Origin of the sequence: Cohnella faecalis (assembly GCF_003570905.1) — a bacterium.
In the GTDB taxonomy this organism is placed as follows: Bacteria; Bacillota; Bacilli; order Paenibacillales; family Paenibacillaceae; genus Cohnella; species Cohnella faecalis.
On the sequence record NZ_QXJM01000040.1, the window covers coordinates 288,140 to 403,482 of the forward strand.

113 protein-coding genes, 1 tRNA gene, 6 pseudogenes and 2 riboswitches (1 of these 122 cut by a window edge) are annotated in these 115,343 nt (G+C 50.2%); of the genes and pseudogenes, 31 read left to right on the top strand and 89 right to left on the bottom strand.

Annotated elements, in window-relative coordinates:
• From D3H35_RS22735 to D3H35_RS22745, 3 genes are all read right to left on the bottom strand, one after another.
• Positions 1–1,077 carry the 5' portion of a M56 family metallopeptidase gene (locus tag D3H35_RS22735; protein ID WP_158594230.1) on the bottom strand. 876 nt of this gene lie to the left of the window's left edge, so only the first 1,077 of its 1,953 coding nucleotides appear in the window; it begins with the start codon at positions 1,075–1,077; its stop codon lies off the left edge, out of view.
• Between the two features lie 2 nt (positions 1,078–1,079).
• Positions 1,080–1,442: a BlaI/MecI/CopY family transcriptional regulator gene (locus D3H35_RS22740; protein WP_119151474.1), complete on the bottom strand. Its 363-nt coding sequence runs from the start codon at positions 1,440–1,442 to the stop codon at positions 1,080–1,082.
• A gap of 112 nt (positions 1,443–1,554) precedes the next feature.
• A complete protein-coding gene (locus D3H35_RS22745) occupies positions 1,555–2,406 on the bottom strand; it encodes a P-loop NTPase family protein (RefSeq protein WP_119151475.1) in 852 nt (283 codons plus the stop codon).
• A 101-nt stretch (positions 2,407–2,507) separates the two neighbouring features.
• On the opposite strand from D3H35_RS22745, the gene D3H35_RS22750 reads away from it, so the two are divergent.
• Entirely contained in the window at positions 2,508–3,188 is a 681-nt protein-coding gene (locus D3H35_RS22750; RefSeq protein WP_119151476.1) for an HAD family hydrolase, read from the top strand.
• Between the two features lie 28 nt (positions 3,189–3,216).
• Here D3H35_RS22750 and D3H35_RS22755 read toward each other — a convergent pair whose 3' ends face one another.
• The 11 genes from D3H35_RS22755 to D3H35_RS22800 all read right to left on the bottom strand — a co-directional run bounded on the left by D3H35_RS22755 (position 3,217) and on the right by D3H35_RS22800 (position 16,517).
• The gene (locus tag D3H35_RS22755; RefSeq protein ID WP_233568100.1) at positions 3,217–4,059 is read right to left on the bottom strand and encodes a phosphoribosylaminoimidazolecarboxamide formyltransferase; all 843 of its coding nucleotides are present in this window, start codon (positions 4,057–4,059) and stop codon (positions 3,217–3,219) included.
• The gene (locus tag D3H35_RS35390; RefSeq protein ID WP_233568101.1) at positions 3,993–4,382 is read right to left on the bottom strand and encodes a hypothetical protein; all 390 of its coding nucleotides are present in this window, start codon (positions 4,380–4,382) and stop codon (positions 3,993–3,995) included. Before D3H35_RS35390 ends, D3H35_RS22755 begins: the two co-directional genes overlap by 67 nt.
• 55 nt (positions 4,383–4,437) lie before the next feature.
• Positions 4,438–4,517, bottom strand: a riboswitch (ZMP/ZTP riboswitch).
• Positions 4,518–4,632: 115 nt separating this feature from the next.
• Positions 4,633–5,424, bottom strand: a complete 792-nt coding sequence (locus tag D3H35_RS22760; RefSeq protein ID WP_119151477.1) for a DUF817 domain-containing protein — start codon at positions 5,422–5,424, stop codon at positions 4,633–4,635.
• Complete coding sequence (locus D3H35_RS22765; RefSeq protein ID WP_119151921.1) at positions 5,421–5,645, bottom strand: helix-turn-helix domain-containing protein; 225 nt, start codon at positions 5,643–5,645, stop codon at positions 5,421–5,423. Before D3H35_RS22765 ends, D3H35_RS22760 begins: the two co-directional genes overlap by 4 nt.
• Positions 5,646–5,655: 10 nt before the next feature.
• A complete protein-coding gene (locus D3H35_RS22770) occupies positions 5,656–6,138 on the bottom strand; it encodes a DUF2975 domain-containing protein (protein WP_119151478.1) in 483 nt (160 codons plus the stop codon).
• 238 nt (positions 6,139–6,376) lie between these two features.
• Positions 6,377–7,762, bottom strand: coding sequence for an LLM class flavin-dependent oxidoreductase (locus tag D3H35_RS22775; protein WP_233568102.1), 1,386 nt, complete (start codon positions 7,760–7,762; stop codon positions 6,377–6,379).
• Positions 7,763–7,971: 209 nt separating this feature from the next.
• A complete protein-coding gene (locus D3H35_RS22780; RefSeq protein WP_119151479.1) occupies positions 7,972–8,853 on the bottom strand; it encodes an AraC family transcriptional regulator in 882 nt (293 codons plus the stop codon).
• A 146-nt stretch (positions 8,854–8,999) separates the two neighbouring features.
• A complete protein-coding gene (locus tag D3H35_RS22785; RefSeq protein ID WP_119151480.1) occupies positions 9,000–10,631 on the bottom strand; it encodes a catalase in 1,632 nt (543 codons plus the stop codon).
• A 151-nt stretch (positions 10,632–10,782) separates the two neighbouring features.
• Positions 10,783–11,427 (bottom strand): response regulator, encoded by a 645-nt coding sequence (locus D3H35_RS22790; protein WP_119151481.1) that lies wholly within the window; start codon positions 11,425–11,427, stop codon positions 10,783–10,785.
• A gap of 24 nt (positions 11,428–11,451) precedes the next feature.
• Positions 11,452–13,872: a histidine kinase gene (locus D3H35_RS22795; protein WP_158594231.1), complete on the bottom strand. Its 2,421-nt coding sequence runs from the start codon at positions 13,870–13,872 to the stop codon at positions 11,452–11,454.
• Entirely contained in the window at positions 13,869–16,517 is a 2,649-nt protein-coding gene (locus D3H35_RS22800; protein WP_158594232.1) for an ATP-binding protein, read from the bottom strand. The genes D3H35_RS22795 and D3H35_RS22800 overlap by 4 nt, the downstream gene beginning before the upstream one ends.
• A 944-nt stretch (positions 16,518–17,461) precedes the next feature.
• On the opposite strand from D3H35_RS22800, the pseudogene D3H35_RS32800 reads away from it, so the two are divergent.
• Positions 17,462–18,183, top strand: a pseudogene (locus D3H35_RS32800) (GGDEF domain-containing protein).
• Positions 18,184–18,249: 66 nt separating this feature from the next.
• Here the strand turns inward: D3H35_RS32800 and D3H35_RS22815 are convergent.
• The 5 genes and pseudogenes from D3H35_RS22815 to D3H35_RS22835 form a co-directional block, all read right to left on the bottom strand.
• A complete protein-coding gene (locus D3H35_RS22815; RefSeq protein WP_233568103.1) occupies positions 18,250–19,140 on the bottom strand; it encodes an AraC family transcriptional regulator in 891 nt (296 codons plus the stop codon).
• 124 nt (positions 19,141–19,264) lie between these two features.
• Positions 19,265–19,441: pseudogene (locus D3H35_RS22820) on the bottom strand (VOC family protein); the annotation flags it as partial.
• Positions 19,435–20,238 carry a phosphotransferase gene (locus tag D3H35_RS22825; RefSeq protein WP_119151486.1) on the bottom strand — a complete coding sequence of 268 codons (804 nt, stop codon included), beginning with the start codon at positions 20,236–20,238 and terminating at the stop codon, positions 19,435–19,437. The gene D3H35_RS22825 and the pseudogene D3H35_RS22820, both read right to left, overlap by 7 nt.
• Before the next feature lie 102 nt (positions 20,239–20,340).
• The gene (locus D3H35_RS22830; RefSeq protein WP_233568104.1) at positions 20,341–20,814 is read right to left on the bottom strand and encodes an aminoacyl-tRNA deacylase; all 474 of its coding nucleotides are present in this window, start codon (positions 20,812–20,814) and stop codon (positions 20,341–20,343) included.
• A 520-nt stretch (positions 20,815–21,334) separates the two neighbouring features.
• Positions 21,335–22,135, bottom strand: a complete 801-nt coding sequence (locus D3H35_RS22835; protein WP_119151923.1) for an NAD(P)H-dependent oxidoreductase — start codon at positions 22,133–22,135, stop codon at positions 21,335–21,337.
• 145 nt (positions 22,136–22,280) lie between these two features.
• Here D3H35_RS22835 and D3H35_RS22840 point away from each other — a divergent pair.
• Positions 22,281–22,666 (top strand): annotated as a pseudogene (locus tag D3H35_RS22840) (winged helix-turn-helix transcriptional regulator).
• Positions 22,667–22,868: 202 nt separating this feature from the next.
• Here D3H35_RS22840 and D3H35_RS22845 read toward each other — a convergent pair.
• Both D3H35_RS22845 and D3H35_RS22850 read right to left on the bottom strand, forming a co-directional pair.
• Positions 22,869–24,446: a stalk domain-containing protein gene (locus tag D3H35_RS22845; RefSeq protein WP_158594234.1), complete on the bottom strand. Its 1,578-nt coding sequence runs from the start codon at positions 24,444–24,446 to the stop codon at positions 22,869–22,871.
• Positions 24,447–24,756: 310 nt separating this feature from the next.
• Positions 24,757–25,389, bottom strand: a complete 633-nt coding sequence (locus D3H35_RS22850) for a hypothetical protein (RefSeq protein WP_119151490.1) — start codon at positions 25,387–25,389, stop codon at positions 24,757–24,759.
• A gap of 200 nt (positions 25,390–25,589) precedes the next feature.
• Between D3H35_RS22850 and D3H35_RS22855 the strand changes: the two genes are divergently transcribed.
• From D3H35_RS22855 to D3H35_RS22865, 3 genes and pseudogenes are all read left to right on the top strand, one after another.
• Positions 25,590–25,919, top strand: a complete 330-nt coding sequence (locus D3H35_RS22855) for a PadR family transcriptional regulator (protein WP_119151491.1) — start codon at positions 25,590–25,592, stop codon at positions 25,917–25,919.
• 14 nt (positions 25,920–25,933) lie between these two features.
• Positions 25,934–26,803, top strand: a complete 870-nt coding sequence (locus D3H35_RS22860; RefSeq protein WP_119151492.1) for a pentapeptide repeat-containing protein — start codon at positions 25,934–25,936, stop codon at positions 26,801–26,803.
• 12 nt (positions 26,804–26,815) lie between these two features.
• Positions 26,816–27,007 (top strand): annotated as a pseudogene (locus D3H35_RS22865) (ATP-binding cassette domain-containing protein); the annotation flags it as partial.
• 67 nt (positions 27,008–27,074) lie between these two features.
• Here D3H35_RS22865 and D3H35_RS22870 read toward each other — a convergent pair.
• From D3H35_RS22870 to D3H35_RS22890, 4 genes are all read right to left on the bottom strand, one after another.
• Positions 27,075–28,004: a sensor histidine kinase gene (locus D3H35_RS22870; protein ID WP_119151493.1), complete on the bottom strand. Its 930-nt coding sequence runs from the start codon at positions 28,002–28,004 to the stop codon at positions 27,075–27,077.
• 364 nt (positions 28,005–28,368) lie between these two features.
• Complete coding sequence (locus D3H35_RS22880; RefSeq protein ID WP_233568105.1) at positions 28,369–28,917, bottom strand: DUF885 family protein; 549 nt, start codon at positions 28,915–28,917, stop codon at positions 28,369–28,371.
• Complete coding sequence (locus tag D3H35_RS22885; RefSeq protein WP_158594235.1) at positions 28,884–30,107, bottom strand: DUF885 family protein; 1,224 nt, start codon at positions 30,105–30,107, stop codon at positions 28,884–28,886. The genes D3H35_RS22880 and D3H35_RS22885 overlap by 34 nt, the downstream gene beginning before the upstream one ends.
• Before the next feature lie 69 nt (positions 30,108–30,176).
• A complete protein-coding gene (locus D3H35_RS22890) occupies positions 30,177–30,854 on the bottom strand; it encodes a response regulator transcription factor (protein ID WP_119151497.1) in 678 nt (225 codons plus the stop codon).
• A 211-nt stretch (positions 30,855–31,065) separates the two neighbouring features.
• Between D3H35_RS22890 and D3H35_RS22895 the strand changes: the two genes are divergently transcribed.
• Positions 31,066–33,360 carry a preprotein translocase subunit SecA gene (locus D3H35_RS22895; protein ID WP_119151498.1) on the top strand — a complete coding sequence of 765 codons (2,295 nt, stop codon included), beginning with the start codon at positions 31,066–31,068 and terminating at the stop codon, positions 33,358–33,360.
• 30 nt (positions 33,361–33,390) lie between these two features.
• Here D3H35_RS22895 and D3H35_RS22900 read toward each other — a convergent pair whose 3' ends face one another.
• The 6 genes from D3H35_RS22900 to D3H35_RS22925 form a co-directional block, all read right to left on the bottom strand.
• The gene (locus D3H35_RS22900; protein WP_119151499.1) at positions 33,391–33,834 is read right to left on the bottom strand and encodes a cell wall hydrolase; all 444 of its coding nucleotides are present in this window, start codon (positions 33,832–33,834) and stop codon (positions 33,391–33,393) included.
• 161 nt (positions 33,835–33,995) lie between these two features.
• A complete protein-coding gene (locus tag D3H35_RS22905; RefSeq protein ID WP_119151500.1) occupies positions 33,996–35,513 on the bottom strand; it encodes a MerR family transcriptional regulator in 1,518 nt (505 codons plus the stop codon).
• A gap of 462 nt (positions 35,514–35,975) precedes the next feature.
• A complete protein-coding gene (locus tag D3H35_RS22910; RefSeq protein ID WP_119151501.1) occupies positions 35,976–37,355 on the bottom strand; it encodes an ABC transporter substrate-binding protein in 1,380 nt (459 codons plus the stop codon).
• Between the two features lie 44 nt (positions 37,356–37,399).
• Positions 37,400–38,155: a type 2 periplasmic-binding domain-containing protein gene (locus D3H35_RS22915; RefSeq protein WP_119151502.1), complete on the bottom strand. Its 756-nt coding sequence runs from the start codon at positions 38,153–38,155 to the stop codon at positions 37,400–37,402.
• A complete protein-coding gene (locus D3H35_RS22920) occupies positions 38,152–38,847 on the bottom strand; it encodes an ABC transporter substrate-binding protein (RefSeq protein WP_411675168.1) in 696 nt (231 codons plus the stop codon). The genes D3H35_RS22915 and D3H35_RS22920 overlap by 4 nt, the downstream gene beginning before the upstream one ends.
• A 50-nt stretch (positions 38,848–38,897) precedes the next feature.
• Complete coding sequence (locus D3H35_RS22925; RefSeq protein ID WP_233568106.1) at positions 38,898–39,455, bottom strand: RNA polymerase sigma factor; 558 nt, start codon at positions 39,453–39,455, stop codon at positions 38,898–38,900.
• A 1,337-nt stretch (positions 39,456–40,792) separates the two neighbouring features.
• Between D3H35_RS22925 and D3H35_RS22930 the strand changes: the two genes are divergently transcribed.
• On the top strand, positions 40,793–41,689 hold the full coding sequence (locus tag D3H35_RS22930) for an AraC family transcriptional regulator (protein WP_119151504.1): 897 nt from the start codon (positions 40,793–40,795) through the stop codon (positions 41,687–41,689).
• Between the two features lie 208 nt (positions 41,690–41,897).
• Here D3H35_RS22930 and D3H35_RS22935 read toward each other — a convergent pair whose 3' ends face one another.
• The 12 genes from D3H35_RS22935 to D3H35_RS22995 form a co-directional block, all read right to left on the bottom strand.
• Positions 41,898–42,647: a class I SAM-dependent methyltransferase gene (locus D3H35_RS22935; RefSeq protein ID WP_119148112.1), complete on the bottom strand. Its 750-nt coding sequence runs from the start codon at positions 42,645–42,647 to the stop codon at positions 41,898–41,900.
• Positions 42,648–43,469: 822 nt separating this feature from the next.
• A complete protein-coding gene (locus tag D3H35_RS22940) occupies positions 43,470–43,985 on the bottom strand; it encodes a GNAT family N-acetyltransferase (protein ID WP_119148110.1) in 516 nt (171 codons plus the stop codon).
• A 325-nt stretch (positions 43,986–44,310) separates the two neighbouring features.
• The gene (locus D3H35_RS22945) at positions 44,311–44,697 is read right to left on the bottom strand and encodes a hypothetical protein (protein WP_147355749.1); all 387 of its coding nucleotides are present in this window, start codon (positions 44,695–44,697) and stop codon (positions 44,311–44,313) included.
• 96 nt (positions 44,698–44,793) lie between these two features.
• Positions 44,794–45,552 carry an SDR family NAD(P)-dependent oxidoreductase gene (locus D3H35_RS22950; RefSeq protein WP_158593960.1) on the bottom strand — a complete coding sequence of 253 codons (759 nt, stop codon included), beginning with the start codon at positions 45,550–45,552 and terminating at the stop codon, positions 44,794–44,796.
• Positions 45,553–45,690: 138 nt separating this feature from the next.
• Positions 45,691–46,116, bottom strand: coding sequence for a MarR family winged helix-turn-helix transcriptional regulator (locus D3H35_RS22955; RefSeq protein WP_158594236.1), 426 nt, complete (start codon positions 46,114–46,116; stop codon positions 45,691–45,693).
• A gap of 844 nt (positions 46,117–46,960) precedes the next feature.
• Entirely contained in the window at positions 46,961–47,503 is a 543-nt protein-coding gene (locus D3H35_RS22965; protein WP_119151506.1) for an AAA family ATPase, read from the bottom strand.
• Entirely contained in the window at positions 47,503–47,949 is a 447-nt protein-coding gene (locus D3H35_RS22970; RefSeq protein ID WP_119151507.1) for a ParB N-terminal domain-containing protein, read from the bottom strand. Before D3H35_RS22970 ends, D3H35_RS22965 begins: the two co-directional genes overlap by 1 nt.
• Complete coding sequence (locus D3H35_RS34975; protein WP_119151508.1) at positions 47,946–48,443, bottom strand: TRM11 family SAM-dependent methyltransferase; 498 nt, start codon at positions 48,441–48,443, stop codon at positions 47,946–47,948. Before D3H35_RS34975 ends, D3H35_RS22970 begins: the two co-directional genes overlap by 4 nt.
• Positions 48,444–48,451: 8 nt before the next feature.
• The gene (locus D3H35_RS22980; protein ID WP_411675166.1) at positions 48,452–48,967 is read right to left on the bottom strand and encodes a THUMP domain-containing protein; all 516 of its coding nucleotides are present in this window, start codon (positions 48,965–48,967) and stop codon (positions 48,452–48,454) included.
• A gap of 43 nt (positions 48,968–49,010) precedes the next feature.
• Positions 49,011–49,748, bottom strand: a complete 738-nt coding sequence (locus D3H35_RS32805) for a CD3324 family protein (protein ID WP_233568107.1) — start codon at positions 49,746–49,748, stop codon at positions 49,011–49,013.
• Between the two features lie 359 nt (positions 49,749–50,107).
• The gene (locus tag D3H35_RS22990) at positions 50,108–50,944 is read right to left on the bottom strand and encodes a sulfurtransferase (RefSeq protein ID WP_119151510.1); all 837 of its coding nucleotides are present in this window, start codon (positions 50,942–50,944) and stop codon (positions 50,108–50,110) included.
• A gap of 20 nt (positions 50,945–50,964) precedes the next feature.
• Positions 50,965–52,188, bottom strand: a complete 1,224-nt coding sequence (locus tag D3H35_RS22995) for an MFS transporter (protein ID WP_119151511.1) — start codon at positions 52,186–52,188, stop codon at positions 50,965–50,967.
• A gap of 96 nt (positions 52,189–52,284) precedes the next feature.
• On the opposite strand from D3H35_RS22995, the gene D3H35_RS23000 reads away from it, so the two are divergent.
• Positions 52,285–52,806: a GNAT family N-acetyltransferase gene (locus D3H35_RS23000; RefSeq protein ID WP_233568108.1), complete on the top strand. Its 522-nt coding sequence runs from the start codon at positions 52,285–52,287 to the stop codon at positions 52,804–52,806.
• A 73-nt stretch (positions 52,807–52,879) separates the two neighbouring features.
• A complete protein-coding gene (locus tag D3H35_RS23005) occupies positions 52,880–53,083 on the top strand; it encodes a DUF378 domain-containing protein (RefSeq protein WP_119151512.1) in 204 nt (67 codons plus the stop codon).
• 467 nt (positions 53,084–53,550) lie between these two features.
• Here the strand turns inward: D3H35_RS23005 and D3H35_RS23010 are convergent, their stop codons facing one another.
• Genes D3H35_RS23010 through D3H35_RS23040 form a run of 7 tightly spaced genes read right to left on the bottom strand, consistent with a single transcriptional unit; the run spans position 53,551 to position 62,425 of the window.
• Positions 53,551–55,284, bottom strand: coding sequence for an ABC transporter ATP-binding protein (locus D3H35_RS23010; RefSeq protein WP_119151926.1), 1,734 nt, complete (start codon positions 55,282–55,284; stop codon positions 53,551–53,553).
• A 13-nt stretch (positions 55,285–55,297) separates the two neighbouring features.
• On the bottom strand, positions 55,298–55,609 hold the full coding sequence (locus D3H35_RS23015; RefSeq protein WP_119151513.1) for a 4a-hydroxytetrahydrobiopterin dehydratase: 312 nt from the start codon (positions 55,607–55,609) through the stop codon (positions 55,298–55,300).
• Positions 55,578–56,330, bottom strand: a complete 753-nt coding sequence (locus tag D3H35_RS23020; protein ID WP_119151514.1) for an ECF transporter S component — start codon at positions 56,328–56,330, stop codon at positions 55,578–55,580. Before D3H35_RS23020 ends, D3H35_RS23015 begins: the two co-directional genes overlap by 32 nt.
• Entirely contained in the window at positions 56,327–58,009 is a 1,683-nt protein-coding gene (locus D3H35_RS23025) for an ABC transporter ATP-binding protein (protein WP_158594237.1), read from the bottom strand. Before D3H35_RS23025 ends, D3H35_RS23020 begins: the two co-directional genes overlap by 4 nt.
• The gene (locus D3H35_RS23030) at positions 57,982–58,875 is read right to left on the bottom strand and encodes an energy-coupling factor transporter transmembrane component T (protein WP_119151516.1); all 894 of its coding nucleotides are present in this window, start codon (positions 58,873–58,875) and stop codon (positions 57,982–57,984) included. Before D3H35_RS23030 ends, D3H35_RS23025 begins: the two co-directional genes overlap by 28 nt.
• Entirely contained in the window at positions 58,872–59,627 is a 756-nt protein-coding gene (locus D3H35_RS23035) for a DUF4430 domain-containing protein (protein ID WP_119151517.1), read from the bottom strand. Before D3H35_RS23035 ends, D3H35_RS23030 begins: the two co-directional genes overlap by 4 nt.
• A 44-nt stretch (positions 59,628–59,671) precedes the next feature.
• The gene (locus D3H35_RS23040) at positions 59,672–62,425 is read right to left on the bottom strand and encodes an S-layer homology domain-containing protein (RefSeq protein WP_158594238.1); all 2,754 of its coding nucleotides are present in this window, start codon (positions 62,423–62,425) and stop codon (positions 59,672–59,674) included.
• 193 nt (positions 62,426–62,618) lie between these two features.
• A riboswitch (cobalamin riboswitch) is annotated at positions 62,619–62,809 on the bottom strand.
• A gap of 214 nt (positions 62,810–63,023) precedes the next feature.
• Between D3H35_RS23040 and motA the strand changes: the two genes are divergently transcribed.
• The 6 genes and pseudogenes from motA (at position 63,024) to D3H35_RS23075 (ending at position 66,452) form a co-directional block, all read left to right on the top strand.
• Complete coding sequence (gene motA / locus D3H35_RS23045) at positions 63,024–63,833, top strand: flagellar motor stator protein MotA (RefSeq protein WP_119151519.1); 810 nt, start codon at positions 63,024–63,026, stop codon at positions 63,831–63,833.
• Positions 63,811–64,644 (top strand): flagellar motor protein MotB, encoded by an 834-nt coding sequence (locus D3H35_RS23050; RefSeq protein WP_119151520.1) that lies wholly within the window; start codon positions 63,811–63,813, stop codon positions 64,642–64,644. The genes motA and D3H35_RS23050 overlap by 23 nt, the downstream gene beginning before the upstream one ends.
• Positions 64,645–64,792: 148 nt before the next feature.
• The gene (locus D3H35_RS23055; RefSeq protein ID WP_119151521.1) at positions 64,793–65,422 is read left to right on the top strand and encodes a hypothetical protein; all 630 of its coding nucleotides are present in this window, start codon (positions 64,793–64,795) and stop codon (positions 65,420–65,422) included.
• Positions 65,409–65,938: pseudogene (locus D3H35_RS34980) on the top strand (accessory gene regulator B family protein). The gene D3H35_RS23055 and the pseudogene D3H35_RS34980 overlap by 14 nt, the downstream one beginning before the upstream one ends.
• Entirely contained in the window at positions 65,935–66,069 is a 135-nt protein-coding gene (locus tag D3H35_RS34985; protein WP_119151524.1) for a cyclic lactone autoinducer peptide, read from the top strand. The pseudogene D3H35_RS34980 and the gene D3H35_RS34985 overlap by 4 nt, the downstream one beginning before the upstream one ends.
• 2 nt (positions 66,070–66,071) lie before the next feature.
• The gene (locus tag D3H35_RS23075; protein WP_119151525.1) at positions 66,072–66,452 is read left to right on the top strand and encodes a LytTR family DNA-binding domain-containing protein; all 381 of its coding nucleotides are present in this window, start codon (positions 66,072–66,074) and stop codon (positions 66,450–66,452) included.
• Between the two features lie 132 nt (positions 66,453–66,584).
• On the opposite strand, the gene D3H35_RS23080 is transcribed toward D3H35_RS23075, so the two are convergent.
• Complete coding sequence (locus D3H35_RS23080) at positions 66,585–67,238, bottom strand: hypothetical protein (RefSeq protein ID WP_119151526.1); 654 nt, start codon at positions 67,236–67,238, stop codon at positions 66,585–66,587.
• A 234-nt stretch (positions 67,239–67,472) separates the two neighbouring features.
• Between D3H35_RS23080 and tadA the strand changes: the two genes are divergently transcribed.
• Positions 67,473–67,928 carry a tRNA adenosine(34) deaminase TadA gene (tadA, locus tag D3H35_RS23085; RefSeq protein WP_378125392.1) on the top strand — a complete coding sequence of 152 codons (456 nt, stop codon included), beginning with the start codon at positions 67,473–67,475 and terminating at the stop codon, positions 67,926–67,928.
• On the opposite strand, the gene D3H35_RS23090 is transcribed toward tadA, so the two are convergent.
• Positions 67,860–68,141, bottom strand: a complete 282-nt coding sequence (locus D3H35_RS23090) for an aspartyl-phosphate phosphatase Spo0E family protein (protein ID WP_119151528.1) — start codon at positions 68,139–68,141, stop codon at positions 67,860–67,862. The two genes, tadA and D3H35_RS23090, sit on opposite strands and share 69 nt — an antisense overlap.
• A 229-nt stretch (positions 68,142–68,370) precedes the next feature.
• Between D3H35_RS23090 and D3H35_RS23095 the strand changes: the two genes are divergently transcribed.
• The 4 genes from D3H35_RS23095 to D3H35_RS23110 all read left to right on the top strand — a co-directional run bounded on the left by D3H35_RS23095 (position 68,371) and on the right by D3H35_RS23110 (position 73,739).
• Positions 68,371–69,066 carry a response regulator transcription factor gene (locus D3H35_RS23095; RefSeq protein WP_119151529.1) on the top strand — a complete coding sequence of 232 codons (696 nt, stop codon included), beginning with the start codon at positions 68,371–68,373 and terminating at the stop codon, positions 69,064–69,066.
• Positions 69,054–70,364 (top strand): sensor histidine kinase, encoded by a 1,311-nt coding sequence (locus D3H35_RS23100; RefSeq protein ID WP_119151530.1) that lies wholly within the window; start codon positions 69,054–69,056, stop codon positions 70,362–70,364. The genes D3H35_RS23095 and D3H35_RS23100 overlap by 13 nt, the downstream gene beginning before the upstream one ends.
• A 118-nt stretch (positions 70,365–70,482) precedes the next feature.
• On the top strand, positions 70,483–71,172 hold the full coding sequence (locus D3H35_RS23105; RefSeq protein ID WP_119151531.1) for an ABC transporter ATP-binding protein: 690 nt from the start codon (positions 70,483–70,485) through the stop codon (positions 71,170–71,172).
• Positions 71,169–73,739 carry an ABC transporter permease gene (locus D3H35_RS23110; protein WP_119151532.1) on the top strand — a complete coding sequence of 857 codons (2,571 nt, stop codon included), beginning with the start codon at positions 71,169–71,171 and terminating at the stop codon, positions 73,737–73,739. Before D3H35_RS23105 ends, D3H35_RS23110 begins: the two co-directional genes overlap by 4 nt.
• A gap of 191 nt (positions 73,740–73,930) precedes the next feature.
• On the opposite strand, the gene D3H35_RS23115 is transcribed toward D3H35_RS23110, so the two are convergent.
• Positions 73,931–74,947 (bottom strand): LacI family DNA-binding transcriptional regulator, encoded by a 1,017-nt coding sequence (locus D3H35_RS23115; RefSeq protein WP_119151533.1) that lies wholly within the window; start codon positions 74,945–74,947, stop codon positions 73,931–73,933.
• 143 nt (positions 74,948–75,090) lie between these two features.
• Between D3H35_RS23115 and D3H35_RS23120 the strand changes: the two genes are divergently transcribed.
• The 4 genes from D3H35_RS23120 to D3H35_RS23130 all read left to right on the top strand — a co-directional run bounded on the left by D3H35_RS23120 (position 75,091) and on the right by D3H35_RS23130 (position 77,789).
• A tRNA-Arg gene (locus D3H35_RS23120) sits at positions 75,091–75,167 on the top strand.
• A gap of 452 nt (positions 75,168–75,619) precedes the next feature.
• Positions 75,620–75,946 (top strand): DUF5677 domain-containing protein, encoded by a 327-nt coding sequence (locus D3H35_RS34990; RefSeq protein WP_378125366.1) that lies wholly within the window; start codon positions 75,620–75,622, stop codon positions 75,944–75,946.
• A gap of 249 nt (positions 75,947–76,195) precedes the next feature.
• A complete protein-coding gene (locus D3H35_RS23125) occupies positions 76,196–76,840 on the top strand; it encodes a hypothetical protein (protein ID WP_147355924.1) in 645 nt (214 codons plus the stop codon).
• Between the two features lie 673 nt (positions 76,841–77,513).
• The gene (locus D3H35_RS23130; RefSeq protein ID WP_119151535.1) at positions 77,514–77,789 is read left to right on the top strand and encodes a hypothetical protein; all 276 of its coding nucleotides are present in this window, start codon (positions 77,514–77,516) and stop codon (positions 77,787–77,789) included.
• A gap of 155 nt (positions 77,790–77,944) precedes the next feature.
• Here D3H35_RS23130 and D3H35_RS23135 read toward each other — a convergent pair whose 3' ends face one another.
• Positions 77,945–78,730, bottom strand: a complete 786-nt coding sequence (locus D3H35_RS23135; RefSeq protein ID WP_119151536.1) for a hypothetical protein — start codon at positions 78,728–78,730, stop codon at positions 77,945–77,947.
• 233 nt (positions 78,731–78,963) lie between these two features.
• On the opposite strand from D3H35_RS23135, the pseudogene D3H35_RS34275 reads away from it, so the two are divergent.
• Positions 78,964–79,185, top strand: a pseudogene (locus D3H35_RS34275) (helix-turn-helix domain-containing protein); the annotation flags it as partial.
• A gap of 72 nt (positions 79,186–79,257) precedes the next feature.
• On the opposite strand, the gene D3H35_RS23145 reads toward D3H35_RS34275, so the two are convergent.
• The 35 genes from D3H35_RS23145 to D3H35_RS23305 form a co-directional block, all read right to left on the bottom strand.
• On the bottom strand, positions 79,258–80,106 hold the full coding sequence (locus D3H35_RS23145; RefSeq protein ID WP_119151537.1) for a MurR/RpiR family transcriptional regulator: 849 nt from the start codon (positions 80,104–80,106) through the stop codon (positions 79,258–79,260).
• 65 nt (positions 80,107–80,171) lie between these two features.
• Positions 80,172–80,660: a GNAT family N-acetyltransferase gene (locus D3H35_RS34280; protein WP_325050136.1), complete on the bottom strand. Its 489-nt coding sequence runs from the start codon at positions 80,658–80,660 to the stop codon at positions 80,172–80,174.
• Entirely contained in the window at positions 80,609–81,130 is a 522-nt protein-coding gene (locus D3H35_RS34285) for a GNAT family N-acetyltransferase (RefSeq protein ID WP_325050137.1), read from the bottom strand. Before D3H35_RS34285 ends, D3H35_RS34280 begins: the two co-directional genes overlap by 52 nt.
• A 15-nt stretch (positions 81,131–81,145) precedes the next feature.
• Positions 81,146–82,153, bottom strand: coding sequence for a BadF/BadG/BcrA/BcrD ATPase family protein (locus D3H35_RS23155; RefSeq protein WP_119151538.1), 1,008 nt, complete (start codon positions 82,151–82,153; stop codon positions 81,146–81,148).
• The gene (locus tag D3H35_RS23160) at positions 82,140–82,964 is read right to left on the bottom strand and encodes a carbohydrate ABC transporter permease (RefSeq protein ID WP_119151539.1); all 825 of its coding nucleotides are present in this window, start codon (positions 82,962–82,964) and stop codon (positions 82,140–82,142) included. The genes D3H35_RS23155 and D3H35_RS23160 overlap by 14 nt, the downstream gene beginning before the upstream one ends.
• 3 nt (positions 82,965–82,967) lie before the next feature.
• Positions 82,968–83,894, bottom strand: a complete 927-nt coding sequence (locus D3H35_RS23165) for a carbohydrate ABC transporter permease (RefSeq protein WP_119151540.1) — start codon at positions 83,892–83,894, stop codon at positions 82,968–82,970.
• 49 nt (positions 83,895–83,943) lie between these two features.
• Complete coding sequence (locus tag D3H35_RS23170; RefSeq protein WP_119151541.1) at positions 83,944–85,245, bottom strand: ABC transporter substrate-binding protein; 1,302 nt, start codon at positions 85,243–85,245, stop codon at positions 83,944–83,946.
• A 93-nt stretch (positions 85,246–85,338) separates the two neighbouring features.
• On the bottom strand, positions 85,339–86,253 hold the full coding sequence (gene murQ, locus D3H35_RS23175) for an N-acetylmuramic acid 6-phosphate etherase (RefSeq protein WP_119151542.1): 915 nt from the start codon (positions 86,251–86,253) through the stop codon (positions 85,339–85,341).
• A gap of 219 nt (positions 86,254–86,472) precedes the next feature.
• The gene (locus D3H35_RS23180) at positions 86,473–86,883 is read right to left on the bottom strand and encodes a hypothetical protein (RefSeq protein WP_119151543.1); all 411 of its coding nucleotides are present in this window, start codon (positions 86,881–86,883) and stop codon (positions 86,473–86,475) included.
• Entirely contained in the window at positions 86,844–87,518 is a 675-nt protein-coding gene (locus D3H35_RS23185; RefSeq protein ID WP_119151544.1) for an alpha/beta hydrolase, read from the bottom strand. Before D3H35_RS23185 ends, D3H35_RS23180 begins: the two co-directional genes overlap by 40 nt.
• Entirely contained in the window at positions 87,515–88,849 is a 1,335-nt protein-coding gene (locus tag D3H35_RS23190) for an alpha/beta hydrolase-fold protein (protein WP_119151545.1), read from the bottom strand. Before D3H35_RS23190 ends, D3H35_RS23185 begins: the two co-directional genes overlap by 4 nt.
• Positions 88,850–88,873: 24 nt before the next feature.
• Complete coding sequence (locus tag D3H35_RS34290) at positions 88,874–89,794, bottom strand: LacI family DNA-binding transcriptional regulator (RefSeq protein ID WP_119151546.1); 921 nt, start codon at positions 89,792–89,794, stop codon at positions 88,874–88,876.
• Between the two features lie 11 nt (positions 89,795–89,805).
• Entirely contained in the window at positions 89,806–90,639 is an 834-nt protein-coding gene (locus D3H35_RS23200; protein ID WP_119151547.1) for a sugar ABC transporter permease, read from the bottom strand.
• Positions 90,640–90,645: 6 nt separating this feature from the next.
• Positions 90,646–91,938 (bottom strand): carbohydrate ABC transporter permease, encoded by a 1,293-nt coding sequence (locus D3H35_RS23205; protein ID WP_119151548.1) that lies wholly within the window; start codon positions 91,936–91,938, stop codon positions 90,646–90,648.
• A gap of 18 nt (positions 91,939–91,956) precedes the next feature.
• The gene (locus D3H35_RS32815; protein ID WP_233568151.1) at positions 91,957–92,391 is read right to left on the bottom strand and encodes a sugar ABC transporter substrate-binding protein; all 435 of its coding nucleotides are present in this window, start codon (positions 92,389–92,391) and stop codon (positions 91,957–91,959) included.
• A gap of 109 nt (positions 92,392–92,500) precedes the next feature.
• On the bottom strand, positions 92,501–93,097 hold the full coding sequence (locus tag D3H35_RS32825) for an extracellular solute-binding protein (RefSeq protein WP_325050152.1): 597 nt from the start codon (positions 93,095–93,097) through the stop codon (positions 92,501–92,503).
• A 462-nt stretch (positions 93,098–93,559) separates the two neighbouring features.
• On the bottom strand, positions 93,560–94,258 hold the full coding sequence (locus tag D3H35_RS23215; protein ID WP_119151549.1) for a glucosaminidase domain-containing protein: 699 nt from the start codon (positions 94,256–94,258) through the stop codon (positions 93,560–93,562).
• Positions 94,242–94,718: a phage holin family protein gene (locus tag D3H35_RS23220; protein ID WP_119151550.1), complete on the bottom strand. Its 477-nt coding sequence runs from the start codon at positions 94,716–94,718 to the stop codon at positions 94,242–94,244. The genes D3H35_RS23215 and D3H35_RS23220 overlap by 17 nt, the downstream gene beginning before the upstream one ends.
• A gap of 10 nt (positions 94,719–94,728) precedes the next feature.
• A complete protein-coding gene (locus tag D3H35_RS32830) occupies positions 94,729–99,723 on the bottom strand; it encodes a peptidase G2 autoproteolytic cleavage domain-containing protein (RefSeq protein ID WP_233568109.1) in 4,995 nt (1,664 codons plus the stop codon).
• Positions 99,723–100,007: a ketopantoate hydroxymethyltransferase gene (locus D3H35_RS23230; RefSeq protein ID WP_119151551.1), complete on the bottom strand. Its 285-nt coding sequence runs from the start codon at positions 100,005–100,007 to the stop codon at positions 99,723–99,725. The genes D3H35_RS32830 and D3H35_RS23230 overlap by 1 nt, the downstream gene beginning before the upstream one ends.
• Positions 100,004–100,588: a putative phage tail protein gene (locus D3H35_RS23235; RefSeq protein ID WP_119151552.1), complete on the bottom strand. Its 585-nt coding sequence runs from the start codon at positions 100,586–100,588 to the stop codon at positions 100,004–100,006. The genes D3H35_RS23230 and D3H35_RS23235 overlap by 4 nt, the downstream gene beginning before the upstream one ends.
• Entirely contained in the window at positions 100,581–101,660 is a 1,080-nt protein-coding gene (locus tag D3H35_RS23240; protein ID WP_119151553.1) for a baseplate J/gp47 family protein, read from the bottom strand. Before D3H35_RS23240 ends, D3H35_RS23235 begins: the two co-directional genes overlap by 8 nt.
• A complete protein-coding gene (locus D3H35_RS23245) occupies positions 101,653–102,054 on the bottom strand; it encodes a DUF2634 domain-containing protein (RefSeq protein WP_119151554.1) in 402 nt (133 codons plus the stop codon). The genes D3H35_RS23240 and D3H35_RS23245 overlap by 8 nt, the downstream gene beginning before the upstream one ends.
• Positions 102,051–102,392, bottom strand: coding sequence for a DUF2577 domain-containing protein (locus tag D3H35_RS23250; protein WP_119151555.1), 342 nt, complete (start codon positions 102,390–102,392; stop codon positions 102,051–102,053). The genes D3H35_RS23245 and D3H35_RS23250 overlap by 4 nt, the downstream gene beginning before the upstream one ends.
• Positions 102,392–103,357: an XkdQ/YqbQ family protein gene (locus D3H35_RS23255; RefSeq protein ID WP_119151556.1), complete on the bottom strand. Its 966-nt coding sequence runs from the start codon at positions 103,355–103,357 to the stop codon at positions 102,392–102,394. Before D3H35_RS23255 ends, D3H35_RS23250 begins: the two co-directional genes overlap by 1 nt.
• A gap of 13 nt (positions 103,358–103,370) precedes the next feature.
• Positions 103,371–104,027 (bottom strand): LysM peptidoglycan-binding domain-containing protein, encoded by a 657-nt coding sequence (locus D3H35_RS23260; protein WP_199728587.1) that lies wholly within the window; start codon positions 104,025–104,027, stop codon positions 103,371–103,373.
• A complete protein-coding gene (locus D3H35_RS23265; protein WP_147355925.1) occupies positions 104,027–106,930 on the bottom strand; it encodes a phage tail tape measure protein in 2,904 nt (967 codons plus the stop codon). The genes D3H35_RS23260 and D3H35_RS23265 overlap by 1 nt, the downstream gene beginning before the upstream one ends.
• Positions 106,931–107,220: 290 nt before the next feature.
• Complete coding sequence (locus D3H35_RS23270) at positions 107,221–107,643, bottom strand: phage tail assembly chaperone (RefSeq protein WP_119151558.1); 423 nt, start codon at positions 107,641–107,643, stop codon at positions 107,221–107,223.
• Positions 107,644–107,667: 24 nt separating this feature from the next.
• Positions 107,668–108,132, bottom strand: coding sequence for a phage tail tube protein (locus tag D3H35_RS23275; protein ID WP_119151559.1), 465 nt, complete (start codon positions 108,130–108,132; stop codon positions 107,668–107,670).
• A gap of 1 nt (position 108,133) precedes the next feature.
• The gene (locus D3H35_RS23280) at positions 108,134–109,450 is read right to left on the bottom strand and encodes a phage tail sheath family protein (protein WP_119151560.1); all 1,317 of its coding nucleotides are present in this window, start codon (positions 109,448–109,450) and stop codon (positions 108,134–108,136) included.
• A 1-nt stretch (position 109,451) separates the two neighbouring features.
• The gene (locus D3H35_RS23285; protein ID WP_119151561.1) at positions 109,452–109,655 is read right to left on the bottom strand and encodes a hypothetical protein; all 204 of its coding nucleotides are present in this window, start codon (positions 109,653–109,655) and stop codon (positions 109,452–109,454) included.
• The gene (locus tag D3H35_RS23290; RefSeq protein ID WP_119151562.1) at positions 109,652–110,101 is read right to left on the bottom strand and encodes a phage tail terminator family protein; all 450 of its coding nucleotides are present in this window, start codon (positions 110,099–110,101) and stop codon (positions 109,652–109,654) included. The genes D3H35_RS23285 and D3H35_RS23290 overlap by 4 nt, the downstream gene beginning before the upstream one ends.
• A 9-nt stretch (positions 110,102–110,110) precedes the next feature.
• The gene (locus D3H35_RS23295) at positions 110,111–110,659 is read right to left on the bottom strand and encodes a phage scaffolding protein (RefSeq protein ID WP_158594241.1); all 549 of its coding nucleotides are present in this window, start codon (positions 110,657–110,659) and stop codon (positions 110,111–110,113) included.
• A 140-nt stretch (positions 110,660–110,799) separates the two neighbouring features.
• On the bottom strand, positions 110,800–111,261 hold the full coding sequence (locus D3H35_RS23300; RefSeq protein ID WP_119151564.1) for a sigma-70 family RNA polymerase sigma factor: 462 nt from the start codon (positions 111,259–111,261) through the stop codon (positions 110,800–110,802).
• Positions 111,262–111,267: 6 nt separating this feature from the next.
• Complete coding sequence (locus tag D3H35_RS23305; RefSeq protein WP_119151565.1) at positions 111,268–111,657, bottom strand: hypothetical protein; 390 nt, start codon at positions 111,655–111,657, stop codon at positions 111,268–111,270.
• Between the two features lie 301 nt (positions 111,658–111,958).
• On the opposite strand from D3H35_RS23305, the gene D3H35_RS23310 reads away from it, so the two are divergent.
• The 5 genes from D3H35_RS23310 (at position 111,959) to D3H35_RS23330 (ending at position 115,285) form a co-directional block, all read left to right on the top strand.
• Positions 111,959–112,300 (top strand): helix-turn-helix domain-containing protein, encoded by a 342-nt coding sequence (locus D3H35_RS23310; protein WP_158594242.1) that lies wholly within the window; start codon positions 111,959–111,961, stop codon positions 112,298–112,300.
• A 13-nt stretch (positions 112,301–112,313) separates the two neighbouring features.
• On the top strand, positions 112,314–112,787 hold the full coding sequence (locus D3H35_RS23315) for an ImmA/IrrE family metallo-endopeptidase (RefSeq protein WP_119151567.1): 474 nt from the start codon (positions 112,314–112,316) through the stop codon (positions 112,785–112,787).
• Entirely contained in the window at positions 112,784–113,869 is a 1,086-nt protein-coding gene (locus D3H35_RS32835; RefSeq protein WP_233568110.1) for an HAD-IA family hydrolase, read from the top strand. Before D3H35_RS23315 ends, D3H35_RS32835 begins: the two co-directional genes overlap by 4 nt.
• A gap of 173 nt (positions 113,870–114,042) precedes the next feature.
• Positions 114,043–114,405 carry a coiled-coil domain-containing protein gene (locus D3H35_RS23325; protein WP_119151568.1) on the top strand — a complete coding sequence of 121 codons (363 nt, stop codon included), beginning with the start codon at positions 114,043–114,045 and terminating at the stop codon, positions 114,403–114,405.
• Between the two features lie 76 nt (positions 114,406–114,481).
• The gene (locus tag D3H35_RS23330; protein WP_119151569.1) at positions 114,482–115,285 is read left to right on the top strand and encodes an inositol monophosphatase family protein; all 804 of its coding nucleotides are present in this window, start codon (positions 114,482–114,484) and stop codon (positions 115,283–115,285) included.
• Positions 115,286–115,343: the final 58 nt, after the last annotated feature.

Genomic DNA, 115,343 nt, shown 5'->3' on the forward strand with positions numbered 1-115,343 from the left:
CTTATGCCCCTCTAAGGCGATAAAGGAGCTAAGTGGATTCATGTAAACCTGCTTTTCAAAGCTGTAACTGCCATACAGTTTCTCTGTGTCCTTCGGCATCTCATTGACAGTTGGGTTCGCGGCACAGGCGGCGACAACTATCATACAAGCAACGGCCGAGAAGGCGACAACCCCTTTTTTCGGCGCCTTAAAGCGTAAAGCATTCTTCACGCGCTCACGGACGCTCGTCTCTCCAAAAGCAAGAGGGCCCGCTGACGGAAAGCGGTAATTCGCCGCAAAGGAGAGCAGCGACGTGCAGTATTCTTTCGTTTTGCCCGCACCGATCTCCGATAGCACTTTTTCATCGCAGCTCATCTCCATGTCTTTCGCCATCGACGCAAAGGCAAGCCAAACAAGCGGATTAAACCAATGAAAAGCGAGAACCAGAAACGCGATCGGCTTTATCAAGTGGTCCTTCCTTTTCAAATGATACGCCTCATGCCGCAGGATGTGCATGCGCTCCCGCTCGCCGAGGCCAAAGGGAATGTAAATTCGGGGTTTGATGAAGCCAAGAACGAAGGGTGACCGAATGTTTTCCGACTCAAAAATATGGTTGTCCAGCCGGACTGCTGTGGCTAAGCGGCGTCTCAGGCGGATGAAGGTGACAATGCTGTAAATAAGCAGGGCGGCGACGCCGAGACACCACAGGATTGTGCCCAGCAGTATCCATATTTGCAGAGGATTGACGCTGGCGGCCGGAACAGCTGCGGGCAGTCTGTCGCTGAGAATGGCGTTCACGGTCGGAATTCCCACCGTTACCCTCGGGGATTCCATATACCCGACATCGGCAGGGACATAGCTCAGCGCCACTTCGCCGTCTTTTTGCGCTGTCGTCATATCAAAGGGGTTTGCGTTAAAAATGCTAAGCTCCGAGGAGAAGGATGTCGGGCAGACAAGACGGAACAGAACGACAACCCACAACAAATACGAATATTTCTTCGGCGCTCTTTTCAGCAGCAAGCGGATGAGAAGCACTGCAAGGATCACATAAGCCGCCGTGATGCTCATGTTGAGTACCTTCAAAAACAGCGTTTCCATTCTCATCGCTCCTTGTGTTCGTCAATCAAGCGCTTTAGCTCGTCAGCTTCCTTCTTGGAAAGGGGCTTATTTCCGAAAAACGAAACGAGAAACTGCGGCAACGAGCCCTCGAAGGTCCGCTCAATAAAATACTCGCTCTCATAAGCTTGTACCTGCTCCTTGGGTATAATGGAGCTCACAATCGTATCCTCGTTTTTAAGAAGGCCTTTTTCACACATTTTTCGAAGCACCGTATAGGTGGTGGGCTTCTTCCAACCGAGTTTTTCTGAACATAACGTTACCAACTGCCCCGACGCTAACGGCTCGTTCTCCCACACTACCAGCATAAAGCGATAATCGCTTTCACAAAGCTTCAAGTTTTTCATATCTTCCTCCATAGATGGTTTATAATCATAAACCCACAGGCACAGTCTTAGTTTATAACTATAAACCGGAGGTGTCAACTTGTCGGACAGACACAAACGAAACGCCAACTCTTTAGTTTGTGGAGATAAAATATTCCGATAAAATCCCCAATAAAACTTGCTTATAATCATTTATGTCATACGAAGAGTTGTCCACTTTTTTCTTGGCTATTTTCATTCCTACAAATATTTCCTCTTCCAACTTTTTTCTTGCCTTAAGAACTTGAAGAGTTCCTTCCAGCCCGCTGTAGCCCCGCTCTTTTCCATACCCTTGGTTTGTATAATAGTTAATAAAGCTTTCTGACCATTCTTTAGGTCTATCCTTAACCGCCTTTCTGAAAGAACCGTCAAGATCGCTCTGCTCTACGTAAATCAACAACGGATTCAGTCGCTCTACAATCGTTGCGAGTTCCATAACGTAGCTTAATACGATCTCCTCTGCCCCGCATTTAATCATCGCCATAGTTACAGGGTTCTGTATAAAACAGCATTCAAATACAAAGGTATCTGGCCCATTCAGAGCATTCGCCGTAAACCTTTTCCATCTGTCTGCGATCAGTCTCCTGTGTTGATTTAGAGGCAATTCATAAACATCATTTTTGACAACTGCACGAAGCAAATCGTCTGGAAAACCTGACCCATATTCGCTTTTTATTTTTTGATACTCCAAAAGGAAATCGTTTCCTTGTTTAATCGCATGATTACTAAGCAAATCTCTAGACACTTCATGGGTGCGTAACAGCTCATCGAATTCATTTTGCTTAAAGTATGCGACTCCTTCATAATCAGCAGGATGGTCGAGATTTCCTTCTAAAAACAGCTGAGATTTAATGTTAATTTCCGCAAGGATTTCTTGAACCAGTTGAGCAGTTGTTGTTTTCCCGAACCCCGGTAATCCCTCAATCAAGATTAGCTTCGGTCTCATAACGATCGACCCCTTATCTTATGTAAAATATTAGACTTTCGATGAAAATTATACAAATGATAGTATACTATGAGAAACACTGATGCAAAGCGAGTGATTTTATGCCTACTAATATGACTACTAAAACAGTACTATTTGACTTTGATGGCACGCTGGCAGATACATTACCCCTATCGTTTAAAGCGTTTAAAGCAGTGTTTGAAAAGTATGACAACCGAATTGTTACTGAGGAACAACTTGTCGGAATGTTCGGACCGACTGAAGATGAAATAATCGCAACGAATTTGGAAAATATCTCAGAAATAAAACAAGCTATTCAAGATTATTACGACATCTATAAGCAGGGACATTTTGACGAGTTACAACAAAATTACGAAATAATTGATATGCTCCGTCTTCTTAAGCAACATGAGATAAAGATCGGTGTCATTACTGGAAAAAGCAAGAAGGCCTTTATCATCTCGTCAGAAGCGTTACAGCTTTCGGGATTTTTTGATTTGGCTATCACCGGGGATGATGTAGAGTGTCCTAAGCCTCATCCGGAGGGGATCTTCAAAGCACTGGACTTCTTTGAAACGGACAAGAACGAAGCTGTTTTTCTCGGCGACAGCAACGCTGATATTAAAGCTGGAAAAGCAGCTGGAATTCGTACTTTCGGTGTTCAATGGCTCTCGACATATCAAAGCTCCCATTTTGAAGTTCCGCCGGATTTAATCTTTACAAACATTCAGCAGTTTATTAGACAGATACTAGAGGACAAATCTAGCTGTACGGATATTTAGTCCCCCTCGTTTCTTTAACTCTGTCTGCTTAATGATGGAACAGTCTAACCCCTGAATACGCCATTACCATACCGTATTCATTTGCACCTTTTACAATTTCCACATCATTTGATGAACTTCCCGTCTGAACCACATATTTGACTCCACTCTGGCTAGCGCGGTCAAGATTATCCCTAAAGGGTAACAGGGCATCCGATGCGTAGGAAACCTGTTTTAGACCTTGTAACCATGCCTTTTTTTCGTCGGGAGTAAGCCGAACAGGCGTTTCGTCAAAATAGGTTGCCCAATGTGCTTCTTCATAAGGGGAGGGGTTGTTATATAACCATAAGTCAATGGCATTATTTTTTTCCGTTCGACTTACCCCTTCTTTAAATTTCATCGAAAGCGCTAATGGGTGTTGTCGTAAAAACCAATTATCCGCCTTATCTCCAGCAATCCTTGTGCAATGAATACGTGATTGCTGTCCTGCTCCGATCCCTATTGCTTGTCCCTCTAAAGCAAAACATACTGAATTGGATTGGGTGTATTTAAGTGTAATCATCGCAAGCAGGAGATCCCTTTTAGCCAAATCTGGAATGGCCTTTTTATCGGTGACGATGTTCGTCAACATTTCTTCGGTAACTACAATTTCATTTCGCTCTTGCTGCAAATCAAGCCCATACAACATTTTCCGTTCAATAACTGGAGGATTATAATCAGGGTCAATTTCAATGATTAAATATTTACCGTGCTTTTTTTTCTGGAGTATTTCTAATGCCGCAGCATCATAACCAGGTGCGACAATCATGTCTGAAACTTCCCTTTTCAACATATTGGCAACGCTAATATCGACAGTATCGCTAAAAGCGGCACAATCGCCGAACGAGGACATGCGATCGGCTCCTCTAGCGCGTGCGTATGCAACTGCAAGGGGGATAACTCCAAATCTTCAACGAAATATGACCTTGCCAATTCAGGACTTAATGGATTATAAACAGCCGCACCAGCAGGGCTGACATGTTTAAATGAGGCAGCGGAAGGCAACCCGAGACTCTTTTTTAATTCCATTACTAACTGAAAGGAATTTAGTGCATCTAAAATATTAGTGTAACTTGGTTCCCCGTTAAGGATCTTTACAGGTAGTTTTTTTTCCGAATATAGTTTTGCAGTTCCCTGATGAGGGTTAATTCCATAACGCAACATAATTTCCGCCATATAGGCAACATCCTCTCTAAGGAAAATAAAAAAAGTATTTGATTAAACTCATCAAATACTTTGCCCAGGCGTACGGCGTTATGAATATGTGCTCCCTCGTGGTTATCCACGCTTACGCCAGTTGCACATACCAAATATTTACTATATTGTATTCCGAAAATTCATATAAATCAAGCACAAGTAGGCCCACAACTTGTACTAAATCCTTTTCACTCAACTTTTGCAGCCGCTCTTATCTTTTTAGGTATTGTTACCCCATTATCCCCAATTGGACTGGGGCTTGCCGATCCTTCACCAGCTTTAAGGTCGCTACAATCAAAAAGCTAACAATCACAAGCAGCAGCCATGAGCTCACCTTGCCAAAATGGACGATCCTCCACGATACGGACTGATCCGGATATTCCCAGGCTCCGAAGAAAGTGGCGACATTTTCCGCTATCCAGATAAAAAGTCCGATCAGAACGAAAGAAAGCGCCAGCGGCATCCGATACCGTGTTCCACCGACCTCATACGTAACCCATGTCCGCCAAAATACGAGAAGCACAAGCGCCGACAGCCACCAACGAGCATCGATCCAATAATGGTGGGAGAAAAAGTTTAAATAAATCATAGCAGCAAGCGGTACCACCACCGAGAACGGCGGCCATTTAATAAGCTCGACCTTCAACCGCCGCCACGCTTGGCAAAGATAACTCGCAACGCTCGCATACATGAATCCGCTGTATAACGGAACGCCGAACACCTTCGAGTACCCCTCCTCGGGGTACGACCATGACCCCATATGCACCTTGAACAGCTCAAGTGCCAGGCCTATCAAGTGAAACATCGTAATAACCTTAACTTCATCGCGAGTTTCAAGACCGGAATGAACCATCCACCCTTGCATGGCGAGGCAAATGAGCAACAGCAAGTCATACCTCGGAAGCCAAGGAATCTGGATAAGCTGCGTTACGGCCAACGAAGCGAAAATAACAACGGGAAACAGACAAGACAAGGCTTGCTCCCAACCAAAGCGGATGAACTGCCTCAATGCCGCCTTCATGATTTCTTCTCACCATCTAAATTTACGTATTCTAAAATATCCCCAGGCTGGCATTCTAATGCTTTGCAAATTGCCTCTAAAGTCGAAAGCCTAATTGCTTTTGCCTTTCCATTTTTCAATATAGAAAGGTTAGCCATCGTTATTCCAACCCTCTCCGAAAGCTCCGTGACGCTCATTTTCCTTTTAGCCAGCATCACATCGATATGGATTATCATGGCCATAATGATCACCTCAGACCGTTAAGTCGTTTTCTGATTTTATATCTATGGCATTTTTTAATAGCTTTTGAAGAACGGCAGCAAAAACTGCAATTACTATGGAAGTAAAAATGATGACCAGTCCGATCACTATGATACCTGGAGCATCCTCTGCCTCGGCTATGAGATAAAAGAGCGGCAGGCCTAATGCATAAAAGGTACTGACTGTGATTGCACAGTATTTTATATCCTTTAATGCTCTTACAGACAACTCCGAGAAAGCTTTGTTCTTGTCAATATAGCTTAAAAGCTTAAAGGCTTGATACAGAGCAAAGTAAAAAGGTATCGCCGCTGCATAGAAATCAATGAAGACGAGATATTTCAAATAAGCAGCATCCGGATACAATTCCACTGCATAATTCCCTATCTCAGGCACCAGAAATAGGCACAAAGCAAAAATCGGAATTCCAATAAGAAAAATAGATACCTTCAGAAAAAGTGTTGTTCCCCGTTCCATAAAATGCACCCCGCTTCGTTTTGATCAATTTGATATTATTACAAAATTTATCGTTTTACAATATATTTTAATTGTTACACAATTCATAAAGATTGTTTTGCATAAAAAAAACGATCTCCCCCAGTGGAATGCCGGGGAAAGATCGTTGCATAAAAAGTCTTTTTGCTTGTGAAGGGCGCGGTCACCGCCGGAGTCGCGCTCCTCTCTTCATCTACATGCTGTACCGCAGCCGCATCGCTTAAGGCCGCGCCGTTGGCGCGACTTCCGCCATCTGCCGGCCGGTCGGCAACGGCAAGCCAAGATGCTCCCGCAACGTTCGGCCGGTGTACTCCGTACGATAGATGCCGCGGCTCTGCAATTCGGGCACAACCTTGTCCACGAAGTCGTCCAGACCGCCCGGCAGCAGAGGAGGCATTAAGTTGAAGCCGTCCGCCGCACCCTCTCGCAGCCACCGTTGCAACTCGTCCGCAATCTGCGAAGGCGTGCCCGCGAAGGTGTAGTGGCCTCGGCCGCCGGCGGTGCGGATAATCAATTCGCGGATCGTCAGACTCTCCCGGCGCGCCAGATCGGTCAACAGCTGGAAGCGCGACTTCAATCCCCGGATTTCGCTAATGTCCGGCAAATCCTTCAAGGGCACGAGGCCGTCGATCGGATAGAGGGACAAGTCGATCTGCAGCAGGTCGGACATCGTACGCAAGCCGTACGCAGAGACCGACAATTCGTTCAGCTCCCGCTCCTTGCGCTTCGCGTCCTGCTCCGTGTCGCCGATGATCGGCACAAAGCCCGGCAACAGCTTCAAGCTTTCGGATGGACGACCGAACGCCTTCAAGCGCCTTCTCATGTCCTCGCAGAAAGCCAGCGAATTTGCCATCGTAGACTGCGCCGTGAAGATGACCTCGGCCAGCTCCGCGGCGAATTGTCGGCCTTCCTCGGACGAGCCCGCTTGCACAAGCACCGGGTACGTCTGGGGAGAGCGGGGGAGATTAAGCGGTCCTTTGACGGAGAAATATCGGCCCTCATAATCCGCCGGCAGAATTCGCGAGCGGTTCGCGTAGACGCCGGATGCCTTGTCGATGACGAGCGCGTCTTCGGCCCAGCCGTCCCATAGCCGCTTTGCGATCTCCACGAACTCCCGGCCTTGGTCGTAGCGTTCCTGATGCTCGGGATGGCGATCCCGGCTAAAATTGTGCGCGGTAGCGTCGCCCGTCGACGTGACGATATTCCATCCCGCGCGGCCTCCGCTGATGTGATCGAGCGATGCGAACTGGCGCGCCAACGTATAAGGCTCGTTGTACGTCGTCGAAGCCGTCCCCGTCAATCCGATTCGTTCCGTCGCAGCCGCCAGCGCGGACAGCAGCGTTATCGCTTCCAACTGAGGAATGACGCGATTCTCGATCGTATTAGCCAGGCGATACTTCGCGGCGATGAAGACCGAGTCCATCTTGCCCCTCTCGGCGGTCCGGGCCAGATCGCGGTAATATTGAAAATCGGTCGCTGCTTCCGGCCGAGCGTCCGGGTGTCTCCACGACGCCTCGTGGTGACCGGTGCTCATGATAAATAAGTTCAGGTGAAGCTGTCGTTCGGTGTTGCTCGTCATCTCGATTCCCCTTCCATTGATAGTCATTCTTCCTCCATTTACCATTATATTAATAATGATAATCAATATCAATAACGAGGTGAATTAATGTCGAGAAAAGGGCCGCAACAGTTCGCCTCCCGGCAACCTGTCACAGCCCTCCAACCCGCTTCCGATGCGGCCTTACGCCTTTCCCTCTTCCCCCATCGCGATCGGATTCTCGCTATACGAAATCCAATCGCTCCAATAGATCGTAATTAATCAGCTGAATTTATCTCAATCTTTTTTCTTACTGGCATCCAAATTTCACTATATACATTTTCCGAAGTACCATTGTGCTTTGTAAAAGAAATCCCAGGTATATCTGCTGCTTCATAACCTGAAGAAGGCAACCACTCCGAATAAATTTTGGCGGTAGTTTCTTGAAGCGTAACAGGAAATGGTCCTTGATTAGGGAAAATGGCCCATAAGCTTTCTTCAATAGAAAGTTGTTCTAAATCATCGAATGTATTTTCTTTTGTAGTTGCAAATCCAATCATATGAGTCAAGTTTCCTTTTTCTTCTAAGAAACCTTCATCAAATTCATAAGATACATTCAAGACTTGATGAGGATATAAATCAGCTAATTGATGCATTTCATTTCTTTGCTGTTCGGTAATGGACTGGGCTAGTTCCAAGATAGCATGATTTACACCTTCGAATTGAATGGGCACTCTTTTCGATACACCTACGATATTAAACTTCTCTTTCTTCTCGATTTTGAATTCCATTGATATTCCTCCTCTTATATCTATGAAAAATAAAAATTTGGGAAATGATTTTTGAATTTTGTTTTTAGTTACTTCCGAAGGTAAAAAACCACTCCATTCACGAAAGGCTCTTGAAAATCCTTCTATCGATTGAAAACCATATTTATAGGCAATATCCGTCACTCTTGCTCCGTTAATTAATTCAACATTTGCAACGGATAGTCTCCTATTCTTGATATACTCGCTCAATGACATTCCAGCCATATACGAAAACATTCTTTTAAAATGATAATCAGATAGTCCTACAATTCTAGATATATCCTTTCCAGAGATTTCTTCCGTCAAATGTGTTTCAATGTAGTCCATTAAATGATTGAGTTGTTGTAACATTCATTTCCCTCCTTTATAAATACATTTTATTGGCAAAATTTATTATTCGCTCGATATTTTATATACGGAATTTATCAAAAAGGTCACCCTGTTGATGCTCCTTACTCATCAATAGGGTAACCTTCTATCGTGAACATAGACTGATATTAATAACCATCCGTTGCGCGGCTTTTTTTCACCGAGTCTTTTACGGCTTGATTCGCATCTAACGAGCCTTGGCCATATTTCGAGATACCCGCATCACGGCCTGGAGCTGTGTACTCCGTTTTCATTTGTTCGATTTCTTTGGTTTTCTTCTCGATGCCTTCCTTCACACGGCGACCATATTCTTCATCGGCTTGCGTGAAGTGTCCGATCATGGCCTCTTGAATGCGTTTATCACATACCGCAAGCGCTTCGGACAGATTTTTGATCAACTCCTCGCGCTCCCAGTCATCTAATTTACGGTACGTCTCACCCGCTTGGCCATAATTGTTCGGGCGATCGATAGGCGCGCTCATCACCGCCGCGTTATAAGAAGGTTGGTGCGGGGGACGATTTTCTTTACTTGCTTCCTCAAAGCCGCCGATCAGGGACGGTTCATAATTAATATGCGGACTTTCTCCAGACTCCTTCGGGTCGCGGATATCCATTTGGCCCCGATCCTGGTTCGAACGAACTGGCGCTTTCGGCGCATTCACAGGCAATTTAAGATAGTTGGCACCAACACGATAGCGCTGCGTGTCGGAGTAAGAGAAGGTGCGGCCCTGTAGCATTTTATCGTCGGAGAAGTCCATTCCATCGACAAGAACTCCTGTACCGAAAGCGGCCTGCTCAATCTCCGCATGGAAATCCACCGGATTGCGATCAAGAACCATTCGACCGACCGGCCGCCAAGGAAACTTATCTTCCGGCCAAAGCTTCGTATCATCAAGCGGATCAAAATCGAGTTCCGGATGGTAATCGTCCTCCATGATTTGTACAAAAAGCTCCCACTCCGGAAAATCCCCTCGCCCAATGGCCTCATATAAATCTTGTGTCGCATGCCCAACGTTTTTCGCTTGTATCATGTCAGCATCTTCTTGGAGCAAATTGCGGATCCCTTGCTTCGGTTCCCAGTGATACTTTACCAACACCGCATCACCTTTGTCATTTACCCACTTATAGGTGTTTACGCCGGACCCCTGCATATAGCGGTATGTTGCAGGAATCCCCCAGGGGGAGAACAAGAATGTAATCATATGGGTTGCCTCAGGCGTACGGGAAACAAAGTCAAACATCCGCTGTGGATTAGGTACATTCGAAACCGGATCCGCCTTAAAGGCATGGATCATATCGGGAAATTTCATCGCATCGCGGATAAAGAAAATTTTCAGGTTGTTCCCTACCAGATCCCAGTTACCGTCCTCCGTATACATTTTTACAGCAAAGCCGCGTGGATCTCTTGCAGTCTCCGGTGAATCCTTCGCCCCTGCTACGGTAGAGAACCTGACCATTAACGGCGTCCGCTTTCCGGCCCCGGAAAATACTTTCGCCCGTGTATATTTCTCTACAGGCTCGTTCCCAACCTTCCCATAGGCTTCAAAATACCCGAACGCCCCCGCCCCACGAGCATGGACCACTCGCTCCGGAACTTCTTCCCGGTCGAAATGAGAAATTTTTTCGATAAAATGATAATTCTCAAGTGTAGCCGGTCCCCGATTACCGACGGTTCTGATGTTCTGATTATCGGTTACAGGGTGGCCCTGACGCGTCGTCAATGTTTCACGATGTACGTCATTTGGGTTTTTCTCAGTCATAAATTTGCCACCTCCAAATTTTTCATATTTAGACTACCCAGGTTTGGGAATCTAATGCAGTCGCGGGGTTGAAAAATTCCTCGTGGGAAGTGCAAAAGGCACCCGGACGGGTGCCTTCTTTGCCTATGAACAGCCGTATGTCTTTTTCCATTCACATGAAGGTCTGCAAACGCACGATCGCCTGCACGCGATCCATAACTTCCAGTTTGCCATAGAGATTGCTGATATAATTGCGGACGGTACCCTCGGAAATGTACATCGCGGCTGCAATTTCCCTATTGCTGTACCCTTTCATAACGAGCTCGGCCAATTCCTTTTCCCGATCGGTCAATTGGACGCTTTGATGATTGGCTGCTGCCGAAGGACGGTCCAACGCCATCTGCGTCATGCGAGTCGCGAGCTTGGCAGCTACAGCCGAAGGCAGGATAAACTGGCCGGACACGGTATCGCGGATCGCCGCGATCATTTTATCCACGTCCATATCCTTCAGCAAATAGCCGCTCGCTCCGTTCGCCATGCCGTCCACGATATAGTTGTCATCAAGAAACGTAGACAGAATGAGGACGAATGTTTCCGGAATGGTTTGCTTGATCTGCTTCAATGCGGTAAGGCCGTCCATCTCCGGCATCTGAACGTCCATGATCACGAGAGTCGGATGAAGCCTCGCAGCAAGCTCGCATGCTTCCGCGCCGTTGCGGGCGATGCCGACGACTTCGATATCGTCCTCCAAATCCAGAATGGTCTTTAAACCTTCTCTCGTCAGCATCTGATCGTCCGCTATAACAATGGTGATCATATATGGAACCCTGCCTCTCATTTCTTAGGTGTAATGGGGTAATTGGATGCGAAGCAAGCTTCCTTTGTTCGGCTCGGAATCTATCTGAAGCGTACCTCTCAATTGTTGCACGCGATCTCTCATCATGTTAAGCCCAAATCCCATGGCAATGCGGCTCGCGCCTCTTCCGTTGTCGGCGAGGCTAAATTGCACCTGCGATCCATCATCCTCCAAGCGAAAATAAAATTCGTTGCTGTTGCCATGCCGGATGCCATTCGTTAATCCTTCCTGCAAGGCGTGATAGATGACCTTCTTGTGCATGAAAGACATGAGCGGAACAGGTTCGATCGACGCGTGTACGACAACTCCCGCGTTTCGCTCCGTGTCTTGAATAAGCTGCCGCAGAGACGCTTCGATATCGTAATACTTGTCCTCCTTCAGCATATGAACGGAATTGCGGATCTCGCTCAAGCTGTGCCGGACAAGATCTTGAGCTTCCTTCAGCCGCACGACCGCACTGTCCATGTCTTTATGCAAAAGCCGTCTTCCCGCTTCGATCTGAAGAATGGTAGAGGTGAGGGTGTGTCCGACAATATCGTGAATCTCCTGCGCGATCCGGGTGCGTTCCGCATAGACCGTCGTTTCCGCCAACGCTTCCGAGGTAGCTTGCATAGATTTTTCCAGCGCGCTCGTTCGTTCCGCTACTTGATCCTCCAAGCTGCTCTTCAGAAATTGGATACCCGAATACAGCTTGGCATTGGCTATGGAAATCGCGCATTGGGAGCTAAGCAGCTTCAGTACGTCCAGCCGCTTCTCCGTAAATACCCCCGACGACAAATTGTTTTCCAAATATAGAAGGCAAATCAACTTGTTCTGATTCATAATCGGCAGGCAAAGCACAGATTTGAGTTCCTTGTGCTTGATGTAATCATTCCGTTCAAACAAGCCGCTGGCAGCAGCATCGTGCAGCACCACTTCTTCATTCGTTCTTGCCGTATAACTGATAATAGCTGCGGGAACCAGATGTTGGGCCTGTTCCAGCGGAATCGATTGGATGCTAAGCTCCTCCGACGTTCCGTAAGCCTCGACCTTCCATCCATCATCATCCTCGAAAATCAGCGCGCCGTACTCCGCCCCTGCATTCTGCAACATGATCCGCATAAGCATCCGCAGCAGCTTGTCCATTTCCATTTCACCGGATAACGCTTGCGCGGACATGACGACGGAGAGATAATCGATTCGCTCCATATCGGTTTCCGTTTCCCGCTTAAGATTCAGCAAATGGCCGTACTTCGTCTCCATATCCGCTGTTTTGGCAAGCGCTCCCCACTTCCGGTACGACTCATAAGCTTCATTCATATAGAGCTTTGCAAGCCGAGTCTTTCCCCTGGCGATTCCATGCTTGGCATAGCACTCCGCGGCCGCTCCTGCGTCATGAAAATATCCATTGGCGCGAGCCGTATCCCATGCTTGCTCGTACAAAGTCTCCGCCTGACGATCTTGATGTCTCAGCGACGCCGCTTCCGCCTTGGCCAGCAAGTACTTGTGCAAGCAGTGTTCAGGAGAGCGGCGCGCCATGGTCTTCAGTCTTTTCAAGCACCGACGAATATGAAGCCAATCCTCTGCTTGCTCCCGCTTAGTCCTTGCAGCGTATCTTTCCTTCAGAACCAACACCCGATAGTAGTCATGGCTGGATGAATCCAGCAACGGCTCCGAGCGCGATTCGGCGAGCCGCATGCATCCTTCAAGCGCAAAATAGGCTTTCTCATATTGACCGAAGAAATAACCGGTTACATATTGATAAATATAGACGGACTCCTGGAGAAAATGGTCGTCGTCGCCGGGCACCTCCTCGACGAACGACTTCGATTGAATGTCGATTTCGGCATAAGGATCATCCGCCTCTTGATAGCCCGTCAGATCCAGAATCATACGGGCTAGAACAGCCGCCTGCTTCCCATGCAGGATATTGTTGTTGCGTTGCAAATGAGGAAAATAATCCAGGAGCCTGCGATAAATGTCTTTGAGCGGATGGCTGAATTGAAAAAGCAGCGCGCAATTGACCAGCATGCTTTGGTTGGCGCTCCACAGATCGCCGGATTGCAAAGCCGACTTGCTTACATAATCTGCGGATATCGGCAAAAAGTCCGGCTCATACCGTCTCCAGCTGTCATAGCACACCGAGAAGGATGTCACAGCCAATGCGTGCAGCCTCGAATTCGGCTTGGACACCTTGCAAGCGAGTTTCCCCCACCGATATGCTGCTTCCTGCCGATGAAGCTTAAAGTTCAACACCATGGCATAGCCGACGAAACCGACAGAGGCTTCCGGCGTCATGCCATATGTTATCGTCAGCTCCAGCATCATTAGAATGGAGGAGAACCATCCGTTCTTATCCAGCACGAAACTGGCATGGCTCGCATAATCCAGAACAGACATCGCCGCTCGAAGCCGTTCGTCCGTCATTGGGGATATTCTTCGAAGGATTCCACGGCAATCTTGCGGAGCTTCCATCGTACCCGTAACCATTGCCGCAGCAAATCGGACGAACGGGTATTTAAGCGGTAAGATATTCCAAGGTAACCCAAAGCCTTCACGCATAACGCGATCACTTCACGGAACCGGTCGCGATTCGTTTCCATCCGGATCAACATGAGACAAGCCTGAGCTTTTGCAATATCCGTCGCGGCTTTCTCCAGAATAAGATGAAATAAATCATGGGCTCCGGCAAAGTTAGCGCACAGAAACTCCGCTTCCGCCCGTTCCTGATAGGCTTGGAAGGTTAACGAATAGCAGCTGTCCCAGCCTTCTTCTTCCAATAGCTGCGTTGCCAGACGCAAATAAACAAGCGATGCTTCCCTATCCGCAGATCGCTTCGCCTCGAGACCCGCTTGCAGATTCATCTCCGCCAGCTCCCGCCTTTTCCCTTGAAGAACGAGCGCTTGCGCCGCTGGATTCAAATGGCTTAAAACTTCGAATACGGATATACCTTCGCCCGCATTCATGCGCTGTGCCAGAAGCAGCCCGATCTCCATATGCAGTCGAGTCCTCTCCTGCTCGGAAACTGTCTCATAAGCGGATTGCCGTATCCGATCATGCTGGAAAGCATAGTTCATTCGCATGCCGTGAATCGGCTGCAGCAGCCGCTGGACCACAGCACTTTGCATGAACTCCATTAATTGATCTTTGGTGTGGCCTGTAATGGCAGAAAGCGTGTATAGATCGAATTGCTTGCCTAGCAATGCCGCAGCGCTGAGTACATGAACCGCTTGATCGGACAATTGCTTGAGCGAGTCCGCCATCGATTCCGCCACATAATCGGGTACATTCCGTTCCGTAATCCGCTGAACGTCCCATTCCCATATTCTGCTTCGTTCATCGAAGGTCACAAGCCTGTGACTCCATAAATCTTGCAGGAATTGCTGCAGGATTAAAGGATTTCCCTCTGTTTTTTGAAGCAAAACGCTAATCAACTCGTCGATTCTGTCAGCCGCACCTTGCATAACGGGCCCTAACATCATCCTCAAAGCCGCGTGATCATAGGCGGTAAGATGAATCTGCTTTATCGGCGTACCCTGTTCCTCAAGCTGTTTCATCAACCCGTTAAGCGGATGAAGCGGAAGAAGCTCTTGCTCCCGGTAAGCGCCAACGATGAGCAGATGCTTCGTTGCCTCATCCATTAACAAATGACGCAGATAATGGATAGACGCTTCATCCGCCCCTTGCAGATCGTCCATGAACAATACGAATGGCTGCCCCTGACCGAGAAATAGCTGAAAAAATCGATTCATCACCGAATAGAACCGGGTTTGGGCTTCCGCCGGCGGAAGATTCTCCACAACCGGCTGCTCTCCGATCAACAGTGACATACGAGGAGCTAGATCGATAAGCAGCTGTCCGCAGCCCTGTGCCGCGTCCAATATTCTTAATTTCCACAGCTCCGCCTGCAAAGGATTCACCATCAGAAGATGGGCAACCATCTGCTCTATCGCTTGCGCCCAAATCTCATAAGGACGCGTGTAAGAAGTCGATTCGAATTTGCCGGCAATGAAAAAACCTTCCGCAGGCACAGCTCCGCGAAGCGTTTCCCGCACCAGGGCTGTTTTCCCGATACCGGCCTCTCCGCTAATCCAAATAACCTCATGCGCTCCTTCGGAAACCCGCTGCAGCGCTTGCAGCAAAGCTTGCTGTTCGGCGTGTCGACCTATGAGCCCTTCCGATACGATCCATCTTTCCGAAATATCGTGATTGGCAAGAGAAAAAGCCTGGACTTTCCCGAATATCCGCAGTTGAACCAGACACTCTTCCAAGTCCGACTTAATGCCGTACGCGCTTGCATACCTCGCTTCGGGCATCTTCTCCAAACATTTTAAGACAATATCCGAAACCATCCTGGGAATCGATTTGTTTCTGGTCGATACAGGCTCCGGAGTAGCCGCCAAATGGTGATACACCAGATTCATGGCATTCTGCGAAAGAAAAGGCACGCTTCCGGCAAACCATTCGTAGAGGATCGCGCCTAGAGCATAAAAGTCCGTACGGTAGTCCGGCATCATTCCTGTTCTTCTCGTCTGCTCCGGGGACAAGTAGGGAAGGAAGGAATCCGACCTACCTTGGGATCTGGAAACCGGATGTTGTTCTCCTTCCACCCTGGATGAACGGACATCGATCACCTTGACCTCTGTAAGATTATCATTCACCATCAAATAGAAAGGCGTCATTTCGTGCAGCGTCACATATTGATGATGGATTTGGCAAAGACAATCCGCTGCGGCGATCGCCGTTTCCAGAAGCTCCTGCAGCTTGAAAGAAACCCTTCGCGTGCGCATGACTTGGTCCAGCGTCGTTCCGCCTGGATCCCGCAGGAACAGCACGGGGCGATCTCCGGAAACTTCCAGCCGATAGGGGAGAAGAGCTCCCCTGCCGTTTAATTCCTGAAGCCGTTCATACTCGTATTCGAAGGCGGCTGTCGTGTCGGAGCCGGCATAGGAATCGCTGGTCGTCTTCACGATGAAGCTCTGTCCGTCTTCTATGCGCGTTACGCGATACAGACTGACTTCCTCGTTGCTTCCGAGCGTCTCGACGACCCGAAACCCCGATAATTCCAGCATAATTCCCGCCACCCCCTCGCCTAGTACGGACAATTTACTGATCATCATATCAAAGTTTCATATTTCTAAAAACATATGATCTCCATATTAGGTTAAAATATAAGGGATTCCCCTGCAGCTAAGTTCCGACAGAAAGCTATGGTGATTACGTGAGCCTTAACAATGCGCTTCTGCTCTTATTTACGCATGGAGTACCAATTCTATTTTTCGCTTATATGACAACGAACGTCTTGCTGAGGAACTTCAAGAAAGTCGAGCATATCCTGCTCGGCCTGATCTCCGTCTGTTATCTTCTTTTATTCGCTGAGGAATATGTCAGAAATCAGGTGTCCATCGAATATAGCACCTTGCTCTCCTCCTTATGGCTTAGCAGCGTTGGAATTATCATCCCCGGATTATGTTTTCATTTCCTGATTAAATTCACTCGTCTAGATGCCAGACTTCCCCGATGGATCTACCCCTGGATCTTTTATTTGCCGCTGATTTTCGTTGCCGTCAATTTGGCTACCGGAGCGCAGCTAATCTCGGCGCAACAATTCACTGAATCCGGCATGTGGAAGCTTCCCGTCTATAACGAGGGGTACTACATCGCCATGGCGTCTAGCGTGTTCATGGATCTCCTGTTTCTGATTCCGCTGCTGAAGGGGAGCTCGATAGCCGAGACGCAGGAGCAGAGATCCATCTACAAGCAACTGATCTGGGGAATCGCGGTGTCCGTCCTCTGGCACGGCGTCTTCGGATTTATTAATTTCGGGGACCACTTGCCGCCTTATCCTTATTTATATAGCGGCATCTTATGGTGCTATTTCCTGCGGCGAACGATGCACAAACACGATTTCCTGAATTTGTACGACAAACGTTTCGAGAAGCTGTTCAACCTTAATCCGGACGCCATCCTGCTGGTGAACCTTAAAGGAAATGTCAAAAACGCCAACCCGGGCGCGATGCGTTTCTTCGACTCGATTAGGTTGGAGCCTGCGCGCTGCTTCGAGCTTCTTGGTCTGGAGATTAAAACCCAAATCCAGGCCCAAGTTGGAATAAAACAGGTGGAGACGGAGGTTGTAACGGATTCCGGGCGGTTGGTTCTGCTCGTGAACGCCGACTATGTGTGGGTCGACAACGAGCCGCACATCCTTCTGATTCTACGGGATATTACCCTGCAGAATCAGCATCAGGAAGACATCCGATTTCTTGCCTATCACGATCCGCTTACGAGACTGCCGAATCGAAGATATTTCTACGAGAAGCTGGAGGAAGCTCTGCAGGAAGCCCGCAATCGCCAGGAGACGCTGGCATTGCTGCTGATCGACCTTGATAAGCTCAAATGGCTGAACGATAACGGGGGCATCTCGCCGGAGATGACGCCTTGCGGCAAGCGGCGCGAATCATGCAAGAATCGGTCGGCGAGCGAGGGGTAGCTGCGAGGATGGGAGGGGACGAATTCATTCTGATCATCCGCCGCTCCCCTTCGGCGCAGGATATCCAAGAGCTGATTCGGTACATTCAGGACGAATTCGCCCGGTATACCGCACGTTGCGGAACGCTTCACGTCGGCATCAGCATCGGCGCAAGCTATTACCCTGCGGACGGAACCGACGGGCAGGCGCTCATTAACGTCGCCGACAACGCGATGTTCGAGATGAAGCGCAGCCAGGCTCATACTTAACAAGAGGCTGTCGAGAAAGTCTCGACAGCCTGATGCAAGCCCCTTTGGATTTCTCCTACGAGCCCGTTACATTTTGCGAACCGCAAACCAGAGTTCGATATAGTTGAGGCCGTTTTTTGTCCCGTTCATTTCGAACTCTACCCCATCCACCTGCTCGTAGCCAGCCGTAGGGAGCCACTCGGTGTAAAAGCGACGATAAAGCGTTTCGATCGTATCTCCGAACTGCTCCCATTGATGCGGCTCTGACGGAAAGATCGCCCACGTATACGCGGGAATCGTTACCGTGGTATATCCGTCCGTATTGCTGGTTTCTTCCTTGAATGCGCACAGCATGTAAGGAAACGTATCCGGTCCGGTCTTCCTGTAGCTGCAGACCGCATTCACAGGGTATAGATCCTGGCTCACGAATGATGGCAAAACGCCCGCACGCGCTTCAAGTTGCTTCACGTCGCCGTTCGCATGGCTCTGCTCCCAAAGCTTGGCCGGCGTTTGCGGCGCCTCTCCGCCAGCGTCGGTGCGAAATATACCTTCAATGCCGAACACTTCAAAACTTTCCTTCGTCTCAATCCGATAATTCATCGCATCTGCCCCTTTGATCGTAATAAGGAAGGACAGGCGGGGGTAGGCTTTGAGCGCAATCCCGTCTTGACGAGCCATGGCCGGGGTAATCCCGTGCAGTGCATGGAACGCCCGCGCGAACGAAACCGGAGATTCGTATCCGTACTTAAGCGCGACATCGATCACCTTAGAAGTTCCGCCGTTATGCAGCTCCAGCGCAGCAAGCGTCAGCCGTCTGCGTCGAATATACTCCGCCAGCGTCACGTCCGTAATGAACGAGAACATTCGCTGGAACTGATACGACGAGCAACAGGCCATGCGGGCCGCCTCGCTAAACTCGACCTCCCGGTCAGGTTCTCTTCGATGTAGTCTATCGCTCTGTTCATCCGCTCCAGCCACTCCATCTCATCCCTCCTCTCGAATTCAAGTATAGTCGGGGCAGAAAGTCGCTTCGCAACGATTTGTGCCCAAAAAAGTTGCTTCGCCTCGATTGTGCTGAGCCGCCGTGGAATCCTGCCTGTGCAAGAGGTACACCAATATGCTCAAGATGCTTAATAGTCTCGTTTAGATTATGTACTTGAAAGTTTAACATCACTTGTTGTTCTGTTGGAAAATAACTGTAATTCTCGGCAAAGAAAGAAAAGATAGTCTCATTTCCTAACTGCGGTTTTATCACAGTCCCATTCCAATTTTCTATTTCATCCAATCCTCGAAATGATCTGTTACAAATCGAATCTCGCTCTCATAGTGTGCCAAATGTCCCTCATCAACCATTTTTTGAAAGGCAGGATTTCCGTCGGCAGCACCATTTCTCAACGTATTGCACAGTGTAGTCAATCGCTGAATAATCCACTGACGCAATTCATTAGGGATGGGAGTTCCATACGATTCAAAATACAAATGAATTCGCCGACAGCGCTCTGCGGCGTGTAAATCCGATTGGTACTCTACTATAGTTCCCGAAGAATACTCAGGTGCAAAACTCGTAAGCGGAACCGATGTGTAAAGGGCGTACGCAATATCCCACATACGCGGACCAGGGCCTGCCATGTCAAAATCAATAAGCGCCACAGGAGCCCCCTTTTGAAAGACCACGTTGTACAATGCAGCGTCATTATGACAGATCACTTCGTGCTCACCATCGTCGGCATAGCTAAGCTGCCATCTGCCCTCCGTCATGAGAGTGAATCCTTCAGTCGCATCATGGAAACGACGCAAAAGACGTGCTAAACCCACAAGTGTTTCGTCCGACCACATGTAAGGTTCAAGTTCAGGGTAATCGTTTCCTGGGACTTCCCCAGAAATGAATGTTAATATTTCACGATCAGAATCGTCGATTCCGAGAAATCTTGGCGCTCCCTCAAAGCCTTGTTGCTCCAAATGTTTGAGCAGTTCATGAACACACGGACTCCAATAACCTGTGGGGCGGAGAACGGTGTTTGCCCTGCGGACAATGTGATTAACATTACCGCCTTCTAACACTTCTTCCTGAGTCACTAAGTCTCATCCCCCTCTTTTTAGTGTGTATAATATTGTAGATTACTGGCAAGTTACCAAACACCTATTTCCTCGACTTCTTGTCGCAAGCGGGTTCCAACTCTAATCAATAAACTTAATCACATTATTTAGCCGAGTCACATCTGACGGAGCAATTTTCAATGTATGAAGTTCATCGCCCGAACCACCGTAAATATAGTCCAAGACAAGCAGTCGATTGTCAAAAATGCAAGGCAAACCGTGACCAATGAAGGGTACTGCCCCTGGATGATAGCCTATAACCTCCAGAACTTTCGATTTGTCTGCCATTTTCACTTTTGAATAACCTAATTCTTCTCCCAAAGCTTTAAAATCAATGCGCCCCCGCTGCGAACTAACAATAAAAGCTATTAAACCTTGTTCTGTTTGCAAAATGAGGGTAGGTGCTGCTTTTTCAATATCAAAGTATTTTGCTGCATCCTGTGTTGATATTATGGGGGTTTCATGAGCAATAATTTCAAAATCGCTATTGCTGTCTTTCAAATACGTTTGCAACTCGTCTAAAGTAAACATTTTGGCGCACCAGCTTTCTGTCAAAATAGTTGAAGCTCATCGATTCTCTTATCTCACGCATGGTTTCTTAGTCTGTTCATTGTAAAACATCCTCCATGGTCGTCACCCCTTAATAAACAAAAAAACTCCATCCAATAAGGACGAAGTTGTCGTGGTACCACCTTAAATGACCGCTCCGATTGCATGATTGCAACCGTTCCGATCTTCTCCTGACGGTGCGGAGATCGTAAAAGAAAGATCTCGATACCGTTCCCTTGATAACGGCGGGATGCCCGGCATTTCCCTACTGCACCTTGTCGATGGTTCGGAAAAGCAACTCCAAAGGCCATTCGGTTACACGTTGGACACCGGTTCACAGCAACCACCGGCTCTCTGCAAGTCCATTCTCGTATACCTACTTACCCTTCTTCCATGTTGTTCGTAATATATAGATTATGGATCATCTTACTACATAAGGATAATTCAAGCAATCGTTCGCTTGGAATAAACTTGAACATGAGGCACTACTAGGCCAAGTGAAGCAAGGCAGCTCTCTTTCTCCACATCAGGTTCCAGTCACGGGGTCGTCGTGCCTTTCCGCAATATGAGCCATCAATCCGGTCTGTCCAACAGCGATATCGCTTGCAAGCACGTGTCGATCCGGATAGTCCCCGCCGTTTTGGCGCCGGAAGGGGATGGGCGCCTCCTCGAAGAGATGCTCAAGACGTAAGAGCCAAACACTCTTCGCCGCGTCTATGTCGGCTGCTGTCATGCGACCGGTTCCGTAGACCGCATGGATAGGCAGCACATCCATGCCGGGGTAGAAGAGCATGCCGTGAGTGACGGGGAACAGCAGCTGCTCTAGCGGTCCGTTGATGCCTCGCGGAGAATAGTCTTTCTCCGGCCCCCCGACGGTCACTGACAGCATTGCCCGTTTGCCCTTCAAGCCGCCATCGCCGTAACGATAGCGATTACCTTCGCCCTTGTAGCCATAAGCGAAACCATAAGCGTATACACGTTCCACCCAGCCCTTGATAATAGCTGGCATGCTAAACCACCAAAGCGGAAACTGCAATATTACCGCGTCGGCGGCAAGCAGCTTCTGTTGCTCAGATACAACGTCCGCGGTTTGTTGGCCGGTCGAGTAAGCGTGTCCCGACTCTGTTATGAACGACAGTCGGTCGGGATTATCTCGGGCCGGAAAGTCGCGTTCATCGAACACAGCCTTCCAGTTCATGCCGTATAGATCAGACAACATAACTCCGTGTCCTTGCTCCTGAAGGGTATGCACAGCAACATCAACAAGCTGGCGGGTTAACGACGCGGGTTCGGGATGTGCGAAAACAATCAGCACGTTCTTCTTCATGATTACACTCTCCATCTGGTTTTTGCTTGCTTCACTTAAATGGTTGTCTCGTAAGTTTGATATTATAATGTATATTGAAATCAGAAAAGTACGCATAATTTTAGTATATAGTATTAAAAATCAAACTAATGGAGGAATACGGACTATGGCCGATCGAAGGAACAAGACAGACGTGAATCCGAGCATGGAAGAGTGTCCTGTCGAAACAACTTTGAATGTTATCGGGGAAAATGGAAAGGGATTATTCTATATCATCTGATAGATGGCCCGAAGAGATTCAATCAATTCCGGCGTCTCTATCCAGGAATGACGCAATTCATGCTTACCTTGCAGCTTCGCGAGCTTGAGCGGAACGGCATTATTCACCGCGAAGTTTATAAACAGGTTCCCCCTAAAGTGGAATATTCGCTGACTGAATTCGGAACAACGTTGAAGCCTATAATCCTGGCTATGAAAAATTGGGGGAGGGCTCACAAAGTCAGGCTTGATGATATAAGGTTACAAGCGGCGAATCAGGAGAAGGATGACTAAAGCATACATTTGCAAGTGCTTCTTCCTTGGTCTTCTTATACCTAAAATAGTCCATTCTCCTGAAACTAAACGCCCCGGTTTTGACCATCAACAACCACCTGACCCGACACGTTGCTAGGGGTGGCTCCGGGGTTCTCCGCGCCGACTGTTATCGCCCCCGGAAGTAAAAAACGGTCAGCCCCGAGGACTAACCGCATTCGTGCTACAGTATTTCACCAATCTGAACGATCAACTCCTGCACGCCATCTTTATTCTCTATGGTGATCGCTTTGTTCAAGGGATATACTGTGCCGTTGCTGCTCGTGTATCTCGCCAGCTTATACTGTCCTGGCGGAATGCTAAGCTTGAAATGATCTCCATCCACTTCGATAATGCTATAAAAAGAAGCCTGTTCGTTCGTCAGCTCCAGATGACCCCCGATCGCCTGCTTGGATGGGTCGCCTACGATTTTACCGGCTACATTCGGTGTCGGAAGCCGTTGAACGGAGGGACTGATTACTCCGTCCTTGACCGTAAACGACATCGAGCTTGGAAAAAGCGTCGTCTGTCCATACATACGATGCTCGGTTACTTGATAGCTTCCGTCTGGTACATCCGCGTAAATCGTGTCTAACGACCAGTTCGTATAATAACTCCCGGACGACGGCGCGCTCAGGGATCGGAAAGCAACGGCTCCGGTATGGATTCGAACGCCTTGATCGTCCTCCATAACGAAAGTCGGGATCTTCGGCTGATCGTTCTGAATGCTCATCCAGCGCTGTATGTTATAGCTCGCGGCCATATTATACGGAAGTTGTCCAAACCGGTCCGGCTTATCCGTCTTCGCTCCGGCACGAAGCAATAGCTGTATAATTGAATAGTTTTGTGAACCAATCGCGCGGGCCAAAGAATCGTCAAGTCCCGGATCGGCTCCATGCTTCAGCAATGTCTCTACGACGGCGGGGGAGGGCCCTTGGGTCACTTCCGATAGTTCCAATACGGTACTGGAAATCGTGGACGCCGTCTCCAACAACGTGTTGCCGTATTCCCGATAGTTCGGATCAAGTCCAGCGTCGAGCAGAAGGCCAAGTATTTCGGCATTTTGAAGCGAAATAGCCCTCGTCCCAAGATAACGCTCCGACTCGATTACTTTGGCTCCGTTCTTGATCAATGCCCGAACCGCTGCAGTCCGATTATTATTGACCGCGTACACCAGCGCCGTGTTGTCCAAATAAATCTGCTTCAGCTTCCCGTTCGGATCAATGCCTTGCTTAACGACCTTCTCGATCGTAGCCGCGTCACCAAGACGGGCCGCTTCGAACAACATTTTTTGAAGCGCCAGCTTAGCTTTTTCCGTCAACCCGATCGTCACTAGGTTAAGCTTTGCGTCATAAGTAACTTGCTTATCCAATACCAATTCCACATAGCGTTTCGGTACGAAGACTCGCCCGTTCACGATGACCGGAGCCGTCGTCAACCGCACTTGGCGATTGCCAACCATCAGTTTCGTGCTACCGATATCGATCTTGTATACCGTATTAGCCCGGCGTACGACGAGCGTTTTGCGCTCTAGTCTTGCGTCTATCTTCAACGCTTGAAACAAAGTAGCGTATGGGAGCATTATTCCTTCTTTGCCCAGATAAGGATTAACCGCCAAACTGGTTTTCGCCCCGTCTACAACGACATTAATCGGCGGTTGCGCTTTTCCCGCCGCGAAGGAAAGGTCGCTTCCTCCCGTCGCTACGACGATCGCCAACAAAGCCGTTCCAATCCAATAAATCCATTTCCGTTCCGATGACATGACTTGGCCGACCTCCCAAATTCCGCGATCCAGACTCCATTTACCGAGTTTCCAATCCATTATAAGGGACGTATCAAGCTTATGTAAATTCTGTAAATAGCTTCACACAATACGGCATCCTCTCAATTCCGCATGAGAGAGCGTCTGTTTTATGCCTGCGAACCTTTCAGCGACTGGCTGTTTATTCAATTCTTTAAGCATAAAAATACAGAGCATCGGCATCCTCCTGCCGTGCTCTGAACCGAACTTCGCATACTACTTCCGCATTTTTGTCCTTATTCCTCGCCAGCTGCCACCGGCACATCGGGACTCAGGAAATAACGAGAGTTCGCGTAATTTGGTTATACGCGGATGTTGTTTCCTTGCCCGTTATCCCTAGCTTCAGCGCGTCTGCCGGGTTCAGATTATATGCATAGCTAAAAAAGTCAGGATCGAACAGCTCCATATACCGAAGTCTGAGACGCACTCTTCTTCGAACAACTGTAATAAACATTCCTGATCGAAGATTAATGCCGAATTGTGCCGCTAATCCATCGCCGATGCCAATAGTTCCAATTTTCTGTTGTGCAGAGAGAACCGGTGATACTTGCAATTCCGTTACGGGTTTTCGGCACAAACGCAGCACCCGAGTCACGCTATTATAGGTCACGGTGTATCGAGTGTCATTGACGATTCCGAATTTTTTTGCCATTGCAGGACTAATACGGATTGCATTTTGGGTACATTCGCTTGCACTTTCTGTGAATGTAGTTACTAGTTGGCTAACAGCGTTGCGGCGAAGCCTTACTACTGTCCCGTTTGGAATAGCATTTGCATCTATACCCTCCTCCGCCGCTCCCCCGCAGTCGGTCGTTATAATAATTAAATTTGTCCCGTTTACCGGCCTTTCAATAAAAATGTCATGAACGCCGGTTGAGATCGCTTTAGCTGCCGAACGACGCATATTTTAGCCACTCTCCCCTAATGGTGTATCAATCCCTACAGGGTATGGCAGTAGCTTACAGGGAGCATGGACAACTATCACGCTGAAAAAACAAAAGCTGGAGAACAGGTGAACATGTTTTTAATCAAAGTATTTAATCAGCAATACTACCTTGACAGTCATAGTAGTTTGTCATAAGATACGAATGCGGAGGTGATTACATGAGCGAGAACAAAATAACATCCGACCTGCTGCGAGGACATACCGATACGATGATTTTACGGCTTTTATCCGAAGCTGACCGCTATGGGTACGAAATTGTCAAGCTGATTGCCGAGCGCTCGGGCGGCGAGTATGAATTAAAGGAAGCCACGATGTACTCCAGCGTCCGGCGGCTTGAGGTGGATGGTGATATCGAGTGGTACTGGGGCGATGAGTCTCAGGGCGGACGGCGTAAATATTTTAGGATTACCGAAAAGGGAAAGGCTGCTTACGCTCGCAACAAAAGCAATTGGGAGTACGCAAAGCGCGTGCTTGAAAACTTATTATAAGGAGATCTGATGATATGAATGAGAAATTGACCAACTATTTGAATGGCGTTTTCGCATCATACGATGGGGTAACAAGCGTCACGGAATTAAAGAATGACCTCCTCTCCGATTTGCAGGAGCGGTTCCGTGAGCTCAAAGCCGAGGGCAAGGACGATGAAACAGCTTTTGAGATGACTATTGAAAGCATCGGCGATATTGATCAAACGATACAAGAGGTCGCTAATCTCTCCCGCTCGCTGGAGCGGCAAGTGCGGATAAACCTTCGGGCGATCGATCTGCAAGAGAGTGACTTCGCGGGCGTTATACTACACAAAGGAGAATTCAAAGCGGCCGCGTTGCGGGGAGCCGACTTTGCTGGCGCAGACTTGACCGGCACCTCGTTTGCAAACAGCAATGTGCGTGAAGCCAATTTTGACGGCGCGAATCTGACAGACTGCAGCTTTTCCGTCACTGACCTTACGGATGCGAGCTTCAATAAATCGATCCTTGTTCGCACCAACTTCAGCATTTCAGGGCTAGACGGAGCAAAATTTACAGACGCAAAACTGACCGACGTCACGCTAACCAAGACCGACCTTAAAAAAACAATCTTTAATCGTTGTATCTTTACTGGCGTGGATTTCAAAAATTCCGATCTGCGAGGAATGAGTTTTGACGGGCAGACCTTCATCGGTGTCAAGTTTGACAAGTCTGCACTGAACGACGTTTCGTTCAGGGGAGCGACGCTCAAGAACGTGTCGTTCCGTCTACCTTTTTCCATGACAAACAAATCCTACCTTTCCTTCAAAACCGTCTGCTTTGACGGCGCGACGATGGATAAGCTGACCTATGCTGCACTTAAAGGCCTATGGGTCGTCGATTTGTCAAAAGTCACGGTCATATGAGGGAGTGAAAATATGCAAAATAAGTCCATTCAAGTGATGGAGCTGCGCAAGTCCTATAAGAACCTCCAAGTCCTAAAGGGCGTAGATTTCGAGGTGAAAAAGGGCAGTATTTTCGCCCTGCTCGGCTCCAACGGGGCAGGCAAAACAACCGTTGTCAAAATCCTCACCACGCTGCTCAAACCGGACAGCGGAACCACCGCCGTAATACGTAGCTGCCGCGAAAAGAACAGTCCAAAATGCAAGGCTGGTCGTCATCCACTGTACTTTAGCTTCATCTAACCAACATCGGAAAACGAATCGTAACCGATGTGCCATGTCCTACCTCGCTGCTAATATGGACAGAGCCCTGATGTTGATCGACGATCCAGCGTGCGATCGAGAGCCCTAAGCCCGCTCCATGATCCCCTCTATCTCTGGCGGAATCTCCCTTGTAAAAGCGATCAAATACGAGCGGCAAATCACGCTCCGAAATTCCCGCTCCATTATCCTTGACGGTTACAACAACCGATTTCCCTTGCCTAACGCACTCAAGATCGATTTGCCCATGCTCCGGCGTAAATTTAATGGCATTGTCCATTAAAATCATGAACAACTGTATAAGTCGATCCTCAGCTCCATTAATGAGAAATTCCGTGCCTTCGACATGGAGCTGCAGCCGCAGTTGCTTGTAATCCATTATCGGCTCCATATTTTGGGCAATCTCTTTAATGATCCCATCAACTCGCACAGGCTTGCATATGATGACCTCCTCATGTGAATCGCCTCTTGCCAACAGAAGCAACCCGCTCACCATGTTGCTCATTCTTTTGGTTTCTTTCAGAATGGCTGAGATGGGGACGCTTTCTTCTTCGATTGTATGATCGGGATGGCGCAGCAATAATTGCGTTTGCCCTTGGACGACGGAAAGCGGACTTCTCAGCTCGTGAGAGGCATCTGCTATGAATTGCTGCTGCTTGTCCCAAGCCTTCTGAATCGGAATGAGCGCCCGTCTAGCCAACGCGTAACCCGCGATGATCGACAATAACGCGCCGACGCCTATTCCGATACCTACACTCCATAACAACCGGTTCAAATAATACACCTCGGCTGAAATTTCCGTTATGATCTGAACCGTTTTCAAGGGCGTGTCCGACAGCTTCTCGATTTTTGGCAAGTTACCCTGATAGGGTCTGCTAACGAATCGATAGGTTTTCTCACCCATTCGTATCGATTCGGGTCCTCTGTGACTTTGCTTTTTCCGAAGGATCGAACCCAATCGGAGATACTGTGCTTCATAATATGCGGGTTGAATCAAGGTATCGTTGGAATCCCACCAATAACCCAAGATATAACGCTCCGGTTCTTTCGATTCAATGGTAACGATTTGCTCCCGGTACCTAGAATAACTTGTTTCATATGATCAATATCGGATGTCAGATGACGGTCAATGTCGGAATAAATCTGATAACGCGCCAGCCCATATAACGCTCCCCCCAGCATGACGAACAAGCAAAATACGATCGTGCTGTTCCATACCGTCATTTGTACTAGCGTGCGTCTGATCATACTGGGGTTTGCTCTCCCTTTTATTTAGCGGATTCGATGTATTGATTCACTTGCTGCTCCAACATTGAAAATGGCATATTGCCGTTGCGGAGAAGAACGGAATGAAACGCTTTAATATCGAAACGATCCTTCAGCTCGTCTTCCGCTTTCTCTCGAAGAGATTGAAATTGATCATACCCGACCGCATAGCCCGGTATAAGTCCGGGAAAAGCAATGACGCTGTCAATCAAAGCATCGCTGTCGGTCCCGATGATGCTTGATATGTATTCGTTCGCCTTTTCTCTTGTCCATTGCAGTTCGTTGATCCCCGTATCGATCACAGTGCCGAGGTACAAGTCGAGCAGGCGATTTTGTATGGCGATCGGATCAACCAAGCCATTCTCTGCGCACAACGCTTCCGCATAGACCGCCCATCCCTCTACGAACCCGGGTATTAGAGTTATTTTACGGACTAACGGAATTGTTGGCGAATTATATTGGATGGAAAATTGAAAATGATGCCCAGGAACACCTTCATGCACCGCAAAAAGATGGGTCAGCGTTGCGGGAATCGCGTTATCGAGCGGCAAGAAAAATCTCCCGTCCCGATAGCCGTCCATGGATAAGGGGATATAAAACGCACCTGCCCCGAGAACGGAACCGAATACGACCGCACATCCACGGGGTTGCCCGTGATCAGCTCGTCTTCGAACCAATCGGACAAGTGGAGCGTCGTTTTCGCCAGTTCTCCGCTAATGGCTTGCAGCAACTCATTTCCGCTTAGAAGTGGATTCGCGGCGGCTTCTTGCGCTTGTCCCGGAGTCTGGCTTCTAAGCTTCTTCACAATCTCTTCTGCTTTGCGTTTGGCGAACTCATGAATTTCCAGAGGGCTGAGGTCCGTGCCCGTGACGACTCCAAGCCTTGCGGAATAATACTCGCTGCCTCCCGGCTGGCTCCAAATCCCCTGACTCACGGATGCTTGCTTTATGAGATCATTTTTGATCGAATCGGCAAGTTTTCCATATGAAGTCAGCACATGATCGGTCAGGGTTTGCAGCAGCTCTTTTTTCAGTTCCTCTTCTTTGGATGGGTCGAGCTTTACCTTGGCTAATTTCTCTTCATATAAAGTGTACAAAATCGTTTCTTCCGGCTTCGTCTTCCGCAGCTTCTCATAGCTCGTAAGCATTTCCTTCAGAAATTCAGAAGTAGGAACGAACCCTTTTTTCTGTTTGTTTTGAATTCTATCTATGAACTGTGCGACTTTATCCGAAAATCCATTCAGCGCAGCAATGTAATTCTCTGCATCGGCTTCGTTACGAATCGGATAGTTGTTCGCGAAATACGGCGGGAACTGGGTAAGAGAAACATATTCATCCGCGTTCAAGTCCGAATACAACTGTAATGCTGCACGTAGACCCCATTTGGCGATATCGTAGGTAAGCTTGTCTTCCGGGGAAAGCTTGGCAACATCGTATGAAGTCAGCTTTTTCAATAAATTCTCGGCATCATCGTTTCTTTGTTTGAAATCGGCATCCGATAGGCCTGTAAGCTTAGTGGGATCCCATCGGATCCCATCCGCTTCTGCCACACCAAAATAAAGCTGTGCCTCGGAGTCATCTTTAAGAGTGGCAACCGCTATCTCTTGAATCATCGCGTCGAAATCCTCTGACTCGTGTTGAGCCAGCCATAACAAACCGACTACAGTCAGCAAAACAAGTAATCCTGATGCCAATAGAATGGATAGTCTATTATTCTTTAACATCTGTCTTACAAGGTTCATGGATGACATCCCCTTTATCTAGGTATAAAGAGAATATAATGGATGAACCTTTGATTTCCCTTTGAATCGCTACTCGTTGATTCTGAGTCTGTATCCCAAGCCTCTTACGGTTCGGATAAATTGATCCGCATTCCATAGAGAAAGCTTCTTCCGAAGATAATGGACATACAGCTCGACGATGCCGATTCCCGCTTCCGAATCAAGCCCCCAGATCCGATTATAGATTTGCTCCTTCGTCACAATCTGCTCTTTATTCATGAGCAAGTACTCAAGCAGTTCATATTCTTTTTCCGTTAAAGTCAGCTCTTCTCCCATAACCGTTACCGCTCGGGTTCTGACTTGAATAGCGATTGGGCCGCAGCTAAGCTGCTCCTCTTGGTTAACCTTGCCGTAGCGGCGCAGCAGTACTTTAACTCTAACGATCAGCTCCGGAATCTCGAACGGCTTCACCACATAATCGTCCGCTCCGATCGTTAACCCCTTTACCCGGTCGCTCAATCCGTCTTTTGCCGTCAAACAAAGGATCGGAGTATCCACTATCCGCCTCCTAGTCTCTTGGATGAACGTAAATCCATCAACCTTGGGAAGCATAATATCCAAAATAATCAGATCGAACTCACCGTACAACGCGTGATGCAAGCCTTCTTCTCCGTTATGACATTCCATAACCTCGTACCCTTCATCCCGCATAACCCTCGCAATCGTATACGATATCGCAATATCGTCCTCTATGATCAACAGCTTCATAAGTTCCTCCATGGATGAAAAAATATGAGGATAGGGTAACATATTATTATAGGTTTGTGAGTCCCTCTCGGATAATATTTCCAGTAAACTCTTTAATGATTTAAATAATCTCGTTGACGTCTACGTGCCAAAATTTGCTATTGTTATAGAGTTTGATTATGCTTTAGCCACTATAGAATCGCGTATTTCTACCGAGGAGAGATTAATTCCGATGAATTTAGCCGTCAGGTTGATGCGAAAATTCGAAGACCGCGATATCCAGCATAAGCTAGAAGGCTATCGGGACAAAGCGGAGCTTATCAGGAAACGGAATTTGGAAGCATGGGACGAAAAGCGGCTGCAAGCGGAATCTCTCCGGCTGAAAAAGGAAGCAAAATCGGGTACGCCTTTGGACGAGCTGCTTGTCGATGTCTATGCGCTAGTCTGCGAGGCAGCGAAGAGAAAGCTCGGATTACAGCCTTACGATGTCCAGATCATGGCTGCCATCGCTTTGCACGAGGGATTTCTGATCGAGCAGCATACCGGAGAAGGAAAAACGCTCTCTGCCGTTATGCCTGCTTATCTAAATGCGCTAACAGGCGAAGGCGTTCATGTGCTGACTTTTAACGATTATTTGGCAAGTCGAGATGCGGATTGGATGGGCCCGATTTATCGTTTCCTCGGGTTAACGGTAAATTCGGTTCAAGCGGGCATGAGCTTGTCCGAGAAACGGGAAGCGTACGCCGCGGATATAACCTATGTTACGGCCAAAGAGGCGGGATTCGATTATTTGCGCGATACGATCGCGCTAGACGAAGCCGATACTGTGCATCGTCCTTTCCACTACGTCATCGTTGACGAAGCGGATTCTCTGCTTCTCGACGAGGCGCGGGTGCCGTTAGTCATCGCCAGCGAGTCGATCTCTTCCGACAACGACGGCATTCGTTTCGCAGCAGTGGCCAGGCAGCTCGAGCAAGATAAGCATTACGACTTCGATGAATTCAAGCGGAACGTTTATTTGAATGATGCGGGCGCAGCGAGAGCGGAATCGCTGCTAGGATGCGGCAATTTGTACGAAAGCCATAATAGTCATTTGTTAGTGTCTTTAAATTGCGCGCTGCATGCGGAATCGTTATTGAACAAAGACGTCGATTACATCGTTCGGGACGGTAAAATCGAGCTGATCGACGAATATACCGGCCGCGTGGCGGAGAACAGACATCTGCCGGACGGGCTGCAAGCCGCGCTTTTGGCCAAAGAGGGGCTGCAGTCGAAAGCCGGCGGGAAAATTCTCGGTACGATCCCCCTTCAACACTTCCTTAGCCTATATCCGAAGATTTGCGGCATGACGGCTACCGCGCACGTTTCCGCAATGGAATTCGAAGAAATTTATAGGCTTCAGGTCGTACAAATTCCGCAGAACCGGCCAAACATACGGATCGATCATCCACACCGGATTTACACCCATAAAGAAGCCAAACTTAAGGCGCTGGTACAAGAAATCTCGTCCGTTCATGCGACGGGACGTCCGATTCTCATTGGTACGTCAAGCGTCGAAGAGTCTGACATGCTAGCGGAGGCGCTAGCGGTTGCCGACGTACCTTGTCATGTTCTGAATGCGAAAAACGACGCAAAAGAAGCCGAGATCATCGCCAAAGCGGGAGAAATCGGCGCCGTGACGGTGTCTACGAATATGGCGGGGCGCGGCGTCGACATTCGGCTCGGCGGCGGCGACCCCACGCAAGCAGAAGCTGTCGCCAAGCTGGGCGGGTTATACGTGATTGGTACTCATGTGCACGAAAGCGTGCGGATCGACGACCAACTGCGCGGACGTTCTGGCCGTCAAGGCGACCCGGGGGCTTCCGTATTTTTCGTAAGCTTGGAGGACGAATTGATCCTTCGGTTCGGCATTCATAAAGCGATTCGCAATCTTAGGCAGGATGAGGCTCTCGAAGAGTCGGTGCTCCGCAGTAAAATCGCGCATATTCAGCGCATTATTATGGGGCAAAACTTCGATATCCGCCAGGAACTGAACCGTTATTCGGATATGGTGGAAGAACAGAGGCGCATTCTATACGAGGAGCGGCTCGGAATTTTGAAAGGCGAGACGCCGATGGGTCCTTCGGAGCAGCGGGTACGGCTTTTTTATATCGACCAGTTCTGGGCTGACCATCTGGCATACGTTTCTTACATTCGCGAAGACATCCATTTGACTAGCCTTGTAAACCGCAACCCGATCGACGAATTTCATGAGCAAATCATCCAAGCATACGAGCAGATTCCGGCTAAAATAAATCGGGAGTCGGCGAATATGCTCGTAAAGCTCGGAGGTTCGAATGATCCGGCGAAGTGGGAAGAGCTCGGACTGAAGAGCCCCTTATCCACTTGGACTTATATCATCAACGATCAATACAATCCATACATGCAGACTCCCAGCTCATGGAACGCAGGAACGATAATCGCTTATTGGCTTCGCAAGATTTTGAGGAGGGTATTCGGGTTGTCAAAATCTTTTGATGCAGCGTAGCTGTTTCGGGAACGATCGCGTTGTCGCCCATTAAAACGTATTATATACATTTTCACATTCTTCCGCGGTCGGTTCATAAAAACAGTGCTTCTTCCATCGTCCTGCGAGCGGCTGATTATACCAGGTTGGCGGACATGGTCCGGGATTTTCGAACGTTCCTGGACGGAAATACCATAGGGAGAATTTCCCCGGCCAATTCCGCTCCCCATTCACAGCCCGTTGCGCCAGACGGCGTTCCCTCTCTCTTGCGTTTTGATAGTACATGCCATGCTGCAACGCTTCGAACGCATGCGGCTGGTTGATCATTTGGGGAATTGTCCGGAGTCCTTTAAAATCGGAGCAATTCGCTCTTATTCGGTTAATTCCAACATTTCCAACAAGGAGCATACCCATTTCGCCTTCGGTCTCAGCCTCAGCTCGAAGCAACCTTGCCAACATATCAATATCCTGTTTCCTGGCTTTTACGACTGCCACGGGCTCACCTCTTTCGATTTCTAGACTCATCATACTGTAGGCGAAGCGGATGTGTTACTCTGGCGAAATAGAGGGCGATAATAAATAGCCGGTCCCCCGCAACCGTGCATGCAGATGGATAATGAAAGCACATGAAGCAAGGCAATAGCCGACTTGTTCGTTCATGCATTTGATCTTAACCCGGCTTCTGTCTTCTTGCTGTTGGCTTCCCGTTCTTCAGGCTCTCTCGGCTGGATCTTCACTTCTACTGTCTTTCCATCCTCATCGTACGATGCAAAGGAAATAGTGAAATCATCATACGTATAAGTCAATCTGTAATATGGCTGATAGGCTTCCACCCAATCCACTACCCCTTCGGTGCCTAAGTATTGTTGAATTTCGGAAAAGGTCATGCCTAGTCTAGCCCCATTGATTTCGACATTTTCTCTGCTGTAGATGGTATATTGCGAATCAGAATCAATAGCAAAAATCAGCCCATATTGTTCATAGAACAACCCGTTGCCAAGTTCAAATTGACCCCAGTGCTTATTGTACTCCCTTCGCTTATCTCCTAGCTTTTCAACCACTTGCTCCGCGGTCAGACTTAGAAGCTCCTTAATTTTGCTGAAATCTAGCTCATTCGCGATGGGCTTAATCAAATTAACTTTTGGATTACTACGATTATTCTCCGAAATCCTGTAAATATGTAATTCGTCCGTTCTACCCTCTCGATCACTCACCCCGAAGCTAGCCGTGACATTGCCGAAATCATAATTCAATGAATAGACTGGCGGGTACCCCTCTGAAAACGTCGTCCGATCGATAAATTCTCCTTCTCCCAGTAACTTTCGGATTTCAGCGAATGTCATCCCCAGCTTAGCGCCGTTAATATCGACTTTAGTGACGCCTTCATACGCTGCTCCCTCATCGCAATAAATCCCATCGACCCGATCCCCGCTATCGTCGAAAAGAAGTGTTAGACCATATTTTTCAAAATTAATACCTATTCCCAAATGAGTATCTCCGTCGTTACCGTAATATAGAGAATAATCCATACCTAGCGTTTCAATTACGGGCTCTCTATCCATGTTAAAAATGGCTTGAATATGCTTTAAATCTGATTTGAAAGCAGCATGTGAAGCGATTGATTCATCATAGTTATGATTTCTTCGGATGACGAGTTGGGTCGTCGGACTCTCCTTATTTGCGGCTTGAATCCAAACAAAAAATGGACCGAAGTTAAACGATACTTCGTAAGAGGGTTTACGGCCCGTTGTCATTTTCTCGGCCCCGCCTCCCAACATATCAATGAAATAGCTAGGTTCCATGCCCAGCTTGACACCTTCAATATCTATTAGCTCATTGCAATAAATGGTCTCAATGCGCCCCATCTTCTCATCGAAAACGATGCGCAACCCAAGTTGTTCATACGCTATTCCCTGTCCTGGTTGTGAATCGCTGCCGACGTACTTGGTATAGGATTTACCCAATTTTTCAATAACTTGCTGTTTGTTTAGTCCCATGATCTGTTTAAGGATGTCGAAATTAGTTGCGGAGGGCTCCGGATCCTCGACGTTGCTGTCTGCTGACTGGTCTATTGATGTTGCAGTCGGTTCAGCAGTTTGAACTTCTTCACCACTCCCTCCGAAGCAACCCGTGAGACTTATCGCAGTAATCAAGAGTATCAGCATTTTTCTCATATATCATCATCCACTTTTCCTTAATTTTCCTCGCTAACTCCAATTATAGTTAATAGCCTATGATAATTGTAGAAAAATGTACCCTGCGAGCATCGGGCAGAAGGCACTGTCTTTACCGTTATGTTTGCAAGCTGTTTACAGAAAAGCCCAAAGAGGGCTGCAATAGCCTGCCTCCCGGCAACCTGTCGCAGCCCCCAGTCCCGCGTCCGACGCGGCTTTTCGGCTCTTACTCCTCCCCCTTAGAAGATATATTGGCATTTTCGAGAAGAAGGTTTATATCTGGATCAGAGAGTCCATTACCTATTAAGAGAAGCGTACTGTCCTGGTTCCAACATAGAACGATTTGTCGTGTTTGCTTTCCAACACCGCCGACGAAACAAAAATCGCCGAATAGCTGGCGTCGGCCAAGCATCCGGCGATGAAAGCTTTCGTCAAGGCGGTTACGAAAATCGATTAGCGCGTCTATCCGGCATTCGCGGCTGCTTCCGTCGGCAGGCTGTCCATCAACGCTTGGCCTTTTGTTTGCAACGTTTCCAACGCTTGCTTTGCGGTCGTTTTGCCGGAGATCGTATCATTCATCTGCTTGGCGAGCAGTTCGTAAAATGGTCCAAGAAATGCCGGCGGAACGGGGTTCGACCAGGAGTTCAAGGCACCCGGCCAAGAGTGAACGCCGTAAAACGGTTTGTAAAGCGGATCGTTCTTCCATTCCGTAAAGTTCTTCAAGGAAGACAGTCCCTGATCGGTCGAGGCGATTACCTTTCCGACATCCTCGGAATGAAGGAAACGTATTACTTCCCAAGCTTCCTCCGGATGCTCGGAGACGACGGGAATCGAGAACACGTCGTCGACGGTGAACCAGCCGACCGCGTTCCCGTCGCGCTCGCTGACCGGACCGGTGACAACGCCCCATTCGAACGGCACATGGCCGCTTTGCAATTGTTGAATCAAGTCGTCCCCGCCGGTCGTCATGGCCGCTTTGCCTTGGAAGAACAAGTTGATCTTCTCCATATCGTCTTTGGTGTACACAATATTGCCGTCGATGGTCTTCGGTTTGTACTCGATAGCGCCGATGGCGCCTTGGCGATAGGCCGTGGCAACGCGATTCCAGATCGACTCCCATACCTCGGACTGCATCGTCATCTTTAACGTGTTTGCGTCATAAAACCGCATGCCTTCCGTGGTGGATAAAGTTGTCAAATAATTCACCGGCGTTGTCATCAACGCTTCGGAAAAACCGTAACTGCCCTTCTCCATCCGTTTGTCCTGCATGAACCTTGCGGCCGAGGCGAACACTTCGGACCAAGTCATGCGGTCATGGGGCCGTTCGATACCGAATCGGTCAAACATCGTCTTGTTGTAGAAAAGAGCCGTCGAACGAAAGCCGGGCGATAGCCCGAATAGCTTTCCCTCATCGTTGTTTTTGAGCTGATCGATGACGGCAGGTTCGAACGCGTCCAGACTCCATTTGTCCCGCGCTGCGTATTCCCCGAGGTCTCTCAGCAAGCTCCCTTCGACGGCGGGATACACATACGAATACATGTAGACGAGATCGGGCTTTTCCCGTTTCAGAAAATCTTCTAATAGTTGGCCGGCTTCAAGCGGGTGTTCGAATAGCTTCAAGTCTTCCATGGAAACGGTTGAGATTTCCCAGCCGGGAAATTTCGCGTCTACAAAAGTTTGATAGCGGTAGGAATACGCTCTGTCGTCGGGGATGGCGATTTTCAGCTTTTTCGGCCCTTCGGGCTTAGGAACGGACTGGCAGGCGGGTAAGAACAACGCGCCCAATAGAACGGTGGCGAGCGTCCAGGCGCGTCCCTTTGTCCACGCGGAATTGAATTTCATGTCGTGATTCTCCTCTTTTCATCAAATCGCGCGCGGTATTTTAATCAGGGAGCCGAACCGAATTGCCCGGCTTCGGCTTCGGCTTGCAGGCGTTTAAGGGCATCCGCGGCGGAGAGATCGCCTTTAACGACGGCTTGCAGCTCTTCGTTCCCGGCTTGGACGAGCGCTTGCTCGAAGCGGAACGTTTTCTCGTTAAGCGCGCGGCCGATATTCGCGATAACCGATTGGCCGTCCGGATTCAGTTTGTAAAATACGGAATTCCCTTGCGGCCCTTGATCCATCTCATCCGGCAGTCGGGCAAACGTTCGGTAAATGCCGAGCTTTGCGTCCTGTTCGGCCTTCTCCGGTCCGAGGAAATCTTGCAGAAGCGCCCATGCGGCTTCCGAATTTGGGGAGTTGGCGGTAATGGCGAAGACGATTGGAAGCGAGAACTGTGACGCGCGGTCGGGATTACGCGAGTCGACTGGCTGCGTGACGATGCCCCAATCGTCTCCGAAAAGCTTCTGTTCGGTGGCGGCGATAATGTCCGAACGGTAATAGCTCGGCATGAACGTCATAGCCGCGCGTCCGCTTAAGAAAGGGGACGACTTGGACTGCTCGGCCATCGTAATGGAACTGGTTATATTGCTTCCTACAGATATCGAACCGTTCCGATATGCATTCGCGACTTCATCCGTAATGCGCGTCCAAGCCGGGGTATTGATCGTCGGTTCGGCATCGTCACCGCCTGTGATGCGAAGGCCTTCCGTTTCGCCGATCGTCATCACGAGCTGGAACGGAGAACCGTCCTGCGTCGTCAACCCGTATACGGGCTGGCCGTCTTCGGTCGTCCCCCGAAGCGGGAGGCGAGCCGCAGCACGTCTTCCCAGCTCATCCGGTCGGTCGGCAGTTTCACGCCGTTCCGTTCGAACAACGTACGGTTGTAGTAGAGAGCGGCCGTATCGAAATACGGCGCGAAGCCGTACAGCTTCCCCGCTCCCGCTTCTCGAATCGTCTGGATGACGGGCGCGTGGAATGCTTCGAGTGCGAAGCCGTCCCGTTGGATTCGTTCGTCGAGCGGAAGGAGCAGCCCTTCGTCCGCGAGCGGCTTGAGGAGGTTGAGCGGAACCTGAACGATGTCCGGCTTGTTCTTGACTAACCATTGCTTGTATTCTTCGAGTTCGTACGATTCCGGTTCGGGCGGAATATCGAATTGCACCTTCGGATGGAGAACGGCAAACCGGTTGCCGAATTCGAACATGAAGCTGTTTTTGTTAAAATATTGGATAGATAAACGTATTTCTTCGTCCTGCCACTCGTGTGCGCTCGCTGGCGCATTAGCCTGCTTTCCGCGTGCGATATCCGCTAGCGGTTCCCGCAACAGCCAAGCAGAGCCGAGCAGGGCAACGGCTGCGGCGACCACGCCGACTTGGGAAAACCGGTTTTTTTTCTTATTGGCCATGTCGACACGCCCCTTGATTTTTTTGACCATGAGGTCTGTGAATCCGTTCATACCCAAAGGCGTCTCGAGGAGTTCGCGTTCCCAGTCGGCATTCGGCTTCTTCATGTTCGTTCGCTCCTTTCGGACACGCCGTCCGCAAGCTGTTTTCCAACCGCTTGGCGGGCGCGATACAGACGCGATTTGACGGTTCCTTCCGACAATCCGAGCAAATCCGAAATTTCCTTCATCGGCATCTGATAGTGGGTCGCGAGAAGAAGCACTTCCCGCTGCTTGCGGGGCAGCTCCAGCACGAGCTTCCAAATGCGCCGTTTCTCCTCGTTGCCGAACCATTCGTTCTCCGCGGACAAATGGGTTTCCGTACGGAACCTGTCCGGGAATAGTTGTACTCTGCGTATCCATGCGGTTTTCAGGTAATCGAGCGCGGTGTTTCGGGTAATCGTCAGCAGCCACGACTTGACACTTGTCCCACCGTGAAAAATATCCATATGCCCATATACTTTCAGGAAGACGTCTTGAACGATATCATCGGCAAGATCTCTGCGTTTGGTCATAAAGTAGGCATAATTCCAAACGTCTTTGCCGTAGGTCATCATTAATTCGTCGAAAATCGCCCGTTTGTCCATGCCCTCGGTCATATACTTCATGTAATCAAAGCCCACTGACGTCTCCCTCCCCGATAATAGAACGACAAACTTTGGGTGAAGTTCCTTTTTGAACCTCACGTTTAACTCGATTATACTTTCGAATCGATAACGCGGACGAGACTTGTCCTGATCTGTCGCCCGTTATAGTTAATAACCTATGATAATTGTAGAAAAATGTACCCTACAGCCGCGCCTTCAAAAACGAATTCAACAATGTTGACTTGTTGGCTTAGAAGTGCATGAGGAATATCAGCATGCACTAGGTCCGACTCACTCAATAAGTGCTTTCAGGTGACTGTTGACTTCAGCCCATAAAAAATACAGAACAACGGCATTTCTATCGCCATGCTCTGTATCGAACTTCGCATACTCCTCTGGAAATTCCTTGATCGTTAAATAGAATCAATTACAAATCTATTCTTTTTTGTATTTTTTCCGATAATAATATCGATTAGTATAAATCAAGCACATCAGCGGTCGGAAGACTGCGGGTTATTAGGTGACTTATACACCAAGCGATAATTCAAATTCAATTTTGACTTACCGCTGCACGAAAGAAGAGCCGGTCAGCTTCTTATAAGTAGAGCTGACCGGCTCTTTCCTCATACTCGGGGATACAAGCGTTCGTTCGTATTTACCCTTGCTGTAAATATTTTCAGGAACCAAAGCATCTTTCGTAACATGCCCTGTATCTAATCTTCAAAGACTGTTATGTGTCTTTCCGTTTTTCTTCGTCCCCAACCTTCACCGCATTTTCCCCATAACTAATCCAATCACTCCAGCTTCTTATCCCCCACGAACCCCTATGTTCTAATAGTTCCGAAACAAAAAAGTAGGGGTTCTGAGCAGCGCGGCGGGAATGCCTCGGAGGATATGCCAGCACCCATGTGCAACCCCCTCCTTTGGCTATGCTTGGGAGGACTTGTGGAGCAAGAAGCCTGTGGAGGACGGGGCTTGAGCGGCAGTCTGGATTGAGCCAAGGCGAAGTATACCCCTGTGGCTGGGTCAAGATGAACGGAACGCCAACAAAAGGCAAAGTGAAGTAAAGTAAAGTAGCACCCGAAGGGTGAATGGGCAGGCGCAAGTCGCAACACTATTGTTTGCAGCCTGTTGATGGTTGTTTGCAATCCCATTCGCTTTGAACTACCGTTATTGGTATCTATTTAGAAGCACGTCTCCCTGAGTTTTACAAAACCTTGCATAGCTTGTCCTCTTTGATTATTTGACTATAATCGTTATACATATAGCATCCACCTCCGCCAAAGACCAGCCCTGCATGATGGTGCAATGAAAGTCGGATACATCTTCGCGTTTCCTGTTATTCTGTTCACGAGAGGAGGTCTGAAGCAGATATGGATTCGCTGAAGCACATGAACGCCGCACTGGCGTACATAGAAGCACGGCTCACAGACGACATCGATATGGCCGAGGCGTCGCGGATCGCGCTTTGCTCGGAATATCACTTCATCCGGATGTTCTCGTTCCTGGCGGGCATTCCGCTGTCCGAGTACGTCCGGCGCAGAAGGCTGACGCGCGCCGCGGCAGAGCTGCGGCAAAGCGACACGAAGGTGATCGACTTGGCCCTGAAGTACGGCTATTCGTCGCCGGACGCGTTTGCGCGGGCATTCCAGCAGTTGCATGGCGCGACGCCTTCTGAAGCCAGGAGGCCGGGCGCGATGCTGAAAGCTTATCCGCCTATGGCCTTCAGATTGACGATACAAGGAGGAAGCGAGATGAACTATCGAATCGTGGACAAAGCAGCATTCCGCATCGTCGGCTACAGCAAGCGGGTGCCGATCGTATTCAATGGCGTGAACCCGGACATCGCAGCGATGTGGAATTCGCTGGACGAGGAGGAGTTCGCACGCTTGGAACGGCTGTCCGACGTCGAGCCGGCGGGACTCGTCAGCGCATCGGCGAACTTCTCCGAGGGACCCATAGAGAAGCAAGGCGAGTTCGACTATTATATCGGCGCCGCGACGACGAATGTTTGCCCGGAGCGGTTCGCGGCGCTGGAGGTGGCGGCTACGACATGGGCGTTGTTCGAGGCGGTCGGTCCGTTCCCGGCGGCGCTGCATTCGGTGTGGGAGCGCATCTATTCAGAGTGGTTCCCGACGTCCGGCTACGAGCTGGCGCCGGGGCCGGAGATGCTGCGGAACGTGAGCAAGGACACGAGCTCGCCAGAGTTTCAGAGCGAGATCTGGATCCCGGTAAAAAAGCGAGCGAGCGGATCGGAAGCTTCGATGTAAGTATTTTCTGGGACCGCGTGTTGAATCCATGTTGATTTCGAATATTCTGGAAAACGCGAAAAGGCGTACAGCACGTTGTAATCTGTACGCCTCTTTCCGCGTCTGGCGCGATGTCTCCGTTATTCCTCAGAGCCAGTAGCCACCGGGTTCCCCTCATAGCTAATCCAATCGCTCCAGCTGTCGGATTGTCTTTGAGAGGATTGTATACTTATTTTCGCGCCTTTAAAATAAATCGCTTTGAGTTAGTTCGAATCCCTTTTGCAGTTTGATTCTCTGCAATAAACGCGTGAAGAATTTCAAAATCATCCCTATCTTGTCCATAGTTAGGGATAATCGGTGTGTGTTTAAGAAGAAATATTAAGTCTTCGGGCGTCTGATAGTATTCCTCCGAATCATACTCAAACGACTGTATTTCGGTAAATCCTGCTTCTGTTATGTCCTGAATATATTTCTTCATGATATTCCCGTCTGAATCACCGTAACTCTGGCCTCTACCGAACGCTTGTTTCAGATTAATTTTATCCCCCTCACTTACTTGCTGGGAAAAAAATATTCCCCCTTGGGATAAAACTTTCGCTGCTTGATGAGCGCTAAACTCCGAATGCCGGCAAGAAACCACATCAAAAAACTGTTCAGGAAAATCAAGTCTTTCGGCATCCATTTGAATAAAGCGTACATTTGCTAATCCGGAATGCCTCAAATTGTCCCTAGCTTTTTGAATCATTCCAGATGAGCGGTCGATTCCCACCAAGAGTAGCGCTGCCTCATGAAGTGCAAGGATCGCCTCGCCGCCACCCGTGCCGATGTCGAGCAATAGATCTGATTGTTTACAACATTTTTTAACTTCTTCATACAAGTTTGCTGGCGTTCCCTCTACTCGGCATTTCAGCTTGCTGAAATCCCAGCCGTTCAATGGCCCAACTCTATCATAAAAGTCCATATATTCTTTTTCATTCATGGCAAACATAATCCACCTTTCGAAATGAGGTTATTCATTGCAATGTAAATGCGTCCCGATATTCGATCATTGTCTAGTATCTTCTCCAATAGGCAGACTTGCCCCTTGATGGCTGGCACGCGTGTTACCCAGCCCGATTACTAGCTACCTCGAATAATCCGGAACAACATCCATTCACCCCATTTGAAAGATTAACATTAATCATAAATCATGATACCCCTTACGTAAATGACTGAAATTGAGTATTGAGTTCCCATCAATTACACTTGCTTGGATTAATGCATTTGAGCAAGTGCTTTAAACTGTTGAGAGTTGACTCTGTGTTGACCCCAGAAAATAAAAAATACAGAGACATGGCTTTTAGCTCACCATGCTCTGTATCTAAAATCGATATACTGTTATACGTTCTTTGGCTTCTCTTCGTCACCCGTCGCAATCGGATTGTCGCTAAATGAAATCCAATCGCTCCAGCTTCTTATCCCCCCACGAACCCCCATGCTCAAATAGTTCCAACGTTAAAAAGTAGGGGGTCTGATCAGCGCAGCGGGAATGTTTCGGAGGATATGCCAGCGCTCATGCGCAACGACCTCCCTTGGCTAAGCTTGGGAACACATTGGGAGCGAGAACCCCCTGGACGGCGGGGTTGGTGAAACAGTATGGTTAGAGCCAAGGCGAAGTATACCCCTGTGGCTGGGGCAAGCCGTACGGATTGCCAACAAAATGCCAAGTGAAGCAAGGTAGCACCCGAAGGGTGGATGGGCTGCCAACTGTTGTTTGTAGCCTGTTGGCGTGTTGTTTTCAGCTTGCGGCCCAATAAGGTACCTATTCCCTCCAGCTTTGTCGATTCAAATAAAAATATATTAGCTGGTCTCTTAATTCGGTTTCCTTTTCAAATTTAAGCTTTCGCAGCAAGTTGATTGACCTATCATTCCCTTGCTCTACTGTAGCTTCGATGATTTCTAAGCCCATTTGATTAAAACCAACTTCTATTACAGGGTGGAGTGCTTCTTGCATTAGCCCTTTCCCCCAGTGCTCCTTAGCTAAGTCAAATCCTATCTCCGCTCTTGGCTGCTCACCCTGAACCCAACAGTGGAAACCACAGGTTCCAACAAATTGAGAATCAACCTTACTGAATATGCCCCAGCGGCTACCTGTATCATCAATGTGATATTGGATTATTTCTTTAGCCTCTTGTATATCTTTACATGGGTCTATATCCATAAATCGCGTTACGTTTTCATCTGAAAAATGCTTATATACAGCGGCGGAATCGTTCAAGGTAAGAATAGAGAGTCTCAAACGTCCTGTCTCTAGTTCAGGAAATATAAATGCACTCATTCTATATGACCTCCGACTAAGTTACTACTCCTATTATATAACCCAATGATTTCTACAAACCCATAGTATATTCCTTGTTTGCTCGGTGATCCCAATAATAAAATTTCGGATAACAGGGTACCCCTTCGCAGCCTGAAGTTTTGGCGAATTTTTTGTATCCATTTTGAGAGGAGCGATTCATATCCCAATTGCAACCGCAACGCGTGAACGATTGACTTCCGTTGCGATCACCATGCACCACCCGCTCGATTATTACTTCGCTCTGTTTCTCCGAGCCAAGAAAACGGAAGGCTTGTCTCCAGCGTCCGACGCGACCTCTTAGCTCTTATTCTTCTCCCGTAACAATCGGATTTTCCGCATACGAAATCCAATCGCTCCAACTCAATTCCATGCCAACCACCCCGTCTATACGGTCATCCTCACGGGCGAGATGCTGGAATGCGGAAGTCAGACTGTCTACGAATTTTAATTGAATCGAACCATGCCGCTGAATTTGTCTAACTGCCGCAGTCTCTTTAACGGCTTCGGGCAGCACGACAACAATCCATCGCAAGTGCGTATGTTCGAGGATCGGCAGAGCCTTCAACATTGAATCCAGATTGACGACCGTCTTATCGACGATAAACCGATTATCGATCAGAAGGTGAAAGGGCTGCGTCGCCTCTTGCAACGCCATGTGCGCATCCGTAGCAATATCCCGAAAATCCTCCATTGTGACCACCGGTTCAAAATGTGTTAACGCCAAAATATGATTTGGAACTAGCCAACCTGCTTTATAGCGCATGCTTAAACCCCCTTTGTTGTGTGTTCAGATATATTGTCGACTATATGCCCATAGAGCTTCGGCTTCTTGGCCTTCGGGTAAAGGAACGCGGAAACGCATGGGGCGATCCTGTTTCCAATGCACCCCCGAATGATTCTCCAAGATCAGCCGGCCTAGATAAGCGCTACCTTTGGCTATCGGCTGGCCGAATATTCGAGACAACAATCGGAACAACAATGGCGCCTCTTGGAAAAGATTCGTTCGAACCATTCCCGGATAGCAAGTATGCACGCGCAACCGCGGATGTCGCTTGGCGAGCTCGGAAGCATAGAGATCGACCGCAAACGCTGCCTTCATCGCGGCCTGTAAACCGGCTTGAGGCTCAGCCCAAACGGTTGAAGCATTTTTGTGGACGCCATTGCCACCTACCATCACGATGCATCCGTCGGGTACGATTTTGTTCTGCTGAAGAAGCATCTCCGATAACGCGAATTTACTCAAATAGTTTGTTGCGAATGTCGTCTCCAACCCTTCATTGGTCAGCCGGACCTCCTTGTCGGTAGATATTCCTCCCGCACACAGCGCTAACGCATTAATCGGTCCTTCTATCTGTTCCGCTAATCGACGTACATCCGACATCTTGGACAGATCTGCATGGAGGTAATCCACCCCCAGCTCGGCGGTAATTTTAGCGCCTTGGGCCCGATTTCGACCGACGATTGTCACCTTCCAACCGCGTTCCGCGGCTAAGCGCGCCGTCCCGTAACCGATTCCGCTAGTTCCTCCCGTAATTACGATTCGCATAATAACCCCCTGCATTTTGTTAGGATCCTAGCTATAAAACAAATGTTTTTCATCTTCGTCCTTATATACGCACCATTGCACTCACCTCCATTCTCCGATCGTTAGGATGCTAGCTATTAGTGAAGGCTAGGAGCCCTATTAATAATATTCCTTATCCCCTAGATTCTTCGCTACTCGTTGCAGCCACTGTCCCAGCAAATCTCTCTCGGCTTGCGTGAACCCTTTAAGCATCTCGTTCTCGAATTCCAGAATAAGATCTACCAGCTTACCGAACACCTCGTTGCCCTGCTGCGTGAGCGTCACAACGTTAGCCCTTCCGTCCGTATGGCTAGGCTTACGGGAGATGTATGACCGAGCCTCCAGCTTATCTAATATTCCGGTCAACGTCGCGGATGTAATTCCGCTATGATGCTGGAGCTTCTGCTGCTCCAACCCTCCAGATTGAGCCAAATAGCCCAGGATCTCGAATTGCGAAGTCGTCAGATTAAATGTACTTAACCGCACGTCAAGCTCTTTGCGCATAATAATATAAGTTCTTTTTAAGTAAAGGATGGATTGAGACATGCGGTATGGCTCCATTCTGAGATCCTGTAAATATAATTAGCATCCTAATTATAAATCAGAAATTTCCAGAGTGTCAACCGACTTCGCTTCATCAGTCAGCATAGCGGCAATCGAACCGATGGATTAACGTGCGCGCTACAACTCGGGTGTATGTGATTGCGTTATAGAGGAACTGTTAAGTCTTCCATTCGGATGTTGCCAGGTGCATTACCCAAATTACAAGAACGACCTTTATCAAAAGGTGCCATCACTTGTTCAAGGCAGTAACCCCAATCAAAGTAATCCATTCTTGACTGACAGCAGGTCGTCCTTCCGATATGGCATAACATCACCAAAAAGGAAGTTTTTGATTTTAGCCCCTCACTGGCCGATAAACTGGCTAGAAGCGCCGCAACACATACCGTCGAAGAAATCTCTTCAGAAATTGCAGAAATGATCAATGGTAGCCGGTAATCAAGAAATTGTTGATTTCCTGTTGATCATATTCATCGACAGCAAAAATTGTTGACTTCCAGATGATGGGCCGGGTTGTCACCGAAGGTTGGTGGCTGTCCCAGCCCATCTTTATATACATGGACATGAGAGCGTACGCTCGGTTTGAACCGCGATGTAAGTATTTTCAGGAAGCACACGTTGACTCCGTGTTGACTTCGGAGTATAAAATACAGCACCAGGGCGAACAGGCCACATGGCGATGTATTCATTGATTAATAACTGCTATCCTTCATTCCGTTCCTCTTGATCTCCGTTGGCTATCGGATTATCTTGCCAACTAATCCAATCGCTCCAGCTGTCAGATGCCCTTCGTGGAACTTCTGGAATTACATCTGACAACTCCATCACTTCAATCTTCCGTATTCGCAGTCCTCTCATTCCACTTTAATATTACGTATCTTTTGATTTGCTCTGCCACTTGGGACGGTGGCGTAAAAGTTGTATCAATTGTGGGCATTGGAGGATTATAATGAGTATCCGCATGATCAAGAAGCCACTGAGCAAATTCCTCATGCTGTTGCAGCATATCATCCGTCCACATGGCTTTATCTTCACGATTCCGAAGACGGGAATTGCGTGTTGCATCATCGCAATGCAAGTTAATAAAGCAAACTTCGCTAAAGTTATTGTACGCATCGCATTTCTGTGCATCCCACGGCATCATCGTTCCGCAAATAATCGTTCCTCTACCGGACTTTGCAACGGCATGGGCAAAATGAAGCAGCAAGTTATACCGCTCCTGATATTCCAGCTTATCCGCTGTTGTGCCGAAATTATCATAGTCCGTGCTGAATACGACAAATTCAGGCATTAGGTCTCTAAGTACATGCATTACCGTTGTCTTTCCGACACCGCTAGCTCCTGTAATAATAAATAACGGGTATTTTTGCATTATCGTTTGTCTCCCCTTATCTGCTCTACGATAAATCGATGATCTTCCTCAGAACTCATCCAAAAAACAACCGGCGCATTTGTGATTTTCAGTTGGCGCAATGCTTCGTTGCGGTGGCGCCCATCATTAATCTCATATTGGTCCTCATCATACTGAACGATCAAAGGCGGCATGTCCCAATCTCCGATCATTTCCTTCATTCGATCAACCACATGGAAAAACCATGCGATATCATTCACATCCGTTAGATACGATGGAGCCCCTTCTTCGATACCGAACGCGGATATATCCGTTATAATCGGACCAATATAGTATCTTTGCTCCAGCAGTAATCCGTCTGCTAGCGCCACGTTCTTCCCATCGTTCCTTAGAAACAATTGAATCCACTCGGCAATCGCGCCGCGCTCGGCATACGCCATTGCTATTTTGGTGCTGCCGTACTTCACGAGGATATCTCCTTTCTTAGTTCATACACTTTAGGATGCAGGCCGTGAAGGCTAAGGCTATGCCTTTCATATAAGCGCAGCCCGTTTTCTGTGGATGCCGCAGTGATCTCCTCATGACAGTCCGTAAGCAGAACGATTCGCCCATGCGGTTTCAATATTCTTGCGGCCTCGGCCATAAATTCCGCATATAGCGCGCGAACGTCCCCTACTGCAATCTGCTTATTCCAAGGCGGGTTCGATATAATGATATCTACGCTTTCAGACTGGGAGGGCGTTTTCCTGGCATCCGCATGAAATACGACGACGCTATCTCTGCAGTTTACTTCAGCCACCATTACGGCCCCTTCATCTATATCACTTGCCAAGATTCTTCTCGCAGGGAGATGGGCTCGTTCATCCGGTATCGTTCCCGAACCGCAAAACGGGTCATAACAAACATCGTTCTTACTAGGTTGGCTGATTCGAACGAGTACGGCTGCTACCGTCGGTCTGATGCCGCCTTTTAAAAAAGTACGATCATTCCCCGAAACCGAAACGCAGCGTCTGTCAGCTTAATAGAGATTCTGCAGCATGTCCCGTCGAGATCAGCGCGAATACACATAGCGCCCTCGGTATCTTTTCCAGCTCGCGTAAAGCCATTTCTCGCTAAGGCGTTCTCGATCGTTGTGATCATATCGAAACGGGAAAACGCATGCTTCCCTCTTCTGCTAGCGCTTACACAAATTTCTCTTGATCTCGAATATTCAAAGGCGAGCCGCTCCCAGTTCAATTTCTTCATGCCAATTTCAATCTGAATTAAGTCCGATTTATGCGGTCCGACTTCAAATTCCGCAATGATCCTGTAGACATTATCGGCACAGCGCAGCCTCATCAGCCGCGCAGCTTCTCCAAACGCTTGGAATATTATCTTACCGCGTTCATATTTTATCCCTCGCACTTCGATGCCCAGCTCTTTGATTTCGTCTGCCAATACAGCTTCCAGCCCGTATGTAACGGTTGCGAAAAAATAGGTGCTCATACCCTAATCATAATGGAGGAAATCCATAGAAAGTATTACTTGTTTAACTTAAGTTATTCTCGACATACATGGCATAATCCGTTACAAAAGTATCGTGATCCTCTCTTTCCGTAATCCAAATAATGATCGGATACTCCATTATTTCGGACCGCTTCAACGCTTCGAATAACGGATTATCGTTGTTGATTTCGAATATTCCCTTATCGTAATTGATAATTATCGGAGGGGTGTCTTCGCCGCTTCTGATTTTATCCATCCAAGATGCGACCCTATTCTCGAATACTGTCGGATGAACCCTCCATTTCAAATGTTCTTCCGGCCCGCTGGATCTTTGAAATATCGACAAGGGCATCTTGATCGGACCCAAATAATATCGATAAAAGAGCCGCAGCCCATCCGAGAAAGCTTTATTGCGGCGATCGAATAACAGGTAGGTATGAATCCATTCTTCAAGCATGCCCGCTTCCGAGTACGCCGCCGCAGACTTTGAGGTTGGATGATAATCGAGTTTATTCGTATCTTTCTTCGAGTACACGATTCTTTTGATCGTTTCCTCGGATAGACAAAATTCATTCGCCAGCTCGCGGATTTCGGTGTCATGGAAGAACTTGTTCAATATGAGTTGATTCCGCCGGACAAGGTGATGTCGGTATCCCGAAACCTCGCCCCAAGCTTTCTTCTCTTGCTCGCGAGGAATATATAGAAGCTTGCCTGCCGCATACTTCTTCACTTCTTTCAACAGCTGCTCCGGCAAAACATCACCGGCATTCTCATAATTCATCGTATGATTCACCACTTGTTGGAAAATTATTGTGTTGTAAGTACTTTATATATTCGCGATTTGGTATGAAGTCCCTTTTTGACTACGAGTTCTTTTGAATTGCTTGAAATGTTGACTTTTCGTTGATTTACGCCAAACAATCTTCGTTGATTCAATGTGTATCTCTGTTCGAGATGCTTTGAAATAATGATACAGCAAGAAGTACGAGAATACTCTCTTTCAGATTACGGCGTAAACACTTTCTGAACCCAATTGTTGACTCCGTGTTGACTTCGAGACATAAAAAATACATCGCCGGGGCGTGTAGGCCACATGGCGATGTATTCAAAATCTACATACTGTTATGCCTTGCTAGGTTCCTACTCATCCCCGAAAGCAATGGCATTGCCAGAGTAGCTAATCCAATCACTCCAACTACCCGCATAAAGCTTCACATTCTCAAACCCCGCCGCCTCCAAAGCCAGCACGTTAGGCGTTGCAGTTACGCCGGAGCCGCAGTAAACGATAATTTCGGCGTCGCGAGGCAAATCCGCGAAGCGCTCGGCCTGCTCGTCTGCGTTCTTCCACGTTCCGTCCGCGCGGCGGCCTTCTGCCCAGAAGCGGTTGATCGCGCCCGGGATGTGGCCGGCGGCCTTGTCGATCGGCTCAACCTCGCCGCGATAGCGCGGAGCTTCGCGGGAGTCGATCAGCACTACGCCCGGCTCCGATTTCTTCCGACGCACTTCTTCCATCCCGACCACAAGATCCGGCCGAACTTCGGCCACGAACGGAGCCGGGATAAGAACCTTCTGCTCGGAAGAAATCGGGAACCCTTCCCGCTTCCATGCCGAGAACCCTTCGTCCAACACATACGCGTTGTCGTGACCCAAATACTTCAGCAGCCACCAAAGCCGCGACGCCATCGCCCCGCCTTGATCGTCATACGCGACGACTCTCGTGTCGGGACCAATTCCCGCTTTGCTCAAGCTTTTCACAAGAGCCTCAATGTCCGGCAAAGGATGACGGCCCCCATGCTCGCCAACCGGAGCCGACAAATCCTTCTCCAAATCCAGATAGACGGCTCCGGGAATATGCGATTCCTCATAAGCTTCTCGGCCGGCATCGGGCTTCCCGAGCTGGAATCGGCAATCCGCGATGACCAGATCCGCTTCGTACATGCGAGCCAGCAACCATTTTAACGATACAATGGATTTCATTTTCACTAACCGCCTCTCTTTTATTGAACGGAAATTTGTCGATAGTCCGACGCTCCTGTCCCGGAACGGGCACGCTTCGCGGCCAACACCGCCCAGACGATGATTCCGAGCATCACGACCGATAATATCGCGAATAACCACCTCGTCGCGCTCGCGCCGAACTCATCCAGATACCAGCCCGTCAGCTTCGGCAGCAAAGCTCCGCCAAGACCTCCGAAGGCCATAAGCATGCTCGTCGTTTTCTCCGTCATGCCCGGCGCGGCCCGATTCGCAAACACGAGCGCGATAGCGAACATTCCGGACATCGCGATTCCGGCCAAGAATGTGAAGACGAAGGTCGACGTTGCCCCTTGCCACACTCCCATCACGAGAGAGAATACGGCGCAAGCGACGCACATCCAAATCAGATAAGCCGCGCCTCCCCACCGGTCCGCCGCGTGTCCCGCTACCATTCGCCCCAGCGTCATTGCGCCCCAATATACGCTCAGTATGAGCGCCGCAGCCGACTCGGTCATGCCGCTGTCCTGGACAAGGACGGACGGCAAATAATGAACGAAGCTCATCTCGAACCCTACATAGACAGCGAAAAAGACGGAGCAAGGAATCAGCACGAGAAGCAGCGTTTTGCGGTTGGACTCTCTCGATGGCGCCGTCCTCGCTTTTTCCTCCTCGGAGTGCTCCGTCCCGTTCAGCGTTGCATCCAGAACTTTAGGCCAGAACATCGTCCACAGAATGATCGACACGACAGCCAACGATCCTACGAGACCGAAAGCGGATTTCCAATATCCCGCTTTGATCAGCGCCGCGCCCGCGAACGGCATGAGCAGAGCCCCGACACCGAAGAACACTTCCACCCGGCTCATCGCGATGTTCGCGTTAGCCCCCGCCGCTCCGATAATGAACGAGCCGACAACCGCTTCCGTCGTTCCGAACCCAAAGCCCGCTATAGGACCGATTGTCAGCATGACCATCCATGGCGGCTCCGACAAATAGACGAACTGGACAACCGTCAGCAGCCCGAGGGCGGATAACAGAAGCGCTTTTTTGCCGATTTGTCTCATGAGCCACGGCGCAGCTACGATGCCGACCAACCCGCCGAGAAACTGATTCATAACAAGCTGACCGCCGTCTCCATACTGCACGCCGTACGCATGCACCATCGGCTCCATCACCGTTCCAACTACGAGCTGGCCAAGACCGACTACCAAATAAGCGACACAACCTAAAAAGATCAGCCTAGACATAGAAGCAGCTGCACCGTCCTTTATAGCCGTACAATAAACCAACCCCACCATCATACCACGAAAAGCATATAATTAGAGTTAACGGACGTTTAAGAAATGGATGTGACGAACAGGATGAACGAGGCCGCTCCCTTCTTTCGAATCGACAGTATGACGGAAAATGACGCGAAAAAGATCTGCGAGTGGCGTTATCCCGAGCCGTATGACGTATACCGATGGTTGACGTGGGACGAGATGGTTCGGCAGGCAAAGGAATTCGGAGATCCCGATATTCGCAGTCAGCAGTTCCGGTCGTTCCGCAGTGCGGAGAATGACCTCGTCGGGTATGCGCAGCTGTTCCCGCTCGATCGCGCGATTCGGCTCGGCATCGGCTTGCGTCCCGATCTATGCGGCAGAGGCTACGGTACTTCGCTTATCCGGTTGGCTGCAGAGCTGGCGCGCAGCCGGATGCCGCCGGACGGAGAGGTCGATCTTGAGGTTGAGCGCTGGAACGTACGCGCGATCCGCGCTTATGAGAAAGCGGGGTTCCGCATCACGGACGAATACGAGCGGAGAGCTTCGCACGGCATGGTGTCCATCCTGTGCATGGTATGGATGCCCGGCGCGGCGAGTTTATAAGGAATAACGCCAATTCCTCGCACATACATCTGTAGGGAACAAACAATCCTTCGACATAGGAGGCTGTTTCTGAATGAAAGCACTTAATTTAATCAGCCTGGTGCTCATCATCCTGGGAGGCTTGAATTGGCTTTCGGTCGGTCTGTTTGAGTATGATGTCGTGAGCGAGCTGTTCGGAGGCTCCGACGAGGTCGGCTCCAAAATCGTGTACACGATCATCGGCGTAGCCGCACTGTACGCCATATCGCTCCTGCCCAGAGCAGCCAAGGACAACTAGAGGAGCACAGGCAAGGGGAAAAGGCTGTCCTCCAGGGGACAGCCTTTTTGTTGAAGCTGTATCCCCTTTTGCCGAAAGTCCGCAAGTGCGCGCAATTAGGGGGAGCTCGTACCACTCTTTCGATGGTAGCACGCCGCTTCGAGCATTTAGTGGGAGCTGGTACCATACTTTTGCCCAAAATCCGTTTCAGCGTGCTAACAGTTGGATCTCGTACCACTCTTTCGACTGTAACGCGCCGCCTTGGGCATTTAGTGGGAGCTGGTACCATACTTTTGCCCAAAATCCGTTGCGACGTGCTAACAGTTGGATCTCGTACCACTCTTTCGATGGTAACGCGCCGCCTCGGAGCGCATAGTGGGAGCAGGCTACCATACTTTTGCCCAAAATCCGTTGCGACGTGCTAACAGTTAGATCTCGTACCACTCTTTCGACTGTAACGTGCCGCATCGAGCATTTAGTAGGAGCTCCTACCACTCTTTCGCCGCAGCCTGGCCGACTTGCGCTGCGCTCAAGCGGGCGTAGACGCCGCCGGCTGCCAGCAGCTCCTCGTGGCGGCCTTGCTCTGCGATGCCGTCCTCCGTCACGACCAGAATGCGGTCGGCGTGGCGGATCGTCGCGAGACGGTGGGCGATGATGAGCGTCGTCCGATTGCGCGACAGCCGCTCAAGCGCTTGCTGGATGAGCGATTCCGTCTCGGTATCGAGCGCCGACGTCGCTTCGTCCAGGATGAGAATCGGCGGATTTTTCAAGAAAATCCGCGCAATCGACAGCCGCTGGCGCTGGCCGCCCGACAGCTTGAGCCCCCGCTCGCCGATGAACGTATCGAGTCCGTCCGGAAGCGATTCGAGCAAGCCGTCCAGCGACGCTTGGCTCGCAGCCTCGGCGATCTCCTCCTCGGATGCACCAAGACGTCCGTAAGCGATATTTTCCCGAATCGTTCCGTTGAAGAGGAACACGTCCTGCTGCACGACGCCGATCTGATTGCGAAGCGACGTCTGCTTCATCCGGCGAATATCGATCCCGTCGATGGTCAGCTCTCCGCCGTCGATCTCGTAGAATCGCGGAATGAGGCTGCACAGCGTGGATTTGCCCGCCCCGGAAGGGCCGACAAGCGCGATCGTCTCTCCGGCCCTTATGCGAAGATTGATTCCTTGCAGAATATGGGCGTGATTCTCGTACCCGAACGTCACGTCGCGGAACTCGATGTCGCCCCGAAGGCGCTGCACGTCGACGGCATCCGGCGCATCCTTCACGTCCGGCTCGGTATCCATCAGCTCGCAATACCGCTTGAATCCGGCCATTCCTTTTGGATACAGCTCCAGAAGCGCATTGATTTTATCGATAGGTCTCAGAAAAATGTTCACATACAGCAAAAATCCGACCAACTCGCCATAGCTGATACGCCCCGTGTAAGCAAACCAGGCACCGAACACGAGCACTGTCAACGTAATGAAGCGAGTGAGCATATAGATGCCGGACGAGCTAAGCGATATCGCAAAATACGATTTCAGCTTCGCCGAGCGGAACGCCTGGTTGTTTTTCTCGAAACGCTCCTTCTCGAACGTCTCGTTGCCGAACGATTTGACGACGCGAATGCCGGAAATGCTGTCCTCGACGCGCGCGTTCACGTCGGCGATCTTCTCGAACATACCGACCGCCGCGATGTTCAGCTTCTTGTTGAAGAAAACGATCAACCACGCCAGAATCGGAACAACGATGAATGTGATGCATGCCAGCTCCCAATTCACCATCGCCATAATGCCGAAAGCGCCAACGAGAGTCATAATCGCAATGAAAAAATCCTCGGGACCGTGATGCGCCATCTCCCCGAGATCGAACAGATCGTTCGTCAGCCTCGACATAATCTGGCCCGTTTTCGTATTGTCGTAAAATCGAAAGGACAGCTTCTGCAGATGGTTGAACAGATTTTTGCGCATGTTTGTCTCGATGTTGATGCCGAGCATGTGCCCCCAATAGTTGACGACGAACTGTAGCCCCATGCTGATCACGTACAGCGCAAGCAAGCCCGCGCATACCCAAGCGATCAACGACCAGTCGCGCGAGGGCAGCAGCTCGTCGATCGTCCACTGAACCCCAATCGGAAACCCGAGCTCAAGCAGAGCGGCCACGACCGCGCACGTGAAATCGATCAAAAACAAGCGCCTATAAGGGCGATAATTAATCATAAATCGGCGAAGCAAAGTCACTAACGGGTCACTCCTTGTCTAACAAGTGGTTTTGTTCCCCATCGTAAGCTTTTGCCGAATCGATGTCCAGATGCGTTAACCCCCCGGAGTGCCATGTCGTCAGCCTGAGCGTTACCCGGCGATAGTCGATCGCAATGAACGGGTGATGGTTCATCGTCTCGGCAATGCCCGCAACCCGATTCACGAACGCCACCGCCTCCGCAAAAGCCGGAAAAACATACGATTTGGCGATCCGCTTCCCCTCTTCCGCCTTCCATCCCTTCAACAGCGCCAGTTGTTCCGCAAGCTCATCCTCCGTTAGCAGCCTGTTGCGATCCATCGCAAGCTTCACCCTTTCGTTCGAGAATCCCATACTTGCTTCGGTAACGCTCCAACAATCGAATCCAGGAAGGCGCAAACACCGCGAGAAAAAAGACGTTGGCTGTCGCATGAATAATTTCGAACGGAAGTCCGGCCGCGTATCGGGCAAGCACCGTCTCCCAGGAATGGCTCTGTGTCCATTGGTCGAGCACGACGGTCACGTTCATAATCCACCCGAACAGAAATCCCCATACCGCGCCAAAAAGGAGAAGAGGAATGCGCCGCCTCCGCCAAGGGCTGCGATGAGCGAACAATCCGGCGGTCCATCCCGCGAGCCCCCATGCGAACATTTGCCAAGGGGTCCAGGGCCCTTGACCGAGGAAAAAGTTGGATGCAAGCGCAGCGACCGCCCCCGTCATCCAGCCCGCTTCCGCTCCGAACACGACGCCGGAAATAATGACGATGAACGTGACCGGGGTGAATCCGGGAAGCAGCGTGGCGAAAGGGATTCGGCTCACGGAGGCGATGGCGGCCATGACTGCGATGAGCACCATCTCCCGGGCTTGCCGTTCCCGGCGCTCGAACCTCCACAGAAACGGAACCATCGACAAAAGCACGAGAACGAGTCCGATCAGCAGCGAGTTGCCCCGCTGCAAAGCCAAATAAGCGAGCCCGACGTAAGCGGCTGCGATAGGAAGGAGCAGCAGCTTCGGGCTTATGGCGCGACGAATCCGCTTCATAGGAAAATCGGCTCCTCTCCCACGGAGTTGGCAACGGGGCGGGTCGAAGCGAACAGCCTATGCAACGCGGTCGCGTAGAAGAGGTTGCCCCGGAAGAACGCTTCCGGACGGTCGTCCGCCACGATTTCTCCGCGGAAGAGCAAGGAGCACCGCGTCGCGTAAGCGGCGGCGAACTCGACGTCGTGCGTCGCCATGACAATCGCCGTTCCGAGGCGGTGCGCCTCGGCCAAGTGCCCGGCCAGCCGCCGCTTCGCCATCGGATCGAGACCCTTGGTCGGCTCGTCGAGCAGCAGCAGCTCCGGGCGGCTGGCGAGCGTCATCGCCAGCGCGCCAAGCTGCCTCTCCCCTCCGCTCAGGTCGTGAGGATGACGGTCCATAAGCTGTTCGATCCCGAACCGACGGGCAAGGCCGCGAGCCTCCTCCGTCGGTTCAGGCAGTCCCGCTCTAAGTGCGGCATGCCGCAGGTCTTCCTCCAATGTTTCATGAGCGTAGTGCAGCAGCGGATTTTGAGCCAGATAGCCTATCCGCGCATACCGGGCCGTCTCCGGAATTTTCTTCAATCGTTCGCCGGACAGCTTCACTTCTCCGCGCTGAGGCTTCCTCAGCCCGGCCATTAACTGCAAGAGAGTGGACTTCCCGCTCCCGTTGCCGCCGAATAAGCTGATCCAATCGCCCAGCCGAACGTCCCACTCCAAGCCGCGAATGACAGCAGGCGTACGGGGATCGTAGGAAAAATACAAGCCCGACGCGCCGAGCAAGATCGGCTCATCGCGCGAAGTACGCTTCGCCTCCTCCTCCTGAGCGCCGCCTGCTGTAATGCCCCGCTCCGACAGTGAATCGGAAGACAGCCAAGCTCTCGCCTCCTTGACCGTCAATGGCGGGAGGAGGGGCGGCAGACCCTCTCTGTTCTCGCCTCTATTCAGCGCCCAGCTCGTCACGGCGGGCAGCGAAGCGGCCCATTCGTCGCCGCCGCGCGCCCAAGCCTCGCTCGCGAACTCTCGCGGCGGGCCTTGGAACGCGATCTCGCCATGCTCCAACCGAACGATCCGATCCGCAAGGGGGAGCAGATCGTCGATCCGATGCTCGCTCAGAATAACCGTAATGCCCCATTCCTCGTTAAGCCTTTTGATCATGCCCAGCAAATCTCTGGCCGCCAGCGGATCGAGCTGAGCGAGAGGCTCGTCAAGAAGCAGCACGCTTGGCTGCATCATGAGCACGGCCGCCAAGTTAACCGTCTGCTTCTGACCGCCCGACAGCTCGTCGGTTCTTCTTGCCAGCAGCGGCTCCAGTCCGAAAAAACCGGCCATCTCCGCCATTCTCCGCTTCATCTCTCCGCGCGACAGCCCGAAATTCTCCATGCCGAAGGCCAGTTCATGCTCCACTCTGTCCACGACGAGCTGATTGTCGGGATGCTGCATGACGAGACCGACCGCAGCGGCGGCTTCCCGATCGTCCCAATCCTGCAACGGACGTCCTTCCAGCAGAATGGAACCGTGAAGAGTTCCTCCGGGCGATACTTCACGCTTCAGAAGCCGCAGCAGCGTCGATTTTCCGCTCCCGGAAGGGCCGCTGAGTACGACGAACTCCCCTCTGGCGACGGTAAGAGAGATTCCTTGCAGCGCGGGCCGGTCGGCCTGAGCATACGTAAACGTCAAATTCCGGCATTCCATCCTCGCCATGCGTAGCGATCCCTCCATTCCCAGCCGAGAGGCAACAGCAAGTAAATCAAGTAAAAAACTAAAGCAGCCGCATCCCCGGACGAAAGCCCGAACGGCTCCAGCCTTGGGTAGATCGTCCAGAAGCCGTGACCGTTCCACCAAGCCGCCATCACGGCCAAGGCGACTGCAGCGAGCAGCCCGAGAGCGACGGCGTCCCGCTTCCGAAACCGGAAATCGAGATACGAGCTTCGCGCTCCCGTCCCGTAGCCTCTCGCTTGCATCGAATCTGCCGTCTGAAGCGCATCCTCCAGCGACCAAGACAGCAGCGTGCCGACGAGCCGGACGCCGTTATGCGCCCTCTGGCGGAACGAGCCTTCCTTGACGCTCACGCCCCGAGTCCGTTGAATAAGCGTCAGCTCCTGCAATCTGCGGACGAGGCGCGGCACGAGGCCGGTCGCCATCATAACGAGAAGGGCGGCCTTGGGCGACAGCCGGGCGAACAAGTATAGAAATTTATGCTCGGTCATCAGCACCCGGTACGAGACGAACAAAGTAAGCAGATTGAGCATGGAGGCGGCCAGCGTCGCCCCGTATGCGACCGATTCCAGCGTAATCGGGATGTCTCCCCAGTAATACAACACGGTGCGCCCTCTATGGGAGATGAGCGGATTCAGGACGATGAGGAACAGCAGCCCCGTCGTCATCGGAATCGCCCACCGTCTCCACTCCTTGCCCTGATCCAGATGCAGGTTCAGCAGCAGAAGAGCGGCCCACCCCGCAATCAGCAAAAGCGGATGAAACAACAACATGCCGAAGGTTATCCCTCCGGCATAGTATAACAGCACGACCGACGGATGAAGAGAGCGGACGCCAAAGCCTTCGTTCATGGCGCCTTCTCCTTCTCTTCCTTGGCCTCTTCATCTTCCGATACATAATACCATTCCACGCGGTCGCCGGGCTTCATCTCGTAAGCTCCGGCTCCGACGCCCATGACGACGCCGTTCACCCGGTATTTCCACCCGCTGAGCGGTCCGTCGTCGAACTCGTACAAGCCGTCTATTCCTTCGATATAAGTCAACGACCCGCTGCCCCGCGCATCCACGACAAGGCGATGAGCTTTGCCCGCCCTTTTCAGCACGCTGGCCGCGGTATCCCCTTTCTTCAGAGACACCTCTTCCGGCGCCAGCACGATGCCCCACTCCTTGTTGCCGACGATGGTCAGCGTCGCGGCATTGGCTGTCTCCGCCGAAGGGGAAGGGCTCGGCGACTCGACTGGTTTAGCGCCTCTCGGCTTCTTGTCACCCGCGTTTGGCGAGGGCTTAGAAGAAGATGCCGCCTCATCGCTCGGCTTCGAGCCGTTCGACGGCTCCTCCGAAGGAGCGGCGGAAGCTTTGGAAGAAGCGTCCGCCGCTTGCGGGGAAGAAGACGCGGAAGCACTCGCATCGGCTGGCCCGGCGGATGCCTCGGTATCCGTTGCGTCTTTCGTTTCCGGCTGCGAGAGCGGGGAAGAAGGAGCCACGGACGCCGGCGAGGAAGGCGGCGTTCCATTCGTCGCGCTTTCGGCGCAACCGACCGAGGCCGTCAACAATATAGCCGCGAACAGCCCCGCCCACAGCCGCTTCCTCCACCATTTTTTCATCGCCGCTTCCTCCTCTTCCCATTTCGCATCGGGTCATTGTGTTCTTATTTACTCCATATTCCTACGCCTGGCTCGTTAAGCACGACTTGCGCGATAACCGCCGCCTGCTCCCTTGTCAGCGTCTGCTTCGGCAGGAATCTTCCGCGCTCATCGCCGATCATAATGCCGCGTCCGACAACCGCTTGAACCGAGCTGACGGCTCCGGCGGAAATTTGAGCGGAATCGGCCAATGCGACGCTGGCTTTCGCTTGCAGCTTCAGCGCTCGGGTCAGCAGCTGCGCAGCTTGCTCGCGCGTCAGCTTCGCGTCGGGAGCGAATGTGCCCGGAGCTACTCCGGCCACGAGACCCGCTTGCGCCGCAGCTTCCAGCTCTTTGGCGTACCAGGCGGTCGCCTTCACGTCCTTGAACGTCGAGCCGCTCGCCGGCTTCAAGCCGATCGAACGAACGAGCGCCGACACGAATTCCGCACGTGTAACCGATGCCTTCGGCTGGAACGCAGCCGCTGCGTTATCGTTTGAACCAAGGAGAACTCCGGCCGCTTTCGTCAGGCGAACCGAATCGAGCGCCCATTTCGACACTGCGCTTTGATCCGAATAAGCGGAAGCGACGGCCAGCTTCTGAACGGAACGGACGATTGCAGGAGCTTTGCCTTCGGCATAGCCGCTAATCGTAATATCGTGAAGCCCTTCCTTCACGCCCGCGAATTTCGCTGCACCCGTGCCGTCGGTCGTAGCCGTTGCCGCACCGACCTTCACTTGAACTCCAGCAACAGGCGCCGCAGCCTTCAGCTTGCCCGTCTCCCAATCCATCTCACGGCTGGTCACCTGAATCGAGAACGCCTCGCCCGGCTTTGGAGCCGAAGGCGTAACAACGACGGATTCCGCCAGCTTCGTGTTGTCGCCATAATAGACGACGACCTCTTGTCCGTCTTCGAGCGCGAACGCATCCAATCCAACCGCAGGAATGATCCAGTTGTTACCTTTTTTCACCGCGAACGACCAACCGTCATAACCGCCGAACTTGGCGTTTTCAATGCCTTTAATAGAGGTAATATACTTGCCGAAGGACGCCTCTTTGACTACATAGTCCACTTTCTTCGCTTTCAGGAAGCTTTCCAGCGCTTCCAGACCGGTTCCGCCGCTCGCCGTACCTTCGGCCAGCACTCCTTGGTCGCCTTCGACGCGGAGCTTGACCGTTTTGTTGTACGTATCGATCCAGAACGGAACTTCCGTCGTGACGTAAGTCGGAGCCTTGCCGGTTTGGTAGCCGTCCATGGAAAGCGTATAGCTGCCCGCTTTGCCTGCGGTCAGCGTCGCTTTGCCGTCCTTGTCCGTCAGCGCGGATTTGCCGCCCACCGATACGCGAGCCGCTTCCGCAGGAGCTACGACCGCTTTGCCTGCATCCCAATCGTACGTTTCCTGCTCGATCGTAACCGTAACCGACTGTCCTTCGCGTGGAACCGCCGGCTCCCATTTTACCGAATGAATAAGAGCCGTGCTATTGCCATAGTAGACGACAATCTGATCGCCGCTTTGCGGCACGAAGCTGCCAAGACCGAGCAAGCCTGTCAGCCATGCGCCCTGTCTCTTGACCGCATACAACCAGCCGTCATAGCCGCCGAGACTGCCGTTCGCGGTTCCGGCCACCGCTTTAAGGAACGCGCCGTATTGAGGATGACGCTCTACTTCATAAGATACGTTCTTCGCCTGCAGCGCTTGAACGAGGGCATCCAACCCTGTGCGGCCGTAAGCCGCGCCCTCTGCCAGCTTGCCGCTCGTTCCATACACCGTCACGCTTGCCGGAGCTGCCGTCGGAATACCGGCGAACAAGCCCGATAGGCCGTCCCACCAGCGATCGACGGATGTCAGTCCAAGCAGCGCGTAGAACGTTGCCATCGCATCGGCTTTGCCTTCCGCCGTATGCGAGAATTGTCCGTCGCTCTGACGGTATTCCAGCAAGCGCGCAAGCGCGGACTTGCCGTTCTTCACGAACCGGGAATCGTTCACCGGATCGATATTAAGCGAGGTCAGCGCGATCAGCACTTGAACGGAGCTTTCGCTCGATTCGCCCATGCTGCCGAAGCCGCCGGTTTCCTTCTGGATGGAGGACAGCCAGACTAGAGCCTTCTCGACGACCGGCTTCACGTCTTCGCGAGCTTGATATGGAGCGAGCGCCGTCAGAACGATCGCCGTTACGTCCGTATCGCTCTTGCCTGGCGTCAGCGACCAGCCGCCGTCGGCGTTGCGGTTGTCCGCCAGCCATTTGATCAGATCGTCGCGAGTCCAGCGATCCTTCGCGCCCGGAGTATAATCCCCCGCGTCCAATGCCATCAGTGCGTAGGCAGGAGCGTTAGGGCCTTGCGCCGTCATTTTTTCGAAATTGGCGATTTTGCCAAGAAGATCCGTGCTGCCCTTGCCGACTTTGCGCGCGTCGCCGCCGTTCGCGTTAATCGCGAGAGCGGTGCGGGCAAAATCCGTCACAAGACGAAGGCTGCCGTCGTCTACGCTCTTCGCAGCGACCGGCAGGTAGCGAGATGCGACAGGCTTGCCGGAACGAGCCAACCCGAAGGCCGCCCAATCGCTGACAGGTTCAGCTTTGGCCAATTGGGCTTGCAACGCTTGCAGCGCTTCCGTTACTTGCGCCCGGGTCGGCCCGACAGCCGGCTTGGCCGCTTCCTCCGCGCTGGCGATACCCGCCAAAGCTCCCAATACGACCTGCATAGCAAGCACCAACGCAACCGCGCCGCGCCACCACGCCCCTCTCTGGCTTCTTTTTGCCGTTGAAGGTTTCCTTAACATACGCCCACTCTCCCCAAAAAAGTATGAAGCGAACGCCCGACGCAAAAAAACACCCTCGCGATGGAGGATGCTTCGGTTGATGGATGACTTGGGGTAGACGCTTGTTTCCACATCAAAACGCGCAAATTCGCTGCTGTCCCTGGAAACGCGCAGTCTCTGAAGCCACACCTCACCTATTCCTCGTAGGTACATGGTTGTAAATGGACCACAGGCAGTTCTCCTGGCTCCCGGATCATCGCCGCGCCCCGCCTTCCCGCCGCGCTGTGCGCGCAACAGTGGCTTCCATAAGGGGCGGCTCCCCGTGTACAGTGGCGGGACCGCGTCGGAATTGCACCGAACTTCTCTATTAAGCTCTTAACGAGCACCTGTTTCCTTTAGCTATTCGCTTGTGACGCCATCTTATCACGCCCGTCCCCCGGTGTCCACCGCGAACACTCTCCCGCGACGCTTGCTCCCGACTTTCCGAATCGGCGAAAAAACAGCTTGCTTTCTCTTAAATCTGGCATGCAAAATGTCGATAAACAAGTTAACGTGTCGAGTGCGCGAGGTTTAACGAGCCGTAAACATACTATAAATTAGAACTTGCCGGGGTGTAATAATGAAAAACTCAACTGTTATCGGACTTTTTTTGGGCTTCTTCGCTCTTATCGTAGGTATGTATTTGAAGGGCGCCCCGCTCACAAGCTTAATTTCGAACCCTGCGGCGTATGTAATCATTATTATCGGAACGTGCGCATCCGTCTTCATGGCATTTCCGATGAAGGACATTAAGAACGTGCCCAAGCTGTTCAAGATCACCTTCGTCGAACCGAAGCTGATTCCTCGTCAGAGCATCATCCGCATGTTCATGGAATGGGCCACCATTACTAGGCGCGAAGGCCTTCTCGCTCTCGAAGCGAGAGTAGAAGAAATCGAAGACCCCTTCCTGAAGTCGGGAATGCGCATGATCATCGACGGCAACGACCAGGATTTCGTGCGTGACGTGCTCCTGGAGGACATCTCCGCAACGGAGGAACGCCACCGCGCGGGAGCCCAAATCTTCTCCCAGGCGGGCATGTACGCTCCGACGCTGGGGGTTCTCGGGGCGGTCGTCGGTCTCATCGCGGCTCTGGGCAACCTCGACGAGATGGAGAAGCTCGCTCACGCCGTAGCCGGCGCTTTCGTCGCAACGGTACTCGGTATTTTCACCGGTTATGTTATGTGGCATCCGATATCCAATAAGCTGAAGCGCCTGTCCAAGCGCGAGATCGAGCTGAAGCTGATGATGGTCGAAGGACTGCTGTCCATCCAATCCGGCGTGTCCACGATTGCCATTCAGCAGAAGCTGATGGTGTTCCTTACTCCGACGGAGCGTATAGCGTTCTCCGAGAAGGAGGAGTCCGGCAATGAGCAGAAAGCATCGGCATGAGCCCCATGAAGAACACGCCGACGAGTCGTGGCTGCTTCCGTATTCAGACTTGATGACGCTTCTGCTGGCGCTGTTCATCGTTCTATATGCGGCCAGCTCCGTTAATACAACTAAGCTCGAAGAGCTGAGCAAAGCGTTCAAATCCGCTTTCAGCTCAGGCATCTCCATCTTCGATAAGGCAACCCTTGTTGAGACCGGAACGGTCATGGACACTCGCGACGATATCCGCCACAGGACGAACGACGGCAAGAAGAAATCCAAGGACCAGCTCATGCAAGAAGAGCAGCAGAATCTTGAGAAGCTCAAGCAGCAGCTTGATCAATACATTAAGAAGAACGGACTTTCCTCCCAGTTAAATACGCAGTTGAACCAGTCTCAGCTTCTCATTACGATACGCGACAACGCGCTGTTCCCGTCCGGCAGCGCCGCAATCAAGCCCGAATCGCAAAAGCTGGCGGTCGCCATAGGCCAAATGCTTCAGCAGTATCCCGATTACGAGGTGCTCGTTACCGGACATACCGACGATCAGCCTATAAACACGCTGGAATTTCCGTCGAACTGGGAGCTTAGCTCCAAGCGGGCGATCAATTTCATGAAAATTTTGCTGCAAAACCCGGCTTTCGATCCGAAAAAATTCAGCGCGACGGGCTACGGCGAATATCGTCCTGTCGACAAGAGCGATTCGGACACCGCTCGTTCCAAAAATCGACGGGTGGAAGTTTCGATCTTGCGCAAATACACCGATCCAGCTTCGGACGAGAACACCAAAACCCTTTCCGCAATCGCGAATGAAGGAAAAGTAAACCCATAGACTCAACAAGAAACATTAGGCAACATGCCTAATGTTTCTTTTTTATACTAAAACCTAAAAAATTCCTAAAATTTTTGTAGATATATCCAATCTTTCATACTATATTTAACTTAGTACCTAAAGACTAACTCGATTGGGAGAGACACTGGTGGAATTTTTCTGGTATATCGTTTGTTCCACTGTTGAATCATGCGCCTTTTTTATTGTGATGCTGTTTCTTTTTCGATTTCATTCCTTTCAATATATTAGATCCATTTTTGCGACCAGCGTGTTATTCTCTTTTCTTTCCTACTCTTTGCGAGTTGATCTTGGTTTTAATAATTTTTTCCCTCTCGTCACAATTCTTGTTTTCGCTGTTTATGCCTTTTACATCTTAAAGATTCCTCTGTTTTGGGCAGTAGCCATGTCTCTTGTCTCCACGATCACAAGCTTTGCCCTAGAGACTCTTATGCTCCTGCTATATTTTATACCCGGGGTAGGCACCTTAGGAGATATTAGCAGTACTTCTTCTCGCATCTTTCAAGTTCTCTATGCAATAATCGTTATCCCCTTAAGTTACTTTATGTATAGGAGAGGGATCGGGTTTGCCTTTAACTTCGACAAATTAAAGTGGCGGGCCGAGAACTTGGTTGTTTTTATTATCGTCATTATTCTAGTCATCGCTATGTTCATCACCTTTATCCAGAAAAATGTTTTCTATGCCATTGTTTTTGCCCTAATCACAACCGCATTCCTTCTGTACTTGTCGTTTAAAAAGGAGCGCGATGATATTGATTAACGCTCTTGCGCTTAAACTGGCATTCCAGCTTAAGGAAGCAAATCCTAATCATCCGGCTAGCCTCGATGTGTTGAGATATGCGATTGCTTCTATTATCAATACTGCCGGCACTGCTATTGTCGCAATTATACTTAGTCTCCTACTGGGGCACTTTTCAGGCGCAGCTCTTGCGCTGATTTCGTTCGCGGTACTTCGAATGATTTCGGGGGGCGTCATCTTGAATCCAGCATAGGCTGCATCGTTGTGACCGCTTCCGTAGCCAATATTATTCCATACATCTCCTTATCTGTTCCGATCAATATAACGATTACCTCGGTCTGCATCGTCCTTGCCTACTTCTTTGCTCCCAACAATCTGGAGAGAACCTCCCGCATTCCGACTCGATATTATCCCACTCTTAAATATGCAGCGATCCTTCTCATTGCGGTCAATCTGCTAGTTCGTTCGGATGTACTTGCAGTTACTTTTTTGATTCAATGCCTATCACTTATTCGAAAAGGAGGTGATACGAGATGAAAAAGAGATCTCTTCATTTTGTAGCGTCCGCGTTGCTCTTCCTCGCATCTATGTTCGTTTTAACCGCATGCACGTGGTTTTTCCACCAACCAGAAGTACCTGATGAATTGTTGAAACGTAAAGAGGGTTAATCATGCTTTGGAATGGCGCATTCAATCTAATGGAAGACACAGAAGGCCTTACAGGATTCAAGTCCGTTCACGCTGACGACATCCTGTTCTTTTGCGTCCAACAAAACCAGATTGTTGCACATACATTGGAAAAACAGTATTTCACTGGGTGGGACTCCTTGGACAGGCTCTGGAGAGCGGTCAAAGCGTCAGATCCTCGATACTATCGAACAGACCGCGTCTATATCGTCAACCTGTCCAAGGTGGTCTTGCTCGATCAGGAATGGTGTAAGCTTTATTTCGGCGACGATTCCACCTCCAAACACTGTTATGTTGCCCGGTCCAGATTATTGGAAGTTAAACAGCGTATGAAGCTAATTAGTGATGGAATGCCTTACTCCTAATCAAAAGCCACCGTAACCCTCCCCGCGTTCACGCTCCTTTATCCTTCCACCGCCGTAGAACCAAAGCAAGCTCCGCCCAAGTGACCGGACGATCCGGATGAGGCACAGCAGCCGCCAGCAGCCCCTCGGCACTCAGCCATAGCATGTCCTCGCTGCTCGAAAGCGACTCACCCGACTCATAATGCTTCCCGTCTTGGTGTCCCCGAGCGATCGGTCCTCCGGTGTTTGCTGCGTTTCGATATCCACATGAACCTCCCCTTTCCCGCTCCACTCCATCATTCCTCGCCAGATTGCCACAATGTCTTGACCGTATTTGGAGCCGGGCAGCTGCCATTTTCCGTTCAGATCCTCCCAATGCCGAACCGTCCCCAGCCATCCTGCCCGCTCCATCCGACTTCTGCGCTCCGCTACCTCCGCCGACTCCTCGTAACCTGCGCTCTTGTTCGCAGCGAAAGCATGGAGAAGCTGGATGTGCTGCTCCACGCTTGCCTCATCGCTCACCGACCTGCCCGAGCTCAACGCCAGCGGCTTCCAGGGTGAGCCTGCCGGTTCCGTGGTCCATGCTCTTGTATCATAGAGCGCTTGGCAGTAGGCGACATCTCCTCGAACCCCGTACTCGGCTCCGAATCGCAGATAGGCGTGCGCCAAATCCGGAACGCTTGAATTCCGTCTGCTTGCATAGGCCGCCATACGCTCGGCGTTGCACCTGGACGGCCCCATGATCGTCACTTTCCCCGATGGCCCCACATCCGGATGTCTGCGAAACGGCAACCCGGCTTCTCCCATGATTCATCGCTCCTTGCTCTCGAATAAAGGTACAACCCCTCTGTCTACTCTATTCCGCATCCCCCCATCGGTTGAACTTCTTTTCCAACCTGTTACAATAAATTTGAGTTGTGCCCACAAATAAAAAGAAAATGTGCATAACCCTGTGGACAACAGCTTACTTATCCACAGATTTATGCACACCATGTTAACAACGAATATTTGTTCGCTGGTTAGGAGCTGGAAAATTTGGTACTGGAAGATGATGAAAAGTGGATGCGCGAGGCTATCCTTCAAGCGCAATTGGCCGAATCCATCGGCGAAGTGCCGATCGGGGCCGTCATCGTCCGCGATGGGGAAATCGTAGGCGCTGGGTATAACCTGAGGGAAACCAGTCATGATCCTACCGCTCATGCCGAGATGATCGCGATCCGGCAAGCGAGCGAAAAGCTTGGAGCTTGGCGGTTGCTTGGCTGCACCTTGTACGTGACGCTAGAGCCTTGTCCGATGTGTGCGGGAGCCATTCTCCAGTCACGTGTGGAAAAGGTCGTGTACGGTGCGTCCGACCCAAAAGCCGGCTGTGTCGGAACGCTAATGGATCTGCTTCAAGACAGCCGATTCAATCACCGTTCCCCTTGGCAATCAGGAGTGCTTCACGAAGAATGCGGGGCGCTGCTCTCTGCCTTCTTCAGGCGGTTGCGCAGCCGATAGAAGCGTCTCCGAGCGAAAAGCGTGCGCTCTTCGGCTGCTTGCTTCGTTCATCCGAATCCGCTGAAGTTGTACGATCAAGCGGTCGGCCTCTTCGCTTACGGCAATAATTTCGGGATCGGTCAAATTACCTAGATCGTCTGCCATCTCATACAGGCGACGCTGAAGCAGTTGGAGACGATGGATAAGTTCATCAGAATTCATATATGCATCCATATGGGACTCCCGCCGCTCCTTTTTTCACGATTTTCTCGCCGTGTAATGATACAAAAGCCCTTCTGAATCCATTATAGGACAAATTATACCAAAATTTTGTAGAATGTTGTCGACAATATTACGGGAAATTGATTAAATTTTAAAGAAAAATAGTTCTTTGTATCTATTTCTATGGAACTAATTTTACAACATTTTGTCGATTAATTCGAATGAAGGGGAATTTTCTTTCATGTCCGTACAAATCCTATTAGTGGAAGACGACGAGGCTCTGCATAGAGGCATCCAATTTACTCTTCAACAAGAAGGCTTCGCCGTGTCCAGCGCTCGTTCGCTGGCCGATGCGCGTCTTGCGCTCGCCGAGCAACAGATACAGCTTATTCTTCTGGACGTACAGCTTCCCGATGGCAACGGGTTCGATTTTTGCGAGGAGATTCGGCGGTTGAAGGACATTCCGATTATTTTCCTGACGGCGAGCGATCACGAAATCGACATCGTGCGCGGTCTTGATTTGGGGGGCGACGACTATATTACGAAGCCCTTCCGGCTGCGCGAATTTCTGTCTCGCATTCAAGCCGTACTTCGGAGGAGAGTGCCCGGCAACGCTGCACGTGTCGAGGACTCCGGAGCGCTGTCGTCCGGCGGACTGAAGCTTCATAGAGCCGAAATGCGCCTGGACAAGCAGGGAATCGAAATTCCTCTCAGCCTGACCGAATTCCGCATGCTCGCCTTGTTCATGAGCCACCCGCGCGCCGTGTTATCCAAGGAGCAGATTATTTCGCAAGTATGGCCGGACGGAACAGATATACTGGATGACAACACGGTGGCGGTCAATATTCGGAGGCTGCGGGAAAAAATCGAACCCGACCCGCAAAGTCCGACGCTGATTACGACCGTTCGAGGAGCCGGATACCGATGGAACGGTTAAATGAAAATCGGCTCGGCGCAGCTCGCTTGTGGAGAGATCCCTCCGTCCGCAGACTTTCTCTGTGGTTAACCGGCTTGTTCGTCGTCGTCGCGATTTCCGTCTGGTTGTTCGCCTATCTCTCCGCCGAACGAATGAAAGCGGATTGGATCGACGAACAGACCGAATTAATCGGCAAGCTCGCCTTAACCGATCCGGATAAAGCGGAAGAATGGGCCCGAGCACTCGCCGGCTCGCTTGAGAGCCCGGCGTCGAAGGCGGCAATAGAAGAAGGACAACGGCTAGTCTCCCGCTATGGCATCACCCCAGCTATCGACAGCCGAATGATTCCCGCTTCGCATTCTTATTATACTCGCACGCTAGCGGCGGCCGGGCTGGGCGCGGTCATCTTCGCTATGCTTGCAGCTATTATTATGCTGCGGGAATCTCGACGAGGGCTGATTCAGATCAGCCGTCTCGCCCGCTCCGTCGAGGACACCGTAAAGCACAACAAGCCAATGGCATTCCGGCTCTATGGAGAAGGAGAGCTCGGACTTCTGGCTAACAGCGTGCAGGAGCTGGCTATCCGTCTCCAAGAAACAATCGAGCAACTAGAGCAAGACAAGACTTTCCTGAAAAACATGGTTGCGGACATCTCCCATCAGTTGAAGACGCCTCTGGCATCCTTGATCATTTATGTGGATCTGCTCCGCGAAGGCAAGACCGACTCGGTTTCCTCCGCCGAGTTTCTGGACACTTGCCGAAGAGAGCTGGACCGGATGGAATGGCTGACTCTAACGCTGCTGAAATTGGCTCGAATGGAAGCCGGCGCGCTCGACATGCAGATGAGAACAGGCGATTTGGCGGATACTTTGCGCAAAGCGATTGAGCCGACGCGCCGTCTGGCGGAGGAACGAGCTATCGACATCTCTGTCGTCGAACCGGAGGAGCCGATCTACTGCCCCCACGATTCCCATTGGCTGGCCGAAGCCCTGCAGAACGTGATCAAAAACGCCATCGAGCATAGCCCCGCACATAGCCGGGTGACGATCCGTTCCGAGCAGACTTCCGTATTTATCCGCATTACTGTCACGGACAGCGGCCAAGGAATCGACGAGCGGCATCTTCCCCATATTTTCAAAAAGTTCTATCGGGCTTCCCGAGGAGGCAGCGGCGTCGGACTCGGCTTGCCTCTGGCCCGGATCATCGCGGAAAAGCACGGCGGGCTGCTGTCGGCAAGAGCGAACGCCGGTGAAGGATCGACATTCACGCTTACGCTTCCGGCGAACGGCTCCGTTCCCTTTTTGCTTACAAAACTGTAAGCTTGGGCAACGCCGTCCTGTAAGGTTGCCGCGTTATACTGGTCTCATTGATCCGAGGAAGGGCCGAGCGAATCGGTCTGTGACGGGATCCAACTAGACTGGAAAGGGTGTTTCCTTCGTGAATGTCATCCAAGTAGATGGACTGAACAAAACATATGGCAAAGGATCGACGCAGGTTTCCGCGCTGCAGAACGTATCGTTCTCAATTAAGCAAGGCGAGTTCGTCGCCGTAATCGGCGCCAGCGGCTCGGGCAAGAGTACGCTGCTGCACATGCTCGGCGGCTTGGACAAACCGTCCGGCGGCCACGTCCATATTGACGGCGAAGACTTGTACGGCTTGAAGGAGAAAGAGCGCGCGGTGTTCCGGCGCCGGAAGATCGGATTTATTTTTCAGTCGTATAACCTCATTCCCGTCCTTAACGTGGAAGAAAACATTCAGCTCCCGCTCCTGCTCGACCATCGCCAGCCGGACAAGTCGTACATTAACGACCTGATCCGTACGCTGGGGCTGGAGGAGCGCCGCAAGCATCTGCCGTCCGAGCTGTCCGGAGGCCAGCAGCAGCGGGTCGCCATCGGACGCGCGCTGGCCTATCGGCCCGCCATCGTCCTCGCCGACGAGCCGACGGGCAATCTCGACAGCGCCAGCGGGCGCGAGGTGCTTGAACTGCTGAAGCTTGCCGTGCGGCAATTTCACCAGACCGTCATCATCATCTCCCACGATATGAACATCGCGGCCGAAGCCGACCGCGTCCTCCGCATTCAGGACGGACGGCTCGTCAGCGACACGTACGGGGGGAAAGGCGAATGATAGGCTATGGCGCTTTGGCGGGACGGTATCTGAAGCAGCAACGACGAAAATCAACGCTGACGGTATTCGGCATCATTCTGTCCGTGGCGTTAATCTGCGCGTTGGGGACGATGGGCCAGGCATTGAAGGACAATTTGTTGAAGCAGCAAATGTACGAGGACGGCTCCTGGCATTTTGCATACACGCCGAACTCCGCCGAGCTGTACGATAAGCTGAGCCATCATGCGCTTGTGGATCGAACGGGAGCGTTAATTTCCGGAGATATTACAGCGCTGGCCGACGATTATAAGATTGCGGTCAACGATGCAAACGCGGACGCGCTTCAATTGCTTCCGATCCATCTGGCGGAGGGACGGCTTCCGGCCGCTCCGAACGAGCTGGCCGCCGAGCAATGGATCGTTCAGCGGCTGCCCGGCAAGCCGAAGCTCGGCGACACGGTTCGTCTGAACGGGCCGGACGGACAGCTTCGCGATTATGCGCTCGTAGGGACGTTAAAGAACGGGAGACAATCCCAAGTCGAAGGCGTCGGCGCAGCCTATGCGGGCCTGGATGACGCGAAGGTTGCGAGCATTCCCGGCAAAACATCGCTCCAGCTCTATGTGACACTGCGAGAGGGAGCGGATATTAGTCGGCATCTGCCCGAGTTCGAGAAGCTTGACGGATCGTTCAGAGACAACAATCAGGTGCTTGCGTTAATGGGAGAATCGTCGAGCAACGATCTTAATCAGGCGCTTGCTATTATTTTCGGCACATTGGTTGGACTTGTCGTGCTCTCAACCGTAGCCGTTATCTACAACTCCTTCCACATCTCCGTCCTGGAACGGATTCGCCAATTCGGACTTCTCCGAACGCTCGGAGCGACGCCTAGGCAAATTCGCAATCTGGTGCTGAGAGAAGCTACAACGCTCGCGCTCATCGGCATACCTTTCGGGCTGGCAATCGGTTGGGGCGGCCTGTATCTGGTACTGTGGCTCATGATTCAAGGCGGCTTTCAGATTTTGCAAATGGAAAATTTCCATCTGACGTTCCATTGGTGGATTATGGGCTTAAGCGTCGGAGTCGGAATCGCAGCCGTCTACATGGCGGCATGGCTGCCCGCCCGCAAAGCGTCCCGCGTGTCTCCGGTGGAAGCCGTCAAAGGGGCGGGAAGCATCGTCCGGGAATCGTACCGGCGCGCCCGAATTCCATCGCCGCTCCATTCGCTGGGCGTCGAAGGAAAGATGGCTTCCAAAAATATTCGACGCAACCGAACCAAGTTCCGGATCACGACGTTCTCTATCGTCGTCAGCATTACGCTTTTTATCGTGTTCCACTATTTCGCACAGCAGGTTTTCGATACTGCCATCCAGTCGAACGAAGACAATCGGATCTCCTTCGAGCTGCAGCGTACCAACATGAGCTTTCGAGTGAACGACGACGGCACCGTGCCGCCGGTACAGGATATCGTGCCGCCTGAGACGATCGGTCAGTTGGAAGCTATGCCCGGCGTAGACGACGTATACGGCAATTATCAGTCCCCTGTGGCCAAAGTTCTTGTGCCTGAAAATAAAGTAAACTCGCGCGCCGAGGAAGTCGGAGGCATCCATTTTGTGCGATCCGACTGGGACGGCGGTGTTCGAGCCATCGTACCGACGATGTTAACTTTGTACGACGAAGCTCGGCTGAAAGAAGCCGCCAAATACGTCGAGTCGGGCTCCGCCGACCCGAAGCTGCTTGCAGAAGAGAACGGCGTGCTGATCGTGCAGACGGCGAAGCCTTACAGCAAGCAGAGCAAGAAGCTGAATCAATTGGATCTGACCACTTACAAAGTGGGAGATACCTTGACTATCCACATGGGGGAGTCCGACGCTATCCAGTCTTCTACTGTCCGTGAGGTTAAGGTGGCCGGCATTCTGTCGGAGTCTCCCTTCGGCAGCCGGTATTTGGACCACGGGCTCACTGTAATCGCGGCGAAGTCAACGTTCGCCATGCTGCTCGACAGCGTTCCAGCAGCCAAGAACGTTCCAGTCTATGGAACCGCGCTTCTCGGTCTGGAGATCGCCCTGAAGGAAGGGGCGGATACCGAACCGGTCAAGCTGAAGCTGGAGCAGATCGCCGCTGGCATCAAGGGCTCGCAAGTCATCGACATCGCGGCGGAGCAAGCTCAGGAGCGTCAGTTCGGGCTACAGATGAAAATTTTCATCTACGGCTTCCTCGGCATCATCGCCTTGATCGGCAGCCTGAACATCATCAACACCGTTCAGACGAATCTGTTCCTGCGCCGCCGTGAATTCGGGCTGCTTCAAGCGGTCGGCATGACTATGGGGCAAGTTCGGAAAATGGCTACGACGGAGGGCGTCTGGTTCGGCATCATCGGCAGCATCTGGGGCTTGCTGTGCGGGGGCTTGCTGAGTTACTTCCTGTTCGTACAAATGTCCAACGTGCAGGGCATGCCCTTCGACTTCCCGTGGGGCGGCGCCGCGATCGCCTGCGGCTTTGCGATCTGCGTCGGGCTGCTCTCCGTGCAGGGCCCGCTGCGCCGGATGCAGAAGGCGAATTTGATCGATACTCTTCGTGAAGAGGCTTAACAGCGTGGTTATAGAGCTTTAGCGCTCACCAACGCGTTAATTAACGCCGCACCCCCGAATCCAAAAGGACTCGGGGGTGCGGTATTTCTATACGCGGCTAGATAGCTTACCTCTCCGACTTATGGCGGGCAGCTTTATTTGAATGTGACGTTAAAATAGGGACTGCCCCATGAGGAGCAGCCCCTACTATGTTATTCTTCCTTCGCAGGTGCGCAAGTGTCGCGAACGATCAGCTCCGTCGGCACGATAGCAGTCGGCGAAGCAAACATTTCATCGACGATAAGCTCGTCAAGCAGCTCGACAGCCTTGCGGCCCATCGCGATCATATCTTGGCGAATAGTCGTCAGCGCCGGTGTTACGTTGCGAGCCAGCTCGATATCGTCAAAGCCGATAACCGAAATGTCGCCCGGCACCGACAATCCGGCGTCGCGTATCGCGTCTATAGCTCCTATCGCGCACATGTCGGAGCAGCAGACAACTGCGGTCGGCCTTTCGGCCGGAGGCAGCTCGAGGAGGCTGTTCATCGCAGAATACCCGCTCTCGCGAGTAAAAATGCTATGAGCCACGTAATCCTCGCGGAAAGGGAGTCCCGCGATTTCGAGTCCTTTTTTGTATCCGTCATACCGAAGCCGCCCTACATAACTCTCCACGATCCCGGCGATAAACGCGATGCGTCTGTGCTTAAGCTCCCTCAAATAGGAAATCGAATGGCACATCGCATCGACATTGTCGGAGCTAATATACCCTGCACGTTGCCCGACGATGTCCATATCGATGAAGATGCTCGGCAGTCCGGACTCCAACAACTCCTTGAAATACGCGTCGTCCTCCTGAAAGCCAAAGATGACGACGCCCTCTACGTTACGGCTCTGGCAATGACGAACGAAGCTGTAGTCTTTATTGAAAGTCAACTGGGATAGGTAAATGAGGTCATAACCTTTGGCTTTGAGCGCAAGCTCCATGCCTGACAGAATGGAAGCGAAAAAAGGATGCGTCAAGCCGGTTGTCAAATAAATGCCGAGCGTCATCGAACGTCGCCCAACGAGCGCGCGAGCGGCGGCATTCGGCTGAAACCGCGTCTCCTTGACGATTCGAAGCACTCTTTCTTTCGTCTTCTGACTAACCGTCGTGTATCCGTTCAACACTTTCGACACCGTCGCGACCGAAACTCCGGCCGCTTTGGCGACATCTCTAATGTTGGTCGCCATGCTTCCCCCCCATTGATATCTTTATTAAAACGCTTTAATTGCTACGATACCTTGTTTAAGTGCGCTTTGCAAACGAATTCAAAACCACTTTAACGACGACTTTCATCCGCACTCGATTTCTGTTAAAATGGAAATCGCACCGCGCGCCCGTAGCTCAGCAGGATAGAGCGACAGTTTCCTAAACTGCAGGTCGTACGTTCGAATCGTATCGGGCGCGCCATACGTCAATTGTTGAAGAATCGCAATCGTTTGCGGTTCTTTTTGTTTTGTTCGGGTATGTGGGGGGCGTGGGCTTGCGGGCGAAAGCGGTGGTTTTGCTGTCACTAGAACAACAGGAGGACAGCAGAGGGACAACCATGGTGTCGAGAGTTGTCAAAGCTTCTGTACAGCACTTAGACTGCATGGTACATTCATCTTGTAGGAATTGGAATTAATCCCAATGGTATTGATAATGTTCGTACATACCTGTTAGATGAAATTACTGTAATATTTACAAGGGAGCCGATCGTGGGAGAAAAGTTAGATATACAGAGTCATGTGATAAAACAGGAATTTGAATTATTTTTCACTGAACAAACTGTCCTTATGTCTCATGTGTTATTTGATAAAGGGAACGACAAAGTAAGAGAATTATTGCCAATTCTTAATGCAATAATCGAGACATAGAAGGCAATGATTATTTTAGCAAGACAAGACTTAGTAAATGATTTTTATATGTTATCAAGAGGATTTGTTGAAAGACTGGTTAATTTTTGTTATTTACTAGTTTGCGACGAATCTAAATACAAAGTTTTCATGTTGCATACAAGTCAAAAAGCCTATCGAAAACTGGATAGGTCTATAACTATTCCACAAGGGTCGGTTCAAATTAAGTTTTCTGGTCAACAACATGTGACCATACCTAATCTCCAAGAATCTATTGACCTATTTACAAGCAAATCAGGTAAAGAAATTAGTCATTGGACTAAGGTGTCACTAGATGATCGTAAATATATATGAGGATGCGTCAGAGGCCTTACATGGAACTCTCTATATTACTAAAATTAATTGCAAAATTAATTGCAAGTAAACAAGAAATTGAAGAAAGTATACAAAAGTCAAATGAAAGTGTTGAAAGGGCCATGGAGCTAATGGAGATGTCAAAAACAGTTTGAAAGAGGCACATGGGGGCAGTAACTTCATCTAACACTATATTCACACATCGGAGCCTAGCAGCTCCTCGGTCCGCTTGAAGCGATTGACAGGGATGTGGATTTAGCGGACACTCCGCACCGACTAACCGCATCGCGGCCGCCTCTGGCGGGGCTTAAGTCGGTGGGACGTCGTGAATACGGGAACGTTATCCGAAATTATTGTAATTATGAAAGGGAGAACAAAGTGGATTTCTTGAATAATATAAAAGAATTAAAAGATTTTAGTTTAAAAAAGTTATTAATAATATCTTCAACTGTATTACTCTTTTTGTACTATTTCAAAGAATCGTATTCGAAAGAGTATAACAATTTTCTTCTAACTATTGATCACTGGGCAAATAAATTAAATTACAGTGAGTGGAGTTCTGTCATAATCATATTGCAACGCTTTATTGGAAGTCTTTCTCTAATCAGTCTTGTTCTATATGTTATAACCGCAATAATATATTCTACAATATGGTCAAGAATGTATAATTCAAGATTTCTTAATAGTAAAAGAAAAGATTTTATGGATGGCGTCGGAAAATTGTATCTTAGCAGTTCCATTTCATATTTAAATATTATTGGCTATTCCGAGATATTAAACGGTAAATACATAAGAAGTGATGTTTTTAAATCGCTTGGATTATTAAGCATTGGAATAATTCTTGTTTATTTTTTAGCTTTTATGATTAGCAACAATGATGATGGGTGGGAGTAATCATGGAGGACAATAACTTCAACACTATATCACGCATCGTAGCCTGACGGCTCCTCGGTCCGCCCGAAGGGGATTGACAGGGAAGTGGAATCAGGCGAACACATCAGCACTGACTTAAGGCCCTGACGGAGCCTTAAGTCAGTGGAATATCGTGGAAACGAGAACGTTATATGAAAGGGATGCATTGTACTTTAATGAACATGGATACTATGGGCGCCGCGACGCGGTTAGGTGGTGTAGGTATGTCCAGCTGATTCCACTTTCTGCTGCCTGAAATGCCCCATCGCAATTCTTCAATTTGGTCGTTAAGCAACTTCGCCTCATCATCACTAAACATTTGATTGTTGGTGACTCTCGAAAAATATAGATTCCGAAAATTTGTTTGAAACTTCTTCATCTTAGTTGACCGAGAATAAGATTCATGCCCTGGCTTACCGGATTGGTGACGATGAGGATTTATGTCATAGAGGCTTTGAGTGCTTTGTAGAATTTATGAAGCAATATCAACCTCGTTTTTTATTGCACGGACATCAACATTTAATTTACGGCAGGAATCAAAGAATTCATCAATTTTAAAACACAATGATTATCAATGCTTTTGGTTATCATATTTTAGAGATCTGACTTACCGCCGAGTAATCTTTGCTAAATTGAGGTGAATCCTAGCAGCTTTATGAAAAAGTTCATCGTATCCTTATTAGGCACGCTCGTTGTTTTTATAGCCATAGTTTGGACTTCAAAAACGACGATGACTGGTGAAATAGTCAAAATCAAAGAAATCAATAATGAAAAGGTAACTATCGAAAATCTAAATGGTAGAGTTGCAGCTATAGAGGCGCCCAAGACTATATTGAATTTGATAGCTGTAGATAAGCAATATTATTTTGAATATAAGAAGTATAGATGGCGGGGACCTAAGTTAACTAATATTCAACCGATAGGAAACTAGTGGGAACCCGGAGGTGGCAGAACCTAGCAGGAAGGTTTTTAAACGCCAAAACCCTCCCAAATTTTTGTTTCACAGCAGTAACATAAACAACACCCCTGAAGTATTTACATAAACTTCAGGGGTGTTGTTTTTACTCTCACTCAAATTTCATTCATTTAATTATAATGAATGCCTACTCTATCATAAACAAAAGTACCATCGGTTGTTTTTGTATAGTAATAATATTTAGATAAAGGCGGTTGTGTTGTTCCATCTTCTTTAAACAAAGCAGAATAAGTTTTGCTGTCATTCCATGCATACCAAGTCCCGTTTTGATGAATAAGCCAGCCCTTTCCCCATACTGAATCGTAGAAATAAGAGCCGTCAGTCAGATAGGGGACACCTGCAGCTTGATTACTGGCAAGAGATTGTTCCCTATTCACCTTACCATCTTGTTTCCAAGCTACGGCCCAAGCTGTGTTAACTTGACGACTATAGGTACCCAACCAGGTACCTGAATTATTCCAGACTACCAATTCAGCTTTATAGGTTCCGTTTGCATTCTGAACCAATAACACCTGCATTTGAATCGTTTGTCCAGGACTCAAACTAATAGTCTGTCCATCGTCCCATGCTTGATTAATCGGTGTCTGAGTATATGCCGCAGAATTAAGGTTGGAGAAAAATTTCCAAGTTCCATTCTTGTAAAGAATACCGATGTCCAAGCCAGGACCACAAGGAGTGCTACAAGTATGAGTATCGCGATACATTCCGTAAAAGAACTCTGGATGTGTTTGGTTGACGTTGTTAGCTGAATAGGATGCAGGGATAGTTAAAAATCCATTTGAACCTACATAGCCCTGACCGTACAATGATGCCCTAACGAAATGAATACCTCCTGCAGATGCTACGCTTACTGCACTGAACATCATTACCAAGGCAAGTAATACGACTTTCTTCATCAAACTACCTCCGAAAATTTGGTGTTTGAGGGTTTAACAACCCTCTTTTCTCAGATATTCTCTTTTAATTTCTAAATTCCTTTCTTTTAATTAAATTTTTGTCATTTTTTAAATTAATTTATTCTATGTAGATGCTAACTATTGTTGTTTTGATAGAGAAAAACTCGCTTCTTATCGAATCCTAGTAAAAAATCTTTCGTAAAAGAAATCAATAATAAAAAGATAACTATATTTTGAATACAAGAAGTACAGATGGAGGGGTAACCCGTTGGAACCAGGAGGTAGATAAAGGGGAAATCTCTCAGGAGAAATATAGACAGTATGTGCACGCCATTCGTATGAAAACAGCCGTATATATGTTGACTGAGTCTACCTTGACGGTATCGGAAATCGCGGAGTTTCTGGGCTACAGTGACGTGTCTTACTTTAATAAAATTTGTAGAAGGATGCTTGGAAAGACTCCCAATTCACCCCTCAGGAGCAAAAGAACAAGCCCCAGTCCAATGACCAGGGCTTGTTCTTTCGCTTTATTTTCTCTGAGACATTTCCCTCAGAGCGGCTCGGCTCTTCTCCAAGTACATGACGGACTGATCGTAGCTTCTGCTCGCGACGCCAAGGTAGAGGATGTCGATCACGTTCAGTTGCGCAATCCGAGAGGCCGTGGCGCCGCTGCGAATCTCATTCTCTGTCGAGGAGATGAAGAGAGGGATGTCGGCTAGCCCTCCAAGCGTATTGTTGCCATACTTCGTTATGCTGATCGAGGCTGCTCCGGCTTCTTTCGCTTTCTTCAGGCAAGCGATTACGAAGTCGGCCTCCCCCGAATAGGATATGCCTACCGCCACATCGTCGGCTTCCATGGTTACCGCGGAAGTCAATTGCAGATGCGATTCGCTGAACGCGAAGCTCGTGTGGTTGATCCGCATGAACTTGTTCTGCGCGTCTACCGCTACTATATTCGAGGCGCCAAGCCCGAAGAAGAAGATCCGTTTCGCACGATGCAATACGTCGATCGCTTGGGTCATTTTCTCCATATCGAGTATCTTAACGGTATCCCGTATCGATTGAATATTATTGTTCGAGACGTAATGAACAATATTCTCCACGGAATCCATCGGGCGAATTTCTTGGTAGCCGGAGTCCTCGCCTGACTGCAGATCGCCTGCGACCTTAAGCTTAAGCTCCTGATAACCCTTCACGCCCATAGACTTGCACAGCCGGATGATAGCCGCTTGGCTTCCGCCGCTGCGAGCGGACAGCTCGGCGACCGAAAGCTGAATCGTCTCCTCCGGATAATCCAGAATATACTGGGCGACTTTCTTCTCCGAAGGCGTCACTTCATTCCATATTTCCTTGAGACGAACCAAACCTCCGTTCAAAATACGTCCTCCCAACACATTCATTGCTACTTATTCAAAATTATATCGATTACCCGATTTTTAGTCTATCCTAATCGCTTCTTCATGACATGAAACCTTCTCGACACTTCGAAGCCCGCGTTCTTGTACAGGTGTCCCGCCGACGACTGCTCATCGGTCCACAGAAAGAATGCCCCGTGAAGGCCCTCTTCCCGCATCGCCGTTAAGCAATCATGAAACAGGATTTTGCCGATCCCCGTACCTTGTGCGTTCGGATCTACGCCGAACGGGCCGAACCTCTCCTGAATATCGCTGTAGCCGCCGTACATGCAGAAGCCGACAATACGGGAATCCGGTCCCCGCGCAACGCGAATTCTGGATAGGGGAACGCCCCGGTAGACGGCTTCGCGCAAGGCGCGCGCCCAGTCCGGATAGAATACGGTTCCGGCAAACCGAATGACCGCTACGAGATCATCCGGCGACAACGCCCCGAAAAAGTAGCCCTCGGCCTCCTTGGATCGTCTCAGCTCCTTAATGCCCGCAGGCATCTGATAACCGATAAGCTTCGCGTCCATGGATACGGAGGATTCCGTGATCTCAAATCCTTGGGAGCATAGAAAGCGGTACCCTTCCGGATACGAATGTTCATCGATTCCCGGCAGAATATAATTGGGGCGTACCCGGAGAAAATAGCTTCCGTCCGCCCATGGCTCGACAAGAAGGCTAAAGCCGCTTCCATCAGCTTCGCTCCTACGGCTTGGCGGCGGTGCTCTTCAGCGATGAAGAACCATGGAATCCAACCGGTATTGGGCTCCAAATCCGTACCCATCATAGGAAGCAATCTGCGTACGGCGAATACTGCACCAATCAAGTCATCGCCACAAAATGCCAGTCGAAGACCCTCCGGGTCGAAGTTCGCATCCAGAAGCACCGTCTTCTGAAATCTATCCGTCGTAATCGGATCAACGCGCAAGCACTCATTCCAGAGTTGGACGATTGCCCTCTCATCTCCGCCGCAATAATGCCGATAAACAACATCTGTCATCTCTACGCACCCCGCTTACTCTTTAATCTGTCCGCGCAGAGCGTTCCAGCTCTCCGCAAGGCGTTGACGCACCTGCAGCGTGATTGCAATATCCGCTCGCCTTAAGGCTAATATATAAGATCCGATGACCGGAGGAAATTCAGGGCGTACCGGATCGAACCCTGCAAGACGCTCCGCAGCCCGCTCCCGAAAACGGCTAAAGAACGTTTCGCTATCGAACAATCCTCCCGCAATAACTAGCGGACTCCGTTCTTCACGACGGCTTCCCTTGCCCGCCAACGTCTCCACCAAAAGAATAAGCTCGCCGATCGCCTCATCGATGATTCGATTCGCGACTTGGTCGCCCTCGGCTGCGCTGTCAAGAACCGCCCGCGCGGCTTCCGCCACCGTCTTGCGCAGTTCTTCATTCTCATAGACGTAAGTAATCAACTGCGACGCGTTGTCCATCTTCCATTGACGCAGCACTTTTTCTGTAATGGCGGTATAAGGTCCCCGTCCATCGAATTGATGCAGCATGCTGATCAACCCGCTGCGCCCGATCTGATATCCGCTGCCCTCGTCGCCCAGCACATATCCCCAGCCGCCGACGCGATGATATTCATCCGTTGCCGGATTATAGCTAGTCGCGATCGAACCCGTCCCGGCGATCAAGATAATCCCCGGTTCCCCCCAGGTACCGGACGCCATTGCGGACAGCGCATCGCTGCGAACAACGAATTCTCTGTTCGAAGGGAGCAGCTCTTCAAGAAAACAGCCGATTCTCTCCCGGTCTTCCGGCCGGTCGCTGCCGGCCATGCCCAGGAAAACCGTGTTTAGCTCGCTTTCCTCCTCGCGGCCGTTATCCCAACATTCCATAATGGATTCCGACAGCACTTTCCGAACTTCCGTCCAAGGCTTGGATTTCATGTTGCTCGAAGATCCGCGGGACAGGAACGTTAGCCTGCCTTCTCCGTCTCCAATAACGCAATACGTCTTCGAGCCGCCACCGTCCAACCCGATAAAACGCTGATTACTTAACCGCACCCGCCGTCAGCCCTTCCATGAATTGTCTGGATGCGAAGAAGAAAATAATGATCATGGGGATCGATGAGAGCGTCAATCCGGCGAATACCATGTTCCAGTTGGTCGAATATTGGCTGAACAAGGAGAGCATTCCGACGGGGATCGTTTTTTTCATCTCGTCCGTAATGAATACCAGAGGGAAGAAAAAATCGTTCCAAGCCGTGATGAAATTAAAGATCAATACGGTGCCTAGAGCGGGACGCATGAGCGGTATCACGATTCTGAGCAAGATGCCCGCATTCGTGGCACCGTCGATCTTCGCCGCCTCCTCGAGCTCTTTCGGCAACGTCCGAAAGAATGCCGACATAATTAGTACAGCCATAGGAATGCCCATTGCCGAGTACACCATAATCAGAGAGCCCAGCGAATCGATGATTCCCATTTTCTTCATCTGCAAGAACAAGGGGACAATGCCCAGCTTAATGGGAATCATCATGCCAAGCAGGAAGAACATGAACAAAGCATTGTTCCACCAGAACCGAAACCTGGCAATGTAGAACGAAGCCATGGAACCGAACAGCAAGACGATTAGGCACACCGCCGCGCTGACCAGGATGCTGTTCTTGGAATATTGCAGGAACGGCATGTCCTCGAATATTTTTGCGTAGCTGGAGAAATCAAGCGATTTGGGCAATGCAAACGGTTCACGAAAAATATCTAGGTTGTTTTTGAACGAGGATGCGACCATCAAGAAGATAGGATACAAGCTCGTCACTGTGAATAAGCAAGCGATTGCGTACTGCACCGTGCGCAGCGCCGGATGAGTTCTCATGATTTACGCCTCCTCCTTTCGGAAGACAAACAAGGATAGAGACGATAACAAGGCGATGATGAAGAACAGAACGACCGCTAGCGCTGAACCCAGACCTACGGCTACCACATCGGCAGACGAACCTCCGAACGCGATACGGTAGAAATAGACGGCAAGCAAATCCGTGGAATAAACAGGCGCGCCGGATGAACCCTCCATCGCGTAGACGAGTTCGAATGCCTCGAAGGAGTGGATAAAGGTCAATACGACAATGATCATGAGCGATGGTTTGATCAACGGCAAGATAATGGATCTAAAAAGGCGGATACCGATTGCGCCGTCCATCTTGGCCGCTTCGATGACCTCGCTCGACATCGATTGAAGGCCCGCCAGGAACAATAGAACAAAGAATCCAAGATCGAACCATACGTTGGCGGTAGCGATCGAGCTAAGCGCCGTTCTCGTATCTCCGAGCCAAGGCATTGTCCAGTCGCTTAGCCCGACTTTCTTTAAGAACACATTCACGATACCATTGTTTGGATTCAGCATCATTTTCCAGAGAAAGCCGACCACGATAACGGACAGAAGCCGGGGGAGGAAAAAGGCGATCTTGAAAAATCCCGCTCCTCTGATTTTCGTATAAATGATGTACGCAAGGATGAAAGACAGGCCATTCAGGATAATCATCTTAAACGCGAACAAGTAAAGATTATGCCCGAATGCCCGCCAGAACATCGTGTTGAAAGGCTCCATCGTAAACAAAGTCTTGAAGTTGCCCAGCCCGATGAACTCACCCTTGTTCATTCCCTTCCAATCGTACAAGCTGTAACCGAACGCCGTTACGATGGGCACTACGATAAAGGCGATATACACGGCGAGAGCAGGAACGGGAAATAGGTGGACAGCGGCTTTTTTCCATCGGCTTAACGTTGAAGTATTCTTTCGTATCATGTTCACAGCCTCTCGCCGCCTCTAAGTGTAATTAGGAATGTCTCGTTTGTTATTGACCCGGCTTAAACCAGGAGTCCGCATTCTTCTGTATTTCCTCGGCTGCTTTTTCCGGAGTAAGCTTGTTCAAGTACATGGCTTGCAACGCGTCTTGAAGAGCAGTCTTGAGAGTCGGATTGCCACGGTCAAAATGAATGAGGATATTGTAAGGAGTCGAATGATTTACCGCGTTATCCGCTACTTTGGAAGTCAGCTCGTCCACGCCTGGAACGCCAGGAATCGCGCTAGCCCGTTTCAGTTCGGATGCCATCAGCTGGCCGAAGGATTTGGACGCCGCGAATTCAAGAAACTTAAGCGCTTCTTCCTTATGCGGAGAGTTGGCGTTCACCCCGAAGGATCCATCCACCCATGTCGTTACGGTAGGCTTGCTGCCATCCGGCTTCGGAATAGGGAACATACCCAATTGCAGGTCCGGGTTCATGGATTCGACAACCGCGATTTCCCAATCTCCCATGATGAACATTCCCGCTTGTTCCGTAACGAACAAATTCCGCATATCGTCCATGCCAAGTCCAACGTAATTATCCGGGAAGTACGCAGCCAGATCCTTCATCGCTTGAATGGATTTCACGAATTCAGGGCTAGTAAATTTTTTCTCGCCTTTCAGCAGCTGCTCCTCGAATGCCGTTCCGCCGTAGAAACCCGGAGCAATCGCGGAGTGAACGAGCGAGAGAATCCAACCGTCCTTGGAGCCGACCGCAAATGGCGTAATCTTGTTGGACTTCAGGGTATCGGCTACTTTCATCAGCTCATCCCAGGTTTGCGGTTCCGATAATTGCAGGTCCGCGAATATCTTCTTATTGTAGAAAATTTGCGTCGCATTAAGCGCAATCGGCACTCCGTAAATTTTGCCATCCTTGCCCGTCGAGGAGGCAAGCAAATCGGCAGGAATGGTATTCAAGCCCGGCAGATCGTTAATCGCCGCAAGATATCCGTTGTCGCCAAGCTCGCTCCCCGGAGCGTAAGGTCTCATGTGGACGATATCCGGGCCGCCCCCCGTCATTAACGCGGTATTGAGCACCGTGTTATATTCTTGGTCCGCTGTAGGCTTGAACTCGACCGTAATATTCGGATTCGCTTTATTGAATTCCGCAATGATTTTTTTATATCCTTCTACATCTTCCACCCTCCAGCTTCCGATCGATAAGGTGACTTTCTCGGAAGAAGAGGCTGCTGGCGAATTCGAAGCGGTGGATTGTTCGCTAGGGCTGGACTCATTCTTGTCTCCGCACGCCGTCAACAATGCTGACATAACCAATGATATAGCGGTTAAAATAAGAGCTGATTTCTTCATTTCTTGATGCCCTCCCAAGGTTTTTGTAGGTTAGCTCACATCAATTATATAAAATATTATTTCATAAAGTAAATAGTTTTGTAAAATAAATAATTATATTTGAATTTCCTTGGATTCTATCGCCGTTCTGACATTCCCCTCGGCGCGCTCCAGAAGCTGTCCGGCCTCTTCGCAGGTTACATCGGCCAACAGCATCACAATCGCTTTTTTGACATGCCTGTGTGAATCCTCGAACGCTTGCTCCGCCTTCTCGTCCGACACTCCCGTAGCCATCTGAATGGTACGCTTGGCTCGCCAGACCAGCTTCTCGTTAGAAGGGGTCAGATCCACCATGATATTATCGTATACTTTCCCTAGTCTTATCATAGATGCAGTCGTCAGCATGTTTAATATCATCTTCTGCGCGGTCCCGGCCTTCATACGGGTAGAACCTAGAACGACTTCGGGCCCCACATCGCATTCAAGCATATAGTCCGCATAATTTCCCATGGGACAGCCCCGGTTATTGCTGATTCCGATAACGGCCGCACCGATAGTCGACGCTTCTTTCATAGCTCCAATGACATAGGGAGTTCTACCGCTTGCGGATATGCCAACTACGATATCAGCGGACGTAATCTGCAAATTGCGGATGTCTTCCATACCCAATTCGTCGTTGTCTTCCGCGCCTTCGACCGCACTCTTAATCGCGATATCTCCGCCCGCGATGATCCCTTGTACCGTCTGCGGATCCGTCCCATAAGTCGGCGGGCATTCCGATGCGTCCAGTATACCGAGACGACCGCTTGAGCCGGCTCCCATATAGATCAGCCTTCCCCCTCCCCTAAGGCGTTGCACGATAGCTTCAACCGCATCCGTAATCTGCGGAATAATCGAAGCTACCGCATCGGCGATCAGACGGTCTTCACCGTTGATCAATTCGATCATCTGCCGTGTAGACATTCGATCAATGTTGCGCGTAGCTTCATTCTGTCGTTCCGTTGTAAGTGAATCGAGGATATGAAACATAGAAACCTCCGTTTGATGCGATTTATTCCGTGATGTGCTCTCATTATAAACTCATAGGAATGCATTTGTAAAATAAAATATTATGTTTAATTATTATTTATAAAATATAATTTTATAATTGGCGGCGATAGGGTCCGCTATTTTCATATCCGGGAAAATAAAAAAAGCGGACACTATTGAAAGTGTCCACTCTATCCTGACGGAGTATTCGGATGAATTTTACAGATCGATTTGAAACGGCGCTTCCATTCCGTTAAAGCTGTACGCCCCGGACGCAGCCCCGCTCTGGATAGGAACGACTACCCCTGTCTCTTCCACACTGGCAACGCCCGGATCGTCCACGCGGTATTGACCGCCAAGCGGTGTAATCTTGAGCCCGTTATCGAACTCCGCCGTCGGAACGAACCGGATCGAGCCGCGGTCCAGCGCGGTTGCCGACGTTTGCTTCAAGGATAGCCCGCAAAGCGAGCCGGGCTTGCCGAACAGGTGCAGAAGCGGATAATCCGCTCTTCCTTCCCAATCCCGCTCCGTATGTTCGGCAGCCGGATCAAAGTAAAAGGCAAGCTGACGGTTGGCCTCGTATCCGGCTGTCAGCATTTCGGACACGACCTGCCGGACGTGTTTCTCCATGATAAGCACACCTTCCCGACCCCAAGATCAATCCAGATTTTGCTCAAGGGCGATTTGGAAGGAAAGCTGGCATACATCCGATGCTCCTCCAGAGACAACGGATTCACATAGTAGAAGTAGGGGGAGAGGATGCCAAGCTTTCCGAACACATCCGGACGCCGAATGCCGATATGGTACGTTACCTTCCCGCCTCGGGATGAGCCCATTAATGCGGTGTCCGCCGCGCCGGGCTTCGTCCTCAGCATTCCGTCGATATAAGGCTTGATCTCCCCAATTAGGAACCGCTCGTACAAAATTCCTCTCGGCGTGATGTTCTCCTTGTCGTTCTGGTACAGCACTCCATCCAGCGGATGCATGAATTCGTTGGCTCGTTCTGCCCCCATATTGGCAATGCCGACGATAATGATCTCCTCGATGGAACCGTTCGCGATCAACCGATCCGCCGTACGGTGCAGATTCCACGACTGGCCGTTCATGGCCGGATGAAACAGATTTTGCCCGTCATGCACATAGAGAACGGGATAGCGGCGATCCTCCGATTCGGTATATCCGGGAGGCAAATAAATGAACAGATCGCGTTCGTTATTCAAATTTTCGGAGCGAAACCCTTCGATTCTCATAATGGTCGATTTCATGGTTGGCGATCCCCCTTGGCGTCGATCCAATTTTCTACCCGATAATACAGAGCAAGACCTTCCTTCGCTTTAAAAAAACGCATAGGCACTTCATTCCCGTCACGGTCTGCTTCATCCTTGCCCATCCCCCGCGATATTCGGAAAAAGAACGCCATATTTCGCGGCACCGGGAACGTTCCGCCGTAGAGGTTGCTGCCGATCTTCGGAATTTCAATACCGGCGTATAGGATATCAACGTCCGGCGTATCATCCGGAACTTCCACATGGACCGAGACGTTAACGGTTGCGGAAAGATCCGGTACCACTCTAACCGTCAGCGTCGAAGCCAGCTCCCCGTTCCGATAAGTAAGGGTCGTCGTTCCTTCCCGCAGCGGCGCCAGCTTGCCATCCGGAGAGACGCCAAGCACGGACGGATCGCCGATCTCATACGAGGCATTCAAATCCGTTGCAACGAAACCGCTGTCATAGGTGACAATAGGATTGAGCCTCGCCGAAAGTCCGGACAGGCCGATTCGATCCGGTCCGGCCAGTTCGGCCTTAACCGGTTGGCCGATCTCGCCGAAGAACATCAGCAGCGGAGCATGGACTCTGTCCGCCCAATCCTTCTGCGTATGCCCCGAACCCGGAACATAGTAATACCACAGATTTCTCCCCGGCTCGAATCCGGCTTCGAGCATGTCGTCAACGGCGCTCCGCACATGCTTTTCCATGACCGTGTACCCTTCCGCTTCGCCAACGTCGATCCAGATATCGATTGGCGGGCGTTCCTTGTAACGCTTGGAAAGCCATCTCTCTTCACCGGTAGGCTCAACGCGGACAAAATACGGACAGAGAGCGCCCACCTTTCCGAATATGTCCGGCCTGCGAAACCCGAGGTTATACGAAACCAGACCGCCAGCGGAAGAACCCATGACCGCCGTATCTGCAGGCCCCTTCAACGTCCGGAATTGCTCGTCGATATAAGGCTTTACTTCCTGAATTAAAAACTGTTCGTATTCTTCGCCATGACATTTCGTTCCGAACACTTCCTCGCCGCCGGGCAACGGATGCATATACTCCGAGATGCGGGCGTCGGTAATGTGCGAGACGGCTACAATGATGATCGGGCGGATTTTCTTTTCCTCTATTAGCCGGTCGGCCGCTAGGTGCAAATCCCATGATCCCCCCCGCTCGTCGGCATGGAACGTATGCTGGCCGTCTTGCATATACAGCACCGGGTATCGAACATCCGCGAATTGTTCATACCCGGAAGGCAAGTAAATATAAATCGTTCGATCGTTATCCAAAATCGTCGAGTGGAATTTCTCCACGGCAATGATTTTTGAATGCATTCTGAAGCACCCTCCGCTTACCTTCTATTCTTGCATAGCCAATAAAGTGATCTTAGGTTCAATCGATTCATGCGGTTTCCGAATGTAATGGATCATGAGCTCCGAGGCTATGCGATACGCATCCAGATTGAACACCACTTTCGGGACGCTCGGCGGCAGAAGCTCGGGGCAGCCGCTTGTGCACAGAGCCGCCAGCTTGCCGTCGAACGGCTCATTCATGATCCGAGTGAATAGAAATTCGTTAATCGCGCAACCGAATTGCCCGCTCCTGCCGGACAGGAACGACCGCAGCTTCTTATCTCCCGAATAGACATGGATGCTGTCATCCTCCAGCCCGGACGATTGTTTAATCCGGTCGAGCAGGAGCTTGTCGCGATAATCGTCGATGATTAGAAAATCAAACCGCCGCCCCAAAGCTTCGGACGCTTTCGCAAATGCTGCATCGAAATCGGGTATCAGCTTGTGAAATAGCGGGTCCTCGTTGTAGATGTCAATACCGATCAACGGAATACCGACGCCGAACCGTTTTGAAATCTGGTAAAACATCTTCTGCGAAGCGTTCAGAACGAATACCCCGTCCATCTCCCTCTCCAGCACGACGTCCAGCTTCGGAGCGATCGGATCGATATAGGAAACGATCAGATGATAGCCTTGCCGATTCAAATGTTTGCCGAGAAGGCGGACCGCTTCCGTATATCGGTAGGTCGACCAATAGCTGTCCCCGCTTGTTTGCGGAAGCAGGATGCCGATCAGCTCGGACTTCCCGCTCTTCAACGTGCGAGCGTTCAGATTTCGGATATAATTCAGCTTTTGCGCAGCTTTCATCACCTTTTCCCGCGTTTCCTCGGAGATGGACTGATTGCCCACCGCGTTGAGGATGTAAGAGACGGTAGCGATGGAAACGCTCGCTTCCTTGGCAATATCCTTGATGGTCACCTTTTTCATCAATCCGCTACCTACCCTTTATCCGCCCCGGCGGTCAAGCCATGGATCAAGTATTTTTGGAACAAGGTATAGATGATCGTTATCGGAAGCGCCGTCAGCACCGCCCCCGCGGCGAACTGGGCAAACCCGGAGTTCATCTTGTCGGACACCATGTTGTACAGTCCTTGCGCGAGCGTCTGCTTTTCCGGCGACCGAAGTACGATCTGCGGCAATATGAAATCCATCATCGGACCAATAAAGCTGTTCATCATAACGAAGGTGAGAGCGGGAAGGGACAAGGGCAGCATGATTTTGACGAAAATATCGAACTGGTTAGCTCCGTCAATTAATGCGGCTTCTTCGAGGCTCTTGGGAATCGTGTCGAAGAAGCCTTTCATAACCCAGATCCCGAAGGAGATCGAGCCTCCCGCGTAAATCAGAATAAGTCCGAGATGGGTGTCCAGCAGCTTCGTCTGCATCAGAAGCACGAACAAAGCCATAATCGACAAAAACCCGGGAAACATTTGCAGAACGAGCAAGATCATAAGTCCCGCTTTCCGGCCTTTAAACCGAAATCTTGAAAACGCGTAGGCCGAAACCGCAATGAGCAAAGTAGACAGCGCCATATTGGAGAACGAGATTTTGAGCGTGTTGAAATACCATTGCGCGAAGTCCGTCTCCCCAATCAACCGGGAATACTGCTGAAAGGTCGGATGTTCGGGGAACATCCGCGTAATCAGCAGCCCGTTGCCCGGGTTCAGCGAGGTTCCGACGACCCAGATCAGCGGATAGACCGTGATTACCAGAATGAGAATCAATCCGGCATAGATCGCCCCTGTCGCTAACCGGTCTTTCCATATTGCCATAGCCGATCAGTCCTCTTCCTTGAACGATTTCGTGCGGCTGTAATTCCAGATGGACATAATAGCGATGACGAGGAACAAAATAATCGATACGGCGGAAGCCATGTTGAACTGGCTTTGCTCCAGAGTCATCTTGTAGGTCCAGGACAGCAGAATATCGGTCGAGCCCGCAAAGTAATAGTTAGGGTTGGCCGGGCCTCCGTCCGTAAGCAGGTACATCAAGTTGAAGTTGTTGAAGTTGAATGCGAACTGCATGATGAATATCGGAGCGGCGGCCATCAGCACATGCGGAAGCGTGATCCAAAGGAATTTCGCCCCGCCGCCTGCTCCGTCCACTTCCGCAGCCTCGTACAAATCCCGCGGAATCGACATCAATATGCCGGCGACCAATGCCATCGTGAACGGCATGGAAACCCAGAAGTTCGCGAGCAGCACCGTTACTTTGGCCATCGTTGAATCGGACAGCCAAGGAACCGGGGATAGGCCGACATTCTCCAACAGCCCGTTGATCGGTCCGATCGAGCCGTTGAACATGACCCGGAGCACCAAGAGGGAAATGAACTGCGGAACGGCCCAAGGCAAAATAAACACGGTCCGCCACAGCTTTTTCCATTTCACTCTGCGATGGTTGATCATCATGGCGACCGCCATGCCTCCGAAGAACACCGTCGTTGTCGACAAGACGGCCCATACAATGTTCCACGCAAATATCGAGAAAAAGGTTTTGTACCAAGCCGGCTCCGTGAACAGGGTGCTAAACGTTCGCAGCCCTGTCCAGTTCACCAAAGACCGGTCGGGAATATGCAGCGGAGCGGAATAGTCGGTAAACGCGATCAGTACGTTAAACAATAACGGTATGGCCGAAACGAACAGAACGAAGATCAGTGCCGGCAGCAAAAGCAGGATGGGCAGCGCGGCGGATCGTTTCCGTAAGGAAGCGCGTTTTTGTTCCGATCGGTCTCGAGCGTCTGCGGCTTTCGCCGCGTCCGTCACGTTGTACACGTAAAATAACGCAAATGCAATTGCGATGAAGCATGCGATCAATCCGTTGATCATCATGAAGATGGAGTGATCGCCGAGGACAGTCTTGCCCTTGACAACCATGGTCGGCACGTCCCCAAGCGTCACCAGCCCCCGAATGGCTTGCGCCAGCTTCGGTGTCCACAGCCATAGGACAAGCTGGCCAACGACCAGAAACAAAAGCCCTTTTGCATACCGCTTGCCGTATAGCTGTCCCAGACCGGCGCATACAACGGACAGCGCTGCCGCTGTCCATTGCTGCCGGCTAAGTCGAATTTTCATAGCCGTTGACCCCTTGCGCTACTGATTGTTGGTTTTCATGGCGGTTTTCATCTGTTCGACCATCCGATCGAGCGCTTTCTTAGGATCCTCACCTTTGCTCCAGATGGAGGAAAGAGCGGCGAAGGACGGAACCCAGAGCGTCCCTGCCTCAGGGATCGACGGAAGCGGGTCGGCATGAATCGCTTGCTCCAGGAAAGCTTTCACTCCGGGATTGGCTTCAAGGGCCGGATCGTTCACGAAGTCTTTTTGCGGCGGAATTTGGCCTGTCATTTCGAAGCGGGTTTTAAGATTGTCAGCGTTGCTCGCGAACTCGGCGAACATTTTGGCTGCAATCGGGTACTTCGTGTAGGAATTGACGAACAGGCCTCGAATGCTGAGCAAGCTCCTCGGCTGCTTGCCGCCTGGCAGCATCGGCAGCGGAGCGACTCCGAAATCGATATCCGTGCTGCGCAAGCTTTCCATTTGTCCGGGCCGTAGATCATCGCGGCGGATTTGCCTTCCTGGAACAAGCCGGTAACGACAGTATTGTTGACGTCCTCGGCGTTCAACGGCAAAATTTCCTTCAGACTTTGCAAGAATTTCGCGCCTTCCACAGCTCCTTCATTGTTAAGGCCGATGTCGTTCGGGTCGGTTCCATCCTTGCCGAAGATGTAGCCCCATAACCCGACAAGAAGGAATACGCTAGGTATATTTGCGGTACGTCCCATACGAAGGCGAATTTCTTGCTCTTCGGATCGTTATAGGTTTTTGCGAACGCTATCAATTCCTCGTACGTCTTGGGAGCTTCCTTCAGCAGTTTCTTGTTGTAGTACAGCGCGTAAGTGTCCACCGCGATCGGGTATCCGTACAATACCTCTTCATAGCTGAGAGCCGGAAGCGCGGCAGGCACATCGTTCTTCTCAATATCGTCGCGGGTGCGATCGTTCTCCAGCACCAAGCCCGCCGTAACGGCCTTGCCGACATGGTCATGCGGCGCCGAGAAGACGTCCGCACCGATCCCGGCCGGTCCGTCGGTCACCAATTTGCCCACAGTGTCGATATTCGGGACCGGTGCCACCTTGACGGGTACGCCGTAACGCTTTTCGAAATCCGCGCCAACCTTCTTGAGATAATCCAGCTCATTTCCCTGCGTATCCCATACGAGCAGCTTTGCCCGGATTCCGGCGCTGAGAGAGCGCTTTCAGAAGAGGTTGCGGTCGGGCTCGAAGAATCCTTAGGACCTTCCTCATTCGATGTGTTACATGCGGCTAAAGAAGACATCAGAAGAACCGTCGCCAAGCTCGCAGCCATCACTTTGATTCGCATACATACTCCCCTTTTTTCATAGAAATTGGTAACTAAAACGTTTAAGTACTTAACCGGTTAAGTCAAGAATATAGAAGGCCCAATGTTTTGTCAATAGGTTTGTCGAAGATTGTCGAAGTTTAGACGGAACAACCTTATTTAGAAACCCGAGCAGCGCAGCAGGCATGACAATCGTTCACGAAATTTAAAGAAAATAGAAAGCTCCAAAAAAACAGAAAAAGCCCCTCCCTCGTACCCGCTAAACCGCGTAAGGGAAAGGCTCGAAGTATTTGCATTTGTGATTTGATAATGCCATTGATGACTGCCGGCTTTATTATTATGCTTTAACTCGCATGGCGACAGCCAGCGTCCGCCATCCTTCCGCTGTAAACCTTGGATCGTTAATAACGCCCCCGAGATCGGCGCTGCCGAATTCGTTAACGAACCAGGTCGGAGGCGGCCCTCTGTTCTCCAACTTCGCGACGCGCGCAACGAGCGCATCGAATGCTTTCTTTTCTGCGTCAGTCATAGCTTCATCCTCCTCTGTACGATCATATTTTTTTAGATTGTTCTCGTTAATGATTCTTATTAACTTTTCATAATAAGCAGGATCGCCATCAACATTTGCGGGCGCATCCGTAGCATAGCCGCATTGGTACAGGGCAAGGCACTGCTCTTCCGGTGTCCGGGCTGCTCTAACGCGGGCGTAACGCGCCAACTGAAACAACCTATCCTGATCGCGATAAAAGTCAAACACGGTATCGTACGATCGCCACGTCGCCGTCGTCTGGACGCGCTGACCTCCCACAACCTCCCATGTCGAAGTTGTGTATGTCCGCCCTTTCCACCATTGATTCGGTTTGCCGGAACCAATCTTGAAGCCGCCTAGATTGAAATGCTCGTTGATGGAGCATCCGGTTTCCAACAGATTTTGTGCCAGCCGGGTGGACGGGAAGAGCGGTGAGCCCTCCCGTCGTGCACGAATGGCCAATGGTGCAAGCTGGGCAAAAAAAGCGGATTTACTGAGCTTTGCCATTCGGCGTACCTTCTCTTTCTTCCATTCTTTTCGCCGCCCGACTTAGCTTGTACTCCATTTCGCTTTGTACCCAACCAGTCACTTTCTCCATCGTATGGATGGGGAGCCAGTCAGCCCAACCTGCCCGAATCGCATTGGCAGTCATGCTCTTAATGGTGTGATAGAGCAATCCGAATACGAACACACCAAACACAATTCCCGGAGTTCCAAAAGCAACATCAAGCAAATGCCCGCCTGCCGGCAGCAAGAGCATAAAAAACATTCGGAACACGCCATCGATCCCATAGCGGCTTGAGTATGTCTTATCTTTCTTCGATGCGCGCGATCCGCTCAGCCAATCCATCGAAATGAAGAACAGCAGCGTAACCATAAGCGACGCCACCGCCGATCCAGGGCCGTAGAAATATTCAAAAACAGGAAATAAAAAACCGCCTGCGGCGGCGGTAATCAGTTTGTCCATTCGGCACCCCCTAAATAACAAGCACTTGCACTATGTTAGGAGTAATTCTTTTCATAACGCGATAACCGGTTTCAGAGGCGGTAGCAATCCCTTCGTCATCCGGACGGACGAATCCGCCAGTCTCAGCGGTGCCGTCGTCGCGTACGTAGAGCTTACCCATCAAGCCGACAGCAGACCATTCTTTTCGATCTTCTCGAGCATCGTAAGGCGTTTCATTATCCCATTCAGGGTTGAGCACAGGTTGCCTTTCTACCCGCTCCTCCATGATTTCCACTCCGTTATCGTCATACACTGCCGGTATGGTGACATCATGGTATTGGATACGGCCCCAGTCGTCCGTCACGTACTTGCTTTGCCAACGCAATCCTCCCGCATCACCGATAATGGATGGTGTAGCGCTCACAACACCGACTATATATTCGTTAGCCGAAGTTGCCTTGCGAATCTTGTCTCCTACTAGCGTAACAAAATAACCGACTCGGTCTTCTTCGTCCGGATTGCCATCCAGCCATTCGAACATCTCGGCATAGTCGGCGCCTGACGATGAATAGACACCGTCAGATGTGACCGCACCGGTTGAAAGAATTTTGGTGGCTAACCCTTTAGCAGATGAACTCGTACCATTAGCCAAAAACCAAGCACCTGCAGCGTTGGCATCACCATAGTTACCCATTATATGGGCAGCGGCAAATCCAGCGGTGTTCGTTCCTATGCCTTCGGCATGGGAGGCCCATGCATTTGAAACAGTATTATCACCTTGAGCATGAGAAACGTAGCCGGATGCAACTGTGTTTAAACCCTCAGCATGTGTGTGAGGACCTGATGCCGTTGTGGAGCTGCCCTCAGCATGCGAGCCTTCTTGAGTTGCCTGTGTGTATCTTCCTTCAGCGTGACTACCGATACCAGATGCCGAGGTACTAATACCTTCTGCATGCGATGCTTGACCTGATGATGTGGTTAATTGCCCCTCGGCATGTGACGCCGTACCTGATGAAACTGTTGATACCCCCTCGGCATGTCCCACTGCACCAGTTACCAATGTATCAGTACCCTCAGCATGCCCAGCAAACGAAGAAATGGTTGAAGTACCAAGTAGATCAGTATTATTGACTGGTGTAAACATCAGTGGAGTGGATACAAGAACTTTCGATCCAAGTCCTTCGGCATGTCCAGAGACTGACAACGCAGCGCTGAAGCTTCCTTCGGCGTGTGAATATGTCGCACTTGCTCTAGTATTATATCCTTCGGCATGTGCGGCTAGTCCGGATGCTACTGTCGACATACCTTCCGCATGCGACGCAGCTCCTGTTACCAGAGTATCAAACCCTTCTGCGTGTCCAGCATAAATTGTAACTGAAGACGTACCTAACAGATCGGTATTATTAATGGCAATCCCGGCTTGCCCGGTTGTAACGTTAACTTTTGATCCATACCCTTCGGCATGTGAAACTGCTGTAAGTGCTCTAGAGATACTACCTTGAGCATGTGAAGCAGGTCCAGCTGCAGTTGTCGATAAACCTTCGGCATGTGCACTATCAGCAGATGCAATTGAATACGTTCCCTCCGCATGGGCAGCCGAGCCTCCTGAAAACGTGTTGTATCCCTCTGTATGTGAATAACTTCCGGTAGCAAATGTGGCTAGCCCCTCAGAATGCGCATATCTTCCTCCTACTCCATTTCCTAACTTATCAAATAATAATAATACCGTTCCCACAGAAATATTGGCGGCCGACCCTACACCTACTGTTCCTGTACCTATATTAGCTGACGTAACTGTAGTTGTTGTTAAAACGGGGGAGTATACACTTCCGTTATATGTTATCGTAATGACCCCAACCAATTGCCCTATTGCAAAAGAATGCCCTGCACCTACAGTCAGTGTATTTCCCGCCACAGCAGTTACTTTCAAACCATACCCGGAAAACGAGCCCCCGCCTTCGGCATGCGAAGCTGCGCCTGACGCTACCGTTAAATTACCTTCGGTGTGCGATTGATGACCTGATGCTAAAGTGCTGGCACCTTCAGCATGACTGGCTGCTCCTGTCGCTAGCGTATCAAAGCCTTCGGCGTGCCCGGCATATGTTGTAACAGCCGATGCTCCTAATAAATCCGTATTAAGAACTGGGGTGATGGACGACCCCGATGTTACATTAACTTTCGATCCATAACCTTCGGCATGCCCACATTCCGATAAAACTGCACTCAGTCGTCCCTCAGCATGAGTAAAATATGAAAGAGCTTTAGTATTAAGACCTTCTACATGTGACGCCTGACCTGATGCTACTCCGCCATCTCCCTCAGCATGAGCATAATTTCCAGATGCCGTTGTATTATTACCCTCAGCATGAGATGAAGTTCCAGATGCCGTTGTATTATTACCCTCAGCATGAGCTTGGGAGCCTGATGATTTTGTCAAATATCCTTCGGAATGACTATACTGTGCGCTCGCAATTGTGCCTGACCCTTCGGCATGTGATGCCCAACCAAGCGACAGTGTTCCAGACCCTTCGGCATACGCACTGCTGCCCGTAAAATTGCCCACCTTAATTAAGTATTTCCAAGTGGACGATGGGGTGGCTGTTGTTAGTCCGATAACTAGTGAACTTACAGAAGAAACGGTATCATACACCGGGCCATTGGGAGGATCCCGAAAAATGATAATCGCATCTCCGACAGACAACGAACCATTTTGCGATTCTAGTGTTACCGTTTTTCCACCTGCGTCAAATGCTGCTATTGGACCATGTGCCGCCGATGTCGCCGCCAAAGTATAATACCCTTCGGCATGTGAATTTACTCCGGCCGCTGTAGTATTATTCCCTTCAGCATGTGAGGCATAACCCGATGCAGACGTACCAATCCCCTCGACTGAGGAGGCCGTGCCTGTCCCGGGCTTGGCTGCCGTGCTGCTTTGAACGAATGCGGTAGATGCTGCTTGTGTCGTGTTTGTCCCTACCGTCGCAGTCGGTACTGTTGGTGTCCCGGTTAGTGCAGGTGACGCCAGCGGCGCAAAATAACTCCCATGCTGCCCATCTAATAAGTCGGCGTTCAAATTGGTGCTTAAAACCCCGTTACTTACTGGCACTTGGTTGGCTGAATTTCCTATATGCCATCCATCCACCATATCTGCATTGAGATTAGTAACGACTTTAGTTGAAAGTACATCAAACGGTGCAATCCCGCTACCATTTGCCACCACAGAAGAAAATCTTCGAGCCGTAATGTCACCATTTTCGTCTCTTACTGCAATCTTGTTAGTTTCGGCCGCTGTTGTCGCGTGGTATCCATCCACCATATCGGCGTTAAGATTCGTGACGACAGTTGTCGAATTCACTACAAGCGGGGGCGTACCTGTTGCTGCTGTCGACCCAAAAACCCTGGCATTAAGGTCGCCGTTTGATAGTCTAACGGCCACGGTATTGGCAATAACGTTTTGATCAGCTTCATACCCGTCCACCAAGTCGGCGTTAAGGCTCTGCACCTTTGTTGTCGAATTTACGACAAGAGGCGCAGTGCCCGTTGTTACGGTAGATTCGATCTGATCCTTAAATACGCTCTTCCGCGTAAATGATCTATAAGCCATAGGAAGTACCGTACTATCTGTAGTATAAATAGAGCCTATCCCAAACGACTCTTGCACCGTTGGCGCCATTAAACCCTCTACATAAACACTGTACGAATTTAAAGCATTAGGCAGTGCTATCTGTACTCTCCAACGTGAATTTGTGGAGTCATAGGTTACGTTTGATAATGCAACTCCATTTGCAATATTGCCTACGGCCTCTATATAGTCTGTATCTTGGGCGTTAATTGCGCCGCCTGAACTTGTAATTAAGCTGAACCTTTTTCTAACTTGTCCTGCTGCATTAAATTGGTTCCATACCCCGCTAATAACAACATCGAAGTATCCCATGTAGAATTGTGTAAAATAGACGTCTACCTTCTGGTTCGGCGTTGAAGCTGCGGACGTGACTTCCCCAAGGAATGACTGAAAATACTTTCCTATCTTTTGCTTATTCGAAGTCAGTTGAATAAATGAAGGGCTCGCCGTCGACCGTACGTCTTGATCCAAGTGGTATCCGTCCACCATATCAGCATTCAAATTTGCAACTTTGGTCGTGGACGCAACCGTTAACGGCGCAACACCCGTAGCAGCAGTAGACGCAAACGAAGGGGCAGTGGGAGTACCTGTAAACCCTGGCGAATCTAAAGGCGCAATTTTCACCCAAGCTGGAGTAAAGGTTGCATTAGCCGTCGTGGCCACCGTTCCCGTGTCGAACATTTGAAGCCCGCCGCCCTCCGAAAGCCTTATACCGCGAGCTCCAAGAGAGGGGTGGGTATTCGAATATCGCCAATTACTGGATCCATCCGTATAGGCATTGTTCGCGAATAATGCCTGGCCGCCAGCATTACTCGATAAGTCAGCCCATTGATACGCATTGATTTGTCGCCCGCTATTATTCGTTGCACTAATTCTTGGCGCACCAACCGTTCCAGTAAATGTCGGCGATTCGAGATTCGCCTTCGTAGTATCCGCACCTGGACCGGAGATTTGAACAAACGTCAATGGAGTCGTATTAATAGCAACCGTGCCCGTATTATTCATAGCAAAGCTCTTGCCGCCATTGACCGTGCCTTCGCGCACATATACTTGGATGCCGGCGGTAATCTTAGCCGTACTGTCGGCATCCGCCGCACGCATCCAACCTCCCGAACCTACTACATAAACTCCGTTTTGTTTGCCGTCAGTCTGGCTTTTGACCAATACTCGATCACCGGCGGTAAGGGCAACGCCGTCAATCGTTTGCGTCCCGGAAAGGCTGATGTCAACCGTAGTCGCGACCCGTACGTTGCCATCAACGGCTACTTGATTTTGCAAAGCATTTACATCCGTATAACCGGCTTTCTCAAGATCAAGAGTTTTGATCCCTTGCTCAATCCGATTCAAGTCCGTTTCGGTAACCGTATCTCCGAACGTCCAATTTGTTTTTCCGCTGTAAGCCATTAAACAGCCTCCTCAATTGAAATGACATGACGCATAATGGTGTCCTCAACGATCGGTACATTGACCGTCCTTGTACTGATCACCATGCCGGCAGAGGACTTAAGCTCCATCTTGGTAACAGTAGCGACTAATCCGAATGGAACGAGGTATTCGATTGTCAGAACGTTGTCCATTGTCGCCTTGATCACGAAACTCGTAATCTCGATCGACCCGTTCAGGACGACCTTTGCGATCTTGGTGTTCGTATATCCCGCTACCTCGTTTAAATATGATTGCGTAATCATAATGGAACCGCATCCCTTCGAACGGAAAATGGTATGGCCCCGACTCCCCAGCTCCCAAGCTTGGTCAAGCGATTGAGACCAATCATATAAGCCTGATCATGCAGCCCAATCCGCTCTGCGGCAAACGTTGTCGGCTGATAAATCAAATTGGCCGGTTTAAGTAAATGGATCGTGTACTCGATCTCCCGGAGCACTGCCGCATTCTCGATCCCGACGCTTATCCGCAGTATAAAGCCGACAGGATCGATTTCAACGACGACAAGCCCCGGAACTCCGGCTATATAATCCAGCTTTTGCTGCAAATATCTTTTTGTAAAAGGAGGCTTGGTCGTATAGCGATTAACGATCCGGGTACGCCGAAAGCTCAACGTTTCCGTTGTCGGATCGGCCACGATAGACAACATGCGCTCCCGCCTTCGAATGGCATCCTCAGAGGAAGTCAGGACAAACTGATCGTTAAAGAGACGATTTACAGCGGTCTGCAACGATTGAAGCTCCGTATCCTCCGTCGCAGCCAGCTCTACAAACTCCCCTATGTCCTTGTAAAACTCCGGAAGATACGACAGTAAAGGATCACTCAAGAAGCGTCACCGTCCCTGCCATCGGGATTTGCTCCTCGGTCAACGTGACGTTAGCCGCAGTTCCGTTGAATAGAGTTCCTGTCACATCCGCCACCCCCTGAACAGCTAACATCCGAGCCTCCAACGGGGAAATGCGAACGATTGTCTCGGCAACGTTCGCCCAGTTGCGCCGCAAAGACAGCAAATACTCTTCAACCGCCGCTTCGAGATTGTCCTGAACTTGACCGATCGTAAATCCGCTCTGCAAAGTTACTGTCGTCGTAACGTTAATCGTTACCGTTGCAGCCCCGGCCACGGTAACGCTATGACCAATTGGGGCAAAACCAATCCCCATGCCGCTATTGCTTTCCGGATCGACAATCGTCTGCACCTCATCTACCAGGGCAATAGTAGGGGGATTATAGCTGCTGTCGACAATCGTCACTTTAACCGTGCCGCCGCCGGCCCAAGCCGGGAACACTTTGACTCCGCCCACTCCGTCCAGCCCGCCTATTTTTTCCAAATAGTCGCCGACGTTTCCGCCAAACGGCTGCGCATTGATCTCAGCGAGGAACCGGGCTCTCAGCGCTTCATCCGTCTCCTCCTCCGCTCCGGGAACCCGAATGTCCGCCAGCTCGGCTCGAGACAAACCGTCCACATAGTCAATCGGAAGCAACTGTCCGAAATGTTGATTCCCGACTACGCCGACCGTTTCGCAAATCAATTCATAACTGCCAAGAGCCAATTTGCTTGCCGCAGAATAATTGATTCCTGAAATCGAATACCGGCTGCCGATCGGCACATCCAAAGGCTCGTTCGCAGCATTATAGAACAGCCCCAACCGGCTGGCGACGGTTGCCGTCTTACGCACCGTACCATGCTCGGCGGCGCGACGCGTCAAATAATCGCCGCTCGACGTGTCCGCAAACGACAAATTATAGTTAATGTCTAGCTCAGCGTACATCTGTGCCAACTCGGCAGACGCCGGCGCCAGGGCGTCATAAATGACGCTCCCTTCACGCTTATCCATATCCGCCGGCACACGGCCAAGCATACGAAGCAGAATAGCATCAAAAGTTTGCGCCTCATACACTGACTGTCACTCCTCCCTCAAAAGCTCCGAAATCCGACTCAACCGTAAACGTCGCCAAAGCGCTGTCGCCATTCACCGTAACCTGCATATCCGTCACATCGCTGATACGGTCATCCTGCAGCAAAGCCTCCCGAATACATCTTCCAAGCTCGGATTTCGCAATTTCCGGAGACCGCCCGGCGGCCCCAGCCGTCTCCATACCGTAATCAAAGCTATATATTAAAAAGTTATACCGCTCGGATTGCAAAATTTTGCGCACAGCCTGCTTCACTGCCTCCAAACCGTCAACCGTTCCCGCCGCGCGCTGCATATTCCAATCAAGCCGGTACGTACGGCTGGGTTGCCTGACCTCCTGAAGCTCATCTGCTTCTATCTGTCCGCCAGTAGGTATCACGTCCCCACCACCCTGTCCAAAATAAGATATTGCTGCCCGCCCTGAACACGAAGGAGAATCAATTTATCTCCCGCTTCCAGCCCCCGGCGAATCAGAAGCTTTTCCGTGAGCGCGGCTCCGGTCGTTCCGCCCGCGGCGCTATGCGTGTGCTTTGCATCGATTTCGTACTCCGTTAGAGATTCCGGCACAATAAGAAAATCCGCTGTGAGCACGAACCGTTGATCGACGGTCACCTCCAGCGGATTCTCATTTGCGACAGTTCCGACTATAACGGCGACTGGCTGGCCAGCCTCTACAGCTCCCATTCCGGCTTTCTTGATAATATTGAGCAAGGACATTAGATCACCTTCATTTCAAGCGACATCGTATGGTCGCCATCGAATTTATGACTGCACTCGTCAATCAACATCTTCTGTTTAATGCCCAGCCTGTCGTTGCGGACGTAAATAAAATGGCCGGCTCTCAGCCGCAAATCGCCTATTGCATCCATCTTAAGAGTCCGCGTTTCCCGATTCTTTAGAGCGGCAAGCATGCTCAGCAATTTCTTTATCTGCGCGTCGTTCGTCTTTTCGTCTACCGAGCGATAGAACTGCAATCTCCCCCACTTGGCGACGTTAACGCTATCTTGAGCGGGAAATACCTCCCTGACGCCGGTCTGAGAGTTGTCCCGCACGATCCGAAAAGTATTGTAGGTGTCATCGTCGATGGACTGGCTGTACTCGTAGCCTGTCATAAGACTTTCATCGCCGATATAATAGTCTTCCAGTGTCTCGGTTATGTTTTTTAGCTCCAACGCTCCAAAATTGTCGAACAGAAAAAACTCTTCCTGCCCATTAAGAGACGTCTGATCCAATGCACCGCAAATAATATCGAGCAGAGCTTTATCCTTCTCGCTTACCTTAGGTATTTTATATTTGGTATCGGCTAAATTACCGACCTTAAGCTTGAAGTCGGTTGCGATTTTCCGGATAATCTCCGTCGCGGTTTTGCCGGTGAAAATATAGGAGTCGCTATACAGCAAGTATCGGATTTGGTCGTATGCTTTTACCTTCACCTCGGAGCTTTCGCCGAAGGTTAGCTTGAATACATAGCCGTAAAAAACTCCCTTGCCGTCTTTCTTCACCCGAATAATATCGCCGTTATTAATTTTGAAATTGCTTTTGTTTATGAGATTGTCCACTATAGTGAAGTCCAGACTTCCCGGCTTGCCGACTCGGCTTGTCGTCCATTCCAGACTGGAAATAATTTCAGAGATGTCCCAAACCTTGCCGTCTTTATTGTCAAGCAGCACTTCGAATGCCATAGCCTGCACCTCCTCATGACGGTAATTTGATAACCATTCCGATTTGCAGGCTTTTAAGCTGCGCATCCTTGATACCGTTCAACTTCTGAATCTCGGGCCAGCGGCTCGCGTCGCCCAATATTTTTTGGGCCACCTTGTACAGGCTGTCTCCGGCAACGAGCTTATAGGTTTTCGGGACTTGCTTCTCGTTCGGCCTTGCAGGCTTCTTCGAAACGGTCTTCTTATTAATCGTTACAGTTTGAGCCGCATAAAATCGGTATTCTTTCAGCTCGATTTTGTACTCGATATCCCCTCCGCTTCCCGCAATCTCCGACCATTCGAACGACTCGATGCTGACGGGAATGTTGATATCATAGTGGCCGGAAAAAACAAATCGAATAGGCCGCTTAGTCGCCATCCAGCGTTCAATTGTCTGTACATATTTGGCCGGCATAAGAAAAACGGCTTTCGTTTCTTGCAATATGGGGTAATTAACAGCTGGAAAAAAGGAGCTAAAGCTTATCCCTTTGAGACTTCGAGCGGTAATGACATTGATCTCGCCGAGCCCTACGACCGTATAGGTCTTTCCATTTCCGCTTCCTTTAATTTCTAATATTTCTGGAAGAATTGGGATTTTTAACTTTTCGTCTCCGTTATTGAAGCTCAGCTGAATGCTATACTCCAACTCCATTATCCATACACCCCTTGAACCGAACTAGAGAACTCCTCCTCCAAGTAGCTCTTAATACCGGTAATAATGGTCCCGATATCCGACTCGTTGCGGACATGCGTCTCGCCAAAGGAGATTTGCGGTGTCAGATTGACGAAGTTTTGAATATTTTTCATTTCCGCCAATTCTCTCATCGCTTTCAAATCCTCGCTGGAGATCTCGACCTTATCTCCAATTGTTCCAACCTCGTTGACCCTGTTAATGTTGGCCGAGCGCCCCTGATTGGAGAACCCATTAGTTTCGTTAGTCTTAGCCTTGTTCAGATTGGCCGGGTGGCTTTGATTCCACTTGGAAAAATCGGGTGGGGCTGCCTTATCCTTGGCCTCCTGCTCCTTAGCCGCTTTTTCTGCCTGCTCTAGAGCTCGTTTTGATTTTCGGTCATCAAGCATCTTTAATCTATCGGCTTCCCGACTGGCTGCCTTAGCCGCAGCATCTTGTTTCATTTTATTGACTTCATCTATACCGGCTTGCTTAATAGCCTTAGCCCGTGCCTCAGCTTGCACGCTAATTTGTACAGGCTGAATTATTTGAAAGTTGGTCCCTAAAATTTTATTTGACGTTTCTGAAAGCCAGTTGATTGCATCGATCGCGCCATTAATCATAGCTTCAATGGCTTGTAACGCCAGAACCCCCGCCGATTGAAAAGCGTTTACTATGCCGTTGCCGACCATAGTAAAGAAAATAGGAATTTGATCAAAAAAGTTCAGGATCATATTCCAAGCTTGCATTAAACCGCCCGCAAATTGGTCATTCGTGTTCCAAAGGTTAATTAACCATCTGACAAGAAGGACGATTCCGGCAATCAACGCAATAATTACAATAACGATCCAGGTCATCGGATTGGCTAATAATGCGGCATTAAACCCAATCTGCGCGCCGGTTGCCAATTCGGTCGCCGCCACTTGGGCGAGTGTTGCACCCGTTGAATATGCCGAGCGGGCCGCAGAAATGGTCGTCAATAAATTCTGAATTCCCAGAGCGACATTAGATGCTATAGTCGCTATCTTCCAAAGCGCCAAGGCCGATGTAACGCCGATAATAGCCGTTTCAATAGCCGACCAGTTATTCGTAATGAAATCGGTAATCTGTCCCGATTGAAGAAATTCATTCACTTTGTCGATCAAGGGTGCCAAAGAAGTAAGGGCTGCAGCTCCGACATCATTCAAGGTCGTTTTCATATTGTTGCCCAAAGCTTCCATCTGCTTGGCTGGACTATCCATCATCCCGTCAAACGCAGCTTGGCCCATATTTTGTTTTTCCATGAGCTGGTCGAACGCGCTCAAGAAGCCATCCATATCTCCGGCTTTGGCTAACTCTTCGATTTTAAAAGACTGCACGCTTGACTGAGGCATATTAAACCGTTCGGAAAGCGCGCCAACATCCCCGGACATGGCTTCCTTCAGCACATTCGCGGCGCTTTCAATGCCGCCCCCCTCCAAATCAAATGCAGACAATCGATTAGCTAAACTGTTTAGCTTTGTCAGTTGATCGGTATTTTGAGTTATGCTAAAAAACGAAAGCGTCCCTTTCAACGATTCGTTGACATCCTGCCCCGCTGCCATTGCATCGGCTTTAAACTTCTCAAACATTGCGGTGCCGATATCCCCCGATCCCGTTCCGGCTTTAAACATTTCCGCCAGGTTCAGCTGATCCATAGCGCCGCCGAAGCTAGAGCTTAAAAAGCCGCCAACGTCTTGTAAGGTTTGGTATGCAGATAGAAGTCCATTAATCCTCGCCTGCAGCCCACCCGCTTCCGACTTGCCCTCACTCTTCTGCTGGTTGGGGGTATCCTGAGATTGCCGAGCACTTCTGTTCGCTCCGTTTAACTGAATGCCAGCCGATCTTAACCGTCCGACAGCGGCAATGAGACGCATAACGAGCCTTTGAATATTGGTAAACATCACGGTCAGCGCTGCCGGTAACTGAATTTGGATCGTCGTTCTAATCGAACCGATCCCGGCCATTAACTGACCCCGCAGTGCAGACATCTCGGCCAAAGCCTGTGACGTATCCAACGATGCCTTGATCTTGACAGTAAATCCTTTCAAGCGAGTTCTGATTTGGTTGCGAAAATCCGACGTTTCAACAGCCGTTATCTTAACTTCCGCATGCACGGTCCCTATTTGCCTTTCGATGCGAACGCGAACCGATGCAGCCTGCGAGAGTGCCTGTGTCGAATCCAGCGCTACTTCGACCATTGCTCTATCCAATACTACTCGAATGGAAGAAAAGCCTGACGATGCAATATGCTGTCGCAACTGTTCTACTTCTGCCAATACTCCGCCAATGTCAATCGTGAGCTTTACACTTGCCTCCGTCGATGCTATTCGGTTAATCGTTTCATGAAGCTGTTCGTTCGCAGCGATCTCATCAAAAACCAAACGAACGGTTACTGCCGGATTCAATACCTGCAGTACGGTTAAAAGACGAGTTCGTATCTCTCCGGCTTCAGGCGGACCCACATTGATAATCGCCCAGAACTGTCCGGTTACGCTTCTAATCCTTTCTCGGGCTTCTTCCGCATCCAGAATGGCGCCTTCCGAATAAAGCTCAATGCTAGCCTCGACGACAGGCAAATTGGTTTGCAGCAATTGCTGGACTCGGGCATAGTCCTGAACAATACCACCCGTATCAAAAAAGATATTGAACACGACCGTCTCGCCAAAACTGGATTCCAACCGATCCTTAAGACCATCCAATTGCGACAATGCACCCGAAGTGTCGATTTCGACAGCCATCCGCTGCTGAAGCTGCTGCTGCAGCCGTCGGGCCAGACCGAGCGCCCGCTGTATTTCCTTCTGAGCTCGGTTCAGCGTCTGCGAGACCTGAGCGAACATCTGCAAGCTGGAACTAACCGTTGCCATTATTTCACCACCTACTGTTCCCGAAATAAATAAAACTCGGCGGCAGCCACATGCCGGAAATTGCCGGAATAAGAGAAACCCGCCGTCTTGTTAGAAGACGCGGGTTCCTCACCATTCCCAACAGAATTATCTTTTTTTAGCCGCTTTTTTTTCTTGCTCCACTCGGATATCTATCATAGCGAAGATAGCCGCTCTCTCCCTGCGGTTCATCTTCACCAGCTCGTGCGGCAGAATCTGGAGCTCATGGAGGGCATAGTAGGCATAGTTCGCCTCGCCGTCGCCCTCCCGGATCAGTTTTTTACTTCTTCAATCAGATCGTTAAGATCTTTATCGAAGCCGTTCAGCTCCTGAACCTTCTGTACGATGGAGGAATACTCGCCGGGACGGAGCATCTTGCGAAGCAAGCTTTCCGCGCCCATAACGCCGTAGGACTTTTGCAAGTCCGCATTTTTCAGGTTCGGGAAAGTAACGCTGGACACGACCAGCTTGGCCAAGTAATCGTCCGAGTTGGTCTCGACCGTCTGCTGGCCGTATTTGCCTTTTACTTTCCGCGTAGCCGCCTTGCGGCATTCTTCGTTCTCTTCCTCCGTCATGCTCCGCAGCTTCCATGGAATCGGCTTGCCCGCCTTATCCTTGAAACGCTCCGAGACGATAAAGTCCTCAACTTCCTCTACCGCCACATTCTGTGCATAAAATACGCTCAAATCACTCACGTTCGATACGCCTCCCAAAATTTATTAGCCAAGCGCCGGCGCGCTGAAATTGGTCCCGATAAAGACATCCTCAAAAGTAAATTCAATATCCTCGTCCAGCGCTTCGCTTTCGGTATCCAATTTAGCAATAATGACCTTGTCCAAATTGACATTCTTAAGCGTAACCGTCTGCTGGCCAACGGTGGAATTGGGATCCTCGTTAACTACAGAGACTTCAAAATAGGTGTCAATTCCCGTTTTGACATAATCGAGCATCAGCTGTCTGAATTTGGAAGTCATATAGTAAATCGTCATGCTGCCGGTACCCGACCATCCGGTTGCTTTGTGCTGCGTACCGCGCCGACCGAGCGTCTTAATCTCGGCCTTGCTCTTCTCGATCGTGGCTTCGAGCTTCTTAATGTAGAACATTTCTTCATTCACATTATTAATCTTGGCATAGGCCCGGCCTTCTTGACCGTTAATGGTATCGCGCGCTAGAAGGAAAGACATCTTACTTCACCTTCACTTTCATATAAATTTTTTCGATTGCATCAACCGGCTGTACGCTCAATTCGACATAAACGCTATCCGATTCGATACCGCTCGTAACCTGCACATCCGCTTGAGAATCAAAATTTTGAATGGCGCCCGCCGCCTGCAACGACGCCAGATAGGTGACGATCTCGGCTTTCAGCAAATTGCGACCGTCGGCGTTGTTGTTGACTTTGCCCAAATAATACGCTTCAAAAATACGTTTGAAGTCGTTGCCGACACCGTCCAGCACCCGGACAACGCGGTTCTTGCGGAACTGCTTGCCTTTGTCCGGAGTAAAGCTGGTCAGGCTGTTAATGTCCTGCTCGACGATAGCCTTGCCGCCGCTCACTGTGAACAAGAGCTCTCCGGCTTCCAACGCCGTGATGGTTTGCGAATTCGTATATCTCGGAGACGCATCTACAGCATCATCGTAAGCTTGGTAGGTTAACGACTCGGCGATGGTTGCTGCGGCCGTCGCTCCTGCTACCCATGCAGTCGCCTGAGCAGCCGTAAGCGTTGTTCCATCCGAAAGTACAACGCCGTTCTTGACGCTAATAATGCCCTCGTGGTCCGCAACCGGATAATTTTCGAGAACCGCTTGGACTTTCGTCCCTTCCGTATCCCGCAATCGGCGCGCAAAAGCCGCATAGACGCCTTTGAGCACGTTGTCGGTTCCAGGATACGCCACCGTTTGCCAATCCCTCAGCTCCAGCGCTGCCAAAAAGTCCGTATGGTCGCCGTTGACTGCCGTTCCGTCCGCACCGCCGGTCAGCGCGGCGCCGGCCGACGTCGTAATCGTTCCGGTACCCGACCAAGTTACCCATGCGTTCGGCGCAAGGTCGGCAATGGCCGATACGACCTGACGATCCACCTCTTCGCCTTCCAACACCGTAATAACATCAAATTTCGCATTGTCATCTACATTGGTCTGAACAATAATCGTCAGATCGTTCCCTCTAGCACCGCCGTGCTTGGCCGTTGCCGTAAGAACACCGATCGCTTTGCTCGCTTTCGTACCGGTGTTCAGACGATAGAGAAGCAACGTCTTTGCCCGCTTAAGAGATTCCCGAATCAACAGCAGCTCCGGCGCTGCGATGTCATACCCGAGCAGCTCGCTCACATCATCGCCGGCATTAATCTCAAGAATTTGCTTGCTCGGCCCCCACGGCAGTACTAAAGCCGCAGCAACAATGCCGCGCTCACCAACCGAACCTAGCGCTCCGCCTTCACTCACGAAGTTGATATAGGCGCCCGGACGTACTTTGTTCTGTGCTACCCATGTTCCACCCGCCATTTTACTTCACCGTCCCTTGTTCAAAGTCTGATATCATGCGTTCGGCCTTATCGACCGAATATAGCTCGTAATTCGTGAGAACTGCAGAAAGCACGTCCTTCTGCAAAGGTGTAAATCGGCCGGCCTCCAGCAATTGCCGCTTGCTGTACGTCGGCTCAAGCGAGTTGTTTGACACCGGAGTATCCTGCTCGTTGTGATGACTCATTTGATCCCTTCCTCCACTTCGACCGACCCCATAAGCGGTACCGGCATGATTGGTTTGAACATGTACAAATTAACGTTGACAAAAAAATGCAGCACGCTATCTACAAATTCATAGCGCATCCCAGTTCCGCGCACCTGCCCGACTTCAAGCGGGATATACTCCAAAGCCTCGGTCAACCGCTCGGCTGCATCGTGAGCTTCTTCGATCGGTTCGATGGCGGATAACGGGAAATACTGAATGTCGAAAGAGTGCGCTCGGGCGTAACGTCTCCCCATGATGCGGCTCTGTGCCACAGGGAAATCTTTGACGAAGAAGCACGGCTTGACCACTCCCTCATCAACTGTCTCCGTATGGATCGGGAGCCCCGGGAACGCTTCACCTAACGCTCCAATGACGGCATCGCGAACATCGATTGCCGTTACCATGCCCTCACCTCTGATACCCATTAATAACTCCTAGAATAGGCTCCGCTTGCCTCGCCCAATCTTTCTTCGCTTCCGCCGACTCGCGCTCTTGAAACGCGGCTTGACTCCGCTGTCAGTTACGAATAAGAAGGCTTTGCTTACCTGCAGGGCCTCCAGCTGGTCGTCAAGGCCGCCCTTCACGGAGCCGACATCGTCCAGCTCGATTTTGTTTTTGTCGAGCAATCCGGCAACGATGTCCAAATCGTGTACTTTGCCGGCCAGCGACGATTTCAGTGCCATACTTAGCCGCAAATCATTCAGATCGGCTTCAAACTTTTCCGAGGCAGATCTGTTGTCGGCTTGCAGCTGTGCAATCTGCTCCTTCAAGGCAGCCTCGTTGCTCAGCGCTTTCTGGAGCTCTTCGAGCTGCTTGTCCCGCGCCTTGAGCGTTCGCGCCGCCGTCTTGCGCGCCGTATTTACAATTTCAAAACGATACGGCGGCACATAGCCCGTGTAGTTAGTTGTCACTCCTTCCGTAATCGTCTTGATTTGGGCTTCGCTCAGCCCCTGTGCCTCGAGTAACTTCTTCAGCCATTCCATGCGTATCATCCTCACTTTTTATCCCGGTCGTGTCCGGTGATGATAGTGTGACAGCGTGTGGGCTCCGGCAGTCTCATCCGAAGCCCGTAATGTCTCTCTACTAACAGCGACTTTGGGGGACAACTGTGTGACAAGAATCGTCAAATCGCTTGCTGGGCTTTGGATTTCGCCCTCTGAACGTATTCTTTAACGGTGTACCTCGATAGACCTAATGCACTCCCGATCTGTGCGTAAGACAACCCCTGGGTCGCATACAAGAGATAACAATCGCGCTCACGATCGCTCATCGCCCGAATTGCCTCCAGGGCTGCTTGTCGCTGCTCCGTCGTCAGCCGGATTGGACTGACAGGCTCCGCCTCTTGAAGCGAAGGGAACAGGTCCTTGTCCAACACAAACGGCTCGCGATACATGCCCCGGCGCTCGACACCCCGGTAGATTCCCGGCTGGCGACCGGATTGCATCCACTTGATCGCATAGGCCATATCGGAAATCATACCCGCCAAATGGACTTGGTCCGGGTGATCCGGCGATAACAGCTTACGGGAAGCTTCAAGCTGTCGTTTGCCTTTCGCATACTCCTTCAATCGCTCTTTTACCCACATCCGCCATCACGCTCCCCGGCCAAGTCTCAGCTTGATAATCAGCTCATTAAGAGCCACCTTATGGACTCCTAGGCATGAGGCCATTTCACGGCGAGCCATTATGCCGTAATTTGCCCGGACGAAAGCTTCGATTTCCGGAGGAACCCGCAATTCATTCCGGGCCTTGTTGTGCCCAAGGCTCTTCCTCCTCGTTTCGACGACTTCATATTCATCGAAAACAGCCGAATATTGCCCTCGATCGATTCGTTTGATTACTCCTCGTTTTTCCATCCGTTCAAGCGTCGCTGCCACTTTTTCGCGATTGCATTCCAGACTTGCCGTAATATCCACCGGTCTCACTCCCTGAACGGCCAGGACATAGACAGGCTCTTCCAGACTGGTTATCTGCGCTCTCATTAACGCCACCTACCTTTTTTGTCGTTTGTTTCTCGATTATCAGATAATTAATTTATCCGTTTGGAGCAAAAAAAACATTGATTGGATAAACAACATTACTTATAATGGTAATTAGATAAAATAATTATCGATCTCTGTATATCGACAACCCTAACCCCCAAATAACCCCATCTCAGAGACAACTTTAGACGGCGCTCCGTTATTTGACATCATTGCAGTCTCTTTCCGATACTTTCACTATAACGGATAATTAATTTATCCGTCAAGAGGGTATGGATAATATTCTATGAGGTGGTCCTTAATGAACTTTGGTGAAAAATTGACCCGACTAAGAGAGCAAAAAGGCCTTAGTCAATACGAAGTTGCAGAGAGATTAGGAATCAAAAGGCCAAGATACAATGCTTGGGAACAAAGCCTCGCTAAACCCCGAGCAGATTTGCTTAATTTGCTTGCTACTTTTTTCGAGGTTAGTCCAAGCTATCTTCTTGGGTTCAATGAAGAAGACACTCCTCAGCAACCAGAGCCTCCATTCGAACCCGGCACCATCGCGGCGCACCATGAAGGAGAAGACTGGTCAGAAGAGGAGCAAGAAGATATCCGGAGGTTCAAGGAATTCTTAAAATCGAAACGGATCAATAAATAACAGGAGAGATGTCATGCCTTACGACCGCCTGCTTACAAAGGCCGACCAAGATGGCGTCGAAGTATACGAAGAGCCAATGGCGCCAGCCAACAAAGGCCTCTATGCCGATGGCGTGATTTGGATCAATAAGACTATACCTACAGCTACCGAGAAAGCCTGTATACTTGCCGAGGAGCTTGGACATTATCACACGACCGCCGGAAACATTCTGGATCAACGCGATGTACGCAATCGAAAACAGGAAAAACGGGCTCGCAACTGGGCCGTTGAAAATCTAATCCCATTGCACGCGTTTATCGCAGCCTTTAAGTCCGGAGTAAGAAATCGATTTGAATTGGCCGATTTCCTCGACGTCACCGAAGAGTTTCTCGATTCATCCATTCGCCATTACCAGGAAAAACACGAATTCTACGCTATTCACGGTCACTACATCGTCGGGTTCGATCCCTTGTTCGTTGCTGAGATATTCGAGCCAAAACCATTATGATCAAAGCCATAATATTTGATTTGGATGGAACACTCCTTGATCGCGACCGATCTCTGACAGCTTTTATCGAGAATCAATACGATCGGTATCCGGCTTTCCATGGTGTGGAGAAGAATGAATTTGTTAGACGTTTTATTGAACTGGATCAGAAGGGTTATGTTTGGAAGGATCGGGTCTATCAGACGCTTGTTGAGGAATTACAGATTGCATTGAACTGGCAGGATTTGTTGACCGATTATGTGGAATCTTTTCAGAATCATTGTGTCGGCTTTCCGGGGTTAATAGAAACTCTTGAGCAATTGAAGGAGAAGAAATTAAAGCTAGGTATTATAACCAATGGGTTTGGCCGATTTCAGATGAACAACATTAAAGGGTTAAAGATCGAGCATTATTTTGACGAAATCCTAATATCGGAACTGGAAGGCTTAAGGAAGCCGGACAGTCGGCTATTCCAGAGGGCTTTAACCCGGCTCGGAGTCGCGCCTGAGGAATCCGTGTTTGTAGGAGATCATCCTATTAATGACGTTGAAGCCAGCATTGCTGCCGGTATGAAGGGAATCTGGAAAGAAGATCATCATTTTGAAAGACCGTCGAAAGTATCTTCGGTTATTACGGAGTTGAGTGAAATTAAAAACGTTCTTGCGAATTTTGAAAAAAAGAAAAGAACCATTTATATACTCTCAGGGCCTGCGGGAGTCGGGAAATCGACAACATCTCAAGTGCTTGTTCAAGCCTTGGAAAGAAGCGCCTACATTTCGGGGGACGATATTAGCCATCTGCCCGTTAACGGCAGGGGGCAGCCCTGGATTTGCGAAGAAACATTAAAGCTTACATGGATCAACATGGCGAGCTTGGTGAAAAATTTGATTAAGTTCGACTACGATGTCGTAATCGACTACGTTGCTTTCCCAAGAGATGTGGATTGGTTTCGCCAACAATTAAGCGATTATGATCTCACCATTAAATATGTAGTATTCATGGTTGATCTGGAAACTTTATTGCTCCGAGATCAATTAAGGCCAAAGGAAGCTCAGATGGGGAAAGAAGCGCCATTTTGCTTAAAGAATTTGAAGAGGCTTTGATTGATCGGAAACATGTTATCGACACAACCTCCTACACAACCGATCAACTGGACGAAATTATCGAAACGATTAAAGCGGATGATCGATTTCTCGTCGGCGGAAGCTAGCGCTATGTGCTCGGAAAGTAGTATTATTTAAGTAATCGTATTTCGGAACCGAGAGGACGAGATAACATGGAGGACATGCTTAAAAGGATTCTCTCTGAGATTCAAGAAGTAAAAACAGACGTGCAAGGAGTTAAAGCGGATCTCATTGAGGTCAAAGCGGATCTCATTGAGGTCAAAGCGGATCTCGTTGAAGTTAAAGCAGAGATTCGAGAAGTAAAAACGGAGCTCAAGGAGTTCCGTGAAGACCAAGCAGTCACGAATAAACTGCTTTCTGGCGACACAGCGGGGATCAAGACCCAGTTACGTGATAAAGCAAAGGATGATCGTGAATTCAGGAGCGAAGTTCGCGAATGGCAGAATCGGACAAGCAGACGAATCGACAACTTGGAAGACCGAATAGATGGCGTTAGGGACGCGCTGAACCACTAGCAGCAATAAAACCGAGGAGACGATTCCTCGGTTTTCACATTTTCATGACTTATATCTATCTCTAATGAGGTGACTAATGGATCGCCGCGTTATCCAACTTGCAAAAAAAGAATCGATTCGAATAATCCGCCAAGCCGGGCAGATTGCCAAAAATAAATTCGATAACCTTGTTGATATTAGATCAAAAGGCGATTCGGGAGATGTCGTGACCGAAGTCGACCACATGGCCGAGGAAATCATCATTAATCACATTCAATCCCTGTTCCCTGATCATCAAATCCATAGCGAAGAAGCAGGATTAATCGGAACCCCGAGTGATTGGCAATGGCTGATCGATCCGTTGGATGGGACGAACAATTTTGCAATCGGATTGCCTATTTTCACAACGTCAATTACCTTGATGTATAGAAAAGCACCCGTTCTTGGCGTCATCTATGAGCCTTGGACAGATCGACTATTCGTCTCCGCCCTGAACGAAGGAGCTTCCTGCAACGACAGGCCGATACATATGAAGCACAGCCCCAATTTCCTCAAAGGGAACATAGGCTGGATTCAAGGCCACAAGGTACAGAATGACCCTAAAGCCGTGATATTGAGGCAGCATATCGACGTGAGCTTCAAAAGAATGCTGAGGCTATGGGCGCCGACGCTTCAGTGGTGCATGCTTGCCAAGGGCGATCTTGATGGCATCGTCTTATATAATTCGGAAGGCGACGATTTGTATTCCGGAGTTCTGATGGTCAAGGAAGCGGGCGGCTCCGTCATCGATTTTGAAGGAATTCCATTCGAAGGAATGAGCGAAGAACCTTACCTCATTGCCTGTCACCCCGATCACAAACACGACTTATTAAAAATTGTAAAACAAGGCTTGCATCAATAGCCCGATATGGAAGGCGAAGCACGCAAAAGGAGCCGATCGGACATGTCCGTCGACTCCT

What these genes read in the sequence shown, in the direction of transcription:
- D3H35_RS23250 (WP_119151555.1), bottom strand. Translation starts at nt 102,392, where the DNA reads ATGTCCTTGCTCAATATTATCAAGAAAGCCGGAATGGGAGCTGTAGAG.
- D3H35_RS22890 (WP_119151497.1), bottom strand. Translation starts at nt 30,854, where the DNA reads ATGAAGCTGTTGATCATAGAGGACGATATTGCGATATCGTATACGATT.
- D3H35_RS22905 (WP_119151500.1), bottom strand. Translation starts at nt 35,513, where the DNA reads ATGAGAAAAATGCTGATACTCTTGATTACTGCGATAAGTCTCACGGGT.
- D3H35_RS22935 (WP_119148112.1), bottom strand. Translation starts at nt 42,647, where the DNA reads ATGAATGAAAAAGAATATATGGACTTTTATGATAGAGTTGGGCCATTG.
- D3H35_RS22800 (WP_158594232.1), bottom strand. Translation starts at nt 16,517, where the DNA reads ATGCTGGAATTATCGGGGTTTCGGGTCGTCGAGACGCTCGGAAGCAAC.
- D3H35_RS32805 (WP_233568107.1), bottom strand. Translation starts at nt 49,748, where the DNA reads ATGAATTATGAGAATGCCGGTGATGTTTTGCCGGAGCAGCTGTTGAAA.
- D3H35_RS22850 (WP_119151490.1), bottom strand. Translation starts at nt 25,389, where the DNA reads ATGCGTCGTTCGGCAGCTAAAGCGATCTCAACCGGCGTTCATGACATT.
- D3H35_RS23265 (WP_147355925.1), bottom strand. Translation starts at nt 106,930, where the DNA reads ATGGCAACGGTTAGTTCCAGCTTGCAGATGTTCGCTCAGGTCTCGCAG.
- D3H35_RS23020 (WP_119151514.1), bottom strand. Translation starts at nt 56,330, where the DNA reads ATGAAGCGGATTCGTCGCGCCATAAGCCCGAAGCTGCTGCTCCTTCCT.
- D3H35_RS23075 (WP_119151525.1), top strand. Translation starts at nt 66,072, where the DNA reads ATGCTTTGGAATGGCGCATTCAATCTAATGGAAGACACAGAAGGCCTT.
- D3H35_RS22785 (WP_119151480.1), bottom strand. Translation starts at nt 10,631, where the DNA reads ATGACTGAGAAAAACCCAAATGACGTACATCGTGAAACATTGACGACG.
- D3H35_RS23275 (WP_119151559.1), bottom strand. Translation starts at nt 108,132, where the DNA reads ATGTCTTTCCTTCTAGCGCGCGATACCATTAACGGTCAAGAAGGCCGG.
- D3H35_RS23130 (WP_119151535.1), top strand. Translation starts at nt 77,514, where the DNA reads ATGAAAAAGTTCATCGTATCCTTATTAGGCACGCTCGTTGTTTTTATA.
- D3H35_RS34290 (WP_119151546.1), bottom strand. Translation starts at nt 89,794, where the DNA reads ATGAAAAAGGTGACCATCAAGGATATTGCCAAGGAAGCGAGCGTTTCC.
- D3H35_RS23190 (WP_119151545.1), bottom strand. Translation starts at nt 88,849, where the DNA reads ATGCATTCAAAAATCATTGCCGTGGAGAAATTCCACTCGACGATTTTG.
- D3H35_RS23080 (WP_119151526.1), bottom strand. Translation starts at nt 67,238, where the DNA reads ATGGGAGAAGCCGGGTTGCCGTTTCGCAGACATCCGGATGTGGGGCCA.
- D3H35_RS32830 (WP_233568109.1), bottom strand. Translation starts at nt 99,723, where the DNA reads ATGGCTTACAGCGGAAAAACAAATTGGACGTTCGGAGATACGGTTACC.
- D3H35_RS22845 (WP_158594234.1), bottom strand. Translation starts at nt 24,446, where the DNA reads ATGTCATCGGAACGGAAATGGATTTATTGGATTGGAACGGCTTTGTTG.
- D3H35_RS22770 (WP_119151478.1), bottom strand. Translation starts at nt 6,138, where the DNA reads ATGGAACGGGGAACAACACTTTTTCTGAAGGTATCTATTTTTCTTATT.
- D3H35_RS23300 (WP_119151564.1), bottom strand. Translation starts at nt 111,261, where the DNA reads ATGTGGGTAAAAGAGCGATTGAAGGAGTATGCGAAAGGCAAACGACAG.
- D3H35_RS22835 (WP_119151923.1), bottom strand. Translation starts at nt 22,135, where the DNA reads ATGAAGAAGAACGTGCTGATTGTTTTCGCACATCCCGAACCCGCGTCG.
- D3H35_RS23330 (WP_119151569.1), top strand. Translation starts at nt 114,482, where the DNA reads ATGGATCGCCGCGTTATCCAACTTGCAAAAAAAGAATCGATTCGAATA.
- D3H35_RS22790 (WP_119151481.1), bottom strand. Translation starts at nt 11,427, where the DNA reads ATGATCACCATTGTTATAGCGGACGATCAGATGCTGACGAGAGAAGGT.
- D3H35_RS23025 (WP_158594237.1), bottom strand. Translation starts at nt 58,009, where the DNA reads ATGGCGAGGATGGAATGCCGGAATTTGACGTTTACGTATGCTCAGGCC.
- motA (WP_119151519.1), top strand. Translation starts at nt 63,024, where the DNA reads ATGAAAAACTCAACTGTTATCGGACTTTTTTTGGGCTTCTTCGCTCTT.
- D3H35_RS35390 (WP_233568101.1), bottom strand. Translation starts at nt 4,382, where the DNA reads ATGGCGGAAATTATGTTGCGTTATGGAATTAACCCTCATCAGGGAACT.
- D3H35_RS23260 (WP_199728587.1), bottom strand. Translation starts at nt 104,027, where the DNA reads ATGGAGTTGGAGTATAGCATTCAGCTGAGCTTCAATAACGGAGACGAA.
- D3H35_RS22980 (WP_411675166.1), bottom strand. Translation starts at nt 48,967, where the DNA reads ATGAGCACCTATTTTTTCGCAACCGTTACATACGGGCTGGAAGCTGTA.
- D3H35_RS23160 (WP_119151539.1), bottom strand. Translation starts at nt 82,964, where the DNA reads ATGAGAACTCATCCGGCGCTGCGCACGGTGCAGTACGCAATCGCTTGC.
- D3H35_RS23050 (WP_119151520.1), top strand. Translation starts at nt 63,811, where the DNA reads ATGAGCAGAAAGCATCGGCATGAGCCCCATGAAGAACACGCCGACGAG.
- D3H35_RS23215 (WP_119151549.1), bottom strand. Translation starts at nt 94,258, where the DNA reads ATGGCAAAGCTCAGTAAATCCGCTTTTTTTGCCCAGCTTGCACCATTG.
- D3H35_RS23090 (WP_119151528.1), bottom strand. Translation starts at nt 68,141, where the DNA reads ATGGATGCATATATGAATTCTGATGAACTTATCCATCGTCTCCAACTG.
- D3H35_RS22950 (WP_158593960.1), bottom strand. Translation starts at nt 45,552, where the DNA reads ATGCGAATCGTAATTACGGGAGGAACTAGCGGAATCGGTTACGGGACG.
- D3H35_RS23135 (WP_119151536.1), bottom strand. Translation starts at nt 78,730, where the DNA reads ATGAAGAAAGTCGTATTACTTGCCTTGGTAATGATGTTCAGTGCAGTA.
- D3H35_RS22990 (WP_119151510.1), bottom strand. Translation starts at nt 50,944, where the DNA reads ATGAAATCCATTGTATCGTTAAAATGGTTGCTGGCTCGCATGTACGAA.
- murQ (WP_119151542.1), bottom strand. Translation starts at nt 86,253, where the DNA reads ATGTTTCATATCCTCGATTCACTTACAACGGAACGACAGAATGAAGCT.
- D3H35_RS32835 (WP_233568110.1), top strand. Translation starts at nt 112,784, where the DNA reads ATGATCAAAGCCATAATATTTGATTTGGATGGAACACTCCTTGATCGC.
- D3H35_RS23205 (WP_119151548.1), bottom strand. Translation starts at nt 91,938, where the DNA reads ATGAAAATTCGACTTAGCCGGCAGCAATGGACAGCGGCAGCGCTGTCC.
- D3H35_RS22860 (WP_119151492.1), top strand. Translation starts at nt 25,934, where the DNA reads ATGAATGAGAAATTGACCAACTATTTGAATGGCGTTTTCGCATCATAC.
- D3H35_RS22795 (WP_158594231.1), bottom strand. Translation starts at nt 13,872, where the DNA reads ATGACGGACGAACGGCTTCGAGCGGCGATGTCTGTTCTGGATTATGCG.
- D3H35_RS22930 (WP_119151504.1), top strand. Translation starts at nt 40,793, where the DNA reads ATGGATTCGCTGAAGCACATGAACGCCGCACTGGCGTACATAGAAGCA.
- D3H35_RS22870 (WP_119151493.1), bottom strand. Translation starts at nt 28,004, where the DNA reads ATGGGTGAGAAAACCTATCGATTCGTTAGCAGACCCTATCAGGGTAAC.
- D3H35_RS23110 (WP_119151532.1), top strand. Translation starts at nt 71,169, where the DNA reads ATGATAGGCTATGGCGCTTTGGCGGGACGGTATCTGAAGCAGCAACGA.
- D3H35_RS23315 (WP_119151567.1), top strand. Translation starts at nt 112,314, where the DNA reads ATGCCTTACGACCGCCTGCTTACAAAGGCCGACCAAGATGGCGTCGAA.
- D3H35_RS22940 (WP_119148110.1), bottom strand. Translation starts at nt 43,985, where the DNA reads ATGAGTGCATTTATATTTCCTGAACTAGAGACAGGACGTTTGAGACTC.
- D3H35_RS22755 (WP_233568100.1), bottom strand. Translation starts at nt 4,059, where the DNA reads ATGTCCTCGTTCGGCGATTGTGCCGCTTTTAGCGATACTGTCGATATT.
- D3H35_RS34285 (WP_325050137.1), bottom strand. Translation starts at nt 81,130, where the DNA reads ATGACAGATGTTGTTTATCGGCATTATTGCGGCGGAGATGAGAGGGCA.
- D3H35_RS22920 (WP_411675168.1), bottom strand. Translation starts at nt 38,847, where the DNA reads ATGAACGGATTCACAGACCTCATGGTCAAAAAAATCAAGGGGCGTGTC.
- D3H35_RS23255 (WP_119151556.1), bottom strand. Translation starts at nt 103,357, where the DNA reads ATGGCATTCGAAGTGCTGCTTGACAATAAAGACGGCAAGGTTTGGGAC.
- D3H35_RS23290 (WP_119151562.1), bottom strand. Translation starts at nt 110,101, where the DNA reads ATGGGTATCAGAGGTGAGGGCATGGTAACGGCAATCGATGTTCGCGAT.
- D3H35_RS22965 (WP_119151506.1), bottom strand. Translation starts at nt 47,503, where the DNA reads ATGCAAAAATACCCGTTATTTATTATTACAGGAGCTAGCGGTGTCGGA.
- D3H35_RS23200 (WP_119151547.1), bottom strand. Translation starts at nt 90,639, where the DNA reads ATGGCAATATGGAAAGACCGGTTAGCGACAGGGGCGATCTATGCCGGA.
- D3H35_RS22775 (WP_233568102.1), bottom strand. Translation starts at nt 7,762, where the DNA reads ATGACTATCAATGGAAGGGGAATCGAGATGACGAGCAACACCGAACGA.
- D3H35_RS22885 (WP_158594235.1), bottom strand. Translation starts at nt 30,107, where the DNA reads ATGAACCTTGTAAGACAGATGTTAAAGAATAATAGACTATCCATTCTA.
- D3H35_RS23040 (WP_158594238.1), bottom strand. Translation starts at nt 62,425, where the DNA reads ATGTTAAGGAAACCTTCAACGGCAAAAAGAAGCCAGAGAGGGGCGTGG.
- D3H35_RS34985 (WP_119151524.1), top strand. Translation starts at nt 65,935, where the DNA reads ATGAAAAAGAGATCTCTTCATTTTGTAGCGTCCGCGTTGCTCTTCCTC.
- D3H35_RS22740 (WP_119151474.1), bottom strand. Translation starts at nt 1,442, where the DNA reads ATGAAAAACTTGAAGCTTTGTGAAAGCGATTATCGCTTTATGCTGGTA.
- D3H35_RS22895 (WP_119151498.1), top strand. Translation starts at nt 31,066, where the DNA reads ATGAATTTAGCCGTCAGGTTGATGCGAAAATTCGAAGACCGCGATATC.
- D3H35_RS34990 (WP_378125366.1), top strand. Translation starts at nt 75,620, where the DNA reads ATGATTATTTTAGCAAGACAAGACTTAGTAAATGATTTTTATATGTTA.
- D3H35_RS22945 (WP_147355749.1), bottom strand. Translation starts at nt 44,697, where the DNA reads ATGGAGGATTTTCGGGATATTGCTACGGATGCGCACATGGCGTTGCAA.
- D3H35_RS23280 (WP_119151560.1), bottom strand. Translation starts at nt 109,450, where the DNA reads ATGGCGGGTGGAACATGGGTAGCACAGAACAAAGTACGTCCGGGCGCC.
- D3H35_RS22780 (WP_119151479.1), bottom strand. Translation starts at nt 8,853, where the DNA reads ATGTTACAACAACTCAATCATTTAATGGACTACATTGAAACACATTTG.
- D3H35_RS23000 (WP_233568108.1), top strand. Translation starts at nt 52,285, where the DNA reads ATGGATGTGACGAACAGGATGAACGAGGCCGCTCCCTTCTTTCGAATC.
- D3H35_RS22760 (WP_119151477.1), bottom strand. Translation starts at nt 5,424, where the DNA reads ATGAAGGCGGCATTGAGGCAGTTCATCCGCTTTGGTTGGGAGCAAGCC.
- D3H35_RS22745 (WP_119151475.1), bottom strand. Translation starts at nt 2,406, where the DNA reads ATGAGACCGAAGCTAATCTTGATTGAGGGATTACCGGGGTTCGGGAAA.
- D3H35_RS23030 (WP_119151516.1), bottom strand. Translation starts at nt 58,875, where the DNA reads ATGAACGAAGGCTTTGGCGTCCGCTCTCTTCATCCGTCGGTCGTGCTG.
- D3H35_RS22855 (WP_119151491.1), top strand. Translation starts at nt 25,590, where the DNA reads ATGAGCGAGAACAAAATAACATCCGACCTGCTGCGAGGACATACCGAT.
- D3H35_RS23165 (WP_119151540.1), bottom strand. Translation starts at nt 83,894, where the DNA reads ATGATACGAAAGAATACTTCAACGTTAAGCCGATGGAAAAAAGCCGCT.
- D3H35_RS23295 (WP_158594241.1), bottom strand. Translation starts at nt 110,659, where the DNA reads ATGGAATGGCTGAAGAAGTTACTCGAGGCACAGGGGCTGAGCGAAGCC.
- D3H35_RS23180 (WP_119151543.1), bottom strand. Translation starts at nt 86,883, where the DNA reads ATGGAGAAACACGTCCGGCAGGTCGTGTCCGAAATGCTGACAGCCGGA.
- D3H35_RS23095 (WP_119151529.1), top strand. Translation starts at nt 68,371, where the DNA reads ATGTCCGTACAAATCCTATTAGTGGAAGACGACGAGGCTCTGCATAGA.
- D3H35_RS23115 (WP_119151533.1), bottom strand. Translation starts at nt 74,947, where the DNA reads ATGGCGACCAACATTAGAGATGTCGCCAAAGCGGCCGGAGTTTCGGTC.
- D3H35_RS23185 (WP_119151544.1), bottom strand. Translation starts at nt 87,518, where the DNA reads ATGAAATCGACCATTATGAGAATCGAAGGGTTTCGCTCCGAAAATTTG.
- D3H35_RS23305 (WP_119151565.1), bottom strand. Translation starts at nt 111,657, where the DNA reads ATGAGAGCGCAGATAACCAGTCTGGAAGAGCCTGTCTATGTCCTGGCC.
- D3H35_RS23230 (WP_119151551.1), bottom strand. Translation starts at nt 100,007, where the DNA reads ATGATTACGCAATCATATTTAAACGAGGTAGCGGGATATACGAACACC.
- D3H35_RS22995 (WP_119151511.1), bottom strand. Translation starts at nt 52,188, where the DNA reads ATGTCTAGGCTGATCTTTTTAGGTTGTGTCGCTTATTTGGTAGTCGGT.
- D3H35_RS23170 (WP_119151541.1), bottom strand. Translation starts at nt 85,245, where the DNA reads ATGAAGAAATCAGCTCTTATTTTAACCGCTATATCATTGGTTATGTCA.
- D3H35_RS23100 (WP_119151530.1), top strand. Translation starts at nt 69,054, where the DNA reads ATGGAACGGTTAAATGAAAATCGGCTCGGCGCAGCTCGCTTGTGGAGA.
- D3H35_RS22765 (WP_119151921.1), bottom strand. Translation starts at nt 5,645, where the DNA reads ATGGCCATGATAATCCATATCGATGTGATGCTGGCTAAAAGGAAAATG.
- D3H35_RS23015 (WP_119151513.1), bottom strand. Translation starts at nt 55,609, where the DNA reads ATGGATCGCAACAGGCTGCTAACGGAGGATGAGCTTGCGGAACAACTG.
- D3H35_RS23220 (WP_119151550.1), bottom strand. Translation starts at nt 94,718, where the DNA reads ATGGACAAACTGATTACCGCCGCCGCAGGCGGTTTTTTATTTCCTGTT.
- D3H35_RS22955 (WP_158594236.1), bottom strand. Translation starts at nt 46,116, where the DNA reads ATGTCTCAATCCATCCTTTACTTAAAAAGAACTTATATTATTATGCGC.
- D3H35_RS22910 (WP_119151501.1), bottom strand. Translation starts at nt 37,355, where the DNA reads ATGAAATTCAATTCCGCGTGGACAAAGGGACGCGCCTGGACGCTCGCC.
- D3H35_RS23325 (WP_119151568.1), top strand. Translation starts at nt 114,043, where the DNA reads ATGGAGGACATGCTTAAAAGGATTCTCTCTGAGATTCAAGAAGTAAAA.
- D3H35_RS23035 (WP_119151517.1), bottom strand. Translation starts at nt 59,627, where the DNA reads ATGAAAAAATGGTGGAGGAAGCGGCTGTGGGCGGGGCTGTTCGCGGCT.
- D3H35_RS23005 (WP_119151512.1), top strand. Translation starts at nt 52,880, where the DNA reads ATGAAAGCACTTAATTTAATCAGCCTGGTGCTCATCATCCTGGGAGGC.
- D3H35_RS23285 (WP_119151561.1), bottom strand. Translation starts at nt 109,655, where the DNA reads ATGAGTCATCACAACGAGCAGGATACTCCGGTGTCAAACAACTCGCTT.
- D3H35_RS22750 (WP_119151476.1), top strand. Translation starts at nt 2,508, where the DNA reads ATGCCTACTAATATGACTACTAAAACAGTACTATTTGACTTTGATGGC.
- D3H35_RS23310 (WP_158594242.1), top strand. Translation starts at nt 111,959, where the DNA reads ATGAACTTTGGTGAAAAATTGACCCGACTAAGAGAGCAAAAAGGCCTT.
- D3H35_RS34280 (WP_325050136.1), bottom strand. Translation starts at nt 80,660, where the DNA reads ATGGACGCGAAGCTTATCGGTTATCAGATGCCTGCGGGCATTAAGGAG.